Genomic DNA, 114,062 nt, shown 5'->3' with positions numbered 1-114,062 from the left:
CCTTCCTGCAACGCGGTTACGACCAGCTGGTGCATGATGTGGCGATCCAGAGCTTGCCCGTGCGCTTCCCCATCGACCGCGCCGGTTTCGTCGGCGCAGACGGACCGACCCATGCCGGCTCTTTCGACACCACATTCCTTGCCACCCTGCCCGGCATGGTGGTTATGGCGGCGTCCGACGAGGCCGAGCTGAAACATATGGTTCGCACAGCCGCAGCCTATGATGAAGGCCCGATTTCCTTCCGTTATCCGCGCGGCGAAGGCGTGGGTGTCGAGATGCCCGCGCGCGGTGAGATTTTGCAGATCGGCAAGGGCCGCATCATCAAGGAAGGCACGAAGGTTGCACTTCTTTCCTTCGGTACGCGCCTTGCGGAGTGCCTGGCGGCTGCCGAAGACCTCGATGCGGCCGGACTTTCGACCACGGTTGCCGATGCGCGCTTCGCCAAGCCGCTCGACCTCGACCTCATCCGCCAGCTTGCCGCTCATCATGAGGTTCTGGTGACAATCGAGGAAGGCTCTGTCGGCGGTTTCGGTGCACATGTGCTGCATTTCATGGCAAGCGCAGGCTTGCTCGACCACGGCCCGAAGGTTCGGACCCTGACGCTGCCCGACCATTGGGTGGAGCAGGCCAAGCCGGAGACCATGTATGCCAATGCCGGCCTCGACCGCGCCGGCATCGTTTCCACCGTGTTCAATGCGCTCGGCCAGCGTCAGGCCGGCGTCGGTTTCGCCGGCTGACAGAATTACCGGGACAGAAGGCGGGACGACCCGCCTCTGCCTCAGGATGCGGCGCCATCGAGAAAACCGACGACATTTTCAATCTGCCCCTCGGCATTTAGGCTGACGACATCGGTTCCGCCGGCAACATCTTCTCCGTCAGGCGAAATGAGACGCCATGAAAAACGGGTGAAGTTGCCGTGGCCATCCGGGGTGCCTGTGAGCACAAAGCGATATCCCGGAAATTTCTGCCGCGCCGCCTCGATCATCGCGGCAATCCCCTGCTGCCCCTCACCCTGCATCAAAGGATCTGTATAGCACGCCATTTCAGCCCAGCCTTGGCTGACGAGGCGCTGGCGGCGTTCATCGTTCTCCTCGTTCCAGACAGCGAGGTAGGTTTCGGCGATTGCGAGATGTTGCGTCATGATTGCGCTCCTTTTGGTTGACGGCCTGAGCATGCCGGGGGCTGTGACGCAGAACAATTACCTGCGAGGTAATCGCATTGCCGATATCTTCTGCTAGGCTGCGGGGCATGACACATCATCAAGAACATGTCGGCCAGGTGCTTAAGGAATGGCGGGCGCGCCGCAGATTGAGCCAGCTCGATCTGGCGTCCGATGCCGAGATATCGGCGCGCCATCTGAGTTTTGTGGAAAGCGGGCGATCTTCGCCCAGCCGTGAAATGCTGGCGAGGCTGGCAGAGCAGCTTTCCATGCCAGCCCGCGCCGCCAACCGGCTGATGCTGGCGGCAGGCTATGCGCCGATCCATTCCGAACGATCACTGGATGCGCCTGATATGACGGCCGTTCGTAAGGCCGTCGAAACCGTGGTGCAGGGCCACATGCCCTTCCCGGCACTTGCCGTCGACCGCCATTGGAATCTGGTTCTTGCAAATGATGCGATCAAATCGCTTCTCGCCGGCATATCCGAAGACCTGCTTCACCCGACCCTCAATGTATTGCGGCTGAGCCTGCATCCTGATGGCTTGAGTTCACGCATCGTCAATCTTGCCGAATGGCGGCATCACCTGCTGGATCGCCTACGCCGCCAAGTCGAAGAGACCGGAGACGAGACGCTTTCCCGGCTGCATGCGGAACTTTCCGCCTATCCCGCGCCCGCAGCTCCACGGCATTCCGCCGGGGCCGATCCGCTGGCGATACCGCTCGAACTACGCGATCCGTTGTCCGGGGGCGTGCTGCGCTTCATTTCGACCACCACGGTTTTCGGAACCGCCACGGATGTGACGTTGTCCGAGCTGGTGCTGGAATGTTTCTACCCGGCCGACGCCGAGACCCGCGCCGCCCTGATGAACGGTACAAAGGAGTAACTATCCATGCACACCACCTATCTCATCGGCTTCAAGGTCCGTGCCGATCAGCGCGAACGTTTTCTAGGATTGCTGAATGATCTGCTCGACGCCATGCGACACGAGAACACCTTTGTGAACGCAACCCTGCATCGGGACGGCGAAAACGAAAACCACTTCCTGCTGCATGAGACCTGGAGCGACCATCAGGATGTCCTCGACGTGCAGGTTCATCGTCCCTATCGGCAGGCTTGGCACGATGCCTTGCCCGAGCTTCTAGATGCCCCGCGCGACATTTCCGTCTGGCACCCCATGCGGGCTGATCATGCCGGCCCCGCGGCGAAACCTGGCGTGTCTTCGTCTACGTACCCTGTGGCCTGAACATCCGTGCAAAGAACACTTCGTCGGACAGGCGATGCAGCAAGGCTGCAATAGCGGCGGTTGCCACAATGGCGAAAACGAGCCGTCCGACCAGAACGCCGTAGACATCTGCACCCAGCGACATCACGACAATGGTGTCCTCAATGACGCTATGCGCAAACCCCATGAACACGCATGACAGAAAGACCTGACGCGGCGATATCGCTCCCGATTGCGCCTCGCGGATCAGAAGACCGGCGCCATAGGAGATACCGAGGAACAATCCGATGGCGGTGAGATGTTCGGCCTCGCCGCGAATGCCGGCAAGACGCAGCACGGGCGAAAGCGCTTTCATCATCAAGGCCAGGACGCCGGTCAGCCTGAGGATTTCAAGGCCAAAGGACAGGACCAGAAGGATGACGAGCATCGAAAGCATGGTTTCGCCAAGGCCCCAAAAATAGTCCGCCCAGTCGGCTGTGGCGCCCATGGCAGTCCAGACCGGGTTCACCGGGGCCGACAGCCACCCTGTCACCTCCAGAAAATGGTGCAGGAGAAAGGCATAGAGCAATCCGCCCCCGATACGCAGCAGCGTCGTTGCGATCACGCCGGGACCGGCCTTTTCAATGATCTTCTGCTCAATGGGCAGCCCATGCGCGAACAGGATGAGGGCCGAGAAAACCGTGACATCCGCCACGCTGAGCGAGGATACCGGAACCAGCGTGAAGACCAGCGGCACCGCGCCCCATATTCCCACCAGCATTCCCGTCAACCAGGCCAGCCCCAGCTCCGGCGGAAGCCCGATCAGGTTCATGACCGGCGCAAAGACCGGGGCCACGGCCTCGATCGCGCCCATTCTCGACAACAGTTCGGTGAGGATCGCAATCGGAACGGTGATCCGGACAAGCACCCAATAGATTTCAAGCGTTTCCCGCGTTTTACGCCAGACCGGCATCAGCAATGGCATCTGAAACTCCTTAAAGATTGTCTCAATCCACTAGCTCGAGCCGGTTCGCATTTGTGGTCAAAGATTGCAGCTTTGTGCAATTTTATTGCAAGTTGACCATTAGAGATTATGCTGCGGCAATGGACCGTATCGACCGCAAACTTTTAAACCTCATGCAGCGTGACGCATCGCGCACCAATGTGGACATGGCCGAGGAAGTGGGGCTGTCGCCATCCAGCTGCCTGCGCCGTCTGCAGCGGCTGCGCAAATCGGGCGTGATCGACCGCATTGTCGCGATCCTCAATCCCGCCAGAGCCGGACGGGCAATCAAGGCGCTGGTGACGGTGGAGCTGAAATTGCACGGCGAGCAGCATATGCGCCGTTTTCTCGACCTGGCGAGCGCCGAGGACGCGGTTTCGCACACCTATTCCGTTACCGGAGCCACCGATGTCGTTCTGATGCTGCGCTTGCGCGACATGGAGGAGTTCGACGCGCTATGCGACAGGCTGTTCCGCGACCAGAACAATGTCGCACGCTTCTTCACCATGGTCGTCATACGAACGGCGAAAGAGGAAACAGCCATTCGGCTCGATTGAATTCTTCCATTTCACTCGTCAAAACGCTCCTCCTTGGAGAAGTCGTCGTGGCAAATGGGTCTCTAGATGAGCGAATGCCCTGCATTTTTCAGCAGAACGAAAGCTTTTTCCAGATCGTTCGATTTCACAAGCAGGTGGTCGCCATCGAAAGTCGAAACCACGAATATACCGATCTCATTGGTCGAGAGCGGCTCGATAACGGACAAGACGATGCCCGTTTCATCGAAGGCAAATGGCCCCTGTAGCTTTAGACAGGACCAACCCGTATCAGATCTGACATGCCCAGGTATACGATCTTCCCGGCAGACGATGGAAAGCTCATCATCGGTCCGGGTGATACTGACGAAGCCACCGCCATCGGCCCAGGCCGGAATGGCTTCAGATGCCTCAAGTCGGGCCACCCCATATGCACCATCCAGAACTTTCAACTTGATCCTAGGTGCCATCTCGAAATCACCTTTGTTGGGAAACTGCGACAGAACGCGTGGTTGAGTGCTCGCGCCGTAAATCTAGCAACAAAAAGGGGGCTTCACAGCCCCCTGATTCACGCTTGATGATCGTGACCGTCAGGCTCAGAACTCCGTCCAGTCCTGATCCTTGGCAGCCGGCGCTTCTGCTTTGCCGCCAAAGGCGCGGGCAAGGCTTTGGCCAAGGGCGCGGGCGGGTGACGCGACCGGCCTTGCGGTTGTGGAGGCAGGCTTCACTGCGGCTTTTCTGACTGGTGCGGCGGGTGCGGACTGGTAGACAGGCTTCACCGAGGACTGGCGAGGAGCAGAATATCCGCCGGCGCCGGCAACGGCACCTCGAACGCCGCCCACCTTGAACTGGCCGAGCAGGCTATTGAGCGCTTCCGCTTCACGGGCGAGCGAATGGCTGGCAGCGGTCTGCTGCTCAACCATTGCGGCATTCTGCTGCGTGCCCTGATCCATGGTGTTCACGGCCGTGTTGATTTCTTGCAGACCAGTCGCCTGTTCGCGGGCAGCGACGACGATGGCGCTGACATGGGTGTTGATCTCCTCGACTTCCGCCACGATGAGTTCGAGCGCCTTGCCGGTCTCGTCGACGAGGTTGACGCCGTTTTCCACCTGCTGGCTGGAAGCGCCGATCAGCGTCTTGATTTCCTTTGCGGCATTGGCGGAACGCTGGGCGAGTTCACGCACTTCCTGCGCGACGACGGCAAACCCCTTGCCCGCATCACCCGCACGGGCGGCTTCGACGCCTGCGTTCAGCGCAAGCAGGTTGGTCTGGAAAGCGATATCGTCGATGACGCCGATGATATTGCCGATTTCGCCTGATGATTTTTCGATCTCGCGCATGGCGGCAACCGCCTTGCGGACCACGATGCCGGATTTTTCCGCTCCGCTGCGGGCGCGCTGAACCAGATTGCCAGCGTCCTCAGCACCCCTTGCGCTATCACGCACCGTGGTGGTGACTTCTTCCAGTGCTGCGGCGGTTTCCTCAATGGAAGCAGCCTGCTGTTCGGTGCGGCGCGACAGGTCGTCGGCAGCAGAGAGCATTTCCGAAGCCCCGGCATTGATTGCAGCGGCATTCTCGCCAACTGCGCGCATGGCCTGCTGCAGCTTTTCGACAGCGCTGTTGAAGTCGATACGGATGGGGTCGATGTAGGAGGCGAACGGCGTTTCGATACGGTAGGCGAGATCGCCTTCCGCCAGAGCCGCAAGGCCCTTGCCAAGCTCGTCACGCGCAAGGGCGTTGGCGGCTTCGTCCTGGGCCTTCTCTTCCTCGTTGCGGCGGCGCTCGGTCTCGGTTGCGGATCGCATGCGCTCGGTTTCGCTGGCAAGGCGGGATTTTTCCAGTCCGGCTTCCTTGAAGACGAGAACTGCTTTCGCCATTTTGCCGACTTCATCCTTGCGGTCGAGAGCCGGAACTTCCGTCGTCATATCGCCGTCGGCAAGCCTGCTCATAGCCGCCGTCATACCGACGATCGGCGTGACGATGGAGCGCGACAGGGCCCAGATGAGGGCCACGGCCAGAAGACCGGCAACCGCGCCGCCACCCAGAAGTGCGAGCTTGAGGTTGAGTGCGGCAGCGTCCTGCTGTGCGGCGTAGCTTGCCGACAAGCCGTTCAGCTGGTCCTTGATCTTGGCGGCGGAGGCGCGGAAACCGTCGAGCTGACCCTTGGCCTGATTGCGACCGATCTCGATGATTTCGGAAATCGGTGCTTCGGTCGTCTTGCGGGCGGCAAGCTGCGGTTCCGCCAGTTCCTTGAAGAACACGGTGGCGGATGCCTGCATGTCATCGATGGATTTCAGAATGTCCGGCTGGCCGGCGGCAAGCGCACGGGCTTCACCAAGCTTCTTCAGCATTATATCGCGCTGGGCGAAAACATCGTTGTAGGTGCTGTCGCTGCGAAACAGCAGAAAGCCGCGCTGGTTGACGGCCTGTTCCAGCATGGCGGCCGTTGCACCGTCAACCGCATGCAGGATGTTGTTGGCCTTGTTGTTCTGGACCGTGACGTGCTCGCTCCCCAGCGTCTGCCAGAAGACCACCGCCGAGGCGAGCAGGCAAACGCCCATCAAGACGCAGAAGGTGACAATGAGCTTAATGTTGATGGGGAAATTTTTTAGCGACATCGCAAACTCTCTCGGCGACCTGATGCCACGGAGCAAGCGTCTGCGCTGCAACGGTCGCAATTTTGGGAATGGGAGGAGATGCCGTCATGGCAGGTTCCGACTGGCCGCACGGGCCTTGCAGACAAAGTGCAATACAAGCCTTTATATTGGATTAATCGCATATGCTGTTTAACGACCACGAAACGACCCTGCGCTGCGGCAAATGGTGCCGTTGCGAAGCCTTGCGCGCGATAAATCGCTTGCATCTGCGGGGTTTGGCGGTCATTGACACGGGACCATGTCCAAAACACCTGAAAATGAACGGCTTGACCAGCTTCTTGTTTCGCTCGGCCACTTTGCCAGCCGCTCGCGTGCGCGCGATGCGATTGCGCGCGGCACCGTGAGCGTCAACGGGAAAACGGCCACAAAGCCCAGCCAAACCGTTGCCGGAAACGTCAAGATCGCCATTACCGATCCGGCGCAAGCCTATGTTTCCCGCGCCGCCCTCAAGCTCACCGCCGCGCTCGATCACTTCGGGCTCGATCCGAAGGGCCATGAATGCCTCGACGTCGGCGCCTCCACCGGCGGCTTCACCGAGGTATTGCTTCATCGCGGCGCAAAACACGTCACCTCCATCGATGTCGGCCACGGGCAGATGCATCCACGGATCGAGAACGATCCGCGCGTGACCAATCTGGAAGGGCTGAATGCGCGCTTCCTGACAACCGACGACATTGATGACCGGTCCGTGGACTTCATCGTCTCCGACGTGTCCTTCATCTCCATAAAGCTCGCCCTTGCCCCGGCACTCGCACTTGCCGCCTCCGGCGCGCACGCGGTTCTGCTGGTCAAGCCGCAATTCGAGGCAGGCCGTGATGCCATCAGCAAGGCCGGGCTGTTGAAAGAGCCGGAAACGGCGCCTGCCGTTGCTGCCGAACTGGAACGCTGGCTCGTTGAAGACATGGGCTGGAAGAGCCTCGGTCTCATCCCCTCGCCGATTTCCGGCGGCGATGGCAATATCGAATTTCTTCTCGGAGGCGAAAAGCCATGAGCACGCAGACCGTCAGTATCAAGAGCCTTGGCGCCCAGGGCGACGGCATTGCGCACTGTCCCGACGGCCCGGTCTATGTGCCCTTCGCCCTGCCCGGCGAAACGGTGGCGATCGCCAAGGTCAAGGATACCGGCACCATCATCTCGATTGCTGAAGCCTCCGCGGATCGCCGCGAACCCGTGTGCCGCCACTTCGGCCCCGAGGGCGTTAACGGCACCTGCGGCGGCTGTTCGCTGCAGCACTTTGCCGACCAGCCCTACCACGCCTTCAAGCGGGAGCTGGTGGTTTCGGCGCTGAGATCGAAAGGCCTGACGCCGCCAGTAGACGATCTCGTCATCTGTCGCCCCGGCGAGCGCCGCCGCGCGGTGTTTGCCGCCCGCAAGACGGAAAAGGGCCTGCTGCTCGGCTTCAACCAGGCAAACAGCCATCACATCGTCGCCATCGAGGAATGTCCCGTCACCTCGCCCGGTATCGTCGCGCGGCTGGACGCCGTGCGGGCAATCGGCCTTTCCCTTGCGTCGAATGCAGAACCGTTCCGCATGACCGTTCTTGAAACGCTTTCGGGCCTCGACATTTCCGTCGAAGGCATCAAATCCGTCGGCGACAAACAGCGGCGCACATTGACGGAAACGGTGCTGGCCATGCGTGGCATCGCCCGTGTCGCGCTATCAGGCGAAATCCTGATCGAACCGCAAAAGCCGATCATCGAATTCGGCGGCATTCCGGTTTCCCCACCGGCCGGCGGTTTCACGCAGGCAACCAAACAGGCCGAAGACGCCATGGCGGAACTGGTGCTTGCCCATGTTGGCAAATCCAAACGCATCGCCGATCTCTTCTGCGGTTCCGGCACGTTTGCGCTGCGGCTTGCGCGCGTCGGCCGCGTGCATGCGGTTGAGGCAGAGGACAAGCCGCTGAAAGCGCTCGATTTCGCCGCGCGCAACACGCAGGGCCTGAAACCCGTCAGCATCGAAAAGCGTGATCTTTTCCGCCGGCCGTTGATGACGAGCGAAATGAAGAATTACGATGCCGTTGTGTTCGATCCGCCGCGCGCCGGTGCGGAAGTTCAGTGCAAGGAACTTGCGCGCAGCGCGGTGAAGAAAATCGTAGCCGTCAGCTGCAATCCGCTGACACTTGCGCGCGACCTCGCCATTCTGGTGGAGGGCGGCTATCGCGTCACGCGCGTCACGCCGGTCGACCAGTTCTTGTGGTCGCCGCATGTGGAAGCGGTGGCGACGCTGGAGAAATAATCACCAGGCGGCGTCGACCGTGCCGTTGCCGACCACGCCCGAGCAACGGCAGGCGCCGCCAACGCGGCCCTGTTCGATGGGGCAGACATAGGGCCGACGACGATTGGCGCTGTCCGGTGGAGTGATGACGCAAACGAAACGCGCGCGGCGCTGGCGATCGCGGGAATTGCCGGAGTAATAATTCGGGCTGTCGTCTTGCGTGGACTGCGCCAAAATGACGTTATTGCTCGAACCCGGCAAAGGCACGGTCGCCGCTGCATCTGCGACAGTCGCAGCGGAGAGGAGGACGGTCAGGGCGAAAACAAAGTGACGCATGGCGGGTGGCCTTCGAAGGATGACGTTGCGTTATCTAACCCAAGCCATATTACCCGGTTCCTTAACTGCAAGGAATTCCTGCCGGAACGCTTAACGCCGCATGAATGCCTCGAAAGCGGCCCGCGCCTCGGCACTCTGCAATTGCGCGGTGAAATGGCGGGCTTCCTCATCGATGCGGGTCAGCACATCCGCCGGATTGCCGCGCACGAGATCGCGGGCAATCTTCAGCGCCTGCTGCGGCTTGGCGGCAAGCCGCGTGGCAAGCGCCAGCGTTTCGCTTTCGACATGTTCCGGCGCCACGACTTTCCAGATCATTCCGGCCTGCAAGGCCTGTTCGGCGGTAAAACCTTCGCCCATGGCCAGCAGAGCAAAGGCGCGCTGATGGCCGATGAGCTTTGGCGCAAGCAGGCTGGACGCAGCTTCCGGCACCAGCGCCAGATCCACAAACGGCGTCTTGAACAGGCTGCGGTTGGAGGCAACGGTCAGATCGCAATGCAGGTTCAGCGTCGTGCCGATGCCGATGGCCAACCCATCGACGCCCGAAACCAGCGGCTTTTCGAAGGTTGCCAGCGCCTTCAGAAGATCGAGCACCGCGAGCTTGCCCTTTGCGCCAGACATGGCGAAGGCAAGAAAATCGGCCATGTCATTGCCGGCGGAAAAGCAGCCTTCCGTACCCAGAAACGCGACGACACGGATATCCGGGTCTGCATTGGCGGCCTTCAGAGCCTCTGCCATGCGCAGATACATTGCATCGGTGATGGCGTTTTTCTTTTCCGGCCGGTTGAAGCGGATGGTCAGAACGTCAGGCGCATGACTGACCCGCTCGACTAAAATATGGTCGTCCGACATGGTTTTCTCCTTAACCCAGCACGGCGCGGGCGGCCGCAAGGCTTGCTGCACCGGCAATGACGCGATCCCTCAGCGCTGCCGTTTCCGCCAGCAGGTTTTCCGCCGCAAACCGGCAGAGCGATGCGCGATGCGCTCCCCTGCCGTCATCCACCTGGGCCAGGGCGCCCTTGGCAAGATAGGCTCCGGTGAGCGCCAGCCCGAAGAGGCGCTGATAGGGCGTGGCACCAGCGAGCGCGGTTTCGGTTTCGCGCGCTTTCAGGCGTTCCAGCAACCAGTCGGTCGCCGTTTCGAGATCGGTGAGACTCGTTTCGAGATAACGGGCAGTCTCGCCGAGATCACTGCGGTTCGAGGCAGCAGTTCGGGCGACGATTTCACGCAATTCTGCGATGAAACCGCGCACCTGTGCGCCATCGGAAAGCGGCAGCTTGCGCACCACCAGGTCGATCGCCTGAATGCCGTTGGTGCCTTCGTAGATCGGCGCGATGCGGGCATCGCGCAGGTAACGCGCCGCACCGGTTTCCTCGATGAAGCCCATGCCGCCATGCACCTGAATGCCCATGGAAGCGACATCGACACCGGCATCGGTGGAGAAGGACTTGGCGATTGGCGTTAAAAGAGCTGCGCGCTCCTGCCAGTGGGCGCGTTCAGCCACGTCCTCGGCGGCATGCGCCATATCGATGGCGTGGGCGCAGTTGAAGGAGATGGCGCGCGCACCTTGCGTCAGCGCTTTCATCGTCAACAGCGTGCGGGCGATATCGGGATGCTCGATGATAGGGCTCATGCCCGAACCCTGCCAGCCGGGCGCCTTGCCCTGCGTGCGTTCCCTGGCGTATTCGATTGCGTTCTGTGTCGCCGCCTCGCAGATCGCCACGCCCTGCATGCCAACGGCAAGGCGGGCGTTGTTCATCATGGTGAACATGCAGGCGAGACCCTTGTTCTCCTCGCCGATCAGCCAGCCCAAGGCACCCTTCTCTTCGCCAAACTTTCCGTCCCCGAAGATCATCGTGCAGGTGGGCGAACCGTGAATGCCGAGCTTGTGCTCCAGCGAATGGCAGAAGACGTCGTTGCGGCTGCCCGGCGTGCCGTCGTCTTCGGGCAGGAATTTCGGCACGAGGAACAGCGAAATTCCGCGCGTGCCGGCCGGCGCATCCGGCAGGCGGGCGAGAACGAGGTGGATGATATTGTCCGCGGCGTCATGTTCGCCCCAGGTGATGAAAATCTTCTGCCCGAAAATGCGGTAGGTGCCGTCACCATTACGCTCGGCACGGGTTTTCAGCACGCCAAGGTCCGATCCCGCATGCGGTTCGGTGAGGTTCATCGTGCCGGTCCATTCGCCGGAGACGAGTTTGGGAAGATAGATGCGCTTCAGGTCGTTGCTACCGTGGGCAACGAGAGCTTCCACCGCGCCCATGGTGAGCGTCGGCGCAAGCGCGAAAGCCATGGAACCGGAATTCCACATTTCGAGTGCGGCGACATTCAGCATATGCGGCAGGTTCTGGCCGCCGAATTCTTCCGGTGCGGTGAGGCTGTTCCAGCCGGCCTCAGCCCAGCGCCGGTAAAGATCGGCCCAGCCGTCCGGCGTTGAGACCTTGCCGTCGCTCAGCCGCGCGCCCTGTCGGTCGCCTATATCGGCAAGCGGCGCGACCTGCTCGGTGGCGAAACGGCCGGCCTCCTGTAATATGGCATCGACCACATCTTCACCGAGGTCTCCCAGAGCACCTCTGGACAACGCGTCTTGCAGACCCGCCACATGTTTGAGTGTAAAGGCGATATCATCCACCGGCGCGGTATACATGCTGCCTCCTCCCGAAGCTCTTGCCTATCGTGCTGTTGCTTTCGGGCTAAATGATTTTTACGTAAACGTCAATTTGAAAATTCCCGCCTTTTCAGCGGGATTGTTATAAAACTGTCATATGAATTTGCTCAGCATGCGCTGACAGGTGCCGTGCCACCGCTGCCGTTTCCGTTTTGGGGCGACGGACGCCTCCCCTCCCATTCCGCCGGTCAGGACTGCCATGATAGATCTCATAACGCCCGCTATCCCCGGCCTTGTCTGGGCTTATCAATTCCACCCCGGAACGGCGCCATGCAGGCGGCTTGCGCCCGATGCGGGCTTTGGCGAGATGGCGCAATGCGAGGGCTTCTTCTGGCTGCACCTCAATCTCGCGGATCAGCGGGTGGCGGGCTTTCTCGAAACGATCGATGGTCTCGATCCGGCAGCGCTGGCAAGCCTCACCACCCATGAAACCCATCCGTCCATCACGGTGGATGAAAAGTCACTTTATGGCACGCTGGTCGATTTCCAGCGTGAGTTCGATCAGGAAACGCGTGATTTCGGTTGGCTGCATTTCGCGGTCAGCGACCGTTTCATCATTACCACCCGTCTGCAACCGTTGCGCTCAGTGGACCGGCTGAAAGCGGCAGTCGACAAGAATTCCAACCGCTACCTCACGCCGGCCCATGTCTTCGAAGGCCTCGTCGCGGAATTCCAGCGTTCGCTGATCAGCCTTGTGATGGAAACGACCGAAGAGCTGAATGCCATCGAGGACCTGGTCTATGACAGCGAAAACCGCGACGAGCGGCGGCGGCTTGCGCCGCTCAGGCGCACGGTCGTTCGCCTCCACCGGCATCTGCGCACGGTGCTCACCCTGATGCGGCGGGCGTCTGCCGCCGATGAGGACGAAATGCCTGACGGTTTCGAGGATGTCGCCTCGCGGCTGATGGGCCGCCTCGAGGCCGTCGATCACGATGTCTACGCCCTTCAGGAACGCGCAAGGCTGCTGCACGAGGAAATCGATTCCAAGCTCTCGTCCGAAACCAACCGGCATCTTTATATCCTGTCGCTGATGACGGCATTCCTGCTGCCGCCATCGCTGGTCACCGGCTTCTTCGGCATGAACACGGATGAGTTGCCATTTACGGTCGGCACAGGCGGCACGATGGCGGCCAGCATCTTCATCGTGATTTCGGTTATGCTTGCCTGGTTCGTGCTGAAGCGGGCGCGCATTCTGTGAAAACAAAAAGCCGCCCGTATCCGGGCGGCTCGTAATAACTATCAGGCTGGTCAATCGCTACTCCGTCTTGCCGGATGAAGGCAGGAGTGACGGAGTAGTGCTATCAGCTGTAAGGCGAATAGCAGGGCTGGCGTGGGCCATTGTAGGGCTGGAACGTGTTGCTATAGGCATCGTAGGACCGATACCGGCCATAGCACCAGTTCACATGCGCCTGGCTCATGCCGGCACGACGAACCGGACGATATTCGCGGTAGACCGGACGCGGGCGATATTCCGGAACCGGACGGTAGACTTCGCGCGGCTGCGATAGTGCGCCGCCGATGATCGCGCCCGTCGCAAAGGCTGCGAGCGGGAACCAGTAACCGTCGTGGTGACGATAACCCGGGCGGTAGTCGCGATAACCGCGATGGCCGCCGTACCAGCCGCGGCGTTCGCCGCCCCAGCCGCCACGATTGTCACGATCGCGCCAGTATTGCACATTGACGACATTCTTGCCGGCATCGTTACCCAGGGTCTCGACACTCTTCGGCGCCATCAGCAATGGCATTGCCTCAGCGGGAACAATCGCTCCTGCAACCACGATTGCAGAAAGACCGACAGCCAGGATATTCTTCACATAGCTTCTCATCTGACTTCCTCCATTCACGACGGTCGACAGGCCGTTGCACGTGAATAATAACACCTTTTTCTTTTTATCCAGCCAGTTTGTCGGTGCTGGCTGGAACATCACAGGTTGCAGGCTAGGCGCTTTCGCCTGAACCCAGCATTAACGGCGTTGTCACGCTTCGGTTACCGAAACTCGCCACCCGAAAGCAAAAGCCCGGATCAGATCCGGGCTTTCGAAAGGCGTGCTTAACGGCTGTATGGAGATACGCATACACGACGCGGACCGCTGTTCGGCTGGTAGCTGTTATCGTAGGCGCGGTAAGAGCGCCAACGGTTCTGGCACCAGGCAACATGGCTGCCGCCATAGGCCGGTCTCGGCTGCGCCATGGCGCCGCCAATGATTGCGCCAGTGGCGAAGGCTGCCAGCGGGAACCACATTCCGTTGTGATAGCGGTAGCCCGGACGGCGGTCGCGATAGCCGCGATGGCCGTTATAATATCCGTCCCGCGACGGGCGCGGACGATACATGCGGTCGCCATATCTGCGGTCACCTCGGCGGTCCCATTCACGGTACTGCACCGGCACTACATTCTCGGTTGAGATTGCCGGCTTTGCCATCGGAACAGGCGCCTGAAACGCCTGCGACGGCGTGAAGCTTGCCAGGAACAGGACAACCGCCGTAGCGACGCTCGTCGTGCGGAAATTCATCATGATCTTTCCTCCGTTTGCTGTGGCGCGTTGAACCGCGCTTTCTAACTACTCGGTCTTGTCGGAGGTAGGGGCAGCCCCATTGAAACACCCGAAAAGAATTCGATGACGTGCAAACGAGTTTTAAGACCTTTGGTTCCGGTTCAAAAATAGATTCCCGCATAAGACGCAGGATTTCGTGCGCTCAGGCTTCTACCTTCACGTCGGTCAAGGGCCGCGAGCAGCAGGCGAGAATATAGCCTTCATCGATTTCGTCATCGAGAATGCCGCCATTGTGGTTCATCTCCACCTCGCCGGAGAGCTTCAGCACCCGGCAGGTGCCGCAAATTCCCGATTCGCAGGCGGCACCGATGCGCACACCTGCGGCGCGCGCCGTCATCAGAACGGTCTGGCCGGGCTGGCACGGCACTTCCTTGCCGGAAAGCGTAAACCCCACCATCGAGAGTGCTTCGCCATCCGCCACGGTGTGAATACTCTCGCCCACAGCAACCGGGGCGGCTGGCGAAAAGCTTTCCTGGTGGTAACGGCTCATGTCGAAGCCGGAAGCATCCAGCATGGAGCGGATGGCGGCCATGAAAGGCTCCGGTCCACAACAGAACACCGTGCGATCCATGAAATCAGGCGACAGAAGCGCAATCTTGGCCTTGTCGACCATGCCCTTCAAGCCGGACCAGAGATCAGTGCGGCCGCAATTTTCCACGATGAAACCGAGCGACAGTTTCGGCATGAAGCGGGCAAGATATTCCAGCTCGTGACGGAACACGATATCGGATGGCGAGCGCGAGCAATTGATGAAGGCGATGTCACTCTGCGGCGCGCGGTCGCTCATGTCGCGCACCATCGACATCATCGGCGTCACGCCGGAGCCGGCCGAGATGAACAGGTATTTGTCGCCGGGATGCCGTACATAAGAGAAATCGCCGAGCGGGCCGAGCGCCCGGATTTTCATGCCGGGCTTCAGATTGTCGAACATCCAGCGCGTGCCGATGCTGGTGGCCTGCGCCTTGACCGTGACCGACAGCGCATAGGGCCGCGACGGGCTGGAGGACAATGTGTAGGTGCGGTAGAGCGGCTCCTTGCCTACCGGCAACTCCAGTGTCACGAACTGGCCCGGCAGGTAACGGAACCAGTTCTGATCCTCCGACCGGAACAGGAATGTCATCACGTCAGGCGTCTCGGGCGTCACCGAAATGCATTCCAGCAGGTGGAGCTTGTCGCTCCACGGCTTCATCTCGTCTATGTGCTTGTAGGTCACAGCCATATTCATCTTCGCGTTACGCTACTGCCGAAAGGCGGGCCTTGTCGCCCGACAGCCGGTCAACCATGAAATCGGCATACCAGTTGACGAACTGCATCACGCCGCCCTCGTCTTCCATGGAATAGGGGCCGGGCTGGTAAGCGGGCGAACGGATGCCGAAGGCGTTTTCCTCGACGATGCGGCGGTCCTGATCGTTGGTTTCGTTCCAGACGTGCGTGAGATCCTCGAGATCGTAATCCACGCCTTCAACCGCATCCTTGTGCACCAGCCATTTGGTAGTGACCATGGTCTCATTGGCGTTGAGCGGCAGCACGCGGAAGGAAATGGTGTGGTCGCCGAGGAAGTGGTTCCAGGTCGTCGGATAATGGAACAGAAGCAGCGCGCCGATATGGCTGATGCTGACATCATCCGAAAGCGGCCGGCGCACGGCGCGTTTTCCCGACATGGTGTAGCTTTCCGCCTCGCCGATCAGCGGCATGCGGGCAACACGGAACTGGCCTTTCGGATCGATCTTGAAGCGGCTCGGCAGGCCGGCAGCCTCGCAGCGCGCCCAGTGGCCACCGATCTCGGGATCGCTTGCACCACCGTCCGTACCCGTAACGCTCGGGTTTTCAGGATAGGTGCGGCAGAGTTCCGGATGGTTGGCGGCGCAATGGTAGCACTCGCGGTTGTTTTCCCAGACGAGCTTCCAGTTACCCTTTTCGATGATCGTGCTTTCATGCGCGACCTTGGCTTCCCAGATGCGATGCGGCGCCATGTAGCTTTCGACCTCGGCGCGCATCGGCGCGAAATCGGCGGGCTGGTCTGCCAGGCAGATGAAGACGTAACCGGCAACGGTTTCGCAGTGGACCGGCTTCAGGCCGAATTCAGCCTTGTCGAAATCATCGCCCATATGGCGGGCAAACAGCAGCTTGCCGTCCAGATCGTAAGTCCACTGGTGATAGGGACAGACGAGGCGTGCGGACTGGCCCTTATGAGAAGAGCAGACGCGGGAACCGCGATGGCGACAGGAATTATGGAGGGCGCGAATCTGTCCATCGCGACCGCGAATGATGACGACGGAATAGGCGCCGACCTGAACGGTGATGTAGTTACCGGCCTTCGGCACTTCGCAATCATGGCCGACAAACAGCCAGTCGCGGTACCAGATGGTTTCCATGTCCAGATTGAAATAATCCGGGTCCGTGTAGAAAGACTGTTCCAGGCTGAAGCCTTCGCGGCGGTTCTTCAGCTGACGCAGTACGGTATCACGCAATTCCATGGCCAAATCCTCGATCAAACCGCCCTGCCCCACACCATTTATCGGACTGCGGAAGTGTGATCCCATCTAAACATCAGCGTTCATTTGCGGTAGCGCAGACAGCGACATCGGCTTCCGCATTGGCGACAAATTGCGACATGCGCCAATGGCCGTTGCACGCCATTCCGCTGCGAAATCCGGCAGCTATTCCCCGCCGGAAACAACGTCGCAATATGACGCATGATGTCGCGCAGCTCCCTCTCTACCCGTTAAAAAACGGGGGTTGTGGCGCAACGGAGTTTTAACATGCCCTAAACTATATTGCCTGATCGACAACAATGAGGGCGTTCCGGGTGGAGAAGGCGACACGCATACGTTATTTCGATGCCGGCAAACATTCGGCCACGCCGATACGTTCAAAGACCGCGCATTCGGATTTCCTGCGAACCGGGCGCATAAGCCGCTACGAAGAACGCTGGCTGCCGAGGGAACGCGTCTATTACAGCCATGAAGAAGTGGCGGCGATGACCGGACGCAAGCTCGAGGCTGCTGCCGACGCCACCCATAGCCGTCTCAATGGCTTTCACCAGTCCATCCGTTTTCCCAAGATGGTTTTCCACCATCTGCTGGATGAGCGGCCGCATCTCGGCTATTGCCATGTCACGGCAGCGAAAACCAGTTTCGACGCCGAGCGTCATGTGCTCTGGTCATTCTATTTCGCGAATTTCTTTGCCGAGTTGAGCGGGGCCGAGAACTTCTTCGAAAACATCGATGCGCGCTATTCGCGGATGTATTTCGCAGTCGCCATCAACGCGCTTCCAAACAAGAACGTCGCCATCGATACCTCCTTCCATCGCGGCGGCCTGCTATTCCAGACCCACGACCCGCGCATAGCGCTCAAAAACGTGCTTATGCTCGGCGCCCGCTCGGACGAGATGCGCAAGATCATCAAGGCAATATAAAAGCCACGATAGCGCTTTCCATAAGGCCCTGAAATACGCTATTGACGCCCTGAAAGGCAGCATCATGGCGCGTCATATCGATATCGAAAACGAGCGGGAAACCGCCTTGCAGGCGGCCGTCGAGGAGCTTTCCCGCGGCCAGCCAATCGCCCTGCCCACGGAAACCGTCTACGGCCTTGCTGCGGACGCCACCGATCCGGCGGCCATTACCCGCATTTACGAAACGAAAGGCAGGCCACAGTTCAATCCACTGATCTGCCATATGGCCGATATCGCCATGGCCGAACGTTATGCGGTTTTCGATCCCGTGTCGCGACGCCTCGCCGAAGCCTTCTGGCCCGGCCCGTTGACGCTGGTTCTGCCACTGAAACCGGCAAGCGGCATTCACTCACTCGCAACGGCCGGGCTCGATACCGTCGGCATTCGCGTTCCGCAGGGTTTCGCCGGTGATCTGATCCGCCGGTTCGACAAACCTCTTGCTGCGCCCAGCGCAAATAGTTCCGGCAAGATCAGCCCCACCAGTGCGGCCCATGTCGAGGCCGATCTCGGTAACAGGATCAACCTCATTCTTGATGGCGGTGCTGCCTCCGTCGGTGTCGAATCCACCATCGTCAAAGTGGAAGACGACGGGCGGGTGCGGCTGCTTCGTCCCGGCGGCATCGTCACCGAGGAGATCGAGCGCATCACCGGCACCCAGCTCGAACGGCCGGAAAAGGCATCAGCTGCCATCGAGGCACCCGGAATGCTCGCCTCGCATTATGCGCCCGGTGCAGCTGTTCGCCTCGACGCGACATCCGTTTCTTCCAACGAGGCACTGATCCGGTTCGGCGGCATCGCGGTTGAGGGACAAGAGGCAGCCCGTACCGTTCTCGACCTCAGCCCTTCCGGCGATCTTGCCGAGGCGGCCGCCAATCTGTTCGATTATCTCAAAGCAGCCGATGCGAGCGGTGCCGCGACAATCGCGGTCACAACCATTCCCGCCCACGGTCTTGGAGAGGCGATCAATGACCGCCTTTCCCGCGCCGCCGCGCCGCGAGGCTGACGGTACTTCACCATTTCGCCCACCGTTTCAATTGACAGCGAGACGCCAATGACAATCGCAGCCCCCTCCTCCGACATCCTCGACCGCTTCACTGCCATTGTCGGCGAAAAAAACGCGGTGCGCGACGCTGTGGAAATGGCGCCGCGTCTTGTGGAAAATCGCGGGCTTTACCATGGTGCGTCACCGCTGCTGCTCAAGCCCGGCACTGTCAAGGAGGTTGCAGCCATCCTGAAGCTCGCCAGCGAGACCGGCACGCCCATCGTGCCGCAGACCGGCAATACTGGCCTTGTGGGTGGCCAGACGCCGCGTGCTGACGGAACCGACATCATCCTCTCGCTCGAGCGCATGAACCGTATCCGCGACATCGATCCGGTCGCCAACACCATCGTTGCGGATGCCGGTTGCATTCTCGACGACATTCACAAGGCCGCATCGACCGTGGAGCGGATGTTCCCGCTGTCGCTCGGTTCGCAGGGCTCGTGCCGCATCGGTGGTAATCTGGCCACGAATGCCGGCGGCACGGCAGTTCTCGCTTATGGCAATATGCGCCAGCTTTGCCTGGGGCTTGAAGTGGTGCTGCCGACAGGTGAAATCTGGGACGGGCTTCGCCGGCTGAAAAAGGACAATACGGGTTACGATCTGCGCGATCTCTTCATCGGTTCGGAAGGCACGCTCGGCGTTATCACCGGTGCGGTGCTGAAGCTTTTCCCCGTGCCGCTCGGCCATCAGGTGGGTTTTGCCGGTCTTCGATCCACCGACGATGCGTTGAAGCTGTTCGAAATGGCCTCGAACCTCTGCGGCACAGCGCTGACCGGTTTTGAGCTGATGCCGCGCATCGGCGTGGAATTCACCGCCAAACATATTCCCGGCGTGCGCGATCCGCTACAAACGCCGCATGACTGGTACGCGCTCATCGATATCTCCACCTCCGATTCGGCTGAGACGGCTGAAACAATGATGCAATCGCTGTTGGAGCGCGGTTTTTCCGCTGGGCTGGTCGAGGATGCGGTGATCGCTTCATCGGAAGCGCAGCGTCAGGCGCTCTGGCATATGCGCGAAAGCATGTCGGATGCGCAAAAGCCGGAAGGCGGCTCTATCAAACACGACGTTTCCGTTCCGGTGTCGAAGATACCGGAATTCATGGCAACCGCGGAAAAGGCAGTTCTTGCCGCCATTCCCGGCGCCCGCGTCTGCGCCTTCGGCCATCTGGGCGATGGCAACATCCACTACAATATTTCCCAGCCGGTTGGTGCGGACAAAGCTGAATTCATCGGTCGCTGGCGGGATATGAACGAGATCGTGCACGGCATCGTGCTGTCGCTCGGCGGCTCGATTTCGGCCGAACATGGCATCGGCCAGTTGAAGCGCGACGAGCTGGCCGCGATCAGGCCTGGCATTGAAATGGACCTGATGCGACGCATCAAACACGCCTTTGACCCCGCCGGCATCATGAACCCCGGCAAGGTGATCACCGCCCGCTAGGGACAGCAGCTTCATCATCGTTGCAGGTTAGTTGGAAGTTCTCGCCGTCCAGGCGGGAACCAGTTCCGCATTCAGGCGGCGCGGCTTTTGCGCGTGCACGAGCTGTGTCAGGGCCATGCCGGATTTTGCGATCGCCACTGCATGTTTCTTCGGCATCAGGTAGCCGCATTCCAAGGGAGGACGGCGGCGCACTATCCGGCTGAAAAAGGGCCGCTTGTGATACCGGGACGGTGAGAAACGCGCGGGCTCGGCACAGACAGCCACATATTCGAGAATCTCTTCGATCCAGCCGCTCTGCGGACGCGCACCCGGTTCGACCAGCAGGATCCAATGCCCGCGCGCCGAGCGCATGACATCCTCAATATCCCATTGCGCATAAAAACGGCAACCAGCGGCATCGGCGACGCGCGACGATCCATCGCGCGAACCGTGATCGAGGATCACAACGTCGCTTACCAGCCCTTCCACGGCCCCGGTTACAAGCGCAGACAGCGTATGCGCCAGTTCCGGTTCCTGATCCCGGCATTCCATTATGACTGTCAACATATGCATAGCTCTAACGCATCGCACAATAAATTGCCACTGCACTGGACGTCAGAAAATCCGCGACCGTTCAGGCTTAACTCTAGCCCACCTTCAGGTGGGATTGATACAAACAAGACCCCGGCCGCGGGTCTGCCAGCTATCGATTTTGCATTTTTTGTTCTTGTAATGTTCTCGTTTCTGCGGTAGGAATTTAATCATTCGAAGAGGCAATGAAACGCCGGTTCGAGTGGAAACGGTTTAGGGCGTTGGCTTGCCTTGAGAGGCGTGCGGCACCCTGGGAGCATCCAGATGAGAGACCATACGCTTTCGGGGCAGGCTGCTTTCCAGCCGAGCCATACGCCTGACATTGCCAATGCGCTGGCCGATGCGTCGGGCCTGCGCATCGAGATCGACCGTCGTCGCGGGCGTGGTGCCGGACTTAACCCGGGCGGGCGCTTCGAGGCCCTGCAGCGGGAGGTTTTCGACGATGGCTGGCAGACCCTCGAGGAGCTGCCGGAGTTCCGCACCGAAGTGCAGGTGGAAAAGCCGCGCAGCATCATCAGCCGAAACGAATCGCCTGACATCCCTTTCGACCGTTCCATCAATCCCTATCGCGGCTGCGAACATGGCTGCATCTACTGTTTCGCCCGTCCGACGCACAGCTATATGGGGCTCTCTGCGGGGCTGGATTTCGAGGCGAAGCTTTTCGCCAAGCCGGATGCGGCAAAGCTGCTCGAAAGGGAGCTGGCGAAGCCCGGCTACAAGCCGCGCGTCATTGCCATCGGCACCAATACCGACCCCTATCAGCCGATCGAGCGCGAATGGCGCATCATGCGGCAGATACTGGAAGTGCTGGCAAAGGCCGACCATCCCGTCGCCATCGTCACCAAATCGGCCCTGATCAAGCGGGATATCGATATTCTCGCGCCCATGGCCAAGAAAGGTCTCGTCAAGGTTGGTATTTCCGTGACGACGCTGGACCGCAAGCTGGCACGCAGCATGGAACCGCGCGCCGCCACGCCCGAAAAGCGGCTGGAAGCGGTCAAGGCGCTGACGGATGCCGGCATTCCCGTGGCGGTGATGATGGCACCCGTCATTCCCGCACTCAACGATCATGAGATCGAACGCATTCTCGAAGCCGGCAAGGCCGCTGGCGCAACGGAGGCCTCCTACGTGCTGCTGCGCCTGCCGCTGGAGGTCAGCCCCCTCTTCCGCGACTGGCTGCTGCGCAACTATCCGGACCGCTACCGGCATGTCATGTCGCTGGTGCGCTCCATGCGCGACGGCAAGGATTACGATGCGGAATTCGGAAAACGCATGAAGGGTGCTGGTCCCTATGCATGGCAGATAGGCAGGCGTTTCGAAATGGCGACGAAACGGCTTGGCCTCATCCGCCGCGGCATTCACCTGCGCGACGATATCTTCGTGCCGCCGGGAGGTGCCGGCGTGCAATTGTCGCTGCTTTGAAAATATGAGGCCCGCTTGGCCGATCGAGGGCGCAGTACGATGCGTGCAACGATACCCAGCGGTGCAGACACATAAGGAGTGGTGGCCCTTTCCTGTTGACGGGGCCATGCTCTTGACGAAATGCCCGGCGGGTTTTCCCTGGCCCGTCGGACATCACCCCCGGAACCCGCCGCCTCGCGTGCGATCGTTTTTCCTCCGCCGCCCCGTTGGAGGATCAAAGGTCATGACGACCTAAGGGGCACGGTTGGCCACGCCCCTTGACCCGGCTGGCCGCGCCCGTCATCGCCCGCTTCCGGGGGCTTGCAGGAGATCGGGTGTGTGTGCAAGTTTCTGCCGCATGAAACGCCGCACCACACCCGATTCTCCTGCCCTCTTTGATCTCGCCGATACGGGCCCCGATTTCTCCTTCGAACTTGAAGCGAGGAAGAAGGGGCTTTGGCCCGTGGCCGGCACGGATGAGGCAGGCCGGGGGCCTCTCGCGGGACCAGTGGTTGCGGCAGCTGTCATTCTCGATCCCGACAATATTCCTGGTGGTCTTGACGATTCCAAGAAACTGACCAAGCTGAAACGGGAAAGCCTGTTTCTGCAAATCATGGAAACATCGATCGTTTCCGTCGCCTCCTCCGGCCCCGGCCTTATCGACACCATGAATATCCTGCGCGCCAGCCTCGACGCGATGCGTCGCGCCGTACTCGGCCTCGAAATTTCCCCAGCCCTCGTGCTGGCAGATGGCCGCGACAAGCCGCCGGGCATCACCTGCGAGTCGAAGGCCGTCATCAAGGGCGATTCCCGCTCCCTCTCAATCGCCGCCGCTTCGATCATCGCCAAGGTGACCCGTGACCGGATGATGGAACGGGCCGGTGTAGTGCACAGCTCCTATGGTTTCGAAGGCCATGCGGGTTACGGCACACCAGCCCACCTGCGCGCCATAGAAAGCCATGGGCCCTGCCCGCTGCACCGGATGAGTTTCAGGCCGCTGAAGCAGGATTGATCGAAAACCACGATCCTGAAGCGGAGAATGCGGTCTCGCCCCGGATTTCAGCGCCCTGCCATGAGGTGACGATCTACGTCTCCACTGGTAGAATTCTATCTCAATGCGTGGACTTGACGGGCTTTGGGAGAAGAGATTTGGATTTCATGAAACTGTTGAAGTCGCTCGAGGAACTTCTCTACGAGCTGGTTTCATGGCTCCTCTTCTATCCGCTGACAATGTGGCGATCGGTCGTCGCACCGCTCAGCATGATGCGCTACGCCGATAGCGAACTCGCGGATCGGCTCGAGGACCAGTATGACGACACACTGAGTCCACCCCTCTTCCTCCTGATCACTCTGCTATTTTCGCAGGGGCTCTCCGCCTCCCTTCCGACCATTTACGATCCCACATTGGCCGCCCGGGAGCTTGGTTCGGGTTCGAACCTGCTCATAGCGCGTGGCGTTATATTCGGGATTTATCCGCTGTGTATGGCCGTCACGCTTCTGCGGTGGAAACGGGTGAGGATCACCCGAAACTCCCTGCGTCCGCCGTTCTTCAGCCAATGTTACGTGGCTGCGCCGTTTACATTTGTCCTTGTTATGGGCTTCGATTTTGCATCCATGCCTCTGGAACATGGCCTTACGTTCGGGCTCGCCATTATTGCGCTCGCCACGATCTGGTATGCGCAGGCTCAGATACGATGGCTGATGCAGGATCTCGGCTTGGGCATCGCGAAAGCAGGCCTGGCTTTCAGTGGCGCATTTCTGGTTGCCACCGCGGCAGCTTTTGTACTGGCGGTGCTGATAGCGCTCGAGGCCAAGACAATCTATCCCGCGATCACTTAACAAGCCTCGACAAATTGGCAGCCACGAATTGCCGGCCAGCATCCAGTCTTCAAAGCCGATGCTTTTTCTCCAAAGGTCGACAGACATCGATAGACACGCTGCAAGCAGGCACCACAGTGTGCACCCACGAGCTTGCCAACACAGCCCCCGGCTGAGGCATAAAACAAAAAACCCCTCGCGGCGGGCGCCGGAGGGGTTTTGAATAGTACGAGATGAACTTAGTTCAGCTTCGACTTCACTTCGCCAATGGTGTTGGCGAAAAGTTTGGCCTTTGCGGCAGCGGTGGTCTTTTCGGCAATGAGCTTCTCGGAAGCTGCAATGGCGATGTCCACGGCGGCGGCACGAACGGCGCCTATGGCGTCTTCTTCGGCCTGCTTGATCTTCTGTTCCGACAGGGCCGTGCGGCGGACGACGAATTCTTCCGTCTTCTGCTTTGCTTCGGCGGTCAGGGCGGCCGCTTCGCGTTCGGCAGCAGCAACGATGCCAGCTGCTTCAGCTTCGGCTTCCTTGCGCTTGCGCTGATATTCGGCCAGCAGGTGCTGTGCCTCTTCGCGCAGACGCTTGGCTTCGGCCAGTTCGTCCTGAATGTTCTGTGCGCGCTCGTCCAGAGACTTGGAGAGCATGCCCGGAACCTTGAGATAGGCGATCAGGACGAAGAAAAGGACAAGACCGACAAGAGCGAAAAATGATGCATCAAACGCCATATCAGGCTCCCTTCACAGTCGAAGCGGCTGCAATGGCGGCCTTGACGTCGGCATCCTTGACCTTGGCGCCAACCAGCTGGTCAACGATTGCGGTCGCGGTTTCCTCGGCAATGGCGCCGACATCCGCGAATGCCTGATCCCTGATACCCGCAATGCGCTTTTCGGCGGCGGCAAGCTTCTCGGCAAGTCCGGCTTCGATCGCGACGCGGTCGGCATCGGCTTTCGCCTTGGCGGCGTCACGTGCCGCGGAGCCTATCGAGCTTGCCTTGGCGCGGGCTGCCGCGAGTTCTTTTTCATAGGTTTCGACGGCTGCGTCGGCTTCGCTTTTCAGCCGTGCCGCTTCATCGAGATCCTGTGCAATGCGCCCATGACGGTTTTCAAGAATGCCGCCGACGCGAGGAACGATGACCTTCTGCATGAGCAGGTAGAAAAGGCCGAACGTGATCGCCAGCCACAGGACCTGCGATGCATAAGTAGACTGGTCGAACGGCGGGAAAACGCCGGAAGCACCGTGTTCGGCGCCGTGCGCTACACCGGTTTCCGTGTGCGTGGCTTCCGGTTGCGGCTGGCCGACAGCCGGAGTTTCCGTATGCGTTTCACCTACGGTCGGTGCTGACTGGGCATAAGCCTCGGTCACGAACATGCTCACCTCCAGGGGGACTGCAAATGCGAAGGATCACGGCACGCAATTTGCGCGAGCCGTGATCCAGACCTGATGCCGTTATTAGACAGCGAACAGGAGAAGGAGAGCTACGAGCAGCGAGAAGATGCCCAGAGCTTCCGTAACGGCGAAGCCGAATACCAGACGGCCGAACTGGCTGTCGGCAGCAGAGGGGTTGCGCAGTGCGCCGGAGAGGTAATCACCGAAGATACGGCCGAGTGCGAGGGACGTACCAGCCATGCCGAGGCATGCGAGACCTGCGCCGATGTACTTTGCTGCTTCCGCTTCCATGTGAGACTCCTTGAGATATTGGTTGTTGCGGCTATCTTTTGGCGCCCGTTGCCGGGGCCAGCGACTTTACTTCTCAGTGACCACCATGCACGGCGTCGTTCAGGTACATGCAAGTCAGTACCGCGAACACATAAGCCTGCAGGAAGGCAACGAGAAATTCGAGAGCGGTCATTGCGACCGTCATGATGAGAGGCAGGACTGCACCGCCGATACCGAGCGCGCCGAGCGCACCCATGGAGGCGACGAAGCCTGCGAAAACCTTGAGCGTGATGTGGCCAGCCAGCATGTTCGCGAAGAGACGAACGGAAAGGCTGATCGGACGCGACAGGAACGAAATCATTTCAATTGACGCGACAAGCGGCAAAAGCGCCTTCGGAACGCCCGAAGGTGCGAAGATGCCGAAGAAATGCAGACCGTGCTTGTAGAAACCGTAAACGACGACCGTGCCGATGACGAGGCAGGCAAGCGCGAAGGTGACGATGATCTGGCTGGTGACCGTGAAGAAATACGGGAACATGCCGAGAAGGTTCGCAGTCAGCACGAACATGAACAGCGAGAATACGAATGGGAAGAACACCATGCCCTTTTTGCCGGCGCCTTCGCGCAGCATGGAGGCGATGAATTCATAGGACATTTCAGCAACGGACTGCATGCGGGTCGGGATCAGACCGCGGCTCGACGTTGCGAAATAAAGGAAACCGGAAGCGGCGGCCACGGTCGCGACCATGAAAAGCGACGCATTGGTGAAGGAAAAATCGACGCCGCCAATTTCGATCGGAATGATCGGCTGCACCAAGAACTGATGGGTCGGATCGTTTGCCACCGGCTGCCCTCTTTACCTGTCGCCGCTCATGGCGGCATCTCAACTGCAAGAAAAAACAGCTTAAACGCCGTCTTTTCCACCCTCGTCTCGCTTGTCGGCTCTCTCAAGCAGCGGCGGCTTTGCCACCGCGCCCGTGGAACGCAACACATTCAATACGCCTGCGCAGAAACCGAGAAGAAGAAGAACGATCATCCCCCACGGCGTCGTGCCGACAAAATAGTCCAGAAGATAACCCAGCATAGCGCCGACCACGATGGCCGAAATGAACTCCGATGAGAGCTTCACCGCCATCGCAAAGCCTTTCCGGCTTTCCGCGGCATTGGTCTCCGCCCTCACTTCCGCCTCATCCTCCGCCTTCACCTTTGCCAACTCTTCGGCAAGGCGCTTGCGACGCTCGTCCAGACTATCGTCACGGTTGCCAGTCATCTTAAAATCCCACCCATTTTCTCCGTTCCAGCCATGCCAGAACCCTTTGGAGTTGTAAACGGTGACGGATTAAGCCTGTTCCAGCCCGCTCTGAAGTCGCGCGCAACATAGTTTTAGGGGCTTCGCTAGTCAAGGCACTGGCGAAGCTTGTTTTTTCACAAATTAAATATTTAAAAACAAAGGCTTAACGCCAAATCGCCGTTTGTCGACGATGTTTCCCCCGGGAATCGGCATTTTTGACACGCAAATTGCGACAAATTGGCGGTGGTATCAGCTCCAGCCGCCACCATAGGTTCGATAAAAGACGTGCAAGCCAATCCTGCCGACCTTCTTCATGGATTTTCCCCAGGCGGGACGAACATAGACGGCATGATAGTGAGTCGCCGAGCCCACTTCCGTCAGCCAGATTTTGCCGGCGGTGGTTGCCATGGCCACTTCGCGGGCCATTTTCCAGTGACGTTCGGAATTCACCCGGTCCTTTATATTGTCGCAGGCGAAGGAGAACTGGCAGCGGTTGCGCCAGTCCTTGTTCTGATAAACCACACCGCAGATGGTTTTCGGATAAGCGGGGTTGCGCACGCGGTTAAGGATCACCTGTGCCACCGCCGCCTGTCCCTTGACCGATTCACCGCGCGCCTCGAAATAGATGCCGGATGCGAGGCATTGCTGTTCGGCTGCGGAAAACACGGCAGCGGGCAGCGGCGTTGCCGCCCATGCGTGATCGTCCGCGCCGATCAACGGCACGAAGCGGCCGGCCTCCGGCTTTTTCAGAATGGCGTCGAACGGCGATTCACGGGCGAAATCCGGTTCGGCCGGCGCGTAAGCCGTGGCGAGAATATCGGGAGTCCTGTTGGTGACGAGTTCCGCCAGCATCGGAGAGACGCTTTTGTCGGCCTTCTTTTCTTCACGGCGGAAATAGAAGGAGGCAAGTTTGACGTCGCTGCCGCGTTTCGGTTTCACAAAAGCCGTGCGGTCCTTGCGCTTCAGCGGCTCTATATCCAGCATGCTGGTGCGTTCCAGCACGGAACCGGCGGTGAAGGCCTTTGGCGGCTGCATGATTTCGGTTGCGACGATGCGACCCTTTTTGGCGGCACGGTTGACGCGCTCGCTGTCGGGTGTCGTCTCGTCACCCTTCTTGTTGGTGACGAAAGCCACCTTGCGGCCATCGGGCAGGGTCATGCCGCTGCCATGCAACGCCGCCTCCCCTTCCGCATCGTTAAAGGTGAGCGAGGCATTATGGACAGAGCCTGCCGGAGACGCGGTCAGCACCATGCGCCATTGCTCGCCGCCATTGTCCAGCCCTGCCAGCAGGGAGGCCAAATCCGCGCGTGCGGCAATGGAAGGAAAGACGAGCCAGGCAGCAAGGCCGAAGACAACGGGTGAGGTCCATGCCTGAAGGGACGCAAAGGACCGACGACGCATTACTCTTTTCGAACGCAAAACCAGCACTCCGAACACCAGGAACCATATTTGTTACAGGTGTTCGAGAATCTCTTATTAACCTTGATGCTTGGTTAACGCCGCGCGCGGGCGCGGCTTCACGTTAATGTGTAACCACCTTCTAATAATCAGACGACGACGTGAGAACCGAGTTCCACCACGCGGTTGGCCGGAAGGCGGAAGTAGTCCGAGGGATCGGCGGCCGTTTCGGCAAGCGCGATGAACAGGCGGTTCTGCCAGCCGGGCATGCCCGATTTCGGATCCGGCACCAGCTTGCGGCGACCGAGATAAAACGAGGTGGACATGATGTCGAACTTGTAACCCGTGCGCCTGAGGTAACCGAGCGCCTGGGTGACGTTCTGCGTTTCCATGAAGCCGAAATGCAGTTCGACCACGGCAAAACGATCGCTCAACTTCGTCAGTGTGTAACGATTTTCGGGCCGGACACGCGGCTGGTCTTCCGTGCGGATCGTCAAAATCACGTTCTTGTCGTGCAGGACGTGGTTGTGCTTGAGATTGTGCAGCAATGCAGCGGGTGCGGCATCCGGATCGCCAGTCAGGAAAATCGCTGTGCCGGGCACGCGCACCGGCGCATGGGCGCTTTCCTTTTCCACCGAAGCCACGAAAGCCTTCAGCGGCACATCGCTGCGGCGGGTTTTGGCGAAAAGGATTTTCGAGCCGCGCTGCCAGGTGGTCATGATGATGGTGAAAGCGATTGCCAGCAACACCGGCACGTAGCCGCCATCATGTATCTTGAGCAGGTTTGCACCGAGGAAAATCAGTTCCAGCAGCAGAAGCGGCGCCAGCACGCCAATCGCCAGCCAGATGGACCATTGCCAGCGCTTGCGAACGAATTCGAAGAACATCATGCTGGTGACGACCATCGCGCCGGTAACGGAAATGCCGTAGGCGGTGGCCAGTGCATCCGAACTTTTGAAGGTGAGCACCAGTGCGACGACGCCGAACAGCAGGATGGTGTTGACGGCGGGAAGATAGATCTGCCCGGTATTGGTTTCCGAAGTGAAGAGGATTTCCATGCGCGGCAGATAGCCGAGATGGATCGCCTGACGCACGAGCGAGAACGCGCCTGTTATAACCGCCTGGCTGGCGATGATGGTGGCGGCGGTCGCAAGAATGACGGCCGGCAGGATCGCCCATTGCGGGAACATCAGGTAAAACGGATTGGACATCGCCGCCGGGTCCTTGAGAACCAGCGCGCCCTGACCGAGATAATTCAGCGTCAGTGCCGGGAAAACCAGACAGAACCATGCCCACTGGATGGGACGGCGGCCGAAATGGCCAAGATCGGCATAAAGCGCTTCAGCACCGGTGATCGTCAGGAAAACCGCGCCCAGCACGACGATGCCATAAAAGCCTTCATTGGCGAGAAACTCGACCGCATGCCAGGGGTTGAAGGCATAGAGAATGCCGAAATCATCGGCGATGTGAATGAGGCCGGCCACACCCATGACCAGGAACCAGACAGCGGTGATCGGTCCGAAGAATTTCGCCACCGTTCCCGTACCGTGCGATTGGATCGCGAAGAGGCCGATGAGAATGCAGACGGAGATCGGAATAATAAAGTCGTCCATGGCCGGAGTGACGAGCTTCAGCCCCTCCACCGCCGAAAGCACTGATAGCGCCGGCGTGATCATGGCATCGCCCAGGAACAGGGCTGCGCCGATGAGGCCGAGCACGATGAGAACGCTGCGGTGAGTGCCCGCCGTCTTCATCAACAGCGCCAGAAGCGAGAGTGTGCCGCCCTCGCCGTCATTGTCGGCGCGCAGCAGGAGCGTGATGTATTTGAACGTCACGATGATCGTCAGAGACCAGATCATCAGGGATGTCAGGCCGATGACTTCTTCTCTCGTCACGCCATCATAGGCGATCGGCTTTAGCGCTTCGCGGAAGGCATAGAGCGGGCTGGTGCCGATATCGCCGTAGACGACGCCAATAGAACCAAGGATCGCGGCATAAAGCCCCTTGTTCTGATGCTTGTCATCCGAATCCGGCTTCTCGGTAAAGTCCTTGTCTGCGATTTGAGACATGATGATCCTGGCTCCTTAGAGCCAGCCCTTCCAACGGAAAAAGAGAAACGGGATGATTGCCGACATCAGCATGACGACGAGCGCGAGTGGATAGCCAAACGTCCAGTTCAACTCCGGCATGAGCTGAAAGTTCATTCCGTAAACCGACGCCACCAGAGTGGGCGGCAGGAACACGACCGACGCGATCGAGAAGATCTTGATGATGCCGTTCTGCTCGATGTTGATGATGCCGAGAGAAGCGTCCAGCAGGAATGTCAGATTGCCGGAAACGAAGGAGGCATGTTCGCTCAACGACTGGATATCCCGACCGATCGATTTGCTCTGTTCCCTCGCGTCCTTGTCCTGCTGGACCTGCGCACTTGTGGACAGGAAAGTCTGCAGGCGTGCAAGGGAAGCAAGGCTGTCGCGAACCTTGGAGATCAGCCGGTGATAGGCGGCAATGTTCGTCAGTCGGTCTTCCAGATAACGCGGTGCCTTGCGCTTGCTGCGCGCCTGGCTGCCGAGAAGATCGGCGGCGAGATTGTCGATGCCTGCCACCGAGTTTTCGAGAATTTCCGCCGTGCGATCGACGATGGTTTCCAGCAGTTTCAGCAACAGCGCGGTGCCGCTGCGCATCTCGTGCGGCACGCGGGTGATGGCGGCGGTGAAGAGGTGGAATGATTTCGGCTCGGCATAACGGATCGTCACAAGGCGCTTGCCGGCAAGAATAAAGGCGACATCTGTTAGGCGCGGACCGTCGGAATCTGCCTTCCAAACCAGAGAGGCGGTCATGAAGACGTTGCCATCTTCCATGTAAAGGCGGCTGGAAGGTTCGATATCCTTCAAATCCTCGCGGGTGGGCAGCTCTAGCCCCAGCAGTTTTTCAACATACTGCTCTTCCGTCCTCGTCGGATTGATAAGGTCGATCCAGACGATATCGTCGGGAATCTGTTCACGGCCGTCGTCTGGCGACAGGCTGATCGCCTCGCAGTTGGCGCGATAGGCTTTTATCAATCCGTTTCTCCGGTCCGCATCGCTGGCTTCAGCCGCAATGCTGCTTAACATATCCTGTTCAAGGTCGGCAAACCTTTGGACGACACTTCAGGGAACACCGGAACGAGCGGGATTTTCACATCCCGCCGGACTGACGGACCAAGAACCAAACGGCGCAGGGCTATGCTCCCAAAGCGAGACCCAATCAAGCAATATTTTCTCGCGACAGCATTGCAGGCGATGCATCTCTAGCGTTCAAATGCATCGGCCTTTCCCGAAGCCACCAGTTAACATATTGTTTCTAAAATATATCCAGGCAGGACAACCGTCCGGCCTTTTTTCTTCCTTAACCGGTACGTTATTCGAAAACGATTTTCGGGGCGGCTTTTCTTTCGCCCGCACCGATGCGGGCCCAGACTTTTTCCGCAATATCGCGGTAGATGGCGGCCTGCGGACCATCCGGCTCGGCGGCAACCACCGGCGTTCCGGCATCAGACATTTCACGGATGGAAATGGTGAGCGGCACTTCGCCGAGAAACGGCACGCCAATCCGCTCAGCCTCTGCCTTAGCACCGCCATGGCCGAAAATATCATAACGCGCGCCGGTATCCGGTGCGATGAAGTAGCTCATATTCTCGACGACGCCGAGCAGCGGCACTTCCACCTTGCGGAACATGGTGATGCCCTTGCGCGCGTCGATCAGCGCCAGATCCTGCGGCGTGGAGACGATGACGGCGCCGGCGAGCGGCACCTGCTGGGCGATGGTGAGTTGCGCGTCGCCGGTGCCAGGCGGCATGTCGAGCACCAGCACATCGAGTTCACCCCAGGCGACTTCACGCAACATCTGCATCAATGCGGACTGAACCATCGGCCCGCGCCAGATCATCGCCGCTTCCTCATCCACCAGAAATCCCATGGACATGACCTTCAGTCCGTAATTTTCCATGGGAATGATGATGCGGTCTTCCTGCTGCTGCGGGCGTCCTGAAATCTTCAGCAGTCGTGGCAGCGAGGGGCCGTAAATGTCGGCGTCGAGCATGCCAACCTTGAGGCCCAGCGCCTGTAGGCCCAGCGCCAGGTTGACGGCGGTCGTGGACTTACCGACCCCGCCCTTGCCCGAGGCAACGGCGATGATCGCGCCGACGCCGGGAACGCCGACCTTCGACGAGCCGGGCTGCGCGGCCGGCCGGCCGGTTGCAGCCGCAGGGCGCGCCGGTGCCGGCGCCGGGCGCGCCGGTGCGGGTTGTTGTGTGCCGGGTTTGCGATCCGCTGTCAGCGCGACGACGGCACCGGCGATACCCGGAACGCCCTTGGCGGCCTGTTCAGCCGAAAGCCTCAACGGCTCCATGTCGGCTGCCCTGTCGGCCGGGACGGTAATAGAGAAATAGGCTTTCGCGTCGGCGATGAAGATTTCCGAGACCATGCCAAGCGCCACAATGCTTTTGCCGCTGCCCGGATAGATGACTGCCTCCAAAGCCTTTTCGACCTGGTGCTTGCTGACCTCTGCCATATGTTCACTCCGCTACATCATCCCGCCGGATATGGGCTGCATTCCGCGCCATCCATAGACAAACGCGGCCCGTTCGCCAATGCCAAACCGCAAACAGCGGATCACCGCGACGGTTTATTCGCAGACTTCAGATTTCGTCGTCCATATCAAGCGTTTCCGGATCGAAAACCCGACCATCGAAAAAACAGTCGGGGCCGAGGACAAGACCCGAGCGTGACGCCCCGACATGGACCGGCTCCCGCAACGTGCCTTCCAGCTTCAGGTTCGCGCCCGGCACCGGCACGAAAAGCGGCTTCATCGCCTTGCGGAAGATATCCGGCCGGTAGGCATTGCGCGCGGCCTCCACCACGGCTGCATCGAACCGGCGATCGGGGGGAACCTCGCCCCAGCGCAACATCTGGCTGAAGAACCACAGCGCCTGGCTTTGCCAGGGGAAATTGGCGGCCTTGGCGCTTGTTACGAAAAACTCCTGAAAACGCTGCATGTCCCTTTGCGAAGTGGAAATATAGCCAGTCAGCGCCGGAAGCAGGAATTCGCCGTTCTCGTCAATATAATGGGGGGCGGCAAGAATGCCGGTAAGTTCCTCGATATTGGCGGAGTTGGCGCACCATTCGCCGGCGCGATAAAGCGAACGCAGCAAGCCTTCCAGCACAGTGGCGTTCTCCTCCACCCAGGGCCGCTTCACGGCCAGTATCTTTTCAGGCGCATTGTGCCAGATCAGCGCTCCCGTGGTGACGATCCGCCCGCCGCCACCCAGCACCACAGCGCTGCCCGCCGGTTCGGCGGTACAGAGCGCATCGACCTTGCCGCTTTCCAAAAGCGCCGGCATAGCCTTCGGCATGGCTTCGACGATTTCCATGTCGCGGCCGAGCAGCACCCCGCAGCTTCCGAGCAGATAACGCAGCGCATAAAACGGCGTTGACACGATATCCTCGATCGCAAAGACCGGCGGTTTTTCACCCGCCGCCCGGCGCGCGGAACAGACACGGGCCATCGCCCGCCCGAACGCGGCCGGGTCCGGCAGCTTCATGCCCTCCCGGTAAAGCTCGTCGAAAAATCCGTGCGAAACGGTCGTTGCCGATCCGCCAAGGGAAAGAGTGAAGACGCCGACAATATCGGCCGGCAGGTCATCGAGGCCAACCGCGGAACCGACGGGAACCGCGGCGGGCAAATGGGCGATCTGAACCTCGTCCTCGCCAAGTGCTGCAAGCACGGCGCGCGCGGATTGTTTTCGGATGAGTTCCAGTTCGACGCCTTCGTCGGCAGCAAAGCCTTTTTCGGCAGCGGCTATCAGTACGGCGCAATCGACAGTCGGAGAAAACCCCGCTTTTATCCTATGCCGTTCCGGCAAACGATTTCTCCTTCCCGGTGATTCGAAAGAAGGATCGCCCAGGAACCCATTTATCACAATGATAAATTTGCGGTTTCGCTATTTAATCAGACCGACCCGGAGCGCCTTTGCGACGGCTTGGGTGCGGTTGACAGTATCGAGTTTTTTCGTCGCACGGTTCAGGTAGTGATTGATGGTATGTTCCGAGAGCATCATGATTTCAGCGATCTCGGCGCTGGTCTTGCCGGCGGCCGTCCAGTTCAGACAATCTATCTCGCGCTCGTTCAATGTCTCGGGAACCCGCAGGTCAAGGCGGCGGATTTCAGATAGCCGGGCAAAGATGTGGCTGGAAATGTAAAAAAGTTCCGCTAGCTGGCTGGTGGGCAAACTCGTTTTGTTACCGGAAAAGGACACCGCTCCCCGCATCGTGGTGATGTCGTGAACGGGAAACCACACCGAATTGATCATATCGAACCGCTCAAAAAGTCCGATGACCGGTTTCTTCGGCGCGTTTTCGTCGCCGCTGACCAGAAAATCCAGGGAGACGGAAAAGGGTGTGGTCGATTTCTTCAACTGCGCCATCACCCGGCTTCTCTGCAGCATGCCCTCTTCGTCATAACGCTGCAAAAGCTCGGCCGGCCAGCTGGTGATGATGGTGCATTGCGACAATTCGCTCGCCATTTCGGCCGAGAGGTCAAGCACCATGAAGGCCTTGAATCCCCAGGCTTCCGTCAACCGTTTCAAAAACCGGAATATATCGAATTGCGTGTTGAGACCGGCGATCTCGCGAACGCAATCAACACCAATCGACTGAACGGCGGCCGTCTCTGTTTTCTGCATGAAGCGGTTCTTCAAAAAAGAGAAAATACCGCCGCAAAGGCCTGCCTTCGTGCGGAAATTGCGCGGATGTTACTCGCCAAAATGATTCATGCAAACAAAAGTTGAAACTTAATTCCGAATAATCGAAAATAAGATTTCACTTACACGCATCGGCGCGCGATCTGCCGTTTTTGAAGCGGAAACCAAAAGCTTCACGCATCCATTTTTCTCAACCATTCGCAACCGGAGATAATCTGCAGGCAAGTTCCGCCGAAATTTGATCGGCCGTTTCGCGCACCAGAGGACCCCATTTCCGCAGTTGCTCCACATCCACGCGATAGGCTGGGCCGGTGACGGAAATCGCCGCGAGAAAATTGCGCCCCGGCGCCCTTACCGGCGCGGCAACGCAGTGAATGCCGATTTCATGCTCCTGAAGGTCGAAACCGTAGCCATTGTTGCGAATGGCGGCCACATCCTGCCCCAGCATTTGCGGGGTTACGATCGTATTTTGCGTGAAGCGGTGGAAGTCCAGCTCTGCGGCAAGTGCAGCGAGATCGTCAGGGAAAAGCATTGACAGCGCGGCCTTGCCCACCCCTGTGCAATAGGCGGGGGATGTCTTGCCCACCTGCGAATGCATGCGCAAAGTATGCTTGCCCTCCATTTTGTCCAGATAGGTGACTTGCCCGCCGTTCAGAACGGCAAGATGCACGGATTCCTGCGTCGCCTCCTGCAATGCCGCCAGATGCGGCGCGGCAACGCTGCGCAGATCATTGCTGCTCCAGGCCTTGGCGGCCAATTGCAGCAGCCTCAGACCCACGACATAGGTCTGGTCGGCGACATGATCGACCAGACCTTCGGCCACGAGATGGGCGAGCTGGCGGTGCACCGTGCCGCGCGGCTGGCCGCAAGCCTCGACAACGTCGGTGAAGCGCATCGGTTTTTCGGCAAGGGCGATAAGCTCCAGAAGCGAGACGGCCTTACCAAGCGTGCCGGTTACGCTTTCCTTTTTTCGCTCCAAGGCAGGAACCACCTCATGCTCGCTGTCATTTGGGTTTTTGTGATCGGGCATGGCAACATCCACCGTCATCTGTCTTGACATAAGCCTGCGGCCAAGAGAATAATTCCACTTAGTAAAATCTAGTTCCAAATAATGGAACAATCAAGCCCCCACTGGACGAGACGATGCCGATGATGCAAGCCCATTTCCCTGACCTCAAGGACGCGGGCGTGCTCGTCACCGGCGGCGGCTCCGGCATCGGGGCATCGCTGGTGGAGGCCTTTGCGGCGCAGGGCGCAAGGGTCGCGTTCATCGACATCGCCGAAGAGCCGAGTGTGGCGCTCGTTGCGCGGCTTGCTCATGCCGCACGCCATCCGGTCCATTTCTTCAAGACCGACCTGCGCGACGTTGCGGCGACCCGGCAGACCGTGGAGGCGGCGGCAGCTGCGACCGGCGGCATCAAGGTGCTCGTCAACAATGCCGCATGGGACGACCGCCACGACATCGATACCGTCACAGAAGCCTATTGGGATGCCAATCAGGCCGTCAATCTCAAGCAGATGTTCTTCACTGTTCAGGCCGCCTTGCCACATCTGCGGCAGGCGCAGGACGCAGCCATCATCAATTTCTCCTCGATTTCGTTTTTGCTGAACATGGGCGAGCTTCCTTCTTATGCGGCAGCCAAGGCCGGCATCATCGGCCTGACGAAAAGCCTGGCCGGACGGTTGGGGCCGGAAAATATCCGCGTCAACACGTTGCTGCCGGGCATGATCGTGACGGAACGGCAGAAAGAATTGTGGCTGACGGACGACGACGTCACCTCGACCACGGCACGGCAATGTCTCAAGCGCACGCTTGTCGCCGCCGATCTGGTGGGTCCGTGCCTGTTTCTCGCATCATCGGCATCGAGCGCGATCACCGCGCAATCCATAATCGTAGACGGAGGCCTGTTATAATGTCTGAACCCGCTTTTATCGCCGTCGACTGGGGCACGACCAGTTTCCGGCTCTGGCTGCTCAGCCGGTCCGGCGCGGTGCTGGCTGAGCGCAGAAGTGCTGAAGGCATGACGACGGCCATGCGGACCGGCTTTACAGAGGTGCTGCAATCGCATCTCGATGCCATCGGCGCACCGGAAAAACTGCCGGTTCTTATCTGCGGCATGGCGGGTGCGCGGCAGGGCTGGGTGGAGGCCGGTTATATCGACGTGCCTGCATCGCTTTCAGCGGTTCTTGATGGTGCGGTGCGCGTGCCGGGTCAGGAGCGGGATGTCCGCATTCTGCCGGGGTTGGCGCAGCGGGACAAAAACGCACCTGATGTGATGCGTGGCGAAGAAACGCAATTGCTCGGTGCACTCAGCTCCGCCGGTGGCGGCAGGAAGCTGGTCTGCATGCCCGGCACCCATTCCAAATGGGTAACGGTGGATGGCAGCGACGTGACGGGCTTTGCCACCTTCATGACCGGTGAGCTGTTCGAGGTCATCTCGAAACAGACCATCCTTTCCCATGCGGTGGCAGAAGCCGAAGCCTTTACCGGCGAGCACGAGGTATTCAGGGCGGCGGTGCGCGATATCTACGCCAATCCGCAGCTCGCCACCAACCGTCTGTTCACCCTGCGCTCCGGACAATTGCTGCACGGCCTCACCGCGACAGACGCCAAGGCCAAGCTTTCCGGCATCATGATCGGACTGGAAATCGCCGGTGCGCCTTCCTCCGTACGGCGGGACACGCCGGTGGTGCTGATCGGCTCCGGCGCGCTCGGTGCGCTTTACGAGGGTGCATTCGAAGCCCTTGAGATTCAATATACTGTCATCGACGCAGACGAGGCCGTTCGGCGCGGGTTGTTAGCCGCCGCAAATGCCATCTGGTCATAGATTATTCAGTGGAGCGGAATTCCAGGCGAAAACCGCTACCGCTTTTCGCCATCCCGCTCAAGGACGAAAGACCCACCATGCGTATCCCCTTCCCCGCCATGAAATATCCGCTGATCGCCATCCTGCGCGGCCTTAAACCCGAGGAAACCGAAGGCGTCGTCGGCGCGCTGATCGAGACCGGCTTCCGCGCCATCGAAATCCCGCTCAATTCGCCCGATCCGTTCCGCTCGATCGAGATCGCCGCGAAGATGGCGCCCGCCGATTGCCTGATCGGCGCCGGCACCGTGCTCAGCACGGAAGACGTGGATGCGCTGGACGCCGCCGGTGGCAAGCTGATGGTCAGCCCCAACGCCGATGCCGACGTCATCACCGCCGCGCGCGTCAAGGGCATGGTGACGATGCCGGGCGTTCTGACTCCGACCGAGGCTTTGGTTGCCGCAAAAGCCGGGGCAACCGGGCTGAAGTTCTTTCCCGCCAGCATCATCGGCCCGGCTGGCATCAATGCGATCCGGACGATCCTGCCGAAGGATCTGGTCATTGCCGCCGTTGGTGGCGTCTCGGACAAGAATTTCGCCGACTATACCAACGCCGGCATCCTCGCTTTCGGGCTTGGCACAAGTCTCTACAAGCCCGGCATGACGGCCGCGGAGGTGCGCGAGCGCGCCATCGTCACGCTTTCGGCCTATGATGCAGCAATTGGAGGATAAAAGCATGGCGACCGTTTTTCCCTTTGCCGGACGTGTTCTTGACGAAACGCCGATGACGCTTGGCGAAGGCCCGACTTTCGACCCGGCGACCGGCACGGCCTGGTGGTTCAATATCATCGGGCGCGAACTGCATGAATTGCATCTCGCTTCCGGCCGCAAAACGGTGCACGCCCTGCCCTTCATGGGCAGCGCACTGGCGAAAATCAGCGACCACAAGCAATTGATCGCCTCCGATGACGGCCTTTTCCTTCGCGATACGGCAACCGGCGTGTTGACGCTGCATGCGGAGCTTGAAAATGACATGCCCGACAACCGCTCCAATGACGGGCGTATGCATCCCTCGGGCGCGCTGTGGATCGGCACCATGGGCCGCAAGGCGCAAATCGGCGCGGGCAGCATCTACCACGTTGCCAGGGGAACCGTGACCAAGCTGTTTGCCGATGTCAGCATTCCAAATTCGATCTGCTTTTCGCCCGATGGCGCGACCGGATATTACGTCGACACCAAGGTCAACGAGCTGATGAAGGTGCCGCTCGATGCCGAGACGGGACTTCCCACCGGTAAGGCAGAGGTGTTCATTGACACCGCCGGCATCGACGGTGGCGTCGACGGATCGGTCTGCGATGCGGAAGGGCATATCTGGAACGCCCGCTGGGGTATGGGTGCGGTCGATCGTTACGATGCCGACGGCAACCACATCGAACGCTATCTGGTGCCCGCGGGACAGACGACCTGCCCGGCCTTCATCGGCCCCGATGCGTCGCGCCTTCTCATCACATCCGCCCGCGAAAATCTTGACGACGACGCCATTGCCGCCAATCCACAGCACGGAAAGACATTCGAGCTCGGGATTGAGGTGAAGGGCAGGTTCGAGCCGCTCTACCGGTTGTGAAGCGCGGCGCGTGCCGCCTTCTCATTCCTGTGCTCGTCACATGGATGAGGTTGGGGAGGTCCCTACAGCCTTATGTGCGAGGCCACTCCATTTCTCAGGGAATATCCGACAGGATCTCGCGATAGTTTTCGTGAAGGTAACGCTGCGTGGCGGCGGCATCGGCGGGGCGGCCGTAAAAATAGCCCTGCCCCATAGCGCAGCCGAGCGCGCGCAGTTTTTCCTCTTCCGCCTGCTCCTCGATACCCTCCGCGACGACCTCGAGATCAAGCCCTTCGCACATGGCGACGATGGCCTTGATGATATGTTCCGAAGGACGGTCGCTGCTGATGCGGGAGACAAAGGCGCGGTCGATCTTGACCTTGTCGAAGGTAAAGTCGCGCAGGCGGCCAAGGCTCGACTGGCCGGTGCCGAAATCGTCAAGAGAGATACGAACACCCGCACCCTGCAATTCGCTGATGATGCGCTGCGCGGTATCGGCGGATGTCATGACAGCGGTTTCGGTTATTTCAAGCTCCAGCCGGTGCGGATCAAGGCCGACACGCGACAGGATGGACAGAATATTATCCGCTGTGCCGGGGTCCATCAATTGCGCGGACGACAGGTTGAAGGACAGGAAAAGCTCTCGCGGCCAGAACAGCGCCGCTTCCGCCGCCTTCCTCAGCAGCGCTTCCGACAGCGCGTCGATGAAACCGCGTTCTTCGGCCAGCGGCACGAAAACGGCGGGCGAAACGAAACCGAGATCGGGGTCATTCCAGCGGGCGAGTGCCTCGAAACCGATGACCTTCGCTTCTTCCAGCCTGACGATGGGCTGGAAATGCACGTCGATCGCATCGGTGATGATGGCGTTACGCAACGCCTGTTCCAGCTGGGTGGCGCGCTTCATTTCCTGCGCAATCTCGCGCGAATAGACCGTTATCTGGCCACGGCCACGGCGCTTGGAGCGGTAAAGCGCGGTCTCGGCGCTTTTCAGCAAATCCTCGAAATCATCGCCGGCGAAGGGATAGATGGCAAAACCGAAGGAGGAGGAAAGCCGGACGTTGCGGTCGCCGAGATCGTAAGGCGCAGAAAGCACGTCCTTGATCATGTTGCCGATGCGCTCTGCGCCGGTGCGTTCGAATACCAGCGGCAGCACGAAGGCGAACTCGTCGCCATCATGGCGCGTCACGGCGGCGCCATCTGGAATGCAAGCCTTCAGCCGATGCGCGACCTGGCACAAAATCTCGTCGCCCGCCTGCACGCCGAAAAGATCGTTGATGGGTTTGAAGCCGTCAATATTCGCAATGCCGACGGTGAAGGGCGCGGGATCGCTGGAACGCTCGCTGGCGAGCATGCGGATCTTGTCCCGCAAACGGTAACGATTGCCAAGCCCCGTCAGCGGATCGCTGTAAGCCATCGCCTGCAGCTCGTTCTGGCTGACGTGCAACGCCTGCGGCTCTGCCCGTTTCATTTCTGCATCTCGTGAATCCCGTGTCGACCGCGATCACAATGCAGGGCAAGTATTAAAAAAGCCATAGAACCGCGCACCGAAAATGCGGCGGCGTTTCCGCAAGGCCAGCGGCTCGAACACAAAAAGCCGAAATGGAGGAGCTTCAGGCTTGCAGCCGCAGGGCATCCTTGCCGAAAAGGCGCAGAAAAACGGCATCGACCATATCGGGACTGACGGGTTTCAGCAGCATGTCTTCCATGCCCGCCGCCAGGCATTTGTCGAGATCGCCCTCGAAAGCGTGGGTGATGACGCCGACGATGGGAATGCGCTCGTCGCCGGCCAGTGCACGCATACGGCGGGCGACCTCAAAACCGTCGATATCGCCAAGCGTGGTGTCGAGCAGGACGACGGACGGCGCCTGTTCCGCAAAAAGACGCAACGCCTCCTCACCCGACGTGGCAAGCCGCCAGGACAGCCCCAATCCCTCAAGGATTTGTGAGAAGACGATCTGGTTGACCCTGTTGTCCTCGACGAGAAGTATCTCGCAGACGCCGCCGGTCTTGAGGATTTTGGGCAGGTCCTCGGTCATGATCTCCCAGTCCTCGTCGGAGGATTTTTGCTTCGGAGACGATTTGAGGCCGACGGCGAGATAATGCAGCAGCGAAGCATCGATCTCCTCTTCCTCGATGGTGACGACCGGCAGGTCATGCGCGGCCGCGATATCGAGGCATGTGACGCTCATCTGGGCGTCGACAACGACGACATCGATGCCGACGCCTGCGGAAGCGGCGATATCGATGAAACTACGCTGTTCTTCCTCGCTCCTCACCACGGCATGATCCATGCCGCTCGCGGCCAGCCGGTGGCAGGCGGCTTCGGCAAAGCGCCCGTTTCCGGAAACCACCAGCACCGCTTTGCTTTTCAGCAGACCGCCGGCGGAATCGCGATCTTCATCCTTGCCATAGGTGGAGGCGACGAAATCGACATGTTCGAGCGAGGGGATGACGGGCATGCCGTTCGCGTCGATGGTGGCGAGCGCGGTCACGTCCTCCATCGTCGTGACCAGAAAATGCCGGCCAGGCCGACCCACCCGCTGCTTGCGGGTAATCGTCAGCACCTCTTCACCATTCGCGCGCCTCACCCTTTCGGGAAGGATGCTCGGCGTGCCGCTGTCCAGCACCATGCGATCGGCAGCGTCGATCCGGCCTGCGACCTGGCGCGAATGCAGATCGAAAACCGTGCGGCCGAGAATGCTCTCTGCACTGGTCTCGACCATGGTGCAGGCGGCTTTATTTACGGCGACATAGGCGAGGTTCCGGTCCTTGACGAGGACCGGAAACGGCAGATTGTCGAGAATGTCTTCGATCAGCTGCACGCGTTCGAGGTCGATGCGCCACTGTTCTTCTCTTTTCTTCTGTTCGGAAATATCGGCAACGACGCTGATGCCCAGCCCGGAAGGCAGGCGGTTCATGACGAAGCGCAGGAAGCGCTCCCCCTTCAGCCGCTCGGTTTTTTCAGACCTTTCCTTCCAGTGCAGCGCCAGCCGCTCGCCGATCCATTCCTCGCGTCCCAGCTGCCGGGCATTGGCGGACAGGCTTTCCGCTTCCAGAAGATAACAATCGTAAAGCGCGCTCAGATAGTCGCGCAGCCGCGCGCCCGGCCCGATAACGGCCTCTTGCAGTGGAAAAAAACTCAAAAGCTTCCGGCTTGCGAAAACGATGTGATCGTTCCGGTCGTAAACGACGATCGCCGCGCCAAGCGCGTCGCAAAGGGCATCAAGCATCACTGTATGAACGCCCGCGCCGGAGGACGCCAAATCACTCAACTGCAAACTCCCACCTGTTTTCAGGGTCAGGCTTATGTTTCTATTGGAATCGTCCGAGGCAAATGCCGGGATGAAACGGTAAATTCCGCAAAAGAGACATCAGGGTTCGCTACTTGAAGCAGTCTTGAGGGGAAGATGACGTTCACCCATATACGACGTCACACCACCCGGCGAAGGGGGGCCTCGTTCCTGCAGTCATTTCAAGCCGCCTCACCATATGCAAGGCCGATTAAAGGCGGATTAACGCTTAACCTGACGTTGAACGGAAATGATCAAACGCCGGGCAGGCCGCAAAACATGTGCAAACTTTCACGACTTGAGTTTTTTGCTTTCGAAGCCGTGACGAATCCGCGAAAATGATGATCATGGCCATCAAGCAGCTTTCAGAAACCCTCATCAACCAGATCGCCGCCGGCGAGGTCATCGAAAGACCCTCCAGCGCCACGAAGGAGCTGGTGGAAAACGCCATCGACGCGGGCGCAACGCGCATCGAAATCGCCACGGCGGGCGGTGGCAAGGGACTGGTGCGCATCACCGATAACGGCTCCGGCATGTCGCCTGCCGATCTGGAGCTTGCGGTCCGACGCCATTGCACCTCGAAAATATCCACCACGCTTGACGATATCCGCACGCTTGGCTTTCGCGGTGAGGCCCTGCCCTCCATCGGCTCGGTTGCCAAGCTTTCCATCACCAGCCGGCAACACGGCGCAGAGCAGGGTTCGGTGATCTCCGTCACCGGCGGCAAAGTCTCCGAGGTCCGGCCCGCCGCTGCCAATGCCGGCACCATCGTTGAGGTGCGCGACCTGTTTTTCGCGACGCCCGCACGGCTGAAATTCCTGAAGACGGAGCGAGCGGAGGCAGCCGCCATTACCGAAGTCGTCAAGCGGATGGCAATTGCCTTTCCGCATATCCGCTTCGTGCTGTCAGGCACCGACCGCTCCACGCTTGAAATCCCCTCCACCGGCGACGATCACCTTGCCCGCATGGCGCAGATTCTCGGTGCCGAGTTCAAGGACAACGCCATCGAAATCGATGCCGGGCGCGAGGATGTAACGCTCTCCGGTTTTGCCGGCGTGCCGACCTTCAACCGCGGCAACTCGGCGCATCAATATGTCTTCGTCAACGGTCGCCCGGTGCAGGACAAATTGCTGTTGTCCGCCATTCGCGGTGCCTATGCCGAAACCGTACCGCACGGGCGATATCCGGTCGCGGTGCTGTCCCTGACGCTCGATCCCGCCTTTGTCGACGTGAACGTGCATCCGGCGAAATCAGATGTGCGCTTCCGCGATCCCGGTCTCGTTCGCGGGCTGATCGTCGGTGCGATCCGCCAGGCGCTGACTCGTGACGGTGACAGGGCGGCGACGACTGGTGCCAGCCAGATGATGAACGCCTTTCGCCCCGGCTACAGCCCGTCCAATCTCCGACCGTCTGCCGCTGCGACATGGTCCGCCGCGGCCTCGCCTTCCCGACCGCTTGCCATTTCCGGGAACATGCAATTTGCCGAGGCCGTGCAATCGCGCTTTTCCGACATCACCATGCCGACCGCGCGGGCAGAACCCAGCGAGGTTTACGAGGCCTCGGCAAGCCCGTCGCTGGAACCGTCACAATATCCGCTCGGCGCCGCGCGGGCGCAGTTGCACCAAAATTACATCGTCGCGCAGACGGAAGACGGCCTCGTCATCGTCGACCAGCATGCGGCGCATGAACGGCTCGTGTTTGAGGAAATGCGCAATGCGCTGCATTCCAGACGCCCGCCTTCACAGGTGCTGCTCATTCCTGAGATCATCGACCTTCCCGAAGAGGATTGCGACCGGCTGATGGACCATGCGGCTGGTTTCGATGCGCTGGGACTGGTCATCGAGCGTTTCGGGCCGGGGGCGGTCGCGGTTCGCGAAACGCCGGCGATGCTTGGCGAGGTCAACGTGCAGGGGTTGGTGCGGCAGCTTGCCGACGAGATCGCTGAATGGGACGCTGCCTCCACGCTTGCCAACAAGCTGGAATATGTCGCCGCCACCATGGCTTGCCACGGCTCGGTGCGTTCAGGGCGGCGCATGCGGCCGGAGGAGATGAACGCGCTTTTAAGGCAGATGGAAAACACGCCGGGTTCAGGACAGTGCAATCACGGTCGTCCGACCTATATTGAGCTAAAACTTTCCGATATAGAACGTCTCTTCGGCCGAAGCTGAGCCTTAACCCCGGGGGCAAGCAGGCAGGGCTGGCCTTGGGCGTAGCTCAGCGATATAAATTCAAGGGACTGGAGCATCCGGATTGTTCAGGAGAACGCTACGCCGTTTCGGGCTGGATGCACTGACAGGACATAGCAGGAGACGAAAACGGATGAACAGATTTGAGGGAGGCGGAAACCGCATCGCCGTCATCGAATATCTCGACGGTGACTTCCGGATCGTGCAGACTGGCTCGCATGTCATATGCGCCATCACCGGCAAGACCATTCCGGTCGACGAGCTGCGCTACTGGAGCGTCGCCCGGCAGGAAGCCTATGTGGATGCCAGCGCCTCACTGGAGGCAGAGCGCAAGGCTGGTAATTTGCCCGCCTGATCAGGCGCGGAAGCACGCCCGAAATGGCCGCGTGTGCGAATTCTTCTTTTCGCGCTGAGGGCTGCTCAATTCCTGTGACAAGCACAGGAATGAGGGGGTGAGTGCCCGGCGGCTTGCGTTCCGAGATGCTCTAAATTGACGTCCGCGCATTTTCCCGCAGCAAACGGGCGCGGCAATTCCGCACCGCCGTCTCGATAATCGTTGTGGCCGCATTGGGATCGTCGAACACCATGTCGACCTCGATCACCAGGCTGTTCCACAGCAATTCTTCCGCACGGCCATGGTGCCCGTTAAGACGCACGGCGTCCTTGGCCGTTGTCACCAGCTGCAAGTTTTCCTTATCCGCGTCCTGCAGAAGATCGGCGATCTCGTCATCGCTGAAATGGTGATGGTCAGGAAAGGAGCGCTGCAGCACGATTTCGCCACCAAGCCCCTCGACAGTTCGGAAAAACTTGGCGGGATCGGCGATACCAGCATAGGCCAGCACGCGCCTTCCCCTGAAATCCTGCGGTTCCTGCGGCTTTATCGCCGCGACGAAAACCGGTTTGGCGGCCTTTGCCGCGGTTCTGACCAGCGGATCGGCCGCATGGCCGTTACCGACCTTCAAGAGTCCGGTCATATGCCGCATCTGTTCGGCAAGCGGCGCCCGGACCGGGCCGCCCGGCACAAGATGGCCGTTGCCGATGCCACGCACCGTATCGATAACGACCAACGCATAATCCAGCGTCAGGCGTGCGCTCTGGAAGCCATCATCCATGATGATGAGATCCACGCCCTCCTTCACCAGCCGATGTGCACCTTCCACCCGCTTGCGGGAGATGACCGTCACCGCCTCGCGGGCAAGCAGCAGGGGTTCATCGCCGACATCAGCGGAGCGGTGCTGCGCGGGATCGACGAGGGTGGTGACATCAAGTGTGCCGCCATAACCACGGCTCAGGAAGCCGGGTTTCAGGCCCTTTGCGGTGGCGGCTCGGGCGATTGCCATTGCGGTCGGCGTCTTTCCGGCACCACCAACGGTGAAGTTGCCAATGCAGATGACCGGAACGGAAACGCTCGCCCGTTTTGCCGTGCGCATCCGCCGGCCGGCAATATTGCCGTAGAGAAGGGAAAACGGTGATAACAGCCAGGCTTGCCAGCCTGCTTTCTGCCACCAGAAAGGCGGCGCTTCAGAAACCATATATGCCTGCTCCCGGCCGCATCACCCACGGCATTGCGCTTAAATTCGATAAGTCACATGGGTATTTGCCAGAAAAAACCCTGAATTGCAAAACCCGGCTATACATGCGCAGCTTGTCTCTTCCCATCTTGTGCGACAAGTGGCGCGCACTGCGGGGACATGACCTAAACAACGCGTTCCGGAAGCAGAGTTTCCAGCGCGGTAATATCATCGAAACAATAATGGGCGTCGGCGCCAAGGCTTTCGCGCGAGCCGGTTCCGGTGAGAACGGCAATGCGCAATCCTGCGCCGGCATTTCTCGCCATGTGCAGATCATGATTATTGTCGCCGACCACTGCCACGCGTGCAGGCGCAAGACCAATCGCGTCGCAGAAACCGATAACCATGCCGGGTTGCGGCTTGGTGCCGTAACCGCTGTCATAACCGGCGACGAAATCGACATCGCTTTCGAAACCGAAACGGATCGCCGTCTGGCGGATGGATTTTTCGTTGTCGCTGGAGGCGATGCCAAGCTTGTAGCCGCGTGCCTTGAGCCTTGCGAAAAATGCCTTGAGATCGGTCACCGGCACGGATTTATCCGCTGCCTCGGTGAATAGCCGGTCGAGCCGCGCAGTCAACTCCACGACATCGCAAGGCGAACCGGCGGCGACGAGACCGGCAGCTATCTCCGCCGTATTGCCGGCAGCCAAAAGACTGTCGGGCACCACATGCCCGGTAACCGGATCCATGCCGCAGGCGGCGAGAAGCTGGTCCGCAAGAACGGGATCGCCCTTGGCGGCAATCGCCGCAAGTTCGCGGTTCACCGGCCCCCAGCTTGCGTCATAACCCAACAGCGTACCGTCCTTGTCGAAAAGGACTGCGGCAATCGATCGGGTCGCATCAATTTCCATATCCGCTACCATGAGCCGATGGCACTCCGCGGTTGCAGCTTGGCGGTGACTGTGAGCGGGTTGATGTAGGGCTCCAGCGCCTTGACGGTGGCGGAAAGCGCGCCGCGCATGTCCTGAATGACCCGGTTGCCGGCATCGATCATCTTGTAGCGTTCATTGTCGTTGACCAGGAGGTAATGCACCGCCTTGGCCAGCATCTCGACATCGCGGACGATGCGCCCGCCGCCGGCGCGGATCAGCTTCTGATAGGCCTCGCGGAAATTCTGTACATGCGCGCCTGACAGTACGGCGCAGCCCAGCATTGCCGGCTCCAGCGGGTTCTGCCCACCCTCGGCCGTCAGCGAACGGCCGACGAAGGCAAGTTCGGTGAGCCTCAGGTAAAGCCCCATTTCGCCAATGGAATCCCCGAGGAAGATATCGGTTTCCGGTGTGATCACGTCGTTGCGGCTTCTGCGCGCCACGGTCAACCCCATGCCCTTCAGCATGGCTTCCACGTCGTCGCCGCGCTCGGGGTGGCGCGGCACGATGATGGTCAATTGACCGTTGCGCGACTTGATCGCCGCATGCACGGTGGCTGCTGCCTTCTCTTCACCGTCGAAGGTGGAGATCGCCGCCCATGTCTTGCGGGTGCCGATCTGCCTGCGATAGTGCTCGAGCAGAGCTTCGTCGCAAGGCGGCGGATCCGTATCGCCCTTGAGGTTGCCGGATATAACCACCGGCCAGGAGCCGAGATCACGGAAGCGTTCGGCATCGACATCGGATTGCGCAACCACCAGCGCCAGCTTGGAGAACAGCGATTCCGCAATGTCGTGCCGGTTGTTCCAGCGGTCGAAGGAACGGTCTGAGAGCCGCGCATTGACCCGGATCTGCGGAATGTGCCGGCGCTCCAGCTCCATCATCGTTACCGGCCAGATTTCCGATTCAGCGGTGATGGCGGCATCCGGTGCCCAGTAGGCGAGGAAACGGTTGACCGCGATCTTGATGTCGAGCGGCACATATTGGTGGATCACATCATCGCCAAGCCGGGTACGGGTCAGCTCGGCCGAGGTGACGGTGCCTGTGGTCAAAAGCACGAAGATATCGCGCTTGCGTATTTCGCGGATCAGCGGAATAAGGGCGAGCGTTTCGCCGACACTTGCGGCATGGAACCAGACGAGCGGGCCACGGGGGCGCTCCGCGCTGGCGTAACCGAAACGTTCTAGACGGCGGCGCTTGTCTTCCTTGCCCTTTGCGGCCCGATAGGAAAGATAAGGCCGTGCAAACGGATAAGCGGCGATACCGGCAATCCTGTAACCGGAAAGAGCGAAACGTGCGATACGGCTGCTCATGACATTCTGCCCTTGATCATTCCGCGCAATGCCCTGCCCCTGTTCTTTGTTGTTATCGCCGCCTACTTCTTCTCAAATTGCGTCATTTTTTATCATCGGAAACAAAAGCGCGATCACGTTTTCTCGCAACCGAATTTCCTGCCTGCCATTCCGGGCAGGAATCACGGGAAAACTCGCCTTCACCCAATAGTATTACAACGCAAGGGCAAAAGGACTCAATTTTTATCGTCGGGATTGAGAAGACGGTGCATATGCACGATAAAATAACGCATATGGGCGTTATCAACAGTCATCTGCGCCTTGGATCTCCACGCGGTCAGCGCGGAAGCGTAGTCAGGATAGATGCCGACGATATCGAGCGCATTCAAATCCCGGAACTGTACATCATGAAGATTTTCCAGTTCGCCGCCGAACACAAGGTGCAGCAGCTGTTTCTGTTTGCCAGATTCCGTCATGTCTTGTCTCTTTCTTAAGCTCTGAGAGCCCCTCATCTGCGGGATTTCCGGGCAAACGTCAACCATCGGACAGATGTGAAAACGCTTTCAAAAGCGCGGGAAGCGCATATTCTGCTGCAGCGCACAATGCGGGGTGGTTTACCTCGCGGCGATTATACATCAGGGGTTTTCCATCAAGTCCGACCAGACTGCCGCCTGCCCTTTCGAGGATAAGGTCTGCGGCGGCCAGATCCCACTCGTGCGAGTTCGCCTTGACCAGCGTTCCATCGATGCGGCCATCCGCCACCATCGCCAGCCGGTAGGCGAGCGAGGGCACATGCGGAATGCGCTTGACGGTGCTGCGCACCTCTTCCGGCAGGTGCGTAATCACGTCTTCCGGTGCGGCCAGATGGAAGACGCCGGTGTTTTCGCGGGCGGCTGAAATCGGCTTGCCGTTCTTCAGCGCTTCGCCGCCTTCAAGTGCGGTGAATTCCTCTGCGAGTGCAGGCGCGACAAGCGCGGCAACGACGGGTCGGCCCTCATGCACCACCGCGACGCTGACGCACCAGGTATCCCGCCCACCGATGAAGGCGCGCGTTCCGTCGATGGGATCGATGACGAAGACGGTGGAGCGGGCCAGCCTTGTCGTATCGTCATCCGTCTCTTCCGAAAGCCAGCCATATTCCGGCCGGGCGGTACGCAGGATGGTTTCGAGAATTTCGTTTGCCGCGTAATCGGCCGCGCTGACCGGTGAAAGCCCGCCATTCTTCCACCAGACCTCGGGGTCCTTGCGGAAGAAACCGAGGGCCGTCTCGCCCGCCTTGCGTGCGGCTTCGAGGACCAGCCTCAGATCGGAAGCCCAGCGGGCCTCAGCCATATCGTTCATTTTGCCGTCTTTTCCGCGCGCCTCATACGGCGCGCCTGTTTTTCCCTTCGCACTTGCACACAAAGTGCTGGCGAAAACAACCCGCAGGTCGCCTCACTTACCCGCTATCGTCATGCCTTCGATAGCAAGTGTCGGTGCTGCGACACCGTATTTACGGTCGATATCGTTAGCCGGCGTGACACGCATGAACATGTCCTTCAGGTTCGAAGCGATGGTGACCTCGGAAACCGCGAAGGATTTTTCACCATTCTCGATCCAGAAGCCGCTCGCACCGCAGCTATATTCACCTGTGAGCATGTTGGCGCCGTGGCCAATCAGTTCGGTGACGTAAAAGCCGGTTCCGACGTCCCTCAGCAGATCTTCCGGCGAAATATCGCCTGGCTCCAGCGCAAGATTGGTTGAGGACGGCGATACCGAAGTGCCACCGCGCACGCCGCGACCGTTGGTTTCAAGGCCGAGTTCACGGGCTGCCGAGGTAGAGAGGAACCAATGCTTCAGCACCCCGTCCTCGATCATCGTCATCTTCTCGCCCCGGACACCCTCGCCATCGAAAGGACGCGACGAGGGGCCACGAACGATCTGCGGATCGTCCGTCAGATAAAGGCCCTTTTTCAGAACCTGCTGCCCCATCCTGTCGCGCAGGAAGCTGGTCTTGCGGGCAACGGAAGCGCCATTGATCGCGCCGGCAATGGCGCCGACGAAACCGCGCGCGATGCGGGGATCAAAAACCACGGTAATATTGCTGCCGGTATCGACCTGACGCGGGCCGACCCGCCGCACGACTTTTTCGCCGGCGCGGCGGCCGATCTCTTCGGCTGCATCCAGATCAGCGTAATAGAGGCGGCTGTCGAAATCGTAGTCGCGCTCCATCTTCGTGCCCTCGCCGGCGATGACACTGACGGAACGGCTGAAACGGCTGCCCATGTAGCTGCCGGAAAAACCGTGCGAGGTGGCAAGGACGAGGCCGCCCATGCCGCTCGATGCGCCAGCACCGGAGGAATTGCTGACGCCATTGACGGCAAGCGCCGCCTCTTCCGAGGCGAGCGCTGCCTCACGCAATTGATCTGTAGAGACCTCGGTCGCATCGAAAAGCTCGAGATCGTCGTAGGAGGTTGCGAGCCGTTCCCTGTCTGCCAGGCAGGCGAAGGGGTCTTCCGGCGAAACCTTCGCCATGGCCACCGCCCGTTCCGCCAGGGTCTTCAGGTCGAAGCCGGGATTGGCCGAAACGCTCGCCACCCGCCGCCCGACGAAAACGCGAAGCGAAAAATCATCGCTTTCGGAGGATTCGGTACTTTCCACCTTGCCAAGCCGCACGCCGACCGATTGCGAGCGGGAGCGGACGACGACGGCATCCGCCTCATCCGCGCCTGCAGCACGGGCAAGATCGACAAGCTCGCTGGCGCGATCGAGAAGTTTGGAAGAATCTATTTCTGAGGACATGAGTTGGCCTTTCATTCCTGTTCCATTTATTGTGCCATCAACCCCACATCAAGGGCGAAACGCCGCTTTCTCCATCGACAAGGCTTTGTCGCCACCATATTCGAAAGTCAGCCAGCATGACCGAGCACGACGCTCTCTTTTCCGAACCCTTGCTGCTTCTGGCCGGCGCTGTCATCGCGGCGTCGATTTTCCGCAAACTCGGCCTTGGCACCGTGCTCGGTTATCTGGTGGCGGGCATCGTCATCGGGCCGTTCCTGCATCTGGTGACAGACGCGAAAGATATCTTCAACGTCTCGGAACTGGGCGTGGTTTTCCTGCTCTTCATCATCGGCCTCGAACTCAAGCCATCGCGCATATGGCAGATGCGGCGCGATATTTTAGGGCTGGGGCTGGCGCAGGTGCTGGTGACGGGCAGCGTGCTGGCATTGATTGCCTGGTGGGCCGGACTGATCGACGCGCGTGGAAGCCTCGTTGCGGGTTTCGGCCTTGCACTCTCCTCCACCGCCTTTGCGTTGCAGATTCTTGAAGACGATGGCGACATGAATACGCGGCATGGCAACCGCTCCTTCTCGATCCTGCTGTTTCAGGACCTCGCCATTGTACCGCTTCTTGCCCTTGTCACCATTCTTTCCAACCGTCCGGACGTGCCGACGGATTCGATGGCCTACGATCTCGTCGCCTCCGTTGTCGCGGTGGCGGGCATGGTGTTGGCCGGGCGTTATCTGCTGACGCCGATGTTCCAGATCATCGCCCGCACGGGTGCGCGGGAGGTGATGATCGCCGCCGCCCTCTTCGTCGTCATCGGTGCGGCCGCCATCATGGAGGCGGTTGGGCTTTCGATGGGCATGGGTGCGCTGCTGGCCGGGCTGATGCTGTCGGAATCTTCTTATCGGCACGAGCTGGAAGCCGATATCGAGCCGTTTCGCGGGCTGTTTCTGGCGCTGTTCTTCATGGCTGTCGGCATGTCGCTGCACATCAACATCGTCTACGAGCACATTCTTCTCATCCTGATCGCCGTGCCGGCGATGATGGCTGTGAAGGCGGCCGTAATCTATGGGCTGTGCCGCATCGCCGGTTCGTCCCGTTATGCATCGAGCCGTATCGCGCTGCTGCTGGCGCAGGGCGGCGAATTCGGTTTCGTGCTATTTTCCACTGCTGCCGCCTCCCGCCTGTTTCCGCAGGCGACGGCTTCCATCCTTGTCGCCATCGTGACGCTTTCCATGGCGCTGACGCCGCTGCTGGCAGTGGTTTCTCGCCGGCTGACGGCGGAGGATGCCGATGAGGACACTCTGGACGAGGATTTTGACGGGGCTGGCGCCGATGTGCTGATGATCGGCTTTTCGCGCTTCGGCCAGATCGCCTCGCAAATCCTGCTTGCCGGTGGGCGCGACGTGACAGTCATCGACAGTTCGGCCGATCGTGTACGTCAGGCTTCCCGCTTCGGTTTCCGCATCTTTTTTGGCGATGGTACACGCAAGGACGTGCTGATCGCGGCTGGCATAGAGCGCGCCGATCTCGTGGCGGTCTGCACCCATAAAAAGGAAGTCACCGACCGCATCATCGACATGATCCAGTCGGAATTTCCAAGCGTGCGCATCTATGCCCGCTCCTATGACCGCATTCATTCCCTCGATCTCAGGAAAAAGGGCGTGGAATACGAAATCCGCGAGACGCTGGAATCCGGCCTGCTATTTGGCCGCCGCATTCTGGAAGGGCTGGACATGGACGGCGAAAGGGCGCTTGCCATTTCCGACGACATACGCGAGCGCGACGAGGAGAGATTGCAGCTACAGGCCGTGGAAGGGCTCGCCGCCGGCAGGCAGATGCTGCACAACAAACCGGTGCGCGAAGTGAAGCCCGAGCCACTGATGAAGCCGAAGAACAAGGTGGAAAAGCGCGAGGAAGAAGAGGACGAAGACGAGGGTGAAATAGCAGTCACCCACTAAGCGGCACGCGCTCGCCCATAGCGAATACTCAAGGAGTACCGCTCAAGCCTCCACGCCCTGCCCGCGATGGAACAGTTCCACCTGCATTTCGATCTGCCGTTTCAGATCATCCTTGATTCCGGCGGAAGCGTTCAGAACTTCTTCCGATTTGAGGAAATCCAGCACGCCGAAACGGTGCACCGGTGGGCGCAGGAAAATATGCGGCGGGCGCAATCTGAGTTTCAGGGCAATGGCCGCCTGCATCATCAGCTGACTGGCGCCGAACAGGCTGTCCAGCCGGTTCGGCATGGTGGTGCCGTCACCTTCAGGGCCGCCAACCACATCGATGCCGACGATGATATCGGCCTGATCCATCAGATGCTCATAGGGCACAGGATTGAAGATGCCGCCATCGATCATGATGCGGCCGTTGACGCGCACCGGCATGAATAGAGCCGGAATAGCCGCAGAAGCCGCCAGCGCCTGAATGATCTCGCCGGTTTCCACCACCACTTCGGTCTGCGCATAATAATCCGTGGTTACCACTTTCAGGGGAATGGCAAGTTCGGAAAAATCCTTCGGCAGGGCCTGCGGCATCAAGGCGTGCAGAATGAGTTCGAGATTGAACTGGCCAAGACGAAAACCATCGACCGCATGGCGCATGGATGCGGGGCCAAGGCTCCAGAGACGGTTGGCGACCGAACCCTTCCGCCCCATGAGTTCGAGCGTATATTCGCGGATTTCCTTGCCGCTCATGCCGGCCGCCATGCCTGCTGCGATGATGGAGCCGATGGAGGAGCCGGAAAGCGCGACCGGGCGAATGCCTAGTTCGTCGAATGCCTCGATGACGTTGATGTGGCAGATGCCGCGTGCGCCACCGCCGCCGAGCGCCAGGCCGAATGTCGGCTCATGACCGCTCTCGCGGCTGGCATCGATTGCCTCTTGCCCGGCGTGAACCATTGTGACGCTGTCGTTTACACCCTGCTCCATGCCAAATACCCAAGACCCTTTCCATGGCAAAGCCTCTGCCTATTCGGCAAACAAGACAAGACCGTGACGTGACGGGAAAGTGCTGCCGTCAGAGCGTTTTCGCTTTTCTTCAAATCGCGAAAACACTCTAACTCTTTGTTTTGCGGCATTTCCGCACGGAAACCGGGGCCGTTTTCGCTGGAAATGCTCTAGGGCTCGTAGCGGTAGAAGTGCATTTTCGAGTCACCGAAGATGCGGCTTTCGAGCGGTTTGAACACCGGCTCGACATTGACCACGACATCGCCGCGCTCTTCCAGAATGGCGAGCGCACCGGGGGCCAGCCAGCCGCCAGCATGGGCAGCAGCAAATGCCTTCTCCCCGTGGCCCTGGCCATAGGGCGGATCGGCGAAAAGGAGATCGAAGGGCTCGATATTGTTGACGCCGCCAAGCTTGGTCGCGTCACGCCGCAGGATGCGGGCACGCCCATGCAGCCCCAGCGCATCGATATTTTCCCACAACAGCCCCCTGCCCTCAACGCCGTTTTCGACGAAGAGCGCCACACGACAGCCACGCGAAAGCGCCTCCAGCCCGACCGCGCCCGTTCCGGCAAAAACGTCCAGAACGCGCGTACCGTCAAGACTTTCCGGATAGGCGTGGCTTAGAATATTGAAGAGGCTTTCCCGTGTCCTGTCGATTGTCGGACGAATGGAATTTGTTTTCGGCGCGGCCAGATTTCGGCCGCGGAACTCACCGCCTACGATCCGCATTACGTGTCATTCCCCTGCCACCAGAAGGTTTGCCACCCGGGCCTTTGCCGCCCGGTTTGCCGCCGCCGGGGCCGCTACCGCCACCGGGGCCTTTGCCCTTGCCTGAAAAACCCGAACGTTCGCCACGTTCACCCGGTTTTCCAAAAGAAGGCTTGCCCGATGCGGGCCTGCCGCCGGGTTTTCCACCCGGTTTTGCGCCTCTTGGCTTGTCACCGAAAGGCCGGTCGCCGCGTGGGCGATCACCGTCTTCGCGGGGCTTGTCGCGGAACGGACGCTCACCGAAAGGTTTCTCACCACGTGCTGTGCGATCTCCGAAGCTCTTCTCGCCGCGGGGGCGGTCGCTGCGCGGGCGATCACCCTCCTCACGTGGCTTGTCACGGAACGGACGGTCGCCAAACGGTTTTCCACCGCGTGCGGTGCGATCTCCGAAGCTCTTCTCGCCGCGAGGACCGTCGCCACGCGGGCGATCTCCCGATTCACGTGGTTTGTCACGGAACGGGCGGTCACCGAAGGATTTCCCGCCGCGATCTCCAAAGCTCTTTCCACCGCGCGGGCCGTCGCCACGTCCACGACCGCCTTCCTCTTCGCGCGGGGAATCCGAACGGATCCACTCGCCCTCGGAATCGGCATGCCTGACGACGTTGCGGCGCGCTTCCGCCTGGGCGGATGGCTTCTTGAACAGGCTTTCCGCTTCCGCGCGGGCAGAAAACTTCCGCTCCTTGCCATCACGGGTGGGCTTTGCGCCGGGGGCCATCCAGACATTGGCCGTGCGGCTGGTACCCGCGGGCGGGCGGGCGGGGCGGCGTTCTTCGCCATCCTCTTCGCCACGGGTTTTCGCGCCGAATTTCCCGGCAGGTTTGCCACCGAACTTGCCGGCTGGCTTGTCACCGCGCTTGGTGTCGAGACGGCCGAGCGCCTTTTCGCGGCGATCTTCCGGTTTGCCGGCAGCCCTGTCGAAACGCGGCTTGCCTTCCGGCGCGTCGCTCTTTGCCCATTCGGACCGGGGCGCGCGCTTGGGCGTGTTTTCTTCTTCATCGTCGGCGACAGGCGCATCGTAGATCGGCGCGTCGAAATTGGCGCCGGATTGTTCGATGAGGCGCGGACCAAGCTGGTCACGCAGCATGCGGCCACGCACTTCAAGCACCTTGCCTTCAGGCAGATCGCCAAGCTGGAACGGGCCGTAGGAGATACGGATCAGGCGGTTGACCTCAAGGCCGAGCGCGCCGAGCACGTTCTTGATCTCGCGGTTCTTGCCTTCGCGCAGACCCATGGTGATCCAGACGTTGTGACCCTGGGTGCGGTCGAGCGTCGCGTCGATAGCGCCATAAAGCACGCCGTCGACGGCAATGCCTTCCTTCAGCTTGTCGAGCGCTGCCTGATCGACCTCGCCATGGGCGCGCACGCGGTAGCGGCGCAGCCAGCCGGTCGTCGGCAGTTCCAGCACGCGCGAGAGACCGCCATCATTGGTCAACAGCAGCAGGCCTTCGGTATTGATGTCGAGGCGGCCGATAGAGAGCACACGCGGCAATTCACCCGGCAGATTGTCGAAAACGGTCGGGCGGCCTTCCGGGTCGGAATTGGTCGTCACCAGGCCAGCGGGCTTGTGGTAAAGCCACAGGCGCGTGCGCTCAGCCCCGCGGATGGGCATGCCATCCACTTCGATCTTGTCGGAAAGAGTCGCGTTCATCACCGGAGTGTCCAGCTTGACGCCGTTCAGCGACACGCGGCCTTCCATGATCATGCGCTCGATATCGCGGCGCGACGCAACGCCGGCGCGCGCCATGATCTTGGAAATGCGCTCTGGCTTGGTGCCCATAACGGCTTCCTGCACCGGAGCCGCCTTGGCTTCTACCGGTTTCTTTTCACGCTCTGCGGCGGGCTTGCCGGGGCCTTTCGGCTTCTTGTCGCGGCTAAAAGTCTTGCCACCGTCACGCTTCGGCTTGTCTTTAAAAGTCATTTGCTGTTTGCCTGTTGTTTGGGCTGTCCTATCAGGTCCAAGCACAAGGGTTAAGAGGAAATTGAAACGCAATGGCCGAAAGGACGCATTTCATGGAACTGGCGCTGGCGGAAGCCCGTGCCGCCGGTGAGCGGCAGGAGGTTCCGATCGGCGCAGTCCTGGTTCTGGACGGTCGCGTCATCGCCCGTTCCGGCAATCGCACCCGTGAATTGAACGATGTGACGGCGCATGCCGAAATCGCCGTGATCCGCATGGCCTGCGAGGCGCTGGAACAGGAACGCCTGCCCGGTGCCGATCTCTATGTAACGCTGGAACCCTGCACCATGTGCGCGGCGGCGATCTCGTTTGCCCGCATCCGTCGTCTCTATTACGGTGCGGAAGACCCGAAGGGCGGCGCGGTGCATAGTGGCGTGCGCTTCTTCAGCCAGCCGACATGCCACCACGCGCCTGATGTGTATTCGGGGCTGGCGGAAAGCGAAAGTGCTGAAATTCTGCGGAAATTCTTTCGCGAGAAACGTCTCGACGAATAAGCAGCCGGCGGGAGATGCAATCTTTCCCGCAGGCCATAAGCCCTTCATTTTATCAGAAGGGGTTCCACCAGGGTTTGCCGGTGTTTGCCATCGCCGCTTCTTTCTTGCGGCGCTTTTCCTTCTTCTGCTCCGGCTCACCGAGGTCAGTCAGCTGATCCTGCGGAACGCTACGATATTCCTGCGGCGGATCAGTCAGGAACTTGCGCTGGGCGTTGACGACAGAGCCACCCTGGGCATCTGCCTTGGCCTTGCGGAAGGCTTCCCATTTCTGGCTTTCGGTCATCTGGCCGGCCGTGCCGTTGCCGGCAAGCAGCGGTGAGCGATAATGCGGATTGTTCTTATTGGCATCCGCCTCGTCGCGCAGGCGTTCACGGGTCTCTTCCGGCGATTCGACCCATTGCGGGTTGTTTTCGCGGCTGGCCATGTTCTGCTGCGGCGTCGTCAATTGCTCGGCGCGGGACTGGGCGGGGACAACGAGACCGGGACGCGGGCTGTACTTCAGGTTGCGTTTTTCCTGATCGTTGCCGGTGATCGAAGTCGCGTTGCCGAGGTCGTCTACAAGCTGTTCTGCCGCAGTCTTGCCCGTACCATAGGTCGGGCTCGTGCAGGCGCTGAGCAGCACGCCTATCGCCGTGATACCTGCAACCGTGCGGAACATGCTCAAACCCTGCGCGTTATCCTGCCCAAAAGCCTTCATCGTCTTCATAAAAACCCTTCCAGCCGTCCGTCCCATTGCGCCAGACATCGTCTTTCGGCAGGCGGTAGCCCGCATTGCCGTGCAAATCCGGCCATTTTCAGGCAGGTGTACCGGATGAAGAGCTAAAGCGCAATTCATCCGGCCATTTTCCTCGCGCATCGGCCCGAAACTCGAAATCGATTTTTCGACAGGAACGATGCGCAGCAGCTTTGAATCATCCCAGCGCGGCAAGCTCGCGCAGTGCCGCCGCATCACGGGCCGAAACCTCCGGATAGTCCGGATCGGAACCGACATCGGTGGTGATGCGCCAGGAGCGTGCGCATTTTACGCCTTCCGCCAGCTTCTGCTCGACCACGACCTTTGCGACCTCCGGCAAGCGGAAGCCATCGGCAGGGCCTTCATCGCCGACCACCGAAATGGCCGAGGTGATGCAGATTTCGGCAAAATCCTGCCCGGAGAGAGCCGCCAGAAGATCGGCGTCGGCAATGTGCACGACGGGCGCTGCCTCAAGCGAGGATCCGATACGCTTTTCACGGCGTTCCACTTCGAGCGCACCGGTGACGACCGTGCGGACCTTGCGGATTTTCTCCCACTTCGCTTCCAGCGCGTCGTTGTTCCACTCCGCCGGAATTTCTGGGAACTGGGCGAGATGCACCGATTCCGCATCCGGATAGCGCGAAAGCCATGCTTCTTCAGTGGTGAAGGGCAGCATGGGCGCAAGCCATGTGACGAGGCAATCGAACAGCTTGGCGATGACCGACAGCGATGCACGGCGCTTCAGCGACGACGGCGCGTCACAATAAAGCGTGTCCTTGCGGATGTCGAAGTAGAAAGCCGACAGCTCCACATTTGCGAAATCGATCAGGGCGCGGGCGATCTTCTTGAAGTCGAAGGCGTCGTACCCGTCGCGCACGACCTTATCCAGCTCGGACAGGCGGTGCAGTACCAGCTTTTCCAGTTCCGGCAGATCGGCATAGGCGATCTCCTCGCCCTTGTCGTGGGCAAGCGTGCCGAGCATCCAACGCACGGTGTTGCGCAGCTTGCGATACGCGTCGATATTGGTCTGGATGATGGCCTTGCCCAGACGCTGGTCTTCCCAGTAATCGGTCGTCATGACCCACAGGCGCAGGATATCCGCGCCGGACTCTTTCATCACGTCCTGTGGTGCAACAACGTTGCCGAGAGACTTGGACTGCTTGCGGCCCTGCTCGTCCATGGTGAAGCCATGGGTGACGACGGCGTTATAGGGCGCGCGGCCACGCGTCGCGCAGCTTTCCAGCAGCGACGAATGGAACCAGCCGCGATGCTGGTCCGAGCCTTCGAGATAGACATCCGCCGGCCACTTCATGTCCGGGCGGTCTTCCAGCGTGAAGGTATGGGTGCAGCCGCTATCGAACCACACATCGAGGATGTCCATGACCTGCTGCCATTTGGCGTGGTCATGGTCATTGCCGAGGAAACGTTCCTTGGCGCCTTCGGCGAACCAGGCATCCGCACCTTCAGCCTCGAAGGCCTCGAGGATGCGGGCGTTGACAGCCTCGTCGACCAGAACCTCACCCTGCTCGTCGGCGAAGACCGCGATCGGCACGCCCCAGCTGCGCTGGCGCGACAGAACCCAGTCGGGCCGACCTTCGATCATGGCGCGCAGGCGGTTCTGGCCGGATGCCGGAACGAAACGGGTCTGGTCGATGGCATCAAGCGAACGCGAGCGCAGCGTCGTGCCGTCGCCCAGTTCCTTGTCCATATAGACAAACCACTGCGGCGTGTTGCGGAAGATCACCGGCTTCTTGGAGCGCCAGCTATGCGGATAGCTGTGCTTCAGACGGCCGCGCGCGAACAGGTTGTTGGCCGCGATCAGCGCCTTGATGACGCGCTCGTTGGCATCGCCCTTCTTGCCGTTATCATCCATGACGCGGGCCGCACCGCCTTCGGCAGACGGGCCGAAACCGGGTGCGTCCTCGGTGTAGAAACCGTCATCGCCAACGGGGAACGGGATGGCCGGCGAAACGCCGCGCGCTTCCAGCTCACGCTGATGCGCGGTCCAGACGTCAAAGTCCTCGCGGCCATGGCTCGGGGCGGTGTGCACGAAGCCCGTGCCTGCATCGTCGGTAACATGGTCGCCATCGAGAAGCGGAACCGGGAAATCGTAGCCAAGCGACGCCAAAGGATGGGCGCAGGTGATAGCGGCCAGTTCTTCAGCTTTCACATCGCGCACGAACTTGAAGGTCACCTTCGCCTTGGCAGCAGCCTCATCGGCAAGCTTTCTGGCGAAGATCAGCTTTTCACCCGGCTGCGGACCGAAATCGTTCTGCGCGCTTTCGACTTCGAACAGGCCATATTCGACCCGCGAGGAGAAGGCGATGGCGCGGTTGCCGGGGATGGTCCACGGCGTGGTTGTCCAGATGACGACAGAGACGCCGGAAAGAGCTGGCGCAGCGTCCTTCACCGGGAACTTTACCCAGATCATGTCGCTTTCAACGTCGTGATACTCGACCTCGGCTTCCGCCAGCGCCGTGCGCTCGACGACCGACCACATGATCGGCTTGGAACCGCGATAGAGCTGGCCGCTCTTGGCGATCTTCAGCAGTTCGCCGGCGATGCGGGCTTCCGCGTGGAAGTTCATGGTTGTGTAGGGGTTTTCGAAGTCACCCTCGATGCCGAGGCGCTTGAACTCTTCCGACTGAACCTTGATCCAGCCAGCAGCGAACTCGCGGCACTCCTTGCGGAATTCGTTGACCGGAACCTCGTCCTTGTTCTTGCCCTTGGCGCGGTAGGCTTCCTCGATCTTCCATTCGATCGGCAGGCCGTGGCAATCCCAGCCGGGCACGTAATTGGCGTCGAAACCGCGCATCTGGAACGAGCGGGTGATGACGTCTTTCAGGATCTTGTTCAGCGCATGGCCGATGTGGATGTTGCCGTTGGCATAGGGCGGGCCATCATGCAGCACGAATTTCTCGCGACCGGCGGCGGAGGCGCGGAGCTTTTTATACAGGCCCATTTCCTGCCAGCGCTTCACCGTTTCCGGTTCTTTCTGCGGCAGGCCGGCACGCATCGGGAAATCCGTCTGCGGCAAATAGAGGGTCGAGGAATAGTCGAATTTTTCTGCGGTGTCGCTCATAATTGTACCGTTGTTGCGCGCCGTGTCGGTCGCGCCGTCTCAATTTCAAAGAGGGCAAATACGGAAAGCGCCATGTCAAATGCCATGACGAGCGCCAAAATCCCGGACCTTCCGGCTCTTCAGAGCGGGCGGAAGGCCGGGCCAATAATTCGGCCTATCTGAACTTTAAACAGCAACCGGTATTGGGACATGGCCGGTTGTTTATGCGGTTTTCCGGCAAAAAGGAAGTGAAAAGCGACGACAATCCGGGACGGGATTATCTGCCCGCTCAAAATGCTATCTTCGCATCCAATTCACTGAGCGGCCGCACGCCTGACAGCATCGCCCGCGCCTCTTCCTCATCCCGCCTGATCTGCGCGACCAGCGGGTCCAAGCCGTCAAATTTCAGCTCGTCACGCAGGTGCCCGAAGAAGGATACCGAACAGACCTCACCATAGAGATCACCGGAAAAATCGAAGACGTAGGTTTCCAGAAGGGCCGCACCGTTATCGGTGACCGTCGGGCGGTAACCGAAGCTTGCAACGCTATCGTAAATCGCCCCGTCGGGGCGGCGGAACCGCACGGCATAGATGCCGGCTTTCAGCTCCGTTTCGGGTGAAAGCGCCATGTTGGCCGTTGGGTAACCCAGCGTTCGCCCCAGCTTCTGGCCGCCGATGACTTCACTTTCCACCGTGAAACGATACCCGAGTTGTCCGGCGGCACCTGCCACATCTCCTTCGCACAGAAGCGAGCGGATACGGCTCGAGGAGACGACATCCGCGCCCTCGTCGCGAAAGGCATCCACGAGCGTCACGTCGAAGCCGTTGCGCTTGCCGGCCGCCATCAGAAATGCCGGGCCACCTTCGCGGCCCTTGCCGAAATGGAAATCAAAGCCGGTGACGACGGCGCTGGCGCCCAGCCAGTCGACCAGAATGGAATTGACGAACTCTTCCGCCGAGCGCTGCGAAAACTCGCGGTCGAAGGGGTATTCGATGACCGAGCGGAAACCGATGGCCTCGAGAATACGTGCCTTCAACGGCGCAGGCGTCAGGCGGAAGACCGGCGTTTCGGGGCGGAAGACGGAACGGGGATGCGGTTCGAAGGTCAGCACCAGTGCCGGTACGCCACGCGCCTCGGCCAGTTCCAGCGCACGGTCCAGAACGGCACGGTGGCCGCGATGCACACCATCGAAATTGCCGATCGCGATGACGCCGCCGCGCAAGCCTTCAGGCAGCGGCTCCTTTTTTTCATTGCGATGAAAGACGGTCATTGCAGTCGATCCATTGTTTACGCCGGCTTACGCCAGACGTTTCCTAGGCAAGGCGGGGCATCCACCAGCCGGGAGCCGCGCCCTGCCCCTTCAGATAGGCGTTCAGAAGCGCCTCGTCCGTCTGGCCATTCAGCGTATATTCGGCGGCGTGAATGCCGCCGCTGATATAAAGAAGGTTGAGGCCGCTCGCAATTGCGCCCTTCACATCCGTCGGCATGCCATCGCCGATGGCGAGCACGCGATCCTTCGGGAAATCGCCGCGCACTTCTTTCGCCGCCGCAAGGCAGGCTTCATAGATCGGCGCGTGCGGTTTGCCGGCAATACGGACTTCGCCGCCAAGCTGTTCGTAATATGCGGCCATGGCGCCGGCGCAGGGAATGATGCGCTCGCCGCGCTCTACCACCAGATCGGGGTTGGCACAGATCATCGGCGCCTTGCGGGCGATGAAGCCTTTCAGCATTTCCGTATAATCTTCCGGCGTTTCCGTCTCGTCATCGAAGAAACCGGTGCAGACGACGGATTCCGCTTCCGCCTCGCCGACCCGTTCGACATCGAGACCTTCCAGCAGCGGCATGTCCCGCTCGGGGCCGAGCAGAAAGACTTTTCTCGGGCCTTCCGCGATCAGGCCGCGGGTGACGTCGCCCGATGTGATGATGCGGTCATAGGCCTCATCCGGCACGCCGAGAACGCGAAGCTGGGCGATGACACCGGGGGCCGGACGCGGCGAATTGGTGATGAGCACCACGGTCTTGCCGGCCTTGCGCGCGTCGTGCAGCGCAACCGCCGCATCCGGGAAAGCGCTAACGCCATTATGCAGCACGCCCCAGACATCCGAAAGAACAACGTCGAACCCATCAGTGATTTCGCCGAGGGTGAGAATGCGATGGGCCATGATATGCTTTCCGGGTGCGAAAAAAGGGTGTGCGTCACATGGCAAAGCACGACGCCGATGGCAAGGAAAAAAGCGGCGCCAGGCCTGCCTCCGGACCACCGGCCACCATCCGAACATAAAACCCCTCTACGCCGAAAACGAAGGTTGCCTGAAAAAGAGCGATTTGTCCTCGTCCGTCATAGCGTGGAAATTTTCTGTCATGGAACGCTGGTAACCATAGGCCGTGAAATTTTTCCGGCAGTGCGTTCTTGACTCCGGGGGGACGCCTCCTTATCTCGGCTTTGCTGGCACTCCAACAAGAGGAGTGCTAACACCCATCACGTGAACCTGCAAAAGGTTCCTGAAGTCATTTGATCGAGGGATTAGGCAATGACAAGCACCAATTTCCGCCCGCTTCATGATCGCGTCGTCGTTCGTCGCGTTGAGTCCGAAGCAAAGACCAAGGGCGGCATCATCATTCCCGATACCGCCAAGGAAAAGCCGCAGGAAGGCGAAATCGTCGCCGTCGGTTCCGGCGCTCGCGATGAGGCCGGCAAGGTCGTCGCTCTCGACGTCAAGGTTGGCGATCGCGTCCTGTTCGGCAAGTGGTCGGGCACCGAAGTCAAGCTCGACGGCGAAGACCTTCTGATCATGAAGGAAGCCGACATCATGGGTATCATCGGCTGATTTCGCCGCACCCATTGTTTCCTTAAATTTCAAGCCGGACCCCGTCCGGCCATTCGAAACCAGGAGTTTTGAAAATGGCAGCCAAAGAAGTCAAATTCGGCCGCACAGCGCGCGAAAAGATGCTCAAGGGCGTCGACATTCTCGCTGATGCAGTGAAGGTCACCCTCGGCCCGAAGGGTCGTAACGTCGTTATCGACAAGTCCTTCGGCGCACCGCGCATCACCAAGGACGGCGTTTCGGTCGCCAAGGAAATCGAACTCGAAGACAAGTTCGAGAACATGGGCGCACAGCTCGTTCGCGAAGTTGCCTCCAAGACCAACGACATCGCCGGTGACGGCACCACCACCGCAACGGTTCTGGCCCAGGCCATCGTTCGCGAAGGTGCAAAGGCAGTTGCTGCCGGCATGAACCCGATGGACCTCAAGCGCGGTATCGATCTGGCCGTTGCTGAAGTCGTCAAGGACCTTCAGGCCAAGGCCAAGAAGATCAACACTTCGGAAGAAGTTGCACAGGTCGGCACGATCTCTGCAAACGGCGAGCGTCAGATCGGTCTCGACATTGCTGAAGCAATGCAGCGCGTCGGCAACGAAGGCGTCATCACCGTTGAAGAAGCCAAGACCGCTGAAACCGAACTCGAAGTCGTCGAAGGCATGCAGTTCGACCGCGGCTACCTGTCGCCTTACTTCGTGACCAACCCGGAAAAGATGGTTGCGGACCTCGAAGACGCATACATCCTTCTGCACGAAAAGAAGCTTTCGAACCTCCAGGCCATGCTGCCTGTTCTCGAAGCTGTCGTTCAGACCGGCAAGCCGCTCGTCATCATCGCTGAAGACGTAGAAGGCGAAGCCCTTGCAACGCTCGTCGTCAACAAGCTGCGTGGCGGCCTCAAGATCGCTGCCGTCAAGGCTCCTGGCTTCGGCGACCGCCGCAAGGCCATGCTGGAAGACATCGCCATCCTGACCGGTGGTACCGTCATTTCCGAAGATCTCGGCATCAAGCTCGAAAGCGTTACCCTCGACATGCTCGGCAAGTCGAAGAAGGTTTCGATCTCCAAGGAAAACACCACGATCGTTGACGGTGCTGGCCAGAAGTCCGACATCGAAGGCCGTGTTGCCCAGATCAAGGCGCAGATCGAAGAAACCACTTCCGACTACGACCGCGAAAAGCTGCAGGAACGTCTTGCCAAGCTCGCTGGCGGCGTTGCCGTGATCCGCGTTGGCGGTTCGACGGAAGTTGAAGTGAAGGAAAAGAAGGACCGCATCGACGACGCTCTCAACGCGACGCGCGCTGCTGTTCAGGAAGGCATCGTACCGGGCGGCGGCGTTGCCCTGCTGCGTTCTTCCACGAAGATCACCGTCAAGGGTGAGAACGACGACCAGGAAGCCGGCATCAACATCGTCCGCAAGGCTCTGCAGTCTCTGGTTCGCCAGATTGCAGAAAACGCAGGTGACGAAGCTTCCATCGTTGTTGGCAAGATCCTCGACCGGAACGAAGACAACTACGGCTACAACGCCCAGACCGGCGAATATGGCGACCTGATCCAGCTCGGCATCGTCGACCCGGTCAAGGTTGTTCGCACGGCTCTGCAGAACGCAGCTTCGGTTGCTTCGCTGCTGATCACCACCGAAGCCATGATCGCCGAACTTCCTAAGAAGGAATCGGCAATGCCCCAGATGCCTGGCGGCGGCATGGGCGGCATGGACTTCTAATCAGTCCTGTCACTGGAATACGAAAGGGCGGTCTTCGGATCGCCCTTTTTTCGTTGCCGCCCATGCCTTTTGGTGATCTGGCGTCGCAAGCGCGCCAGACGGGCGGCATGGACTTCCAATCAGTCCTGTCACTGGAATACGAAAGGGCGGTCTTCGGATCGCCCTTTTTTCGTTGCCGCCCATGCCTTTTGGTGATCTGGCGTCGCAAGCGCGCCAGACGGGCGGCATGGACTTCCAATCAGTCCTGTCACTGGAATACGAAAGGGCGGTCTTCGGATCGCCCTTTTTCGTTGCCGCCCATGCCCCTTGGGACAGCTGGCGCGATATCTTCACTTGCCGGGATCGGGCTTAAAAAATATTGTCTCTTTTTGAAACAGCGATAACTTTAGTCGGCTTGTTTTTGGCAGCGCGTGCAATAATCGGGTGCCGATAGAGGCGAATCACAATTGCCGATGGGGCGGATTTTCGCCCTCTCCAGTTTATAAGCACGACATTTAGTTGTCTTTTTTTCATATATTTCGCGATTACGATGAAGGAATACATATTATTTTTGATTTTCTCTCTGACAGGTTGTTGTGGGTAGAAGAAAATAAACTATAAGTCAGCGCCCGTGAGGGTGCCGCGGCGGGATGCAAGCATTGAAGGGGTTCGATGCTTGGCAGGCACGCTCGAATGCGGATGGCGATGAAAAATCAACTTGGCAGCGACGCTTGAGATTGCAGCGCTGGTACGATGTTCATGCGGGGGCGCGATTTGTTCGAAATATCAAGACGCAACGATGCTCTGCCTGCGGCCGCGACAACCATGCCGGATACTCAGACCCTCTCGCATTTCTTTATTTCGGAGGAATGGAGCGGCGATCTTTCGAGCGGCGTCATCAAGCTTGGCGAACATGCATCTTTCATGCATGGGCTGCCGCAGGGTGAGTGCGGCCTGCTCAGCCTGATCCGCTGTTATGATCGGGGTCACCACGACCGCGTGCTCGAAATTTTCGAACAGGCTTCCGCCGCACCCTCACGCTTCTGCTTTTCCACCGGCATGTTCACCCTGCCGGCAATGCGGCAGCCGCTTATTTGCATGGGCGAATCCTCGGGTTTCGAGATCGGCCAGCAAGGGCGCATTTCGGGGCTCTTCCTGTTTCCGCGTTTCGAGGATATGCGCTTCGCCGCCTAGCGCGTTTCCAGTGAAACTGCGCAGCGGCTTTATGTCAGGAAATTTTTTTAAAACAAATAGATAGATCGAGTCGAATGGTCCCGTTCAAACGGGGATGCGCGCTCAATGTCATTGAACGACATTGTTGGTCGTTCACAAAATGAAGACAATTTGTCTTCTATTGTTCATCTTTATAGATGCATGATTTTCGGTCATTGATATCTCCAGACATCACCTTGCAGTTTAACCGGCGACACGCCGATCACTTACCGGAGATACTCCATGTCCAGCAGCCAGAACGCTCTCGTTCTCATCGCCCGCATTCTGCTTTCCTTCATCTTCATCTATTCCGGCTTCGGCAAACTCACTGATCCGGCTGGCACTGCCGGCATGATCTCGGGCGCCGGCATGCCTGCCGCAACCGCGCTTGCCTATCTTGCCGGCCTGTTCGAACTCGTTGCCGGTCTTGCCATTCTCGCCGGTTTCCAGACGAAGATCGCCGCATGGGCGCTTGCAGCATTCTGCGTGTTCACCGGCCTCGTATTCCACAGCGGCACCGTTGCCGTTCCCGGCTGGCCTGAGCCTGCTCTCGGCTGGATCAACACGCTGAACGGCATCATGCTGATGAAGAACATCACCCTTGCCGGCGCCTATATCCTGCTCGCAACCTTCGGTGCAGGCGCCTACTCCGTCGACGCAAAGCGCGGCTTCGTTACCGCCCGCGCCTGAACCCATAGGCTGACCAAGAAAAAAGCCGTCGGAGCGATCCGGCGGCTTTTTTCTTTTTTGCTTTCAGACAGCCGCTTTTATTCGCGCCGCGATCTCCTGAACCGCCGGATCGCCTTCGTGCTCCGGCTTGCGGGCGCGCACGAAACAGGCTTCCGAGCGGACGATGATGCCGTCGGAGAGGATTTTCAGGTGGTTAGCTTTCAGCGTCGAGCCGGTGGAGGTGATATCGACGATGATATCCGCCTGCCCTGCCGCCGGCGCACCTTCGGTGGCGCCAAGGCTTTCGACAATGCGGTAAAGCTGAATGCCATGCTGGCGCGAAAAGAACTGCTGCGTCAGCCGCCAGTATTTGGTTGCGATTGCCAAACGGCGACCATGACGGGCACGGAATTCCGAGGCCACATCGCCGAGATCGGCCATGCTGTCCACATCAAGCCAGATTTCCGGCACGGCGACAACGACATCGGCATGGCCGAAACCGAGGCGGGCGCAGAATTCCACCTGCGCATCGGCGTTGGTCAGACCCTCTCGCACCAGGTCTTCACCCGTCACGCCGAAATCCACGCTGCCAGCACCAATTTCGCGGGCGATCTCGGAGGCTGAGAGATAGGCAATCTCGATATCGTCGCGCCCTTCGATGCGGCCGCGATAGGACCGGTCGTTACCGACAGCTGCGACCTTCAGCCCGGCGCGTTCCAGAACGGCGGAGGCGTCTTCCTTCATCCGGCCCTTTGAGGGCAAGGCAATGGTGATCATGGCTTATCGCTCCCGCGCACCGTTTCGATGCGATCCAGCCAGAGGGAAAAGCCCACGGCTGGTATTTTTTCCTGCGCGCCAAGCAGCGTCAGCAGCCGGTCATAACGGCCACCACCGGCCAGAACGCTATCGCTACCTTCTTCCATCACCTCGAAAACGAGGCCAGTATAATAATCGAGCGGACGGCCGAAGGCCGCGCCGTAGCTGACTGTTTTGAGATCGACCCCGGCATTCGCAAGGGCCGCGACACGCTTATCGAAAGCGGAAAGCGCACCGTCCAGTTTCAGCTTAGCCTTTGCGGCAAAATCGGCCAGAACTTGCGAGGCCTGCGGCAAGGGCGCCTGCAGGGCCAGGAACTGCTTGAGCAGTTCGAAACTCTCATCCGGCAGACGCGTGGCGGCAAGCGCCAGCTTTTCCCGCAGACGGCGGGCGATTTCCTGCGGCGAGCGGCTGGCATTGGTGGAATAGCCGGTTTCCTGCATTACCGTGTCGAGATAGTCGACCAGCACCGCCTCTTCGCCCGTTGCCAGAAGTCCAGCGACCCGCGCGTCAAGGCCGGTCATGGGCTTGGGGTGCACGAGGCTTTCCAGCAGCGCGTCGAGCTGCACCATATCGCCGAAAGCCTGCACCAGCCGTTTCTGCCAACCGAGCGGCAGGCCGAGCGCTGCAACGACCGCCTCGAACACCTGCTGGTCGCCCAGCGTGACGGCGAGCGAACGGCCAGGCAGCAGGCGTTTCAGGATGGCGGTTGCATCAATCACGGCGCGGGCATCGGCGGCGGCGATATCGGTATCGCCAAGATCCTCGATGCCTGCCTGATAAAACTCGTTCGCACCCTCCCGGCGCTGGCGGAAGACCTCGCCCAGATAGGAGTAGCGCTTCGGCGTACCCGTCGCTGTCTCGATATGGCGCAGGCAGACGGGAATAGTGAATTCCGGGCGCAGACAAAGGCTTTCACCTGTCTCGCTCTCCGTCATGAAAATACGCCGGCGCAAATCCTCGCCCGCCATATCCAGAAACGGTTCGGCAGGCTGGATGACAGGCGTATTCACACGACTTGTGCGGCGCGCGGCGAATTCTTCCAGTAGCTCTCCGGAAAATTCCGGCATGTCGATCAGGGGCATGGAACAGTACTTTTCGTCACGGTTCGAGCGGCTGCATCATTTCGATGCGGTTTCCGAAGGGATCAAGGACATAAAACCGGTGATATCCTTCGAGCGGCTCATCCTCAACCACATGGTAGCCTGCAGTTTCAAGTGTTTTTCGCAAGATACTGAGATCGTCTACCAGAAAGGCAGGATGGGCTTTCCTGGCAGGTCTGAAATCCTGATCGATGCCGAGGTGGAGTTTTATCGGTCCAGATGAGAACCAACATCCGCCGCGCGCCGCCAGATTGGCGGGTTTTGCCTGCTCCGCAAAGCCGAGCAGGTCGCCATAAAAGGCGCGCGCCTCGTCTTCCCGGCCGACGGGCATCGCCAGTTGAAGGTGATCGAGCGCAAGGATCGCCATCGCCTCAGCGTCCTTCAGCGGCGCGGCGAACGTCCTCTGCATGATGTTCCAGAATCTCGCGAACCTTCGCCACCAGTTCCGTCTCCGGCGCGGTGATCTGTGCCACCCGCGCTTCGCGCCAGCTGGCATTGTCCTCGATCTCGCCGGAGAGGCGCTTGCCTTCAATCAGATCCTTGATCTGCACGACGCCTTCGGCGCGCTCGTCACCGCCCTGGATGATGGCGATGGGGGAGCCGAGACGGTCGGCATATTTCAGCTGATTGCCGAATTTCTTCCAGTTGCCCTGGTACATTTCGGCGCGGATGCCCTCGGCACGCAGCGCCTGCGTGAAGCGCTGGTAACGGCCCATGCTGTCCACATCGCCATCCATGACGGTGATGAGAACCGGGGCGAGCGGCTTGACCTGACCGAGTTTGCCGAGGTTCTTCAAGGCCGTCATCAGACGGGAAACGCCGATGGAGAAGCCTGTTGCCGGAACCGGCTGACCCATGAAGCGAGAGACGAGACCATCATAACGGCCGCCACCGCCGACCGAGCCGAATACGACCTTTTCGCCCTTTTCGTTGGTGACGTCGAAGGTCAGTTCGGCCTCATAGACAGGGCCGGTGTAATATTCGAGACCGCGCACGACGGAGGGATCGATCTTGATACGCGTCGCATCGTAACCGGCACCGGAAACCAGAGAGCCGATGATGTTCAGTTCATCGACGCCTTCCGCGCCTTTGGATGTGCCCGCAACCAATTTTGCGAGATCATCGGCGCTTTCCGCATAATCCTTGATGCCGACGAAAAACAGAACCTTTTCGATCTGCTCTTCACCGAGACCCGCACCCTTGGTGAAATCGCCGGACTCATCCTTACGGCCAGGACCGAGCAGCAGCTTCACGCCATCAGGGCCGAACTTGTCGAGCTTGTCGATGGCGCGCAGCACGTTCAGGCGACGACCGGCATTTTCCTCGCCACCAAGGCCGATGGCCTCCATGACGCCGTCCAGCACCTTGCGGTTGTTGACGCGGATGACATAATCACCGCGCGCAATACCAAGCGCTTCCAGCGTATCGGCCATCATCATGCACATTTCGGCATCGGCCTGCACACCGGCAGCACCGACCGTATCGGCATCGAACTGCATGAACTGGCGGAAGCGGCCGGGGCCGGGCTTTTCATTGCGAAACACATAACCGGCGCGATAGGTACGGTAGGGCAGCTGGATTTCGTTGAAATTTTCCGCGACATGGCGGGCAAGCGGTGCAGTGAGATCGTAACGCAGGCTCATCCACTGGTCGTCGTCATCCTGCAGCGAAAATACGCCCTCGTTCGGACGGTCGCTATCAGGCAGGAATTTGCCGAGCGCATCGGTATATTCAAACAGCGGTGTTTCCACCGGATCGAAGCCGTAAAGCTCGTAGACCTTGCGGATCTTGTCGATCATTTCATTGGTGGCATGGATATCGGCAGCAGAACGGTCCACGAAGCCACGCGGCAGGCGGGCTTTCAGTTTCTGAGGCTTTTTTGCTTTTTCGCTCATGATGCCGATCCGATATTTTCCTGAAATTATGCCGGTGTATTAGATGATGAAGCCCGGTGCGGCAAGCCGCAAAGCCTCTGGTTCTACTGGCCGCACGGGGCAAACAATGCTATATGGGATGCATGTATCCCATTTTAGTCGAAAAGGGCGCAAGCAATGAGCAAACAGACTGCCATCCGCCTGCCGGACGAGACCTATGAACGGCTGAAAGCGCTTTCCGAGCGCACGGGCCGTACGTCCGCATACTATATCCGCGAGGCGATTGAGAAACATATTGAGGATATGGAAGATCTCTATCTAGCCGAAGAGGCGACGCGACAGCGCATTGCCAATAAAGAGCGCACCTATAATCTGGAAGAAGTGATGCGCGATCTTGACCTGGAAAATTGAATTTCAACACCGAGCCGTCAAACAGCTTGGAAAGTTGGCAAAGCAGGACGCGAACCGCATCGTTTCTTTTCTGGCGGACCGGGTCGTCCAGGACGACAATCCCCACCAGACAGGTGCCGCCCTGCAAGGCTCAGAACTCGGCAGCTTCTGGCGTTACCGGGTAGGCGATTACCGTATCATCTGCGATATACAGGACCACAAGCTTGTCGTGCTGGTGGTGGAAATTGGCCATCGCCGCGAAATTTACCGTTAGGCATCAATGATCCTCGAAGCCCTGCAATATGCCGCCACGCGTGCGGCCACGCCGAAGCCATTCCGGCCGCATATCCGCTATTCCGTCAATCTATGGGCGCGCGCCAATCGCTGCGCAACAGCATGGGCGGAGCATGAAAACAACAGCCAGCAATTTGTGCTGCAATCGGTGAGAAAACTCAAACAGAGACGGACGGCGGTGGTGCTCGGGTCGGGTCTGCTGCGCGACGTGCCATACGATGCGCTGGTGGCGATGTTCGATACCGTGGTTCTGGTCGATCTGGTGCATCTTGCCAGCGTGCAGGCGAAGCTACGCTTCAATTCCAAAAAGAATGTGCGCATCGTCAACCGCGATCTTTCCGGTTTTGACGATATCGTTGCCGGTAAAGAACCGGAACCGCTCGAGTTCCTGCGGCGGGTGCCCTATCTGGATTTCGTCGTCTCGGCCAACCTCCTGTCACAGATCGGCACCGGCGCGCGGCATCGGCTGGAGCGGGAGAAGATTGCCGGCGCGCCTGATGACCTTTTGCCGAGGCTCATTCAGACGCATCTGGATGCGCTGGCCGCCCTTCCCTGTAAGGCGTGCCTGGTAACGGACACATCCTTTGACGTTATCGGCAAAGACGGCAGCCTGCACCAGCACGAGGACTTGCTGCATGGCGTTGATCTGTCCGCGCCGGCCGCCGCATGGGAATGGCCACTCGCTCCGTTGGGAGAGGAAAGCAGGGACTATCGAATCGTTCATCACGTCGTTGCGCATGAGCTGACGTGATAGGCTCTGCCCGCGCACCGCGATCCCGATAATGCCGCGCGGCCTTTCGACCTACAAACCGGCAAGACCGGCCTTGTAGTCCTCCGAGGCGGCACGGCTGAGGCGTTCCAGTTCCATGGCGGCACGGCTGGTGTGACGTTCCTTGTGGCGCAACAGAGCAAAATTGCGGGCGGGCAGATCAATGCCGGCGCGGACCAACAATCCCTGGCGTAAGAAGAGGGAAGCGACGGAGGCGGAAACCGCCGTCGCCGCGCCGCCGGAGCGTGCCGCCATCACCACGGCCTCGTTGGAGGGCAGTTCCAGCATCACGGAAAGATCTGCCGGGTCGACACCCATCTGCCGCACCGCCGCCTCGAAGGCGGAGCGGGTGCCGGAACCCTGTTCGCGCAACACCCAGGACGTTCCGTATAGAATATCGAGGGCGGTGAGATAACGGCCGTCGGCGAAGGGGTGGGCGGAGCCGGTGACGACCAGAAGCTTGTCGGATACCACGGGCTGCACCATCAGCGCCGGCTCGTCGATCTTGCCTTCGATGAAGCCGACCTCAGCCAGCCCATCGAGCACGGCCTGCGTTACCGTTTTCGTATTGCCGATATCGAGTTTCAGCGTCACACCCGGATAAAGCTTCTTGAATTGCATGAGGATCGGCGGCAGCCAGTAGCTGGCAATGGTCTGGCTGGCGCAGACGGTGATTTCGCCGCGCGTCAGACCGCCCATTTCGGAGAGAATCAGTTCGGCGCTGCGCACACGCGCCAGCGTCGCCCTGGCCTCACCCAGAAAGACCCGGCCGCTTTCGGTCAATTCGATATTGCGGCCGACGCGATGGAACAGCTCGACATTGTAAAATGCCTCGAGGTTTTTGATAGCAGAACTGACGGCCGAGGCGGTCAAACCGATCGCCTGCGCGGCCCTTGTCAGGTGCTCGCGTTCGGCGACGGCGATGAAAATGCGGAGTTGTTCAAAGGTCATGGCTTTTTCATTCGATTTTATCGAATGATATATGCCATATTATTTGATAGAATAAAACATGCCATTCCGGCATTGTCTGGGCATGGCACAGCATCGCACCCTCACTCATCCCTTCCAGTCTTCTTTTCGCTCGCTGAACCCGCTTCTGCCGGGCATTCTGCTTTGCGCGGCGGTCAGTTGCGCTGCCATTCTGGCGGAACGCTTTCAGGTGCGGCTTGCCGGACATGCATGGCTCGGCGATCTGGTGCTGGCTATTCTGATCGGTACGCTTTTGCGTTCGCTCGTGTCGCTGCCAGCGGTTGCTTCGGCCGGCATCAAGTTCAGTGCCAAGACCCTGCTCGAGATTGCGGTGGCGCTTCTTGGCGCATCCTTGAGCCTTGCCATTCTAAAAGGCGCCGGCGGTTTGCTGATCGGCGGCATCGCTGTCATCGTCGCCCTGTCGCTGATCTTCAGCTATGCCGCCGGGCGGATGCTGGGGCTGCCACCCAAACTCGCAACCCTTATCGCCTGCGGCAATTCCATCTGCGGCAATTCGGCCATTGCGGCGGCAGCGCCCGCCATTGGCGCCAAGCCAGAAGATGTCGCCGCATCGATTGCTTTTACAGCCGTTCTCGGTGTCGCCGCCGTTCTGCTGATGCCGTTTCTGCCGCAGCTTCTCGGTCTTGATGCCACCCAGTATGGCATCTTCGCGGGCCTGACGGTCTATGCCGTACCGCAGGTGCTAGCCGCCACCGCCCCGCTCGGCGCCGTTGCGGTGCAGACCGGGACAATCGTCAAGCTCATACGCGTCCTGATGCTGGGGCCGGTCATTGCTGCCCTCTCCGTCATCCACGGCCAGTCCGGCAAGGGCCGGCTGAAGTTGCAGCAGATGGTTCCGTGGTTCATCATCTGCTTCGTGCTGATGATCATGGCCCGTTCCTTCGGCCTCATTCCCGAGGTTCTGCTCGGCCCCCTCGCCTCGCTCTCCAACATCCTCACCATCATGTCGATGGCGGCACTTGGTCTGTCGGTCGACATTCGCAGCCTTCGCCATGCCGGGGGCAAGGTCATCGTCGCCGCCAGCCTCTCGCTCGTGGTGCTTGGAATCTTGAGCTTCGGCCTGATCGCGCTGACGCAAACGGCCTGAAGGTGCGGCGGGCCGTTATTTCTGAGTGCTGACCGTCAGGATATAATGCGCGCCGAGCCCGCGACGCGGTGATCCCAGGATAAGCGTCGGGCGGATCAGCCATTCGGTATCCGCCTTCGGCGTCAACGTGGCGATTTTACCTTCGGAGTCGCTGAAAAAGATCGCGTCCTGATCCGGCGTCGAAAAATCAAAGATCGCCATCAGGACGAATTCGCTGGAAGAGGTAAGCTCGACCTTCATCGTCTGCCCGGCCTTGACCTTCAGGCGGTAGACATCGCCACGGCCGCGCCGTGTCCAGCCATCGAGTTTCAGCGGCCCGGTGGGCGGCAGGGCAACTTCCTTGAGCCTTTCGCCGTCGTCCAGCCAGATGCCGTCGACGTTGCGGCTTTCCGCAGAGGACGGATGCGGCACGGCCGCCACGGCCATGGCAAAAGCCAGAAGAAGGGACTTTGCTTTCATGGACGTACAAACTCCCGCCGCATGGCCTCGATCGGCTCACGGCAATGACAGCCTTCGATATGATCGTTGACCATACCCATGGCCTGCATGAATGCATAGACGGTCGTCGGGCCGACGAAGGTCCAGCCGCGCTTTTTCAAATCCCTGGAAAGACGAATGGACGCGTCGCTGGTGGGGTTGGCCCTTAACGTCGCATAGTCCAGCCTTTGCGGCCTTTCTGCGGCGGAAGGCTCGAACCCCCAGAAATAATGGGCAAGCGAACCGAATTCGTCCCGGAGCGCTATGGCGCGACGGGCATTGTTGATGGTCGACACGATCTTGCCTCGATGGCGGATGATGCCCTTGTCCGCAACACAGCGCTCAATGTCGGCTTCACCGAACTGCGCCACTTTTTCGAATTCGAAATTGGCAAAGGCAAGACGGAAAGCCTCGCGCTTGCGCAACACCGTCAGCCAAGAGAGGCCGGACTGGAAGCCCTCGAGACATATCTTCTCGAACAGGCGGCGATCGTCGGTGACGGGATAACCCCATTCTCCGTCATGGTAGCGGCTGTAATCCTCAAGTCCCTGCTGCCAGAAACACCGCACGCGGCCATCCGCGCCCGTTTCAAGTCCCGCCTCGTTCATACCGCAACCACCCTTTTTCGCTCCCGCCCGTGACCGGCGTGATGCGCGCACTTACCACTCATTCACCACGTTTCAAAACGGGTCGCTAACCTTAAATCCAGCTTTTTCTAATCAAGCGCTTTTTAATGAACAGCCATTTACGATTCGCTGGCGTCAAGGTGCGAACGTAGCCGGCAAGGCGGGCGAATGATCCCGCAATTGCTATTGTTGCGACATACCGCAGAGAGAGTCCACCCGATGACGATGAAGTCCGTTTTTCTGGCGCTGAGCCTCGTTTCCACCTTCGCCGCCCCGGCCGCCGCAGCCGGTGAGCGTTACCGGGAGCGCCCGCCTGTCGTCGTCAGTCCAGACCTTTCCGCCCCTTGGGTAACGCAGCTTGGTGGCGGCAATGTGCGGCCCGTGGTTTACCCGCGCGCGCCAGCAGCCCGCCAGCCTTTCTTCCAGCAGCGCCAGGCCGCCATGCCACAGCGCCCAAGCTCCGGCGTCACCTCGCAGCGCCCGGCCCGGGTACAGAACGCCGCCGTTCGCCCGAATGCGCCGGTGCGCACGCAGATCGCCCCGCAATTCCTGCCCCAGATCGTAAGCTACCAGACCACCCAGAAGCCCGGCACCATCGTCATCGATACGCCGAACCGCTTCCTCTATCTCGTCATGGCGGATGGCAAGGCCCGCCGTTATGGCGTCGGCGTCGGCAAGCCCGGTTTCGAATGGGCCGGAACACACAAGGTGACCCGCAAGGCGGAATGGCCGAGCTGGACGCCCCCGAAAGAAATGATCAGCCGCGAAGCGACGAAGGGACACTACCTTCCGGCCTTCATGGAAGGCGGCCCTGCCAATCCGATGGGCGCGCGCGCCATGTATCTCGGCTCCACGCTTTACCGCATCCACGGGACCAACCAGCCCTGGACGATCGGCAGCAACAATTCCTCAGGCTGTATCCGCATGCGCAACGAGGATGTCACCGATCTTTACGAGCGTGTGAACGTCGGAACAACCGTCATTGTGATATGACGGCAACGGTGCCGCTAATACGCGGACTTGCAGACCCACACCACGGCAGATCGCGCTTGAATTGATGTCCCGCAGCGGTACAATCGCTACTAGATTGATTGAAGGAGACTTGGCGGGGGACGCCAGGCGCCGGACCTCTCTCAGGGGGATGATGGAACGGCCTTGAAACGGGTGGTCAAATGACCGCCCGTTTTTCGTTTCTGTCATTTAAATGTTACTAAAAAGCAGTTTGGTGTGTCCTCAACACCAAACTGGATTCTCCCCATGCTGCGCCACGTTTCCATTCTTTGCGCCCTGCTGCTCAGCGGCGTTTCCTTCTCTTCCGCAATCGCGGGGGAATTTGAATTTTCCGGTTACGGCGGCTGGCAAAGCGCCCCGCACAGCGATGTCACGGTTTCGGACGGAACGGGCTTTCGGGCGGGGTGGGAAGGCAAGTCATTTTCGAGCCCGGCCTATTGGGGGGTGCGCGGCACCTACTGGTTCGAGGAAGGCCAGCTCAACAATCTCGGCATCTCGCTCGATTACACCCATGACAAAGTCTATGCCAACGACCAGACGCTGGCGCGTTCCGGCTGGTCGCATTTCGAGTTCACCGACGGCCTGAACCTTTTGACGCTGAACGCGCTCTATCGTTTCCCGCTGGAGACCTGGCGCCTGACGCCTTACGTGGGCGCGGGCGTTGGCATCAACGTGCCGCATGTGGAGGTTACCCGGGCTTCCGGCAAAACCTTCGAATACCAGTTCGGTGGCGCAACCCTGCAGGCGCAGGCCGGCCTTAGCTACCGCATAACCGACAACTGGTCGACCTTCGTGGAATATAAAGGCACCTACTCCTTTATCGACGTGGATATCGACAATGGCGGCAAGCTGAAAACCGATATCATGACCAATGCGGTGAACTTCGGCGTGGCCTACAAGTTCTAAAGCTGGGATGGCAATAGAGGGCGCTTTCCGACAGGTGCCAAGCTACCCTCAAACCTCACTCCTGTGCTTGTCACAGAGATCCATCCGACGCGCGTCTGCGCTTCGAGAAGAGGCCTTCAAGCCCAAAACTTGGGCTGACTGGATCCTTGTGACAAACACAGGATGAGCAGAGCGAACGACGCACCGGCCCGAACCTTGTGTCGGGTCCCATGGCCCTTACAAGCGAACGGCGCTCTAAGCCAAAAGCCTCGCGGGTTTCGGTCCGCCATAAGCCCAGTCCAGCAGCTCGACCGTGTGCAGGATCGGCATTTCCGTGCCAGTCGCGATCTGCGTGATGCAGCCGATATTGCCGGTGGCAATGACATCCGCGCGTGTGGCTTCGATGTTCCTCACCTTGCGCGCCTTCAGCTTTCCTGAGATCTCCGGCTGCATGATGTTATAGGTTCCGGCCGACCCGCAGCAGAGGTGCCCTTCCGCCGGATCGCGGACGGTAAAACCAGCCGCTTTCAGCAATTGCTTCGGTGCCATGATGATCTTCTGGCCATGCTGCATGGAGCAGGCCGAATGATAGGCAACCGTCAGGCCCTGGCTTTCCTTTTGCGGCAGGTCGAGCGTGGCAAGATATTCGGTGATGTCCTTCGCGAGTGCCGATACCCGTGCGGCTTTGTCCGCATAGGCCGGATCAAGCCGTAGCATATGGCCGTAGTCCTTGATGGTCGTGCCGCAGCCGGATGCGGTGATGATGACGGCATCGAGGCCGCCATTTTCCATTTCACGCATCCATACATCGACATTGCGGCGGGCGGCGGCGAGCGCCTCGGCCTCGCGCCCCATATGGTGCACCAACGATCCGCAGCAGCCTTCCCCCTTCGGCACGACAACCTCCACGCCAAGCCGCGCCAGAAGACGCAGCGTCGCCTCGTTGATACCAGGGTCAAGCACCGGCTGGGCGCAGCCGGTAAGAATGGCGACACGTCCACGCTTTTCACCTTCGGCTGACCGTTCACCCGGACGGGCAGAGGCTGAAACGGCGGGCACGGAAGCCGGGGCGAGAGCGAGCATGGATTGCAGCGGTTTCAGCGCGGGAAACTTCGCGAGCACACCGGCGAAGGGTCGCGTGATCCGTGCCAGATGCAAGGCCAGCCGGAAGCGACCGGGATAAGGCAGAACTGCAGCCAGAAGATTGCGGGTCAGGCGGTCCATGAAGGGACGTTTATAGGTTTTTTCGATATGGGCGCGGGCGTGATCGACCAGATGCATGTAATCGACGCCGGACGGACAGGTGGTGGTGCAGGCAAGGCAGGACAGGCAGCGGTCGATATGGGTGACGACTTCGCGGTCCGCCGGGCGGCTATTTTCCAGCATGTCCTTGATGAGGTAAATGCGGCCGCGCGGACTGTCCAGCTCATTGCCAAGCGTGACATAGGTGGGACAGGTGGCGGTGCAGAAGCCGCAATGCACACATTTGCGCAGGATTTTTTCGGATTCCGCCACTTGCGGATCAGCCAGTTGCTCGGGCGTGAAGGATGTTTGCATGGTTCAGACGGCCCTTCCCATCTTGCCAGGATTGAAGATGCCCGCCGGATCGAGCTTTTCCCTGATGCGCGCAGACAATATGGCCTCCGCCGCCGGGCGCGGTTCGAATGCCGGCACGGTGGCGCGCACCGCGTCGCTCGCCCGCATCAAGGTGGCGTGCCCGCCGCCGAGCGCGCGGATGGCACCGCGCAGCAATTCCGCTTCGGGGTCCGCCTCCATCTGCATCCAGATGAGACCACCCTGCCAGTCATAAAAGGCATCGATGCCCGCTTCCATGCGCAAGGCAGCAACCAGCCTGTGGCCTTCGCTCGGCGCGACCGAGACTTTCCAGAGCGGTTTGGCATCTTGCCCGGCATAGGGCGCGACATTCCGCACCTGCCGCCATAAAACAGCACTCTCCTCGCCTTCCAGCAGCGCCCATGGGCCAACCCGATCCATGACGGAAAGGAGTTTCGCCGCGCGCGCCTCGACGGAAGCCCCGAGCCCTTCCAACCGCAGGATTGTCGCCGGACCTTCCGGCAGCGCGCCTGCGATGAAATGGGAGCGAACGCTTTCCGGCAGATGGGCCGCACCGGAAACCTCGACGCTCATCGCCATCGCCGCCGCCATGATCCGCGTCGCGGCCTCGTCGTCCAGACCGCAGACAACCACGGTTTTTTCCGCTGGCGGTTTCGGCAACACGCGGAAGGTTACTTCCGTGAGAAAACCGAGCGTGCCGTGTGAACCCGCCAGAAGCTTCGAGAGATCTAGCCCGGTGACATTCTTCATCACCCGGCCACCCGCCTTGATGACTTCCGCCTTTCCATTGACGAAACGGATGCCGAGCAGGCTGTCACGCGCCGCACCAGCCACATAACGGCGCGGGCCGGAAACATTGGCAGCAAAGACGCCGCCGATGGTCGGCTCGCCTGTGGTTCCCATGATCGGGCGGTGGTCCATCGGCTCGAAAGCCATCATCTGCCGGTTTTCGGCAAGGGCGGCCTCGACGGTGGCGAGCGGCGTGCCTGCTTTGACCGTCATGACCATTTCGGCAGGGTTGTAGGCGATGATGCCAGACATTGCGCGGGAGGAAAGCGTTTCATCTGCCTCGACAGCATTGCCGAAACCAGAGCGGGTGTTGCCGCCGATGATTTTCAGCGGGGTTTTTCGGGTCGTGTGGTCGCGGATGATGTCGGCGACCTGGGTTTCTGCATAAGGGGTCAGCATGGGGTGCGCTCCGAGCAAGAGATACCCTCCTCTGGCCTGCCGGGCACGGAGGGGTGAGCCGCACCCACCAAGGCTACAAAGCTAAAGTACATCATCCCCTCCCCTCCAGCGGGAACACCTTGGAAGGGTTCATCAACCAACCCTCGTCAAAAGCAGCGCGAACCGCCATCTGCTGGGCAAGATCAGCCTCGGCATATTGGTGCCGCATCAGGTCGCGTTTTTCGATGCCGACACCGTGTTCGCCGGTGAGGCAACCGCCCGCATCGACGCAGAGCTTCAGGATTTCATTGCCCGCCTCTTCGGCCCGGGCGGCGTCTTGCGGATCGTTGGCGTTGAACAGGATCAGCGGATGCATGTTGCCATCGCCCGCATGAAAGACATTGGCGACGCGAAGGCCGAGGCGGTCGGTGATTTCGCTTGTTTTTTTCAGCACATAGGAAAGCTGGGAAAGCGGCACCGTGCCATCCATGCAGATATAGTCCGCGATGCGGCCCGTTGCGCCGAAAGCGGATTTCCGGCCCTTCCAGATCGCCGCGGCCTCCATGGCCGACTGGCATTCCCTGACCGTCTTCACGCCGTGTTTTTTCGCAATGGCGACAATATCGGCCAGCATGGCGTCCATTTCCGCCTCCGAGCCTTCGACCTCGACGATCAGCAGCGCGCCGACATCCAGCGGATATCCGGCCCTGGCGAAGGCCTCGCAAATCTCGATTGCCGGCTTGTCCATGAATTCGATGGCGACAGGAATGATGCCCGCGCCGATGATGTCGGCCACGCAGGAGCCAGCTTCTTCGGAGGTTTCGAAACCAAACAGCACCGGGCGCGCGCCCTCCGGCTTGGCAATCAGCCGCACCGTCGCCTCGGTGACGATGCCGAGCTGGCCTTCCGAACCACAAACGAGGGCGAGAAGATCGTAACCGGCGGCGTCAAGATGCTTGCCGCCCAGCTCCAGCACCGTGCCATCGACAAGCACCATTTTTACGCCGAGCAGATTATTGGTGGTGACACCGTATTTCAGACAGTGCGCACCGCCGGAATTCATGCCGACATTGCCGCCGATGGTGCAGGCAAGCTGCGAGCTTGGGTCCGGCGCATAAAAGAAGCCTTCCGCACCGGCCGCATCGGAAATGGAGAGATTGGTGACGCCCGCCTGTACCCTTGCCGTGCGATTGTAAAAATCGAGTTCGAGGATCGCGGACATCTTCGAAAGGCCGATCACCACCGCATCTTCCTGCGGAATGGCGCCGCCGGAAAGCGAGGTGCCCGCGCCGCGCGGCACGACAGGAATGCCGTAACGGTGACAATATTTCAGCACCGCTGCGACCTCTTCGGTGGTCTTCGGCAAGGCGACGGCCAGCGGCAGGCGGCGGTAGGAGACGAAAGCGTCGGTCTCGAAAGGCACGAGCTCACGCGGCTCGTGCACGAGACAGTCCTCGGCCAGGATATCCTTCAGATCGGATATGATGCGGTCACGGCTCGATAAAACCGCCGCACGCGGCTCCAGAAACTTGATCGGCTGCGTCACCGCCCCCTCCTCCATGCACGTCTTGACAAGTGGTATTGTTTCTTTACCACTTTGAAGGAGCGCAATCAAATGCTAAGGATTTTTTCCGTTCTGGAAATAATCGGGAGGCAACTGTGACAAATCTGGGCGATCTGGAGGTCTTCGCAACCGTTGCCGCCTCCGGCAGCATGTCGCTTGCCGCCAAGGAGCTTGGTTATTCGCCCGCTGTTATTTCCAAGCGCATCAAGCGGCTGGAAGAAAAGCTCGGCGCACGGCTGTTCCAGCGCACGACAAGGCAGATCTCACTGACCGAAGCGGGCCAGGGCTTTTACGAACGGGTACTTGCCGTGCTGGAAGGGCTGGAGGATGCCGAGGATTTCGTGTCTGGGCGCGCCAACACCGTCAACGGCACGCTGAAAATCTCAGCTCCCACCTCCTTCGGTCGCATGCATATTGCGCCGCATCTGAAGACGTTCATGGAGCGCCACCCGGACCTGTCGGTCAATCTGGTGCTCAGCGACGAATTCATCGATATCATCGAAGGCGGTTACGATCTGGCGATCCGCATCGCTGATCTCAATTCCTCCAGCCTCGTCGCCCGCCGGCTGGCGCCGGTGCGCCGCGTGCTATGCGCCTCGGCGGAATATGTCACTGCCCACGGCATGCCGGCGACGATCGAGGACCTTAAGAAGCACCGCTGCCTGCCGGCCCACAACAACGATATCTGGCGACTGGAAGGACCGGGCGGGGCGCTCAGCATCCGCCCGGAAGGCATGCTGGTCACCAATTCCAGCGAAGTGATCCGCGAGGCGGTGATATCGGGACTGGGAATTGCGTTGCGCTCCACCTGGGATATCGGCCACGAATTGCGCGCCGGCCGGCTGGTGCAGGTTCTACCCAGCTATGAGGGATCGCGAAACGTCACGCTGTCGGCGGTCTATCCAAGCCGCCAGTTCCTGCCCGCGAAGGTGCGGCTGTTCATCGACTATCTCGCCGGACTTTACGGCCCCTCACCCTATTGGGAGCATGATTGACGCTGGTATTCAGTGCCCGCCCTCGACATGGGAGCGGCGAATGCGGCGCACCACCCACCAGACGCCGAGCACGGCAAAGGGAACGGAAAGACCGGTGACCACGGCGGGATCAACCGGCAGCACGTCGTGGCTGATCGCCTTGGTGAGATAACCGATCAATCCGACGACGTAATAGGAGATGGCGGCGACCGACAGGCCTTCCACCGTCTGCTGCAGGCGAAGCTGCATGGCGGCGCGCTTGTTCATGGTGTTCAGGAGCACCGTGTTCTGCCGTTCCAGTTCCACGTCGATCCAGCTTCTGACGAGTGCCGTAGCGCGATAGAGCTTGCGCGACAGGTTGGCCTGCCGCTCCTCGACCGACTGGCAGGTGCGCATGGCGGGCGCCAGACGCCTTTCCAGAAAGCTGCCCATGGTCTCGTGCCCCTGAACCGGCGTTTCCGCAAGCGCGCGAATACGTTCACGCACGATGCCGTCATAGGCGCGGCTGGCGCCAAAACGATAGAGGCTGAGCGCGGCATTGGCTTCCAGTTCCGCCGCGAGCCGGGTCATCTCCGCCAGCAGCGCATCGGCCTCGTCGCGTGCGCCGTTTTTCATGCGCTGGGTGATTCCCGTCAGGCCATCTTCGATGCGACGGATTTCCGGCGACAGCGTCTGCGCCATCGGCAGTCCGAGCATGGCGAGCGTGCGATAGGTCTCGATATCCAGCAGCCGCTGCACCAGCGCACCGCGGCTGTAATCGCTCAAGCCACGGTCGATCACCAATATCTGCGTCAACCCGTCGCGATCCTGACGAAAATCGGTGAGGATCGCCGCCTGCCCGTCGCGCACGTCGCTGTAACAGAGGCTCGTCGGCTCGAACATGGTCTCCGCATTGGGGGCCGTTGCGCCTTCTGGACGGATTTCCAGCCGTATGCCTGATATCAGGGAGCCGGGTGGTGAAAAACCGTCGCCGAACGGATCGCCGACAATATCGCCGCCGAATTTTTCCGGCGCGGGGCCATCCCAGAACCATGTCGAGAATTCGGTATGCCGCTCCCAGCGCAGCGTACCCTGCCCCCAGGGCATGGCATGGTGGCGGGCATCGCGTTCCGGCGGCGCGACACCCCGGCTGCGCGACATTTCCGCAATGACCGAGTGATGCACGGCAGAACCGCCATCCATCATGAAGGCAAGCTGGACGATGATGCGCGACGGCGCAAGAAGCACGGTCGGCCGCGCATGAACCTCGCCGAGAGCCAGCGATCTTTCCGGCGCGCTTGCGAAAGCAAATCTACCCTTGGCCATTGCGATATCGTCCCCGCCTGTTTCGCCGGTTTTCTAGAACATCCATCGCGATGACGACACCGCAATCGAAGCATATGTAATTGTTTTGATGCACCTGACGGAGAAAACCCGCCATTACCACCCTGTGCGGGTGCTTTAACAAAAGCCAGTTTAAAAAGGCAGGTGCCGTGTTGCCGCAGGCATGGCGCAGAGCTTACGGCAGAACTGGACAGAATATTTGACCAGTGCGATGCTTCGCTGATAATTTGCCTCATCGAATACGGGGCGAGATTTCGCCGGAGAATGTTGCGATGGACGAAACACTGTTCGCCCGAATAGAGCACAGCCGCACATCGCAGGAGGTGATCTTACGTTTCGAGGAGCTCATCCTCGACGGCATATTGCGGGATGGCGACCGGCTGCCCGGCGAGCGTGAACTGGCGCAGAAGCTCGATGTATCGCGGCCAATCCTGCGGGAAGCGCTTAAGGAACTCGAAACGCGCGGCCTTCTCACCAGCCGGCACGGCGGTGGGACTTACGTGGCGGATATTGTCGGTCCGGTCTTTTCCGATCCCTTGAGCGCGCTGATCACACGCCACAGCCGCGCAACGCGGGATTTTCTGGAGTATCGTCGATATATCGAAGGCATGACCGCCGAACTTGCGGCACAGCGGGCGACTGAACCGGACAGGCGCAACCTTGCGGCTATCGTCGAAAAAATGCGGGAGGCGCATGAGGCTGGTCGCTTCGAAGAAGAACTTGCAAGCGATGTGGAATTTCACAACGCCATCGGCGAGGCGGCACATAATATCGTGCTGATGCACACATTGCGGTCCTGCTACCGGCTCCTGAGCGACGACATCTTCTATAACCGCCATCTCATATTCAGTGTCGCAGGTGCGCATGACGAGGTGTTGAGACAGCATATCGCCATCCACGAGGCCATTGCGGGCGGTAATGCGGCAGGGGCAAGGGCTGCGGCGGAAACCCATATCGATTTCATCGTGGACACCACATCCAAGGCGCATCAGGCAAGGGAATGGGACCGGATTTCACGCCTGCGGCAACAGCAGCGCAACGCCTGAAAACAGCTTCAGACGAAATGCGGCATCGCTTTTCTTCAGATTTTATGGAACCTTTTGTCCTCTTTGGTCTTTTTCTGGGGTTAATTGGAAAAATTTACCAAGATGGGACCCATGACGACCACGAGCGAAACTGAACGCTATCCAAGGATAGCTCTCATATCGACGCATGGCTATGTCGCCGCGCACCCGCCACTCGGCGCAGCGGACACCGGGGGACAAGTGGTTTATGTGCTTGAGCTTGCACGCAAACTCGGCCAGCTCGGTTATACCGTTGATCTCTATACCCGCCGCTTCGAAGACCAGCCGGAATTCGACGAGGTTGACGAGCGCGTCCGTGTGGTGCGCATTCCCTGCGGCGGGCGCGATTTCATTCCCAAGGAATATCTGCACCGCCACCTGATGGAATGGTGCGAAAACGCGTTGCGCTTCATCAAGAAAAACAACCTCAACTACTCTTTCATCAACAGCCACTACTGGGATGCGGGCGTTGCCGGTCAGCGGCTTTCCGAGGCGCTGAAAGTCCCGCATTTGCACACGCCCCATTCGCTCGGCCTCTGGAAAAAACGCCAGATGGAAACCGATTACCCGGAAAAGGCCGATACCTTCGAACTTGAGTTCAATTTCAAGGAACGTATCCAGCACGAACTCATCATCTATCGCAGTTGCGACATGGTGATTGCGACGACGCCGGTGCAACTCGACGTGCTGATCGAAGATTACGGTCTGAAGCGCAAGCACATCCACATGATCCCGCCGGGTTATGACGACAACCGATTCTTCCCCGTCTCGGATGCGACGCGGCAAATGATCCGCCAACGTTTCGGTTTCGAGGGCAAGGTGGTGCTGGCGCTTGGACGCCTTGCCACCAACAAGGGTTACGACCTTTTGATCGACGGCTTCTCGGTTCTTGCGGCGCGCGAACCGGAAGCCCGCCTTCATTTGGCCGTCGGCGGCGAGAATATGGACGAGCAGGAAACCACCATTCTCAATCAGCTGAAAGAGCGGGTCAAATCGCTCGGGCTGGAGGACAAGGTGGCGTTTTCCGGCTATGTCGAGGACGAGGATTTGCCTGATATCTACCGGGCAGCCGATCTCTTCGTTCTGTCGAGCCGTTACGAGCCATTCGGCATGACCGCAATCGAGGCGATGGCGAGCGGAACTCCGACCGTGGTAACCATCCACGGCGGGCTGTTCCGCGCCGTCAGCTACGGCCGCCACGCGCTGTTTGCCGATCCTTTCGATAAGGAAGACCTCGGCATCACCATGATGAAGCCGTTCAAGCACGAGCGGCTGTATGGGCGGCTTTCCCGCATGGGGGCCCACAAGGCGCGTAGCCTTTTCACCTGGACGGGAATCGCGCAGCAATTGCTGGCGCTGGTGGAAGGCAGGCCGCTGATGCCGGTTCTGGAAGAATCCGATTGGGCAGAGCCATGGAACGACGGCGATTGAAACCGCTTCGTCTGTTTTCCACCGATCTCGACGGAACCGTCGTCGGCGATAACGCCGCTACGCGCCGGTTCCGCGATTTCTGGCATTCGCTGCCGGACGATCTTCGCCCGGTTCTGGTCTTCAACAGCGGCAGGCTGGTCGATGACCAGCTCGCCCTTTTGGAAGACGTCCCTTTGCCGAGGCCCGACTACATTATCGGCGGGGTCGGCACCATGCTGCACGCAAGAGAGCGGGGCGAGCTTGAAAGCGCCTATACGCATTCGCTCGGTACCGGTTTCGACCGGCAAAAGATCGCCGATGTCATGGCCGGCCTGCCGGGTGTGACCATGCAGGCGGAACGCTATCAGCATGGACTCAAATCCAGCTGGTTCCTGCATGGTGCGGATGAGAAGACGCTCAGTGATATCGAAGACACGCTCGTTGCGGCGGATATCGATGCGCGGATCGTCTATTCCAGCAACCGCGACCTCGACATATTGCCCAAGGCCGCAGACAAGGGTGCGGCATTGGCGTGGTTATGTGGACAACTGCACATTGGTCTCGACGAATCAGTGGTTGCGGGCGATACTGGCAATGATCGGGCGATGTTCGAGTTGAATGGTATTCGCGGTGTGATCGTTGGCAATGCCTTGCCGGAGCTTCTTTCGCTGGCGAACAATGACAGCCGTTTTTTCCTCTCGCGCGCGACCGAAGCTGACGGTGTGATCGAAGGTCTCCAGAATTGGGGATTGCGCGCTGACCAACGCAGTTCCGGCAATAATTCATAGCGGTTTTGCGTTCTGAATAGCGTAAAACAGAAAAAATGCAGTATTTCCGCGATCGGTCGCTGACGGTTACGTACCGGGCAAAGCCTTCGTTCGCACCCCCTGCCACATCCCCTGCTGCCTACGATCTTCAACGGCATGAAGACAATCGTGGGTTATGCGTGAGAGGGGATTGGCGGGACATAAAGGATATCTATATTAGCAGTTACGACTAACAGGCGAAGAAGGATCCACACGGATTGAAGATTTTGAATCGATTGGCGACAGATGTAGGCTTGATGTTGCGCAGACCGCCGCGACAGCAATATGCAGCGCTGTGCTATCGATCGTCCAAAAAACATCGTGAGCCGGAAGTCCTGTTGCTGACAAGCAGGGATACGGGGCGCTGGGTCATTCCCAAAGGCTGGCCCATGGCCAACAAGAAGGCGCATGCCGTTGCCGAACAGGAAGCCTACGAGGAAGCCGGTGTCAAAGGCAGGGTGGATAAGGCCCCGTTCGGCTTTTATGAGTATGAGAAAAAGCTGAACAGCGGCATCAATGTGCTGTGCAAGGTTCAGGTACATCTGCTCGAAGTGGCGGAGCTGCAGGACAGCTTTCCCGAGAAGGATTCCAGACGGCTTGAATGGGTTACTCCAGAAGAGGCCGCCAAACGGGTCAATGAGCCGGAACTGAAAGCGCTCATGCTCACTTTCGACAAGCGGATGGCGCTTTCGAAATAGCGTCCACGCCCGAATAGTGGCAATCTGCAGTTTGTTTTTCCAACATGGCTTTTACTGTCTTTCATTTTGGAAAGATGTGCGAGATGTAACAGTCTTTCTGTAAATTGCCTTCAGCCCGCGACATTGCCGGACGAATGGGAATGCTGGCGAACGAGGTCTGAATGGCAATAAAGCCGCCACCGAACATGAAGCCGACGCTCGACAAGGATCTCGAGAAGATCACCCGTGTCGAAGAGGCGACGCTGCACGTCACGCAGCAGCTTGCCGGCCTTGGTGCGGGGGTGATGTTCGTTGTTCTGGCGGCGATATTTGCGGGCGCCTTCGTCACGGGCACGGCGGGCGCCGTCATCATCATCGCAGCCGTTGCCATCGGCGCCTATATGGCAATCAACATCGGCGCGAACGATGTGACGAACAATGTCGGCCCGGCGGTCGGCGCCAAGGCGATGCCGCTTGCAGCGGCACTCATCATCGCCGCCATCTGCGAAATCGCGGGTGCCTTGATCACCGGCGGCAACGTCGTCGAGACCATTTCCAGCGGCATCATCAACATCCAGACCATTCCCGACCGCACCGTGTTTTCCTGGGCTATGTTGTCGGCCCTTCTCGCCGCCGGTCTTCTCGTCAATATCTCGACCTGGACGAAAGCGCCGATTTCCACCACCCACACGGTGGTTGGCGGCGTTGCGGGGGCTGGAATGGCGGCCTATGGCATCCGGGCAGTCGACTGGCTGTCGCTTGGCAGCATCGCCTTTGCCTGGGTTCTAGCGCCCTTTATAAGCGCGGCCATCGCCATCGCCCTCCTTGCCTTCATCAAGGAATTCATCATCTACCGCGACGACAAGATCGACGCCGCGAAGCGTTGGGTTCCTGTTCTGATCGGCATCATGACCGGGGTCTTCACCGCTTATCTCATCTGGGTTGGGCTGAGGCAGATCGTGCATGTCTCGCTTGGCCATGCAAGCGGCATCGGGCTTTTGACCGGCCTCGTCTCCTGGCGGCTGTGCGTGCCGATCATCCGCAAACAATCGGTGGGATTGGAAAACCGCAACCAGTCGCTTCGAACGCTGTTTCAGTGGCCGCTCGTTCTTGCGGCTGGCCTCATGTCCTTCGCGCATGGGGCAAATGACGTTTCGAACGCCATCGGCCCGGTGGTGGCAATCGTGCGGGCACTGCACGACGAGGCGGTGGAGACGTCCGCCCGCGCGCCGCTCTGGGTGATGCTGGTCGGCGCATTCGGGCTTTCCTGCGGTATTCTTCTCTATGGCCCGCGCCTCATCCGCCTTGTCGGTGAACAGATCACCAAGCTCAACCCGATGCGCGCTTTCTGCGTTTCCGTGGCTACGGCTCTGACGGTTCTCGTCGCCTCACGCTTCGGCCTGCCGGTCAGCACCACCCATACGGCGATCGGAGCCGTGTTCGGCGTCGGCTTCTTCCGCGAATGGTACACGCAGGCGTCTCGACGGCGGCAGGAACTCGTCCAGGCCGGCACCAGTCAAATCCGCCGGGCCGATCGATATCTGGACAATCCTTCGGAGATACGCCGCCGTTATCTCGTCCGGCGATCCCACTTCATGACCATCATCGCCGCCTGGCTGGTGACCGTTCCCGCAAGTGCTACGCTTGCAGCACTGTTATATTGGCTTATGTCCTTCCTCTTTCTCTGACGCTGAAACAGAAAAGTCCCATGCGCGCAAATTTCCGGATGCAACGCCTGTTCGTCGAAACCCCGCTTGTCGCGGGCGCGGCGCAGGAAGCAACGACCGAACAGTTCAATTATCTCGCCAATGTGCTGCGAATGACCGATGGCGCGGAAATCCTGCTGTTCAACGGCCGCGACGGGGAATGGAAGGCGAGACTCTCCTTTCCGAGCCGCAAGAAGATTACCCTCATCCCTCTGGAACAGACACGGCCCCAGCCGCCGGCATCGGATCTGCACTACCTGTTTGCGCCGCTGAAAGTCGGACGCATGGATTATCTGGTGCAGAAGGCGGTCGAGATGGGGGCCGGTCTTTTGCAGCCGGTGATGACCCAGCATGTGCAGGGCAAGATCCACAATACCGAAAAGCTGCGCGCCAATGCCATCGAGGCCGCCGAGCAATGCGGCATCCTGTCGTTGCCTGACGTGGCCGAGCCAGTGAAACTGAAAGACATGCTCGAGACCTGGCCCCGGGATCGACGGATCATCTATTGCGACGAGGGCGATGCGGGCCAAAATCCGCTGCCTGTCCTGCAATCCATCAAGGAACGCAAAATCGCTCTTTTGGTCGGCCCGGAAGGCGGGTTTTCCGAAGAGGAAAGAGAGTTGCTGCGCAGCCTTGCCTTCGTCACCCCCATCCCGCTCGGGCCGCGTATCCTCAGGGCCGATACGGCTGCGGTCGCAGCCCTTGCGGTCATTCAGGCATCGATCGGCGACTGGAATTGACCTATCTGGCACATGTCTTTATCGCAAAACCGCTGCACAGTTTTACGCGACATGCGCTGAACCATTGCGCTTCATGCATCTTTAAAAGAAATTCATTTGCCTCCGGATACGATCCGGCTCTATCTGCCACACATATGCCTCGCCGCAACAGAGACGTCATAACAAGGTAAGCCATGGCACGCGATACGACCGACCAGACACCCCTCTCCTCCGTCACGGAGCTTACAGATTATCTGGCCGGCGGTTGCAGAGCTGAAGCCGACTTCCGCATTGGCACCGAGCACGAGAAATTCGCCTTTTTTCGCGAGGGCAACCGGCCGGTTCCCTATTTCGGCGAGGCCAGCATTTCCGCTCTGCTAAAGGGCATGCAGGAAAAGCTCGGCTGGGAGCCGATCATGGATGGTGAAAACATCATCGGACTTGGCGAACAGCACGGCATGGGCGCCATATCGATCGAGCCGGGCGGCCAGTTCGAACTATCAGGTGCCCCGCTCGAGAACCTCCATCAGACCTGCAAGGAATCCAACCAGCATCTGGCGACCCTGCGCGAAGTGGCGGAGCCGATGGGTATCCGTTTTCTCGGCATAGGCGGCAGCCCGCTGTGGAGCTATGACGAAACACCGCGCATGCCGAAATCGCGCTACGCGATCATGACGCGCTACATGCCGAAGGTCGGGACCAAGGGTCTCGACATGATGTACCGTACCTGCACCATTCAGGTTAACCTCGACTTCTCTTCCGAAGCGGATATGCGCCAGAAGATGCGCGTTTCCATGAAGCTCCAGTCGCTGGCAACCGCATTGTTTGCTTCCTCGCCCTTTACCGAAGGCAAGCCGAACGGCCTGCTTTCCTGGCGCGGCGATATCTGGCGCGATACCGACAATCGCCGCTCCGGCGTACTGCCCTTCACCTTCAATGACGATTTCGGCTTCAAGGATTATGTCGAATGGGCGCTGGATGTGCCTATGTATTTCATCGTGCGCGACGGCAAGTATCACGATTGCACCCATGTCACCTTCCGCCAGTTCATGAACGGGGCTCTGAAGGGTGAAATCGCCGAATGGGAACCGACCATGGGTGACTGGACGAACCATCTCTCCACGCTGTTCCCCGATGTGCGCCTGAAGCGCTTTCTGGAAATGCGTGGTGCCGATGGCGGCCCATGGAGACGCATCTGTGCCCTGCCCGCTTTCTGGGTCGGCCTTCTCTATAATCAGGAAGCGCTTGACGCAGCCGATGCGCTGACAGCCGACTGGAGTTTCGATGAGGTCATCGCCCTTCGCAATACCGTGCCGGCCAAGGGGCTGGCCGCGGAGATCACCGGCAAGCCGCTTCTCGGTTTCGCCCGCGAGGTGCTCGACATTTCCCGCACCGGCCTCAAGAACCGCAACCGGCTGAACGGCGAAGGCCAGGACGAAACCGTGTTCCTGTCATCGCTGGACGAGGTTCTTGCCAAGAAGACCACGCTCGCCGAAGACCTGCTTGCGCTCTATAACGGCCGCTGGGGTGGATCGGTGCTGCCAGTATTCGATGAATATCAGTATTAAAACATTTCGCTGAAACTGCGCAGCGGCTTTACGTCCGGACAATGCGCAAAACAGGCAAGGCGTTGCCATAAAAAAACCCGGTGCGGCCGAGGGGCCTGACACCGGGCAAAGGCAGGGTTATTGGCAAATCACCCTGCGGGGAAAACCTTATCGGTTCGCAAGCAATCCCGGCGTCTGGAGGTACGCCGGAATTGCACGAACACAAGCCTAGAGCGTCTTGAACCGCGTGACTGAGCGCGTGCGTGCGGCGCGGGTCAGATGGGCGGTCGGATCTTCGAGCAAGCCGGTATTGAGCGCGTTGGTCACATCCGAGCGCGCCAGCCCGATATCGGCGAGCAGGCGATCGTCAAGCTCCGTGAGACCATTTGCGACGATACGATTGTAGATGCGCTGCACAAACGTTTTCACGGTGGAAGCAACACCGAAAGCGATGCGACGCAGGGTGTCGCTCTGCTGGCCGGTTGCGAATTCCAGTTCCATTTTCCGTTCTGCCGTGCGCATAACAATGATCCTTCCGTAACGGCACGATGCGGCACCGCTCCCGACGCACCGTGCGCGGGAAGCTGCCTTGGGTTGGGGGCCTGACGATGTGCCCGCCCCGGGGTTGAGATTGATTTGCTGGGTGTCAAAATGTCGCAAGACTATTGATCAGTCCAACGAATGTTTCTAATGTGAGGCATCAATCATTCTGATGGATGAGTATCAATGTCCGCACCTCTCGACATAGACCAACTGCACACCTTCATCGCCATTGTCGATACCGGCAGCTTTACCAAGGCCGCTGAGCGCGTTTTCAAGACGCAATCCGCCGTATCCATGCAGATGCGGCGGCTTGAGGAGCGGATCGGCAAACAGCTCTTTGCAAAGGACGGGCGCGGCAACCGCCTGACGGCCGAGGGCGAGAAACTGATGAATTATGCCCGCCGCATCATTCGCCTTAACAACGAGGCGATTGCGGCCTTCGATGACAACAGGCTCGAGGGCACGTTGCGCATCGGCACCCCGGACGACTATGCCGACCGCTACATGCCAGAGATCATCGGGCGTTTCGCCAAGACGCATCCGAATGTAGAGCTTTACATCGTTTGCGAACCTTCGGTGAGCCTTGCCGAAAAAATGGCGCGCGGCGAGCTGGATATAGCACTCGTCACCCACAATCCCCGCGCCCGCTCCTCCGATGTCGTGCGCACCGAGCCGCTCTGCTGGGTCACCTCCGCGAACCATCCGCTGAAGGATGATGCGCCAGTGCCGCTGGCTGTCGGCCGGCGCGACTGTCACTGGCGCCAACTTGCCTGCTCGGCGCTCGATGCCGACGGGCGGGATTATCAGGTGCTGTTCACCAGCTGGTCTTCCACCGTGGTTGCCGCCGCCGTGCTGGCAGGTATGGCGGTTTCCGTGCTGCCGGAATCGGCGCTGCGTACCGGCATGAAGGTTTTGACCGCCTCGGACGGTTTCCCACCGCTGCCGCCGGTCCAGATCGGCCTGATGAAACGGCCCGGCCTGTCGCCCTCGCTGGTGAACGCCATTACAGACCACATCACCGCCTGCCTCGACAACATCTCTCCGATGAACGTCGCCGATGAGCTGGATAACGATGTGAAGACCTACCCGAAGATGCCGCGCCTGCGCGCCGGGCACATGCTGCCGGGCTGGTGAATGGGTCCGCAAATGCGGTCGTGTGAGACGCCTTAACCGGGTAAGCTCGGCCTTTCCATCGTCCGTCTTCGCTTTCCAGCCTACCGCGCACGCAGCGATGCGACAGCCAGCAGCGTGTCGCCGCTGATGCCCACCGAGCCGCTGCCGTTGAACAGCATCATGATCGGGTTGGTGGTGTTCTGCTTGTCGTCGTACATGATGGTAAAACGGGCGATCAGCTTCTTGACCTTATCGGGGTCCTGAAAGTCCTCGATGTCGAAATATTTCTTCATCATCGCCACCTGCGTATCGACCCCGGCATTGCCGAGTTCATCGGGAATGCCAAAGGTGGTCGTGATGAAGTTCTGGATCGCGGTGTCGGCAAGAATGGAGTAATAGGACGTTGTTCCCGCCGCCATTCGCTTGAAATAGAGCGCCAGACGCACGCCCGCATTTTCTTCACCTGCCTGCGTCTCCAGCGTCTGCGTCAGATAATTGTCCAGCGTCTCGTAGAGGCCGCGACGCGTCTGGATAGAGCTTCGATCCTCGCGCAGGATATTACCGTCCGTATCGAAATTGAACGCGGTGACGAGACGGCGAAAAGCCGGGTCCATCTCCTTGTTGAGATAGCTGTCCTTGTCATCCAGATTGGACGTGAACATTTTTTGCAGCTGGTCCTTGGTGACCTTCGTCGGGTCGATGCCAAGCGATTCCATCGCGAATTTCGTCAGGCGATCATTCCCCAGAAAATCGCTGAGCGTCTTGACCTTCTGTAGCTCCGAACGGAAAAATTCCGCCTCCTTCTTGGCGGCTTCCTTTTCCTGGTCTGTTCCGAAGGCTGATTTCTTCTTGATGTAGTCGACCGACATGCTCTGAATTTCAAGTTCGGACTGCGCAAGAACCGGAGAGCCTGGCGATCCGTCAGACTTGAAGTTGAAGAGTTCCGCGAGTTTGACGTAACGGTCGTCTTTCAGCGCATAAACGTAGCTCTTCTTGTCCAGCAGGTCGCTGGTCAAGGCTCTACGAACGTCCGCAATATTCACCTTCGTCGGATCGAGGCCGACCGCCTTGAGCGCATAGGTGTAAACCGCGCTGCTTTCCAGGAAGTCCGCAACGGATTTGACGTTGGCAATATCGCTCTTGAACAGCTTCAAAGCGTTTTCGTCAGCGGCTTCGTCCTTGTCGTTATAATGGTTCATGTACCCGTTGGTCGTGGTAACGGTCTGGGTCGTCGTCTGTGATGCCGTACCGTCCGGCAGCGTTCCATCCCCCTTGAAATTGAACGCTTCGCGCAATGCGATGTAACGTTTGTCGCCATTGCCGAACTTGGCGATATAGTTGTTCGGATCGCTGAGATCGCTGGTCAAAATGTTCTCGATCGTCGCATTGACTATGGTCAAGTCATTCAGGTCGAATGCGACCTTGATGTAATTCACCAGACGCGGGTCTGCCATTAACTCATCGACGGTCTTGATCGAACCGATCTTCGATTCGAAATAATCCCTGTTCAGGGTGGCAACGGTCGGGGTCACACGCGGGGCACTGCCGACATAGGCCTGGGTCAGGATCTTGACGTTGTCGGCCGTCTGCGCCTGGCCGGCCGCAACGGTACCGTCATTGGCAAATTCGAAAGCCTGGGCCATCTGCGCCATCGTATTATATTGCGAGACGGTATTGGAGAGCTGGGTCTGCTCCGCCGTGATGGAGGCAAGGGTCGCCGCCCACTGGTCCTTCGGCGGCAGCACGGCTTCAAGCTGGGTGAGCTGATCCTGCCGGGTGGTTTTCTCTGTTTCAAGGGCGGTTCGCTGTTCGGCGGTCAGCGTGGTATCAGCCAGCGCGGTATCGATGGCCTTTATCCGATCCGTCACATCCCCATGCAACTCGATATTGCCCTTGGTCGTAAGCTTTTCCACGGCAGCGGAATAGGCCGCGCCGAACTTCTGGTTCAGATAGCTGTTCGGGTCATCGATATCGCTCGTCATCAATCCCTTGATGTGGGAATAGCTGTAGGTCTTCTCATCAACGCTGAAGACCTCGAAGATGTAGGCGCGGGTTCTATCGTTCTGAAGCAGCTGGTCCACGTTCGTGACCGTTCCGATGATCGCCTTATAATAACGGGTTTCTTCGGACAGGCTATCATCGAGGTTGGTGATCGAGGTGTCGTAAAGCCCGATCATCTTGTCGAGCTGCGCCTCCGTCTGCACCGTGGTGGTGGACTGCGTGAAGTTGAAGGATGCGGCAAATTCGCGATAACGTTCATCGGTCAGCTTGTTGGCAAAGCTGTTCTGGTCGTTCAGGTCGCTTTCCAGCACCTTCTTCATGAAGGCCTTGGCGTAGGTCATCTCGCCGAGACCGAAGGCATCCATGGCATAGGAATAGAGCTGGTAGTTATTGAGGAACTCGTCGACGCTTTTTACATTGCCGATGTTTTCCTTGTAATATTTCGTCTGCCGCTCGACGATCCCCTGCTGCGACACGCGTGAAATGCTTGCCTTCATATCGCGGTTGATGAGGTCGTAGCTCAGAAAAGTCGATACCATGCGAATGCCCCCTGGAGCACCGCGCATCACGCTGGATACGGCCGGCTCCGGTTTTGAATTCGCCCACCACACCTCCATCCGGACGCACGGCAGGCCTTGGCGCGACTGTGCATGACGCGCCTTGCCCGGAGCTTGAAAGAGCACAGTTTCGGGACTGAGAAAAATCGCATTGTCTCAATCGGCTTTACCTCAGCGAAACCATGCCACGGTGGGTTTTGCTAACCATTTGGGAATGCAAAGTTTTCTTAACCGCGATTTTTAAGCAGTCTCGAACATGCGGCGGATATTCTCCTGACATCAGAGGACGAAAAGTCCCGATGAGAAGACCGGAAACCGGCTCTCAGGTAAAACAAGGGTAGAATAAACATGACCAAGACCGTTCTGAAGCCCGACTGGGCCGTCGCCACACTCAGACTCGACCCGGCACGTTTTCCGCAACAGGTCACCTATGGCAGGGGCAATGGCGCAACCGATGTTGCCGTGACGCTCGATGAACGGGGCGCCGTTCTGCGAAAGATCCTGTCCTCTTCCGGCCTGCCTTTGTCCTTCGCCCTGCCGGCCCGCGCTTTCAAGGGCGTTGCCGCCCGCGCCATCGACCATGGTGATGGACAGGTGACGGTGACGCTGGAGCTTCACCACGACGATCCGGAACTTTGCGTTCCGCTTCTCGTCGCCCATGATCTTTGCGACATCGCCGCCGACTGGCGCAGCTGGTCCGAGGCCTACCGCATTCCGATGCTGATGGTGGAGGCCGATGGCGTCGCCCGTCCGCTGGAAGAACATCTCGGCAAGGTGCGCACCAAGAACAGCCGCCCCCGTCGCCGGCACTCCTATTTCGCGGATCGTCGCCCGCGCTTCCTCGTGCGCCGCTCCACCGGTTCTCTCGGCATGAGCATGAAGATCGAGGGCAAGGAAATCATCGCTCGCAGCTGATAATCTTCAGACAAAACAATAAAAAGCCCGGCGCGGATATCGCGGCCGGGCTTTTTTGCATCTACCTTTCAACAACCTCACGCCAACAGAAGCGGCAGAATGAGACCGGCGAAAATCAGCACGCCGACGCGGTTGTTGGATTTAAACAGCACAAGGCATTGCGCCACGTCGTCGATATCGAGCACCCAGACCTGCCGGAAAAGCATGATGGCGGCGGCGGCAAGGCCGCTATAGGCGATCAGGTTAACGCCCGCTCCCCAGAAGGACAGGGCGATCATGACAAGGGCTGTGCCATAAAGAAAAACCAGCCAGCGATGTGTGTTGTCTCCAAACAGCAGCGCAGTTGAACCGATGCCCACTGCCGTGTCGTCTTCCTTGTCCTGATGGGCGTAGATTGTATCATAACCGATCGTCCAGGCGATGGAGCCGACATAAAGCAGGACAGCAGGCCAGGCGATGGACCCGAACTGCCCGGCCCAGCCCATCAGCGCACCCCAGGAAAAGGCAAGGCCGAGAAAAAATTGCGGCCAGTTGGTGAAGCGCTTGGCGAAGGGATAGATTGCCACGAAGACCAGCGAGAATATGCCGGTGGCAATCGCAAATCCGTTGAACTGCAACAGCACCACGAGTCCGGCGAGCGCCTGCAACACGATGAAGACCTTCGCCTGCGCCCTGCTCACGCGACCAGATGGCAGCGGCCGCGAGCGAGTGCGCGCAACGGCCATGTCGATCTTGTGGTCCGCAAGATCGTTATAGGTGCAGCCCGCGCCGCGCATCGCCACCGATCCGATGAAAAACAGCGCCAGATGCCAGATCAGCGTGCCCCAGGAAAAACCGCCGCTTGCTACCGCGGCATTGGCCGCGAGTGCTGCGGACCAGAAACACGGCCACATCAGCAATTGCCAGCCGATGGGGCGGTCCCATCTTGCTAGCTGCGCATAGGGCCAGAGGGGTCTCGGCAAAATCCGATAGACCCAGTTGTTGGATGGTGCGTCGGAGACGCGGTCTGACAAATCGCTGTGGTGAACCATGGGGATGGTTCTACAGCATCGGCAGGCGAATCGGAATCGATTTCAGCACTTGGCCGTAGCCACAAAAAAGCCCCGCAACGCTTTCGCGGCGGGGCTTGGGGTGGGCATATTCGCCTCGCCTCAGGGCAGCGTGAAGCCGAATTTGTAGCTTGCCTGGACGCCGACGACGAACTGGTTCTTGGAGCCGCGCTCACGCACCAGCGAGCTGTCGGCGGCATCGCCCGTCAGGCGGCGATATTCGGCGAAGGAACCAACTTCAGCGGCTTCCGTGACCTTCCACGTAATGGCGGCGCCGACGCCGGCGGAATGCAGGCCGCCGCCGGGGCTGTAGGGCGATGGCGCGCCGGCCGCTGTCTGCGCGGCGCTTACGCCGTAATAGCGTTCATTGTATTTGCTGCTGACCCATGTGGCGCGCGGGCCGGCGGAAATCTGGATACCGGGGGCGATATCGGTGAAGACGTCGGCCGAGAGGTCGGCGACCACGCCGCTATGGCTGCGGATGCCCTGACGGGCTTCGCCGCGAATACGCAGCCAGTCGGTGGGATAAGCCTCGGCGAAACCGCCAAGCTCGCCGCCGCGCTTGATGCGGGTCATGCCTTTCAGATCGGCCGAATCCTTCTGGTCACGCGGAGACACCAGCTTTCCCGCAAGACCCATACTGATCGGGCCATTGTCCAGCAGCGAGATCGAGGCGCTGTCGTTGCGCGACGTGAAACGCGCGCCCTGACCCTGACGGCCGAGAGAAATGATGGGCGAAAAGCCGAATTCGTTCTTGTTGTCGCCCTGATATTTCGGCGCAGAAAAACCCGAACCGCCGAGCTTCAAATACCAGTCGCCGGAAAACCAGCCATCGGCATGGGCGTTACCGACGGCAAAAAGCGATAAAACACAAGCGGCGACGGCCGCTGATGGCTTGAACATGAAAATAACCCCAGGAAACGCAATACAAACAGGTAAGCGTAGAATTAGAGGGATTCCGTTTCCATTCCATTAACCAGCGCGAGAAGGCGGCGATTAGCTCTTCCGTCATTCCGGCCCTGAGCCGGAATTCAGACGTCGCGCGTCTGCGCGGCAGGAAGCCTTCTTTCAGCCCAAGGACTTGGGCCGACTGGATGCCAGATCAGGTCCGGCTTGACGATGGCGAGTGGACAAGCCTTAGAACATAACCTTCGCAAGCGGCGGCCGCGTCTTTTCGAACTCCAGCAGTTTTTCCTCGTTGCGGGCAATGTAGTCGCGATTATGCGGAACGGCGTCGCGATCCTTGGCGAGCTGGATCTGGAAAATATGGAAATTTTCGTGGGTAAAGGCCATTTCGGACCCCGCCAGATAAAATTCCCACATGCGGAAGAAACGTTCGTCATAAAGTGCTACCGCCTCTGCCTTGCGCGCCACGAAACGTTCGCGCCAGTGCCGCAGCGTATGCGCATAATGCATGGGCAGGATTTCGATATCCTTCACCAGCAGCCCAGACTTCTGGATGGCCGGCAGCACCTCGGCAAGCGAGGGGATGTAACCACCGGGGAAAATATATTTTTCGATGAAGGGATTGGTTGCAAGTGCCGGACTGGGCTGGCCGATGGAATGCAGCACCATTACGCCCTTGTCGTCCAGAACCTCCGCCACCTTGTCGAAATAATCGCGGTAATGGGTCGGCCCGACATGTTCGAACATGCCGACTGAGACGATACGGTCGAATTTCTTCGAGGCAGGCAGGTAACGGTAGTCCTGCAATTCGAAACGAACATTGCCGGCAAGCCCACGTTTTGCTGCACGGTCGCGGGAAACGCGCAGTTGCTCCTCGCTGAGCGTGATGCCGGTCACATCGGCACCTGCACTTTCGGCAATATACATCGCCATGCCGCCCCAGCCGGATCCGATCTCCAGTACGCTCTGGCCCGGCTCCGTCATCAGCTTGGCGGCGATGTGCCGCTTCTTGGCGACCTGCGCCTCATAAAGGCTGATGCCCGGCGGATTGAAATAGGCGCAGGAATATTGCCAGTCCTCATCAAGGAAGATGTCGAACAGCTTGGCGCTCAGATCATAGTGATGGGCGACGTTGCTCTTGTTGTGGTTTACCGGCAGATGCATCCTGATGCGGGCGGCGATGATGCGGGCCATACCACGCCACACCATGCCGAAGGACAGCGCCTCGCTTAGCGTGTTGCTTTTAACCAGCGCCAGAAAGTCGTAGATGTCGCCCTCGACGACCTGCATACGGCCTTCCATATAAATTTCGGCGAGTTTCAGCGCAGGATCGGCAGCGATCTCCTGCATGGCAGCTTCGTCGGTGAAATTCAGAACCACCCTTGTTCCGGTACCGTTACCAAATGTACGGCTACCACCCGGGCTATTGACGACAAGATTACCGTTCTTGATTATCTTTTCGAGAAGAACATGCAGAGACGACGCCATGGCACCCCCAATTGCTAAGTCTCACTTATCAATTTTTCTGACCGTATTCCTTTCGGCACAAGTTTCAAGATAGTCTTATTTCAAAAAAATTGAACGATTTCATCAAGCAAAAAGCCCCACCGGGGTTTCCGGCAGGGCTTTTCCATAGAAATTATTTCAACCGGAGGTCAGCGTCGCTTCATCGCTTCGGCCATAGCCGCAGCAAGAGCACCACCCGATTGCGACCCTTCGTTGTGTCCCTGCGGTTTGGAATTCGCGTGGCGCATGGCGCCCGCATTGCCCTTTTCGCGCATTGGCTGGGGTGCCGCCTCGCCACCGTCCTTGCGCATGGTGAGGGCAATACGCTTGCGCTTCACATCCACTTCCACGACACGGACCTTGACGACATCACCCGCTTTCACGACCTCATGCGGGTCTTTCACGAAACGGTCGGCCAGCTGCGAGACATGCACGAGCCCGTCCTGATGCACACCGATATCCACGAAAGCGCCGAAGGCGGCGACATTGGTGACGGTACCTTCCAGCAACATGCCCGGTTTCAGATCGGTGATCTCGTCCACGCCGTCAGCAAAGGTCGCCGTCTTGAAGCTTGGGCGCGGGTCTCGGCCGGGCTTTTCCAGTTCGGCGATGATGTCCTTGACGGTGGGCAGGCCGAATTGTTCGTCGATGAAGCGCTTCGGATCAAGCCCCTTCAGCGTGGCGCTGTCACCCATCAGCGTGCGCAGGTCGCGACCGCAGGCGGCAACGATCTTTTTCGCAACGCCATAGGCTTCGGGGTGCACGGAGGACGAATCCAGCGGTTCCTTGCCGTTGGGAATACGCAGGAAGCCGGCGCATTGCTCGAAGGTGCGCTGGCCAAGGCGCGGCACCTTCAACAGCTCCTTGCGGCTGGCAAAGGGGCCGGTCTGGTCGCGGTGTGCGACGATGGCATCGGCAATCGAAGCACCGAGGCCGGAAACCCGCGCCAGAAGCGGCGAGGAGGCGGTATTGAGATCGACACCGACGGCATTCACCGCATCTTCCACGACCGCGTCGAGTGAACGGCTGAGACGGCCCTGATCGACATCGTGCTGATACTGCCCGACGCCGATGGATTTCGGCTCGATCTTCACCAGTTCGGCCAGCGGGTCCTGAAGGCGGCGGGCGATGGACACCGCGCCACGCAGGGACACATCGAGATTGGGGAATTCCGCCGCCGCCCGTTCCGACGCGGAATAGACTGACGCGCCCGCCTCCGAAACGATGACCTTGGTGGGCTTTGCGCCGGAAGCCAAAGCCGGCATCTGTGTCAGCAGATCGGCGACCAGCTTTTCCGTCTCACGGCTGCCCGTGCCGTTGCCGATGGCGATCAGCTCGACATTGTGCTTGCGGATGAGCATGGCGAGTTCCGCCTGCGCGCCGCGCACGTCGTTCCTCGGCTGAAAGGGATAGACCGTCGTGGTGTCGAGCAGCTTGCCGGTGCCATCCACCACGGCCACCTTGACGCCGGTGCGGATGCCCGGATCGAGCCCCATGGTGGCGCGTGAGCCCGCCGGTGCGGCCAGCAGCAAATCCTTGAGATTGCGGGCGAAAACGTTGATCGCCTCTTCCTCCGCACGTTCGCGCAATTCGCGCATGAGATCGAGCGAAAGCGACATGGAGAGCTTCACCCGCCAAGTCCAGCCTGCCACTTCCATCAACCATTGATCGGCGGGGCCGGCATTGCGGATATCGAAGGCGGCCGCGACGGTACGCTGCGCGGGTTTGACCGGAGAGGGATCATCCGCATCGACATCGATGGTCAGCGTCAGAATTTCCTCGTTCCAGCCGCGCAGCATGGCCAGCGCGCGGTGTCCCGGCACTGTCGCCCAGCGCTCGAAATGATCGAAATAATCGGAGAATTTTTCGCCTGCCGCCTGCTTGCCGTCGACCACCTTGGCGCGGAAAATGGCGTTCTGGCGCATATAGTCGCGCAGGCGTCCAAGAAGATCGGCGTTTTCCGTCATGGTTTCCGCCACGATGTCACGCGCGCCTTCAAGCGCTGCCTTCACATCCGCCACCTCGCCCTGCACATAGGCCTCGCCAAGCTTTGCCGGATCGGCTGCGCGGTTTGCCCAGATCGCTTCGGCCAGCGGACCGAGACCGCGCTCGCGGGCGATTTCGGCGCGGGTGCGGCGCTTCGGCTTGTAGGGCAGATAAAGGTCTTCCAGCTCCGCCTTGGTGCCCGCCTGCATGATCTTGACCATCAGGGCGTCCGTCATCTTGCCTTGACCGTTGATGGTATCAACAATGGAGGCGCGGCGCGCATTGAGTTCACGCAGATAGACGAGGCGTTCGGCAAGCGTTCGAAGCTGGGTATCATCCAGCCCTCCCGTCGCTTCCTTGCGGTAACGGGCGATGAAGGGCACGGTCGCTCCCTCGTCCAGCAACGCCACTGCCGCCTTCACCTGATCGGCGCGGGCGTTGATTTCGGAGGCGATGAGCGTGGCGAGGCGGGCATTATCTGCGGTCATGGGGTTCTCTGATGTCACATCTGGAGCGGCGAACATAATGTCTGATTGTGGCGTGACAACAAGAGGCGGCAACGATTCCACAGGAAAGGCTGAGTTCGAGGGAAAGACGGGCATTTGAGGCGCTTTCTCCTTGACCTTTCGCCCCCCTGCCCTTAACGCCCCTCAAACAAGGTTACAGGCGAATTTGCAGGGGTGTTGACCATGAAAGTTCTGTTGATCGGTTCCGGCGGACGCGAACATGCGCTGGCGTGGAAAATCGCCCAGTCTCCCCTGCTCGATGAACTTTATGCCGCTCCCGGCAATCCCGGCATCGCCGACCATGCGACACTCGTTTCGCTTGACGTGGAAGACCACGCCGCCGTTATCGCCTTTGCCAGGGAAAAGGCGATCGACTTCGTCGTCGTCGGACCGGAAGCGCCGCTGGTTGCCGGTCTGGCAGATGATCTGCGTGCGGCTGATATTGCCACCTTCGGGCCTTCGAAAGCAGCCGCTCAGCTTGAGGGTTCCAAGGGGTTCACGAAGGATCTATGCGCCCGTTACGATATTCCAACCGGGGCTTATCAGCGTTTCAAGACCGCCGAACCCGCAAAGCAATATGTCCGTGAACAGGGCGCACCCATCGTCATCAAGGCCGACGGGCTTGCCGCCGGCAAGGGCGTAACGGTTGCCATGAGCGAGGCGGAAGCGCTTGCCGCCATCGACGACTGTTTCGACGGCGCTTTTGGCGCTGCCGGCGCCGAGGTTGTGGTGGAAGCTTTCCTCGACGGTGAGGAAGCCAGTTTCTTCTGCCTTTCCGATGGCAAAACCGCGCTGGCGTTGGCAACAGCCCAGGACCACAAGCGCGTGGGTGATGGCGACACCGGCCCCAACACCGGCGGCATGGGCGCCTATTCCCCCGCCCCGGTGATGACACCAGCCATGGTGGAGCGCACCATGAAAGAAATCATCGAACCGACGATTTCTGGCATGGCGAAAGACGGCAATCCCTTCTCCGGCGTATTTTTCGCCGGTCTGATGATCACCGCCAAAGGCCCCGAGCTGATCGAATACAATGTGCGTTTCGGCGATCCGGAATGTCAGGTGCTGATGATGCGCCTCAAGAGCGACCTGCTGCCGATTCTCTACGCCACTGCTACCGGCACGCTGGACAAGGTAGAAGCGGAATGGCGCGACGATGCGGCGCTGACGGTTGTTCTAGCTTCCAAGGGTTACCCCGGTGCCTACGACAAGAACACGCCCATCGCCCATATTCCCGATGCCAGCGAAGAGGCAAAGGTGTTCCATGCCGGGACGGCGCTGAAGGACGGCAGACTGGTGGCGACGGGCGGACGCGTGCTGAACGTCACCGCCTTTGGCAAGAACGTGACGGAAGCGCAGGCGCGCGCCTATGCGCTGGCGGACAAGGTGGAATGGGAAAACGGCTTCTGCCGTCGCGATATCGGCTGGCAGGCCGTGGCGCGCGAAAAAGTCTGACCATTCAAGGCATACAGCGGCCGGGGCGCAGATTTCGCTCAATTTTTACCAAGTTTGCTGACCTGATGGAAACGAAAGACCGATAATATCTGCCGAACATTGAAGGGCGCATTCTGTCTCGATCGTGAGGCTGCGCCGTCATTTCGGGGGTTTTTCGATGCGTCATCTTCTTTTGACAGCGGTTGTCGCGCTGACCGGCGGGTCTGCGATGGCGTCTTCCATCGAATATGTAAACGGCACCCACACCAGCAATGGCAGCTTCGTTCGTCTCGACTGCGCCCGCTGCCAGCCCGTGAAGGACAACCCTGCCCCCGAGGGCTTTGCCGTCCCCTCCATCGAGCCGGGCACGCAGCACACGGAAATGCGTGAAATCGAGGGTAAGCGCACGCTGGTGCGCACCGAGGCCTGGCTTGGCGGCGCGCCCGTCACCTTCGTCAGCACCAATCCCGCTTGGATGCCGCAGGAAACCCCCGGCACCGCAATTGCCACCTATGATAAGGGTGAAGCTGGCACTCCCCCCGAGGAAACGGCAGCCACGCCAGCAGGCATAGACATGACCGCGACCACGGCAGCGACGAAGACAATTTCGGCGGCCAATGCCACGGCACCGTCAAGCGCATCAGCAATGGCGGCACCCGATTTCCAGGATCTCAAATTGCGCGGCAATTGACCGACAGTGTCGGCGGCGTCTTTGATGACAAAAGTCAAATAATCGCGTCATCGCTGCATTTTTCGAAGTGCACGGCAACCATCCGGTGAATAATAAATTATGCATCCGTTATTCTGCCAAGCACGCTCATAAAGCTTTTGCTAATTAAATATTTATTCAAATTTTTTGCCGCTAAGTGACCTCATAGTGCGATGCAGCACGACATGAGGGCTTGGAGCGGACTTTCGCTTTCAGGCTGATCACAGCGCATCAGGCGCCTTCCCATTTTCGAAACTTCGGCAGCGCGCGGCTTTTTCCGGCTCGCGACGCAAAAGCTTGTGAGCGCCCATGAAGAATCTTTCCATTTCCCGTCAGCTGATCGTGCTCGTGGTGGCCCTTATGGCCGCCTTCGCAGCAGCAACATTTTACCAGCTGAAATCCGCCACCGACGCGATCTATGAAGAACGCTACGGCATGCTGCGAACACAGGTGCAATCCGCCATTTCCATCCTGCAATCCTTCCACGACAAGGAAAAGGCCGGGACACTTTCACGCGAAGACGCCATGAAGCAGGCCTTCGCCACCGTCAGCGCCATGCGGTTCACCCCGGATGGCTATCTGTTCGGTTACGACTACGACGTGACGATGAAATTCCATCCCGACGCGAAGCGTGTCGGCGAGAACTACAAGGGCAAGCCGGACAGCAAGGGCTTCCAGTATCGTGACGAGCTCGTACGGCTTGGCCGCAACGGCGGCGGCCAGACGGATTTCTACGGTCCGAAGCCCGGCATGGAAGGCAATGACTACGCCAAAAGCTCCTACGCCCTTGCTTTCGAGCCATGGCAGGTGGTGGTCGTGACCGGCGTTTACATCGATGATCTGAATGCCCAGGTTCGTGGCGAGGTGATGAGGGCGCTGTCCATCGGTGCCGCCATCTTCGTGCTGGCACTTGCCGCCGCCTTCTACGTTATCCGGGGGATCTCGAAGCCGCTCGGCGACATTCACAGGGCGCTGGGTGAAGTCGCCAATGAGAACGTCTCGCTCACCATACCCCATACCGGGCTGACCAACGAAGTGGGCATGATGGCGAAGGCCACGGCCTCGCTTCAGGACAAGGTGCGGGAGCGCCACGCCATGCAGCGCCGGGAGGAAGAGCAGCAGCAGCAGCTCAACGCCGAGCGCCAGAACAACCTCGACATGCAGCGCGACGAGGCCGCATTGCAGGCGCGTGTCGTCACCACCATTGGCGAGGCGCTGGAAAAACTCGCCGGCGGTGATCTGACCGTGCGTTGCGCCGATCTCGGCAACCGTTACGCCGCGCTGCGCGACAACTTCAACGAGGCATTGACCCATCTCGACGCCGCCATGGCCAAGGTGAATTCCAAGAGCATCGATATCGGCGGCTCGAAGGAAGAAATCCGCAAGGCCTCCAACGAGCTTTCGCAGCGCACCGAACGCCAGGCGGCAAATCTAGAGGAAACCTCTGCCGCGCTTGACGAATTGACGGTTGCGGTGCGCCAGACGGCTGAAGGTGCAGCCGACGCCGCCAAGCGCGTCACGACAGTCAGTTCCGAAGCAATGCGCAGCGACCGGGTGGTGGAAGAAGCGATTGCGGCGATGAGCGGCATCGAACAATCTTCCGATCAGATTTCGAACATCATCGGCGTGATCGACGACATCGCTTTCCAGACCAATCTTTTGGCACTGAATGCGGGCGTGGAAGCGGCGCGTGCCGGGGAAGCGGGCAAGGGCTTTGCCGTGGTGGCACAGGAAGTGCGCGAACTGGCGCAGAAATCCGCCGCCGCCGCCAAGGAGATCAAGGACCAGATCGCCCGCTCTTCCAACCAGGTGGAAAACGGCGTGCGTCTTGTCGGCGAAGCCGGTGACGCGCTGAAACGCATCTCGGACCAGATCAAATCCGCCAACGAGATCGTCGGCAAGATCGCCCATTCGGCGGCCGAACAGGACACGACGCTGCGCTCTATCTCCACGTCGCTCAACCAACTCGACGTCGCCACCCAGCACAATGCGGCGATGGCGGAAGAGACCACGGCTTCGGCGGAAGCGCTGGCCGTCGATACCGAAGAGCTACTGAACCTCATCCGCGGCTTCCGCGTCTCCTCCGGCAACCAACTCCACGGCATGGCAGAGCAGATGCGCATGGCGGGGTGATATACGCCGAGGTGATGGATAAACGAAAACGCCGGAGGAAACTCCGGCGTTTTTTTGTTTCAACGTGTCGAAGTATCCAGCCGGTCGATATCGGCAGGCGAAAAGACCGCAATTCCCGCTCTTTCAAGCAGTGCCGCCGTCACACCATTGCCCGCATGTTTGATGCCGGAGAACGAGCCGTCATAGATCGCGACCGATCCGCAGGACGGGCTGCCGTCGATCAACAGCGCGTGCGTACAGCCATTGGCTTTAGCGAGGGCCAACGCCTTTTCCGCACCGGCAATAAATTCCGCTGTGACATCGCCGCCGGTTACTTCCAGCACCCGGGCGCGGCCTTCCAGCACATCGAGACCGGAAGCGCTATTCTCAATTTCCGCCGGCGGGCGCGGCACGGGCATCCCGCCCGCCATTTCCGGACAGATCGCCACCAGCCTGCCTTCATCCCGCCAGCGGTCTATCGCCGGGTGTACGAGAGGTTTGCCCTTGCCGTCATAGCGGACCGCCTGGCCGAGGAGACAGGCGCTGATTAGGATTTTGGTGATCATCAGGCCGCTGCGACAGCGAGATGTATACCCGAGTTCTTCTGAAGCGCTTGAATGACACTAAACAGATTATCGGCCCGGGGATTTCCCTTCGGGCCGAACATGCGCATCAGGCTTTTCGCAGGCACATCCACGTGTTTGGATAAAGTCTCGAAACCGATCGTGGCGTTGATGAAATCTCGCAATACCGACTTGCCGGTTTCGACATCTCCCTCCAGCAACAGTTCCACAGCATCCGACAAGAGAGCCGCCCGGAAGGCTGGGTCTTTTTCCGCCCTCGCCTTGACTGTCTGTTTGAATTCCCGCGTTAGCGCCATGTCAATCACCCATCCCGGCACCCTTGTGGGCGCCCTTTCTGGATTTATAATCCTGCCAAAAGGCCTTGGCCGCTTCGATATCGTTCTGCTGCCGTGCCTTGGTTCCACCAATCAGCAATATCACCAGCTCATCACCGTCACGCCCGAAATAGACACGATATCCGGGGCCATAATCGATCCGGTATTCTAGAACACCGGAGCCAACGGATTTTACGTTGGAGAGATTGCCCTGCCCCATCCGGGTCACGGCCATCGTTACCTTCGACGCTGCACGCGCGTCGATCTTCACGAACCATCGCTCAAATGGGCTCGATCCGTTAGGGTCCAGATATTCAACGACCTTCATGGAGCAATAGTAACATAAACATTACCATTGGCAACCCTGCCTCACCCCGTAATCTTCGAGAAATCCGCAACCGTTCCGGTGGCTTCACGAATGGCCTTCAACAGCGCCAAACGGTTTGCGCGGATGGCCGCGTCCTCGTCGTTGACGAGCACATCCTCGAAAAACTTGTCGACGGGCGCGCGAAGCGTCGAAAGCGCCTGCATGGCGGAGCGGAAATCTTCCGTCTCGACGGCCTTTGCGGCATCGGCGGAAGCGGTCTTGATCCCCGCGTAAAGCGCCTTTTCGGCGTCGAGCTTCAGCAGTTCTTCTGAAACGCTGTTCGCAACCACGGTGCCCTTCTTTTCCTCTGCGGCCAGAAGCTGGGTGGCGCGCTTTGCACCGGCCAGCAGGTTCCGGCCATCTTCGCCGGTGATGAAGGCGGTCAGCGCCTCGACACGGCGGGCGATCATCAGCAGGTCGTCGGATTCCGGTGTCAGGACTGCATCGATCAGATCGTAGCGGGCGCCAAGATCGCGCAGATAGACCTTCAGGCGGTCGTGGAAGAAGGAGAGAAGGTCAGTATCCTTCGCGACGCTCAAGAGCGGCAGGCGCACGTTCTTTTCAAGCAGAATACGAACCACGCCCAGCGCCGCACGGCGCAGTGCGAAGGGATCCTTCGAACCGGTAGGCTTTTCATCGATGGCCCAGAAGCCGACGAGCGTGTCGAGTTTGTCGGCGAGAGCAACCGTAATCGCCACCTTGTCGGCTGGCAGGCGGTCGGAGGGACCCTGCGGCTTGTAGTGATCCTCGATCGCCGCGGCGACACTTTCGTTTTCGCCCTGCAAGGTTGCGTATTTTCGGCCCATCAGGCCCTGAAGCTCGGGGAATTCGCCGACGGCTTCGGTGCGCAGGTCGGCTTTCGCCAGCACCACGGCGCGGTCCACCAGAGCAGCATCGGCACCGACGACGGGGGCCAGAGCCTTGGCCAGTTCGCGAATGCGGGCCACACGCTGCCCTTGAGTGCCGAGCTTGGCATGGAAGGTAACGTTCAGCGCATCGAGCTTGGCCATGCGCTGGTCGAGCGGCTTCTTGAGATCGAGGCCAAATTTCGCAGCCGAATCCTTGAGCGTCTCCAGATCGGGCAGATCGCCCTGGTCACGGTTCCAGAAATGGCGGGCATCCGACAGGCGGGCGCGGACGACCTTGCCGTTGCCATGGATGATTTCCTTGCCGCCGTCGCTTGCCTCGATGTTCGAGATCAGGATGAAGCGGTTGGAAAGACCCTCTTCCGCACCCTGATTGCGGGTGACAAAACACTTCTGGTTGGTCTTGATGGTCAGCCGGATGATTTCCGCCGGGATTTGCAGGTAATCCTCCTCGAAAGTGCCCATCAGCACCTGCGGCCATTCAACGAGGCCGGAGACTTCTTCCAGCAGGCCTTCGTCTTCCACCAGCTCAAGGCCGTTGGCAAATGCCAGATCCTTGGCATCGTGCAGGATGATATCCTTGCGGCGGTCGGCATCGAGAATGACCTTCGCCTTTTCAAGGCTGGAGACATAATCCTCGAAACGGCGCACGGTGATCGGACCCGGCGCATGGAAACGGTGGCCATAGGTGACGTTGCCAGCGACGATGCCGTCGATGACAAAGGGAATGACCTGGGTTTCGTCATGTTCGGGGCCGAACAGGCAGACGATGGATTGCAGCGGGCGCACCCAGCGAAGGCTTTCCGAGCCCTTGCCTTCGATGCCGGCATAGCTGGAACCCTTCGGCATGGAGGCCGGGCCGGAGCGCATGGATTTCGGCCAGGGGAAGGAGCGGATGATGCCGGGCATCACCTCGGCGATGATCTCTTCCGCCGGGCGGCCGGGCTTGTTGATGATGGCGATGTAGAAATCGCCTTTCTTCGGATCGGAAACGACCTGAGCCTCGGAGACATCATTAAGGCCAGCGCCGCGCAGAAAGCCCTCAATCGCCTTTTCGTTGGCATCGGTGCGCGGACCCTTCTTTTCCTCACGCACATCGGCGGAGCGGGCGTTGAGGCCCCGAATATCCAGCGTCAGGCGGCGCGGCGTCCAATATTCGCGCGCACCCTCATAGGTCAGCCCTCTCTCCACCAAGGCGTCAGTGACGAGTTTCTTCAGATCGCCCGCCGCCTTGCGCTGCATGCGTGCGGGGATTTCCTCGGAGCGAAGTTCAAGCAGAAGATCGGGCATGGGATAAGGACTTTAATCTGTTGCAAAAGAGTGTCGCGGACTTAGCAAGACCAGCGGCAAAAGTCATCAGCTATCGGTTAAATTACCGCCGGTGGACGTTACCAGCCGCCACCGCCACCGCCGCCGCCGCCCGAACCGGAAGAACCACCACCACCGCCACCTGAAAAGCTGGAGGAAGATGAGCTGACAGGTTGGGGAATGGTGGAAGCGATTGTATTCGCCATGGAAGTGGAGAACCCACCAATCCGGTCTCCGAAGCTGCCGTAATTGCTGCCCAAATACCAGCCGGGCGCATAACTTGCCGCGGCAGCACCGGCAGCAGCCGTGGCAAGCCAGGTCTCGAAGGTGCGGCTCCAGGGTTTTTCCACGCCGAGCGCGACCGCATAGGGCAGCAATGTCTCAAAATGCTGCGGCGACATGGCGGGGGCATCCGCCATATTCATCCGGTCCTTTTCCGCCAGCGTCAGATAGGTTCTGAGGCCCTCGATGCCGTCCATCAGCTTGCGGCCGAGCGGCGTCGGCGCACCCATCAGGAACAGGAACAGCGCGTTAGTAAGCACGATGCCGCCGATGGCAGCCAGCGCCAGCGACTTGGTGTCATGCGTCACATCCAGCAGGATCTGCGTGGCAATGCCGCCAATGACCGAGAAAGCCACAAAACCGGCAAAGGCCAGCATGATGATGCCGCCGATGCGCTTGCTCAACGACGCACCACGCGAGAACTGTCGGCCGATGCCGATCGACAGGATGCTGAAGAAGAAGGCGAAAAAGCCGAAGACCAGCACGGCGGCAATGGCGCTTTCATCGAGATCACCGAACACCAGCGTCGCGACGATGATGGCGACGCTGAAGAAGATGCCGAAAACGATGTAACCGGCGTTGCTGCGGTAATATTTGCCGCGGTGCTCTTTCTCTATCGCCGCGCGAAACTGCTTGCCGACTTTTTCGACTTCCGTTCCATGCGCCTTGTCGATGGTGAGCGTCTCGCCCGGACCACCGATGGAGGACAACAGCGTCTTCTGCCCGCTCGGCAACTCCGCCCCAGCCTGCTTTTGCGTGCGGCGGATGACGATGGAGTTCTTCAGATCCTCCAGAACGACATAACCCTTGACCGCCAGATCAAGTGCCGAGGCGGACAGCGCTGTCCAGCCTGCGCCGGAAAAACCCCTGTTATCAACGTAATTGACCAGAGCCGGCGAAAGCCCCTCCGGTGCATCCCAGCGCGGCACGACTACACCCTTGGCCGGATCACGGCCGACCGCGAACCATGCTCGCAGATAATAGAGCAGCACTGCGAAAAGCCCGCCGCCCGAAAGCAGGATGGCAAGATTGTCACGTAGCCACCAACCGGCCTCCTGGGAGGAGTCGGGGGCGGCAATGGCGCCCTTCGGTAACTTCACGGCAACTGTCATGCCCTCGCCCACTGAAAACGGGCGGGTAGAGGCAAAAAACACCTCGTTGCCTTCGCTCAAAATGCGCGCATCCTTGCCCTTGGCACCGAGTGGACCGGTGAAAACGGCAGTACCGGTAGCCTTCACGCCCTGTGGCAAAGTGATGGTGGCTGAAATCTCACCCATCGGAAACTGCCAGCCATTGCCGGTGACATTCCAGGTGAGTTCGTCATAGTCGCTGAAATAACGGATCTGCCGGGCGGTGGTGTAGGTGATCTGGAAGATATGCTCGCCGGTCGGAAGAAAACGGTCGGCGCTGCCGGTATAAATGCGGATGCCGCCATCGATATTCTCGGTGCGCCAGTTCTCCGGCGCGCCATCGCGCTCCACGGAAACGACGTTAAAATCCACCTTGGTGCGTCGGTTATTCGCATCCAGCGCATAAAGCGGGAAATCGCGAAAGATGCCGCGCTTGATGTTCTGGCCTTCGGCACGGGCGGTGATGGTTTCCGTCACCGTCAGTTCGCCACTCTTCGCAACCTCGACGACGGAATGATAGGAGCGGATGAATTCTTCCGCAAAGGCCGGGCAGGCCGCGCCCAGGAAGACAAGCAGCGCGAGAAGTCTTGCGGCGATGGTCTTCACGGGGCGGTCTCCTCCAGCCGGTTTCAGTGCTGCGGCTCGGCAGCACTTTCCTTTTCGGTATAGTCGACGCCGAGCGAGGCGAGCGCCTTCCAGTAGCCCGGATAGGTCTTGCCAACGCAGGCAGGGTTCTGGATGGCGATGCCGCCGATCTTCAGCGCCGCCAGCGCAAAGCTCATGGCGATGCGGTGATCGGCAAAAGTATCGATGGAGGCATCGACCGTCTGACCAGCGAGCGCCGGATCGGCATGCACGATCAGGTCGTCGCCTTCCTCATGCGCCAGACCGTTGCGGATTTCGTTGAGGCCGAGCGAGACGGCACGGATACGGTCACATTCCTTCACACGCAGATTGGCAATGCCGACGAAACGTACCGGCGTTTCGTTGAACGCGGCGAGAACGGCGATGGTCGGAATGGCGTCCTGCATCTGCGAACCGTCGATTTCAGCGGGCAGGTGCGGAAACTGCGCCATGACCTCATAGGCCTTGGCATCCGGCTGGGTGAACTTGTCGGCGGGCGTGCCGATGTCGATCGCACCGCCGGT

General features: G+C 59.7%; 106 protein-coding genes (2 of these 106 cut by a window edge). 44 read left to right on the top strand and 62 right to left on the bottom strand.

The features are described 5' to 3' along the window. Window positions 1-737: the final stretch of a 1-deoxy-D-xylulose-5-phosphate synthase gene (gene dxs / locus ACZ5A6_RS02225; protein ID WP_003511745.1), read on the top strand. 1,183 nt of this gene lie to the left of the window's left edge; the window shows 737 of its 1,920 coding nt (coding positions 1,184-1,920); its start codon lies off the left edge, out of view; it ends in the stop codon at window positions 735-737. A gap of 41 nt (window positions 738-778) precedes the next feature. Here dxs and ACZ5A6_RS02220 read toward each other — a convergent pair whose 3' ends face one another. Next, a complete protein-coding gene (locus ACZ5A6_RS02220) occupies window positions 779-1,141 on the bottom strand; it encodes a nuclear transport factor 2 family protein (protein ID WP_003511743.1) in 363 nt (120 codons plus the stop codon). 107 nt (window positions 1,142-1,248) lie between these two features. On the opposite strand from ACZ5A6_RS02220, the gene ACZ5A6_RS02215 reads away from it, so the two are divergent. Beyond that, complete coding sequence (locus tag ACZ5A6_RS02215) at window positions 1,249-2,043, top strand: helix-turn-helix domain-containing protein (protein ID WP_174061573.1); 795 nt, start codon at window positions 1,249-1,251, stop codon at window positions 2,041-2,043. 6 nt (window positions 2,044-2,049) lie between these two features. Next, entirely contained in the window at window positions 2,050-2,403 is a 354-nt protein-coding gene (locus tag ACZ5A6_RS02210; protein ID WP_003511740.1) for a putative quinol monooxygenase, read from the top strand. Here the strand turns inward: ACZ5A6_RS02210 and ACZ5A6_RS02205 are convergent. Further along, window positions 2,384-3,346, bottom strand: coding sequence for a nucleoside recognition domain-containing protein (locus ACZ5A6_RS02205; protein ID WP_174061574.1), 963 nt, complete (start codon window positions 3,344-3,346; stop codon window positions 2,384-2,386). The two genes, ACZ5A6_RS02210 and ACZ5A6_RS02205, sit on opposite strands and share 20 nt — an antisense overlap. Window positions 3,347-3,465: 119 nt before the next feature. Here ACZ5A6_RS02205 and ACZ5A6_RS02200 point away from each other — a divergent pair, with 119 nt between their 5' ends. Further along, window positions 3,466-3,921 (top strand): Lrp/AsnC family transcriptional regulator, encoded by a 456-nt coding sequence (locus ACZ5A6_RS02200; RefSeq protein ID WP_003511738.1) that lies wholly within the window; start codon window positions 3,466-3,468, stop codon window positions 3,919-3,921. Window positions 3,922-3,983: 62 nt separating this feature from the next. Here ACZ5A6_RS02200 and ACZ5A6_RS02195 read toward each other — a convergent pair whose 3' ends face one another. Then, on the bottom strand, window positions 3,984-4,367 hold the full coding sequence (locus ACZ5A6_RS02195; RefSeq protein WP_003511736.1) for an ACT domain-containing protein: 384 nt from the start codon (window positions 4,365-4,367) through the stop codon (window positions 3,984-3,986). A 126-nt stretch (window positions 4,368-4,493) separates the two neighbouring features. Further along, the gene (locus ACZ5A6_RS02190; protein WP_174061575.1) at window positions 4,494-6,515 is read right to left on the bottom strand and encodes a methyl-accepting chemotaxis protein; all 2,022 of its coding nucleotides are present in this window, start codon (window positions 6,513-6,515) and stop codon (window positions 4,494-4,496) included. 277 nt (window positions 6,516-6,792) lie between these two features. Between ACZ5A6_RS02190 and ACZ5A6_RS02185 the strand changes: the two genes are divergently transcribed. Both ACZ5A6_RS02185 and ACZ5A6_RS02180 read left to right on the top strand, forming a co-directional pair. Further along, window positions 6,793-7,545 carry a TlyA family RNA methyltransferase gene (locus tag ACZ5A6_RS02185; RefSeq protein WP_038490049.1) on the top strand — a complete coding sequence of 251 codons (753 nt, stop codon included), beginning with the start codon at window positions 6,793-6,795 and terminating at the stop codon, window positions 7,543-7,545. Next, on the top strand, window positions 7,542-8,792 hold the full coding sequence (locus ACZ5A6_RS02180; RefSeq protein ID WP_065702768.1) for a class I SAM-dependent RNA methyltransferase: 1,251 nt from the start codon (window positions 7,542-7,544) through the stop codon (window positions 8,790-8,792). Before ACZ5A6_RS02185 ends, ACZ5A6_RS02180 begins: the two co-directional genes overlap by 4 nt. Here ACZ5A6_RS02180 and ACZ5A6_RS02175 read toward each other — a convergent pair whose 3' ends face one another. The 3 genes from ACZ5A6_RS02175 to ACZ5A6_RS02165 all read right to left on the bottom strand — a co-directional run bounded on the left by ACZ5A6_RS02175 (window position 8,793) and on the right by ACZ5A6_RS02165 (window position 11,751). After that, complete coding sequence (locus ACZ5A6_RS02175) at window positions 8,793-9,107, bottom strand: hypothetical protein (RefSeq protein ID WP_174061576.1); 315 nt, start codon at window positions 9,105-9,107, stop codon at window positions 8,793-8,795. Window positions 9,108-9,197: 90 nt separating this feature from the next. Continuing rightward, window positions 9,198-9,956, bottom strand: a complete 759-nt coding sequence (locus tag ACZ5A6_RS02170) for a crotonase/enoyl-CoA hydratase family protein (RefSeq protein WP_174061577.1) — start codon at window positions 9,954-9,956, stop codon at window positions 9,198-9,200. 10 nt (window positions 9,957-9,966) lie between these two features. Continuing rightward, on the bottom strand, window positions 9,967-11,751 hold the full coding sequence (locus ACZ5A6_RS02165; protein WP_464111037.1) for an acyl-CoA dehydrogenase: 1,785 nt from the start codon (window positions 11,749-11,751) through the stop codon (window positions 9,967-9,969). Window positions 11,752-11,974: 223 nt separating this feature from the next. Here ACZ5A6_RS02165 and ACZ5A6_RS02160 point away from each other — a divergent pair, with 223 nt between their 5' ends. Beyond that, window positions 11,975-12,970, top strand: a complete 996-nt coding sequence (locus tag ACZ5A6_RS02160; RefSeq protein WP_003511722.1) for a transporter — start codon at window positions 11,975-11,977, stop codon at window positions 12,968-12,970. Window positions 12,971-13,073: 103 nt separating this feature from the next. Here ACZ5A6_RS02160 and ACZ5A6_RS02155 read toward each other — a convergent pair whose 3' ends face one another. The 4 genes from ACZ5A6_RS02155 to ACZ5A6_RS02140 form a co-directional block, all read right to left on the bottom strand. Continuing rightward, window positions 13,074-13,598, bottom strand: a complete 525-nt coding sequence (locus tag ACZ5A6_RS02155; RefSeq protein ID WP_003511720.1) for a BA14K family protein — start codon at window positions 13,596-13,598, stop codon at window positions 13,074-13,076. 224 nt (window positions 13,599-13,822) lie between these two features. After that, complete coding sequence (locus ACZ5A6_RS02150; protein ID WP_174061579.1) at window positions 13,823-14,287, bottom strand: BA14K family protein; 465 nt, start codon at window positions 14,285-14,287, stop codon at window positions 13,823-13,825. A gap of 181 nt (window positions 14,288-14,468) precedes the next feature. Further along, the gene (locus ACZ5A6_RS02145; protein WP_013635587.1) at window positions 14,469-15,551 is read right to left on the bottom strand and encodes an FAD-binding oxidoreductase; all 1,083 of its coding nucleotides are present in this window, start codon (window positions 15,549-15,551) and stop codon (window positions 14,469-14,471) included. 7 nt (window positions 15,552-15,558) lie between these two features. After that, a complete protein-coding gene (locus ACZ5A6_RS02140) occupies window positions 15,559-16,803 on the bottom strand; it encodes an aromatic ring-hydroxylating oxygenase subunit alpha (protein ID WP_013635586.1) in 1,245 nt (414 codons plus the stop codon). 332 nt (window positions 16,804-17,135) lie between these two features. Here ACZ5A6_RS02140 and ACZ5A6_RS02135 point away from each other — a divergent pair, with 332 nt between their 5' ends. The 3 genes from ACZ5A6_RS02135 (at window position 17,136) to ACZ5A6_RS02125 (ending at window position 20,268) form a co-directional block, all read left to right on the top strand. Then, window positions 17,136-17,744, top strand: coding sequence for a DUF6656 family protein (locus ACZ5A6_RS02135; RefSeq protein ID WP_174061581.1), 609 nt, complete (start codon window positions 17,136-17,138; stop codon window positions 17,742-17,744). Between the two features lie 64 nt (window positions 17,745-17,808). Continuing rightward, on the top strand, window positions 17,809-18,786 hold the full coding sequence (locus ACZ5A6_RS02130) for an L-threonylcarbamoyladenylate synthase (RefSeq protein WP_111798834.1): 978 nt from the start codon (window positions 17,809-17,811) through the stop codon (window positions 18,784-18,786). A gap of 48 nt (window positions 18,787-18,834) precedes the next feature. Further along, a complete protein-coding gene (locus tag ACZ5A6_RS02125; protein ID WP_111789431.1) occupies window positions 18,835-20,268 on the top strand; it encodes an FAD-binding oxidoreductase in 1,434 nt (477 codons plus the stop codon). 27 nt (window positions 20,269-20,295) lie between these two features. Here ACZ5A6_RS02125 and ACZ5A6_RS02120 read toward each other — a convergent pair whose 3' ends face one another. After that, window positions 20,296-20,814 (bottom strand): glycosyl transferase, encoded by a 519-nt coding sequence (locus ACZ5A6_RS02120; protein WP_111783346.1) that lies wholly within the window; start codon window positions 20,812-20,814, stop codon window positions 20,296-20,298. A gap of 288 nt (window positions 20,815-21,102) precedes the next feature. On the opposite strand from ACZ5A6_RS02120, the gene ACZ5A6_RS02115 reads away from it, so the two are divergent. From ACZ5A6_RS02115 to ACZ5A6_RS02105, 3 genes are all read left to right on the top strand, one after another. Beyond that, the gene (locus tag ACZ5A6_RS02115; RefSeq protein WP_003511704.1) at window positions 21,103-22,260 is read left to right on the top strand and encodes a PA0069 family radical SAM protein; all 1,158 of its coding nucleotides are present in this window, start codon (window positions 21,103-21,105) and stop codon (window positions 22,258-22,260) included. A 337-nt stretch (window positions 22,261-22,597) separates the two neighbouring features. Next, window positions 22,598-23,251: a ribonuclease HII gene (locus ACZ5A6_RS02110; RefSeq protein ID WP_019564214.1), complete on the top strand. Its 654-nt coding sequence runs from the start codon at window positions 22,598-22,600 to the stop codon at window positions 23,249-23,251. A gap of 137 nt (window positions 23,252-23,388) precedes the next feature. Continuing rightward, complete coding sequence (locus ACZ5A6_RS02105; RefSeq protein ID WP_065688046.1) at window positions 23,389-24,078, top strand: permease; 690 nt, start codon at window positions 23,389-23,391, stop codon at window positions 24,076-24,078. Between the two features lie 218 nt (window positions 24,079-24,296). On the opposite strand, the gene ACZ5A6_RS02100 is transcribed toward ACZ5A6_RS02105, so the two are convergent. The 12 genes from ACZ5A6_RS02100 to ACZ5A6_RS02045 form a co-directional block, all read right to left on the bottom strand. Continuing rightward, window positions 24,297-24,782 carry a F0F1 ATP synthase subunit B gene (locus ACZ5A6_RS02100; RefSeq protein ID WP_003511699.1) on the bottom strand — a complete coding sequence of 162 codons (486 nt, stop codon included), beginning with the start codon at window positions 24,780-24,782 and terminating at the stop codon, window positions 24,297-24,299. 1 nt (window position 24,783) lies between these two features. Continuing rightward, complete coding sequence (locus tag ACZ5A6_RS02095; RefSeq protein WP_003511698.1) at window positions 24,784-25,425, bottom strand: F0F1 ATP synthase subunit B; 642 nt, start codon at window positions 25,423-25,425, stop codon at window positions 24,784-24,786. Window positions 25,426-25,506: 81 nt separating this feature from the next. Next, on the bottom strand, window positions 25,507-25,734 hold the full coding sequence (locus ACZ5A6_RS02090; RefSeq protein ID WP_003494147.1) for a F0F1 ATP synthase subunit C: 228 nt from the start codon (window positions 25,732-25,734) through the stop codon (window positions 25,507-25,509). Window positions 25,735-25,807: 73 nt separating this feature from the next. Next, a complete protein-coding gene (locus ACZ5A6_RS02085) occupies window positions 25,808-26,557 on the bottom strand; it encodes a F0F1 ATP synthase subunit A (protein ID WP_003511697.1) in 750 nt (249 codons plus the stop codon). 60 nt (window positions 26,558-26,617) lie between these two features. Beyond that, window positions 26,618-26,983, bottom strand: a complete 366-nt coding sequence (locus ACZ5A6_RS02080) for an AtpZ/AtpI family protein (protein WP_003511695.1) — start codon at window positions 26,981-26,983, stop codon at window positions 26,618-26,620. A gap of 270 nt (window positions 26,984-27,253) precedes the next feature. Continuing rightward, on the bottom strand, window positions 27,254-28,405 hold the full coding sequence (locus ACZ5A6_RS02075; protein WP_019564219.1) for a cell wall hydrolase: 1,152 nt from the start codon (window positions 28,403-28,405) through the stop codon (window positions 27,254-27,256). A gap of 146 nt (window positions 28,406-28,551) precedes the next feature. Beyond that, window positions 28,552-30,471, bottom strand: coding sequence for a potassium transporter Kup (locus tag ACZ5A6_RS02070; RefSeq protein WP_013635578.1), 1,920 nt, complete (start codon window positions 30,469-30,471; stop codon window positions 28,552-28,554). A gap of 15 nt (window positions 30,472-30,486) precedes the next feature. Continuing rightward, entirely contained in the window at window positions 30,487-31,464 is a 978-nt protein-coding gene (corA, locus tag ACZ5A6_RS02065; RefSeq protein WP_013635577.1) for a magnesium/cobalt transporter CorA, read from the bottom strand. A 337-nt stretch (window positions 31,465-31,801) separates the two neighbouring features. Beyond that, window positions 31,802-32,953, bottom strand: coding sequence for an Mrp/NBP35 family ATP-binding protein (locus ACZ5A6_RS02060; protein ID WP_013635576.1), 1,152 nt, complete (start codon window positions 32,951-32,953; stop codon window positions 31,802-31,804). A 127-nt stretch (window positions 32,954-33,080) separates the two neighbouring features. After that, window positions 33,081-34,304 carry a CmpA/NrtA family ABC transporter substrate-binding protein gene (locus tag ACZ5A6_RS02055; protein WP_464111036.1) on the bottom strand — a complete coding sequence of 408 codons (1,224 nt, stop codon included), beginning with the start codon at window positions 34,302-34,304 and terminating at the stop codon, window positions 33,081-33,083. A gap of 78 nt (window positions 34,305-34,382) precedes the next feature. Further along, window positions 34,383-35,123: a helix-turn-helix transcriptional regulator gene (locus tag ACZ5A6_RS02050; protein WP_019564223.1), complete on the bottom strand. Its 741-nt coding sequence runs from the start codon at window positions 35,121-35,123 to the stop codon at window positions 34,383-34,385. A gap of 208 nt (window positions 35,124-35,331) precedes the next feature. Next, the gene (locus ACZ5A6_RS02045) at window positions 35,332-36,201 is read right to left on the bottom strand and encodes an IclR family transcriptional regulator (protein ID WP_174061583.1); all 870 of its coding nucleotides are present in this window, start codon (window positions 36,199-36,201) and stop codon (window positions 35,332-35,334) included. Between the two features lie 83 nt (window positions 36,202-36,284). Between ACZ5A6_RS02045 and ACZ5A6_RS02040 the strand changes: the two genes are divergently transcribed. From ACZ5A6_RS02040 to ACZ5A6_RS02025, 4 genes are all read left to right on the top strand, one after another. Next, window positions 36,285-37,055 carry an SDR family NAD(P)-dependent oxidoreductase gene (locus tag ACZ5A6_RS02040; RefSeq protein WP_174061584.1) on the top strand — a complete coding sequence of 257 codons (771 nt, stop codon included), beginning with the start codon at window positions 36,285-36,287 and terminating at the stop codon, window positions 37,053-37,055. Beyond that, the gene (locus ACZ5A6_RS02035; protein ID WP_174061585.1) at window positions 37,055-37,969 is read left to right on the top strand and encodes a 2-dehydro-3-deoxygalactonokinase; all 915 of its coding nucleotides are present in this window, start codon (window positions 37,055-37,057) and stop codon (window positions 37,967-37,969) included. Before ACZ5A6_RS02040 ends, ACZ5A6_RS02035 begins: the two co-directional genes overlap by 1 nt. A 77-nt stretch (window positions 37,970-38,046) precedes the next feature. Continuing rightward, entirely contained in the window at window positions 38,047-38,676 is a 630-nt protein-coding gene (locus ACZ5A6_RS02030) for a 2-dehydro-3-deoxy-6-phosphogalactonate aldolase (protein WP_026330617.1), read from the top strand. A 4-nt stretch (window positions 38,677-38,680) separates the two neighbouring features. Then, window positions 38,681-39,568, top strand: coding sequence for an SMP-30/gluconolactonase/LRE family protein (locus ACZ5A6_RS02025; RefSeq protein WP_174061586.1), 888 nt, complete (start codon window positions 38,681-38,683; stop codon window positions 39,566-39,568). A 94-nt stretch (window positions 39,569-39,662) separates the two neighbouring features. Here the strand turns inward: ACZ5A6_RS02025 and ACZ5A6_RS02020 are convergent, their stop codons facing one another. Further along, entirely contained in the window at window positions 39,663-41,015 is a 1,353-nt protein-coding gene (locus tag ACZ5A6_RS02020) for a putative bifunctional diguanylate cyclase/phosphodiesterase (RefSeq protein ID WP_003519050.1), read from the bottom strand. 142 nt (window positions 41,016-41,157) lie between these two features. Continuing rightward, window positions 41,158-42,777 carry a response regulator gene (locus tag ACZ5A6_RS02015; RefSeq protein ID WP_174061631.1) on the bottom strand — a complete coding sequence of 540 codons (1,620 nt, stop codon included), beginning with the start codon at window positions 42,775-42,777 and terminating at the stop codon, window positions 41,158-41,160. A 407-nt stretch (window positions 42,778-43,184) separates the two neighbouring features. Between ACZ5A6_RS02015 and mutL the strand changes: the two genes are divergently transcribed. Both mutL and ACZ5A6_RS02005 read left to right on the top strand, forming a co-directional pair. Continuing rightward, window positions 43,185-45,005, top strand: coding sequence for a DNA mismatch repair endonuclease MutL (gene mutL / locus ACZ5A6_RS02010; RefSeq protein ID WP_003519052.1), 1,821 nt, complete (start codon window positions 43,185-43,187; stop codon window positions 45,003-45,005). Window positions 45,006-45,156: 151 nt separating this feature from the next. After that, window positions 45,157-45,378, top strand: a complete 222-nt coding sequence (locus ACZ5A6_RS02005) for a DUF2093 domain-containing protein (RefSeq protein WP_003519053.1) — start codon at window positions 45,157-45,159, stop codon at window positions 45,376-45,378. Window positions 45,379-45,508: 130 nt separating this feature from the next. Here the strand turns inward: ACZ5A6_RS02005 and lpxK are convergent, their stop codons facing one another. The 6 genes from lpxK to ACZ5A6_RS01975 form a co-directional block, all read right to left on the bottom strand. Continuing rightward, the gene (lpxK, locus tag ACZ5A6_RS02000) at window positions 45,509-46,555 is read right to left on the bottom strand and encodes a tetraacyldisaccharide 4'-kinase (protein ID WP_111783301.1); all 1,047 of its coding nucleotides are present in this window, start codon (window positions 46,553-46,555) and stop codon (window positions 45,509-45,511) included. A gap of 164 nt (window positions 46,556-46,719) precedes the next feature. Further along, window positions 46,720-47,457: an HAD family hydrolase gene (locus ACZ5A6_RS01995; RefSeq protein WP_174061587.1), complete on the bottom strand. Its 738-nt coding sequence runs from the start codon at window positions 47,455-47,457 to the stop codon at window positions 46,720-46,722. Next, window positions 47,451-48,773: a lipid IV(A) 3-deoxy-D-manno-octulosonic acid transferase gene (gene waaA, locus ACZ5A6_RS01990; RefSeq protein WP_004432170.1), complete on the bottom strand. Its 1,323-nt coding sequence runs from the start codon at window positions 48,771-48,773 to the stop codon at window positions 47,451-47,453. Before waaA ends, ACZ5A6_RS01995 begins: the two co-directional genes overlap by 7 nt. Before the next feature lie 215 nt (window positions 48,774-48,988). Continuing rightward, a complete protein-coding gene (locus ACZ5A6_RS01985; protein ID WP_174061588.1) occupies window positions 48,989-49,228 on the bottom strand; it encodes a DUF4170 domain-containing protein in 240 nt (79 codons plus the stop codon). Window positions 49,229-49,286: 58 nt separating this feature from the next. Next, a complete protein-coding gene (locus ACZ5A6_RS01980; RefSeq protein ID WP_004432172.1) occupies window positions 49,287-50,093 on the bottom strand; it encodes a 3'(2'),5'-bisphosphate nucleotidase CysQ in 807 nt (268 codons plus the stop codon). A 93-nt stretch (window positions 50,094-50,186) separates the two neighbouring features. After that, the gene (locus tag ACZ5A6_RS01975; RefSeq protein WP_174061589.1) at window positions 50,187-51,533 is read right to left on the bottom strand and encodes a TldD/PmbA family protein; all 1,347 of its coding nucleotides are present in this window, start codon (window positions 51,531-51,533) and stop codon (window positions 50,187-50,189) included. 116 nt (window positions 51,534-51,649) lie between these two features. Here ACZ5A6_RS01975 and ACZ5A6_RS01970 point away from each other — a divergent pair, with 116 nt between their 5' ends. After that, window positions 51,650-53,479 carry a monovalent cation:proton antiporter-2 (CPA2) family protein gene (locus ACZ5A6_RS01970; protein ID WP_004432178.1) on the top strand — a complete coding sequence of 610 codons (1,830 nt, stop codon included), beginning with the start codon at window positions 51,650-51,652 and terminating at the stop codon, window positions 53,477-53,479. 42 nt (window positions 53,480-53,521) lie between these two features. Here ACZ5A6_RS01970 and ACZ5A6_RS01965 read toward each other — a convergent pair whose 3' ends face one another. From ACZ5A6_RS01965 to ACZ5A6_RS01955, 3 genes are all read right to left on the bottom strand, one after another. Next, on the bottom strand, window positions 53,522-54,448 hold the full coding sequence (locus ACZ5A6_RS01965; RefSeq protein WP_013635561.1) for a patatin-like phospholipase family protein: 927 nt from the start codon (window positions 54,446-54,448) through the stop codon (window positions 53,522-53,524). Between the two features lie 188 nt (window positions 54,449-54,636). Continuing rightward, window positions 54,637-55,194, bottom strand: coding sequence for a 16S rRNA (guanine(966)-N(2))-methyltransferase RsmD (gene rsmD, locus ACZ5A6_RS01960; RefSeq protein ID WP_004432183.1), 558 nt, complete (start codon window positions 55,192-55,194; stop codon window positions 54,637-54,639). Beyond that, window positions 55,175-57,151, bottom strand: coding sequence for a pseudouridine synthase (locus ACZ5A6_RS01955; RefSeq protein ID WP_080799300.1), 1,977 nt, complete (start codon window positions 57,149-57,151; stop codon window positions 55,175-55,177). Before ACZ5A6_RS01955 ends, rsmD begins: the two co-directional genes overlap by 20 nt. Window positions 57,152-57,222: 71 nt before the next feature. On the opposite strand from ACZ5A6_RS01955, the gene ACZ5A6_RS01950 reads away from it, so the two are divergent. Next, window positions 57,223-57,681 carry a nucleoside deaminase gene (locus ACZ5A6_RS01950; protein WP_097101644.1) on the top strand — a complete coding sequence of 153 codons (459 nt, stop codon included), beginning with the start codon at window positions 57,223-57,225 and terminating at the stop codon, window positions 57,679-57,681. Between the two features lie 52 nt (window positions 57,682-57,733). On the opposite strand, the gene ACZ5A6_RS01945 is transcribed toward ACZ5A6_RS01950, so the two are convergent. From ACZ5A6_RS01945 to ACZ5A6_RS01930, 4 genes are all read right to left on the bottom strand, one after another. After that, complete coding sequence (locus ACZ5A6_RS01945) at window positions 57,734-58,387, bottom strand: hypothetical protein (protein ID WP_019564237.1); 654 nt, start codon at window positions 58,385-58,387, stop codon at window positions 57,734-57,736. A 205-nt stretch (window positions 58,388-58,592) separates the two neighbouring features. Continuing rightward, window positions 58,593-61,496 carry an isoleucine--tRNA ligase gene (gene ileS, locus ACZ5A6_RS01940; protein ID WP_174061590.1) on the bottom strand — a complete coding sequence of 968 codons (2,904 nt, stop codon included), beginning with the start codon at window positions 61,494-61,496 and terminating at the stop codon, window positions 58,593-58,595. 268 nt (window positions 61,497-61,764) lie between these two features. Beyond that, a complete protein-coding gene (locus ACZ5A6_RS01935) occupies window positions 61,765-62,745 on the bottom strand; it encodes a bifunctional riboflavin kinase/FAD synthetase (RefSeq protein WP_174061591.1) in 981 nt (326 codons plus the stop codon). Window positions 62,746-62,788: 43 nt separating this feature from the next. Next, window positions 62,789-63,637 carry a TIGR01459 family HAD-type hydrolase gene (locus ACZ5A6_RS01930; protein ID WP_004432196.1) on the bottom strand — a complete coding sequence of 283 codons (849 nt, stop codon included), beginning with the start codon at window positions 63,635-63,637 and terminating at the stop codon, window positions 62,789-62,791. A 369-nt stretch (window positions 63,638-64,006) separates the two neighbouring features. On the opposite strand from ACZ5A6_RS01930, the gene groES reads away from it, so the two are divergent. The 4 genes from groES (at window position 64,007) to ACZ5A6_RS01910 (ending at window position 67,893) form a co-directional block, all read left to right on the top strand. Further along, window positions 64,007-64,303: a co-chaperone GroES gene (gene groES / locus ACZ5A6_RS01925; protein WP_003494080.1), complete on the top strand. Its 297-nt coding sequence runs from the start codon at window positions 64,007-64,009 to the stop codon at window positions 64,301-64,303. A 74-nt stretch (window positions 64,304-64,377) separates the two neighbouring features. Beyond that, a complete protein-coding gene (gene groL, locus ACZ5A6_RS01920; protein ID WP_004432205.1) occupies window positions 64,378-66,012 on the top strand; it encodes a chaperonin GroEL in 1,635 nt (544 codons plus the stop codon). Window positions 66,013-66,750: 738 nt separating this feature from the next. Next, entirely contained in the window at window positions 66,751-67,185 is a 435-nt protein-coding gene (locus tag ACZ5A6_RS01915; RefSeq protein ID WP_174061592.1) for a hypothetical protein, read from the top strand. 261 nt (window positions 67,186-67,446) lie between these two features. Beyond that, a complete protein-coding gene (locus tag ACZ5A6_RS01910; RefSeq protein ID WP_013635551.1) occupies window positions 67,447-67,893 on the top strand; it encodes a DoxX family protein in 447 nt (148 codons plus the stop codon). A gap of 63 nt (window positions 67,894-67,956) precedes the next feature. On the opposite strand, the gene hisG is transcribed toward ACZ5A6_RS01910, so the two are convergent. From hisG to hisS, 4 genes are read right to left on the bottom strand one after another with little or no spacing between them, the layout of a single operon-like run. After that, entirely contained in the window at window positions 67,957-68,649 is a 693-nt protein-coding gene (hisG, locus tag ACZ5A6_RS01905; RefSeq protein ID WP_004432208.1) for an ATP phosphoribosyltransferase, read from the bottom strand. Then, window positions 68,646-69,773 carry an ATP phosphoribosyltransferase regulatory subunit gene (locus tag ACZ5A6_RS01900; protein ID WP_174061593.1) on the bottom strand — a complete coding sequence of 376 codons (1,128 nt, stop codon included), beginning with the start codon at window positions 69,771-69,773 and terminating at the stop codon, window positions 68,646-68,648. The genes hisG and ACZ5A6_RS01900 overlap by 4 nt, the downstream gene beginning before the upstream one ends. Window positions 69,774-69,789: 16 nt before the next feature. Beyond that, entirely contained in the window at window positions 69,790-70,158 is a 369-nt protein-coding gene (locus tag ACZ5A6_RS01895) for a VOC family protein (RefSeq protein WP_026330619.1), read from the bottom strand. 4 nt (window positions 70,159-70,162) lie between these two features. Next, window positions 70,163-71,686: a histidine--tRNA ligase gene (hisS, locus tag ACZ5A6_RS01890; RefSeq protein ID WP_111796762.1), complete on the bottom strand. Its 1,524-nt coding sequence runs from the start codon at window positions 71,684-71,686 to the stop codon at window positions 70,163-70,165. A 156-nt stretch (window positions 71,687-71,842) separates the two neighbouring features. Here hisS and relB point away from each other — a divergent pair, with 156 nt between their 5' ends. The 3 genes from relB to ACZ5A6_RS01875 are packed head-to-tail and all read left to right on the top strand — an operon-like array spanning window position 71,843 to window position 73,100. Next, the gene (gene relB, locus ACZ5A6_RS01885; RefSeq protein ID WP_004432214.1) at window positions 71,843-72,076 is read left to right on the top strand and encodes a type II toxin-antitoxin system RelB family antitoxin; all 234 of its coding nucleotides are present in this window, start codon (window positions 71,843-71,845) and stop codon (window positions 72,074-72,076) included. Further along, window positions 72,060-72,329, top strand: coding sequence for a type II toxin-antitoxin system RelE family toxin (locus tag ACZ5A6_RS01880; RefSeq protein ID WP_174061594.1), 270 nt, complete (start codon window positions 72,060-72,062; stop codon window positions 72,327-72,329). Before relB ends, ACZ5A6_RS01880 begins: the two co-directional genes overlap by 17 nt. Before the next feature lie 6 nt (window positions 72,330-72,335). Then, on the top strand, window positions 72,336-73,100 hold the full coding sequence (locus ACZ5A6_RS01875) for a hypothetical protein (protein ID WP_141193563.1): 765 nt from the start codon (window positions 72,336-72,338) through the stop codon (window positions 73,098-73,100). Window positions 73,101-73,151: 51 nt separating this feature from the next. On the opposite strand, the gene ACZ5A6_RS01870 is transcribed toward ACZ5A6_RS01875, so the two are convergent. Then, window positions 73,152-74,069, bottom strand: coding sequence for a LysR substrate-binding domain-containing protein (locus ACZ5A6_RS01870; protein WP_004432220.1), 918 nt, complete (start codon window positions 74,067-74,069; stop codon window positions 73,152-73,154). Window positions 74,070-74,151: 82 nt separating this feature from the next. Here ACZ5A6_RS01870 and ACZ5A6_RS01865 point away from each other — a divergent pair, with 82 nt between their 5' ends. Next, a complete protein-coding gene (locus ACZ5A6_RS01865; protein WP_141193562.1) occupies window positions 74,152-75,195 on the top strand; it encodes a YeiH family protein in 1,044 nt (347 codons plus the stop codon). A gap of 15 nt (window positions 75,196-75,210) precedes the next feature. Here ACZ5A6_RS01865 and ACZ5A6_RS01860 read toward each other — a convergent pair whose 3' ends face one another. Next, on the bottom strand, window positions 75,211-75,654 hold the full coding sequence (locus ACZ5A6_RS01860) for a hypothetical protein (RefSeq protein ID WP_004432223.1): 444 nt from the start codon (window positions 75,652-75,654) through the stop codon (window positions 75,211-75,213). Then, complete coding sequence (locus ACZ5A6_RS01855; protein ID WP_004432231.1) at window positions 75,651-76,280, bottom strand: DNA-3-methyladenine glycosylase I; 630 nt, start codon at window positions 76,278-76,280, stop codon at window positions 75,651-75,653. The genes ACZ5A6_RS01860 and ACZ5A6_RS01855 overlap by 4 nt, the downstream gene beginning before the upstream one ends. 237 nt (window positions 76,281-76,517) lie before the next feature. On the opposite strand from ACZ5A6_RS01855, the gene ACZ5A6_RS01850 reads away from it, so the two are divergent. Together ACZ5A6_RS01850 and ACZ5A6_RS01845 are read left to right on the top strand one after the other, a co-directional pair. Beyond that, on the top strand, window positions 76,518-77,291 hold the full coding sequence (locus tag ACZ5A6_RS01850; RefSeq protein WP_004432233.1) for a L,D-transpeptidase: 774 nt from the start codon (window positions 76,518-76,520) through the stop codon (window positions 77,289-77,291). 264 nt (window positions 77,292-77,555) lie between these two features. Continuing rightward, window positions 77,556-78,215, top strand: coding sequence for an outer membrane beta-barrel protein (locus tag ACZ5A6_RS01845; protein WP_174061596.1), 660 nt, complete (start codon window positions 77,556-77,558; stop codon window positions 78,213-78,215). 234 nt (window positions 78,216-78,449) lie between these two features. Here the strand turns inward: ACZ5A6_RS01845 and glcF are convergent, their stop codons facing one another. The 3 genes from glcF to ACZ5A6_RS01830 all read right to left on the bottom strand — a co-directional run bounded on the left by glcF (window position 78,450) and on the right by ACZ5A6_RS01830 (window position 82,497). After that, window positions 78,450-79,751 (bottom strand): glycolate oxidase subunit GlcF, encoded by a 1,302-nt coding sequence (gene glcF / locus ACZ5A6_RS01840; RefSeq protein ID WP_464111035.1) that lies wholly within the window; start codon window positions 79,749-79,751, stop codon window positions 78,450-78,452. A 3-nt stretch (window positions 79,752-79,754) separates the two neighbouring features. After that, entirely contained in the window at window positions 79,755-80,957 is a 1,203-nt protein-coding gene (gene glcE, locus ACZ5A6_RS01835; protein ID WP_141193561.1) for a glycolate oxidase subunit GlcE, read from the bottom strand. Between the two features lie 91 nt (window positions 80,958-81,048). Further along, window positions 81,049-82,497: an FAD-linked oxidase C-terminal domain-containing protein gene (locus ACZ5A6_RS01830; protein WP_236762564.1), complete on the bottom strand. Its 1,449-nt coding sequence runs from the start codon at window positions 82,495-82,497 to the stop codon at window positions 81,049-81,051. 98 nt (window positions 82,498-82,595) lie between these two features. Between ACZ5A6_RS01830 and ACZ5A6_RS01825 the strand changes: the two genes are divergently transcribed. Continuing rightward, window positions 82,596-83,495 (top strand): LysR family transcriptional regulator, encoded by a 900-nt coding sequence (locus tag ACZ5A6_RS01825; RefSeq protein ID WP_004432244.1) that lies wholly within the window; start codon window positions 82,596-82,598, stop codon window positions 83,493-83,495. Between the two features lie 9 nt (window positions 83,496-83,504). Here the strand turns inward: ACZ5A6_RS01825 and ACZ5A6_RS01820 are convergent, their stop codons facing one another. Next, window positions 83,505-84,779 (bottom strand): DUF3422 family protein, encoded by a 1,275-nt coding sequence (locus tag ACZ5A6_RS01820; protein ID WP_112497011.1) that lies wholly within the window; start codon window positions 84,777-84,779, stop codon window positions 83,505-83,507. 290 nt (window positions 84,780-85,069) lie between these two features. Here ACZ5A6_RS01820 and ACZ5A6_RS01815 point away from each other — a divergent pair, with 290 nt between their 5' ends. The 7 genes from ACZ5A6_RS01815 to ACZ5A6_RS01785 all read left to right on the top strand — a co-directional run bounded on the left by ACZ5A6_RS01815 (window position 85,070) and on the right by ACZ5A6_RS01785 (window position 92,747). Then, window positions 85,070-85,843, top strand: coding sequence for a FadR/GntR family transcriptional regulator (locus ACZ5A6_RS01815; RefSeq protein ID WP_004432249.1), 774 nt, complete (start codon window positions 85,070-85,072; stop codon window positions 85,841-85,843). A gap of 102 nt (window positions 85,844-85,945) precedes the next feature. Then, window positions 85,946-87,292, top strand: a complete 1,347-nt coding sequence (locus ACZ5A6_RS01810; RefSeq protein ID WP_004432251.1) for a glycosyltransferase family 4 protein — start codon at window positions 85,946-85,948, stop codon at window positions 87,290-87,292. Continuing rightward, complete coding sequence (locus tag ACZ5A6_RS01805; protein ID WP_174061597.1) at window positions 87,289-88,059, top strand: HAD-IIB family hydrolase; 771 nt, start codon at window positions 87,289-87,291, stop codon at window positions 88,057-88,059. The genes ACZ5A6_RS01810 and ACZ5A6_RS01805 overlap by 4 nt, the downstream gene beginning before the upstream one ends. A gap of 275 nt (window positions 88,060-88,334) precedes the next feature. Further along, complete coding sequence (locus ACZ5A6_RS01800; RefSeq protein WP_065658320.1) at window positions 88,335-88,775, top strand: NUDIX hydrolase; 441 nt, start codon at window positions 88,335-88,337, stop codon at window positions 88,773-88,775. 161 nt (window positions 88,776-88,936) lie between these two features. Beyond that, a complete protein-coding gene (locus ACZ5A6_RS01795; RefSeq protein ID WP_174061598.1) occupies window positions 88,937-90,442 on the top strand; it encodes an inorganic phosphate transporter in 1,506 nt (501 codons plus the stop codon). 20 nt (window positions 90,443-90,462) lie between these two features. Next, entirely contained in the window at window positions 90,463-91,200 is a 738-nt protein-coding gene (locus ACZ5A6_RS01790; protein WP_162692049.1) for a 16S rRNA (uracil(1498)-N(3))-methyltransferase, read from the top strand. A gap of 173 nt (window positions 91,201-91,373) precedes the next feature. Then, on the top strand, window positions 91,374-92,747 hold the full coding sequence (locus ACZ5A6_RS01785; protein WP_174061599.1) for a glutamate--cysteine ligase: 1,374 nt from the start codon (window positions 91,374-91,376) through the stop codon (window positions 92,745-92,747). Window positions 92,748-92,954: 207 nt separating this feature from the next. Here the strand turns inward: ACZ5A6_RS01785 and ACZ5A6_RS01780 are convergent, their stop codons facing one another. Continuing rightward, window positions 92,955-93,248 (bottom strand): YjiS-like domain-containing protein, encoded by a 294-nt coding sequence (locus ACZ5A6_RS01780; RefSeq protein ID WP_003515205.1) that lies wholly within the window; start codon window positions 93,246-93,248, stop codon window positions 92,955-92,957. Window positions 93,249-93,452: 204 nt separating this feature from the next. Between ACZ5A6_RS01780 and ACZ5A6_RS01775 the strand changes: the two genes are divergently transcribed. Continuing rightward, window positions 93,453-94,403, top strand: coding sequence for a LysR substrate-binding domain-containing protein (locus ACZ5A6_RS01775; protein WP_003515204.1), 951 nt, complete (start codon window positions 93,453-93,455; stop codon window positions 94,401-94,403). An 80-nt stretch (window positions 94,404-94,483) separates the two neighbouring features. Here the strand turns inward: ACZ5A6_RS01775 and ACZ5A6_RS01770 are convergent, their stop codons facing one another. After that, on the bottom strand, window positions 94,484-96,922 hold the full coding sequence (locus ACZ5A6_RS01770; protein ID WP_174061600.1) for a DUF1217 domain-containing protein: 2,439 nt from the start codon (window positions 96,920-96,922) through the stop codon (window positions 94,484-94,486). Between the two features lie 366 nt (window positions 96,923-97,288). On the opposite strand from ACZ5A6_RS01770, the gene ACZ5A6_RS01765 reads away from it, so the two are divergent. Further along, on the top strand, window positions 97,289-97,855 hold the full coding sequence (locus ACZ5A6_RS01765; protein WP_464111034.1) for a DUF6101 family protein: 567 nt from the start codon (window positions 97,289-97,291) through the stop codon (window positions 97,853-97,855). A gap of 77 nt (window positions 97,856-97,932) precedes the next feature. Here ACZ5A6_RS01765 and ubiA read toward each other — a convergent pair whose 3' ends face one another. From ubiA to ACZ5A6_RS01745, 4 genes are all read right to left on the bottom strand, one after another. After that, window positions 97,933-98,886, bottom strand: a complete 954-nt coding sequence (ubiA, locus tag ACZ5A6_RS01760; RefSeq protein ID WP_003515201.1) for a 4-hydroxybenzoate octaprenyltransferase — start codon at window positions 98,884-98,886, stop codon at window positions 97,933-97,935. 120 nt (window positions 98,887-99,006) lie between these two features. Continuing rightward, window positions 99,007-99,807 (bottom strand): MipA/OmpV family protein, encoded by an 801-nt coding sequence (locus tag ACZ5A6_RS01755; RefSeq protein ID WP_003515199.1) that lies wholly within the window; start codon window positions 99,805-99,807, stop codon window positions 99,007-99,009. Between the two features lie 234 nt (window positions 99,808-100,041). Further along, complete coding sequence (locus tag ACZ5A6_RS01750) at window positions 100,042-101,298, bottom strand: SAM-dependent methyltransferase (RefSeq protein WP_019564261.1); 1,257 nt, start codon at window positions 101,296-101,298, stop codon at window positions 100,042-100,044. Window positions 101,299-101,465: 167 nt separating this feature from the next. Continuing rightward, entirely contained in the window at window positions 101,466-103,790 is a 2,325-nt protein-coding gene (locus tag ACZ5A6_RS01745) for a Tex family protein (protein WP_174061601.1), read from the bottom strand. Between the two features lie 201 nt (window positions 103,791-103,991). Between ACZ5A6_RS01745 and purD the strand changes: the two genes are divergently transcribed. The 3 genes from purD to ACZ5A6_RS01730 all read left to right on the top strand — a co-directional run bounded on the left by purD (window position 103,992) and on the right by ACZ5A6_RS01730 (window position 108,084). Beyond that, window positions 103,992-105,263: a phosphoribosylamine--glycine ligase gene (gene purD, locus ACZ5A6_RS01740; RefSeq protein WP_113291971.1), complete on the top strand. Its 1,272-nt coding sequence runs from the start codon at window positions 103,992-103,994 to the stop codon at window positions 105,261-105,263. A 157-nt stretch (window positions 105,264-105,420) separates the two neighbouring features. Continuing rightward, a complete protein-coding gene (locus tag ACZ5A6_RS01735) occupies window positions 105,421-105,933 on the top strand; it encodes a plant virulence effector HPE1-like domain-containing protein (RefSeq protein ID WP_464111033.1) in 513 nt (170 codons plus the stop codon). 327 nt (window positions 105,934-106,260) lie between these two features. Then, a complete protein-coding gene (locus ACZ5A6_RS01730) occupies window positions 106,261-108,084 on the top strand; it encodes a methyl-accepting chemotaxis protein (protein WP_025592543.1) in 1,824 nt (607 codons plus the stop codon). 59 nt (window positions 108,085-108,143) lie between these two features. Here ACZ5A6_RS01730 and ACZ5A6_RS01725 read toward each other — a convergent pair whose 3' ends face one another. From ACZ5A6_RS01725 to ACZ5A6_RS01700, 6 genes are all read right to left on the bottom strand, one after another. Further along, entirely contained in the window at window positions 108,144-108,629 is a 486-nt protein-coding gene (locus tag ACZ5A6_RS01725; protein WP_174061602.1) for a 2-thiouracil desulfurase family protein, read from the bottom strand. Further along, window positions 108,629-108,943, bottom strand: coding sequence for a helix-turn-helix domain-containing transcriptional regulator (locus ACZ5A6_RS01720; protein WP_003515190.1), 315 nt, complete (start codon window positions 108,941-108,943; stop codon window positions 108,629-108,631). The genes ACZ5A6_RS01725 and ACZ5A6_RS01720 overlap by 1 nt, the downstream gene beginning before the upstream one ends. A gap of 1 nt (window position 108,944) precedes the next feature. Next, window positions 108,945-109,289 carry a type II toxin-antitoxin system RelE/ParE family toxin gene (locus tag ACZ5A6_RS01715; RefSeq protein WP_003515189.1) on the bottom strand — a complete coding sequence of 115 codons (345 nt, stop codon included), beginning with the start codon at window positions 109,287-109,289 and terminating at the stop codon, window positions 108,945-108,947. Window positions 109,290-109,330: 41 nt separating this feature from the next. Beyond that, window positions 109,331-111,484 carry a glycine--tRNA ligase subunit beta gene (glyS, locus tag ACZ5A6_RS01710; protein ID WP_174061603.1) on the bottom strand — a complete coding sequence of 718 codons (2,154 nt, stop codon included), beginning with the start codon at window positions 111,482-111,484 and terminating at the stop codon, window positions 109,331-109,333. Window positions 111,485-111,582: 98 nt separating this feature from the next. Further along, window positions 111,583-113,520 (bottom strand): DUF2207 family protein, encoded by a 1,938-nt coding sequence (locus ACZ5A6_RS01705; protein ID WP_174061604.1) that lies wholly within the window; start codon window positions 113,518-113,520, stop codon window positions 111,583-111,585. Between the two features lie 23 nt (window positions 113,521-113,543). Further along, window positions 113,544-114,062 carry the 3' end of a 3-phosphoshikimate 1-carboxyvinyltransferase gene (locus ACZ5A6_RS01700; RefSeq protein WP_111804409.1) on the bottom strand. 759 nt of this gene lie beyond the right edge of the window, so the window shows 519 of its 1,278 coding nt (coding positions 760-1,278); its start codon lies beyond the right edge, outside the window — the gene reads right to left on this strand; the stop codon is at window positions 113,544-113,546.

The organism is Agrobacterium sp. 6Ca8 (assembly GCF_055382765.1).
This window is presented reverse-complemented; position numbering and strand designations above follow the sequence as displayed.

Coding starts and splice junctions, on each gene's coding strand:
- ACZ5A6_RS01945 (WP_019564237.1), bottom strand. CDS start 58,387: ATGAAGACGATGAAGGCTTTTGGGCAGGATAACGCGCAGGGTTTGAGC.
- waaA (WP_004432170.1), bottom strand. CDS start 48,773: ATGAGCAGCCGTATCGCACGTTTCGCTCTTTCCGGTTACAGGATTGCC.
- ACZ5A6_RS01950 (WP_097101644.1), top strand. CDS start 57,223: ATGGCCGAAAGGACGCATTTCATGGAACTGGCGCTGGCGGAAGCCCGT.
- ACZ5A6_RS02025 (WP_174061586.1), top strand. CDS start 38,681: ATGGCGACCGTTTTTCCCTTTGCCGGACGTGTTCTTGACGAAACGCCG.
- ACZ5A6_RS02075 (WP_019564219.1), bottom strand. CDS start 28,405: ATGCGTCGTCGGTCCTTTGCGTCCCTTCAGGCATGGACCTCACCCGTT.
- ACZ5A6_RS01765 (WP_464111034.1), top strand. CDS start 97,289: ATGACCAAGACCGTTCTGAAGCCCGACTGGGCCGTCGCCACACTCAGA.
- glcF (WP_464111035.1), bottom strand. CDS start 79,751: ATGCAAACATCCTTCACGCCCGAGCAACTGGCTGATCCGCAAGTGGCG.
- ACZ5A6_RS02220 (WP_003511743.1), bottom strand. CDS start 1,141: ATGACGCAACATCTCGCAATCGCCGAAACCTACCTCGCTGTCTGGAAC.
- ileS (WP_174061590.1), bottom strand. CDS start 61,496: ATGAGCGACACCGCAGAAAAATTCGACTATTCCTCGACCCTCTATTTG.
- ACZ5A6_RS01855 (WP_004432231.1), bottom strand. CDS start 76,280: ATGAACGAGGCGGGACTTGAAACGGGCGCGGATGGCCGCGTGCGGTGT.
- ACZ5A6_RS02210 (WP_003511740.1), top strand. CDS start 2,050: ATGCACACCACCTATCTCATCGGCTTCAAGGTCCGTGCCGATCAGCGC.
- ACZ5A6_RS01915 (WP_174061592.1), top strand. CDS start 66,751: ATGCGGGGGCGCGATTTGTTCGAAATATCAAGACGCAACGATGCTCTG.
- ACZ5A6_RS01730 (WP_025592543.1), top strand. CDS start 106,261: ATGAAGAATCTTTCCATTTCCCGTCAGCTGATCGTGCTCGTGGTGGCC.
- ACZ5A6_RS01800 (WP_065658320.1), top strand. CDS start 88,335: ATGTTGCGCAGACCGCCGCGACAGCAATATGCAGCGCTGTGCTATCGA.
- ACZ5A6_RS02175 (WP_174061576.1), bottom strand. CDS start 9,107: ATGCGTCACTTTGTTTTCGCCCTGACCGTCCTCCTCTCCGCTGCGACT.
- ACZ5A6_RS02015 (WP_174061631.1), bottom strand. CDS start 42,777: ATGCTTGATGCCCTTTGCGACGCGCTTGGCGCGGCGATCGTCGTTTAC.
- ACZ5A6_RS01845 (WP_174061596.1), top strand. CDS start 77,556: ATGCTGCGCCACGTTTCCATTCTTTGCGCCCTGCTGCTCAGCGGCGTT.
- ACZ5A6_RS02035 (WP_174061585.1), top strand. CDS start 37,055: ATGTCTGAACCCGCTTTTATCGCCGTCGACTGGGGCACGACCAGTTTC.
- relB (WP_004432214.1), top strand. CDS start 71,843: ATGAGCAAACAGACTGCCATCCGCCTGCCGGACGAGACCTATGAACGG.
- ACZ5A6_RS01980 (WP_004432172.1), bottom strand. CDS start 50,093: ATGAACGATATGGCTGAGGCCCGCTGGGCTTCCGATCTGAGGCTGGTC.
- ACZ5A6_RS01860 (WP_004432223.1), bottom strand. CDS start 75,654: ATGAAAGCAAAGTCCCTTCTTCTGGCTTTTGCCATGGCCGTGGCGGCC.
- ubiA (WP_003515201.1), bottom strand. CDS start 98,886: ATGGTTCACCACAGCGATTTGTCAGACCGCGTCTCCGACGCACCATCC.
- ACZ5A6_RS01780 (WP_003515205.1), bottom strand. CDS start 93,248: ATGCGCACGGCAGAACGGAAAATGGAACTGGAATTCGCAACCGGCCAG.
- ACZ5A6_RS02205 (WP_174061574.1), bottom strand. CDS start 3,346: ATGCCATTGCTGATGCCGGTCTGGCGTAAAACGCGGGAAACGCTTGAA.
- ACZ5A6_RS01910 (WP_013635551.1), top strand. CDS start 67,447: ATGTCCAGCAGCCAGAACGCTCTCGTTCTCATCGCCCGCATTCTGCTT.
- ACZ5A6_RS01810 (WP_004432251.1), top strand. CDS start 85,946: ATGGGACCCATGACGACCACGAGCGAAACTGAACGCTATCCAAGGATA.
- ACZ5A6_RS02020 (WP_003519050.1), bottom strand. CDS start 41,015: ATGAAACGGGCAGAGCCGCAGGCGTTGCACGTCAGCCAGAACGAGCTG.
- ACZ5A6_RS01955 (WP_080799300.1), bottom strand. CDS start 57,151: ATGACTTTTAAAGACAAGCCGAAGCGTGACGGTGGCAAGACTTTTAGC.
- ACZ5A6_RS01720 (WP_003515190.1), bottom strand. CDS start 108,943: ATGGCGCTAACGCGGGAATTCAAACAGACAGTCAAGGCGAGGGCGGAA.
- ACZ5A6_RS02040 (WP_174061584.1), top strand. CDS start 36,285: ATGCCGATGATGCAAGCCCATTTCCCTGACCTCAAGGACGCGGGCGTG.
- ACZ5A6_RS02080 (WP_003511695.1), bottom strand. CDS start 26,983: ATGACTGGCAACCGTGACGATAGTCTGGACGAGCGTCGCAAGCGCCTT.
- ACZ5A6_RS01870 (WP_004432220.1), bottom strand. CDS start 74,069: ATGACCTTTGAACAACTCCGCATTTTCATCGCCGTCGCCGAACGCGAG.
- glyS (WP_174061603.1), bottom strand. CDS start 111,484: ATGCCCGATCTTCTGCTTGAACTTCGCTCCGAGGAAATCCCCGCACGC.
- ACZ5A6_RS01935 (WP_174061591.1), bottom strand. CDS start 62,745: ATGACCGTCTTTCATCGCAATGAAAAAAAGGAGCCGCTGCCTGAAGGC.
- ACZ5A6_RS01970 (WP_004432178.1), top strand. CDS start 51,650: ATGACCGAGCACGACGCTCTCTTTTCCGAACCCTTGCTGCTTCTGGCC.
- ACZ5A6_RS01830 (WP_236762564.1), bottom strand. CDS start 82,497: ATGGAGGAGGGGGCGGTGACGCAGCCGATCAAGTTTCTGGAGCCGCGT.
- ACZ5A6_RS01775 (WP_003515204.1), top strand. CDS start 93,453: ATGTCCGCACCTCTCGACATAGACCAACTGCACACCTTCATCGCCATT.
- ACZ5A6_RS02190 (WP_174061575.1), bottom strand. CDS start 6,515: ATGTCGCTAAAAAATTTCCCCATCAACATTAAGCTCATTGTCACCTTC.
- ACZ5A6_RS01735 (WP_464111033.1), top strand. CDS start 105,421: ATGCGTCATCTTCTTTTGACAGCGGTTGTCGCGCTGACCGGCGGGTCT.
- ACZ5A6_RS01850 (WP_004432233.1), top strand. CDS start 76,518: ATGACGATGAAGTCCGTTTTTCTGGCGCTGAGCCTCGTTTCCACCTTC.
- ACZ5A6_RS02115 (WP_003511704.1), top strand. CDS start 21,103: ATGAGAGACCATACGCTTTCGGGGCAGGCTGCTTTCCAGCCGAGCCAT.
- ACZ5A6_RS01930 (WP_004432196.1), bottom strand. CDS start 63,637: ATGGCCCATCGCATTCTCACCCTCGGCGAAATCACTGATGGGTTCGAC.
- ACZ5A6_RS01965 (WP_013635561.1), bottom strand. CDS start 54,448: ATGGAGCAGGGTGTAAACGACAGCGTCACAATGGTTCACGCCGGGCAA.
- ACZ5A6_RS01785 (WP_174061599.1), top strand. CDS start 91,374: ATGGCACGCGATACGACCGACCAGACACCCCTCTCCTCCGTCACGGAG.
- ACZ5A6_RS01770 (WP_174061600.1), bottom strand. CDS start 96,922: ATGGTATCGACTTTTCTGAGCTACGACCTCATCAACCGCGATATGAAG.
- ACZ5A6_RS02070 (WP_013635578.1), bottom strand. CDS start 30,471: ATGTCTCAAATCGCAGACAAGGACTTTACCGAGAAGCCGGATTCGGAT.
- hisS (WP_111796762.1), bottom strand. CDS start 71,686: ATGAGCGAAAAAGCAAAAAAGCCTCAGAAACTGAAAGCCCGCCTGCCG.
- ACZ5A6_RS02150 (WP_174061579.1), bottom strand. CDS start 14,287: ATGATGAATTTCCGCACGACGAGCGTCGCTACGGCGGTTGTCCTGTTC.
- glcE (WP_141193561.1), bottom strand. CDS start 80,957: ATGCTGACCCCTTATGCAGAAACCCAGGTCGCCGACATCATCCGCGAC.
- hisG (WP_004432208.1), bottom strand. CDS start 68,649: ATGATCACCATTGCCTTGCCCTCAAAGGGCCGGATGAAGGAAGACGCC.
- ACZ5A6_RS02100 (WP_003511699.1), bottom strand. CDS start 24,782: ATGGCGTTTGATGCATCATTTTTCGCTCTTGTCGGTCTTGTCCTTTTC.
- ACZ5A6_RS01715 (WP_003515189.1), bottom strand. CDS start 109,289: ATGAAGGTCGTTGAATATCTGGACCCTAACGGATCGAGCCCATTTGAG.
- ACZ5A6_RS02180 (WP_065702768.1), top strand. CDS start 7,542: ATGAGCACGCAGACCGTCAGTATCAAGAGCCTTGGCGCCCAGGGCGAC.
- ACZ5A6_RS02030 (WP_026330617.1), top strand. CDS start 38,047: ATGCGTATCCCCTTCCCCGCCATGAAATATCCGCTGATCGCCATCCTG.
- lpxK (WP_111783301.1), bottom strand. CDS start 46,555: ATGGTTTCTGAAGCGCCGCCTTTCTGGTGGCAGAAAGCAGGCTGGCAA.
- ACZ5A6_RS01790 (WP_162692049.1), top strand. CDS start 90,463: ATGCGCGCAAATTTCCGGATGCAACGCCTGTTCGTCGAAACCCCGCTT.
- purD (WP_113291971.1), top strand. CDS start 103,992: ATGAAAGTTCTGTTGATCGGTTCCGGCGGACGCGAACATGCGCTGGCG.
- ACZ5A6_RS01985 (WP_174061588.1), bottom strand. CDS start 49,228: ATGACGGAATCTGGCAAACAGAAACAGCTGCTGCACCTTGTGTTCGGC.
- mutL (WP_003519052.1), top strand. CDS start 43,185: ATGGCCATCAAGCAGCTTTCAGAAACCCTCATCAACCAGATCGCCGCC.
- ACZ5A6_RS01975 (WP_174061589.1), bottom strand. CDS start 51,533: ATGTCCTCAGAAATAGATTCTTCCAAACTTCTCGATCGCGCCAGCGAG.
- ACZ5A6_RS02045 (WP_174061583.1), bottom strand. CDS start 36,201: ATGTCAAGACAGATGACGGTGGATGTTGCCATGCCCGATCACAAAAAC.
- ACZ5A6_RS02130 (WP_111798834.1), top strand. CDS start 17,809: ATGGCGCGTCATATCGATATCGAAAACGAGCGGGAAACCGCCTTGCAG.
- ACZ5A6_RS02145 (WP_013635587.1), bottom strand. CDS start 15,551: ATGAATATGGCTGTGACCTACAAGCACATAGACGAGATGAAGCCGTGG.
- ACZ5A6_RS02090 (WP_003494147.1), bottom strand. CDS start 25,734: ATGGAAGCGGAAGCAGCAAAGTACATCGGCGCAGGTCTCGCATGCCTC.
- ACZ5A6_RS01815 (WP_004432249.1), top strand. CDS start 85,070: ATGGACGAAACACTGTTCGCCCGAATAGAGCACAGCCGCACATCGCAG.
- ACZ5A6_RS02195 (WP_003511736.1), bottom strand. CDS start 4,367: ATGGCACCTAGGATCAAGTTGAAAGTTCTGGATGGTGCATATGGGGTG.
- ACZ5A6_RS01725 (WP_174061602.1), bottom strand. CDS start 108,629: ATGATCACCAAAATCCTAATCAGCGCCTGTCTCCTCGGCCAGGCGGTC.
- ACZ5A6_RS02170 (WP_174061577.1), bottom strand. CDS start 9,956: ATGTCGGACGACCATATTTTAGTCGAGCGGGTCAGTCATGCGCCTGAC.
- groL (WP_004432205.1), top strand. CDS start 64,378: ATGGCAGCCAAAGAAGTCAAATTCGGCCGCACAGCGCGCGAAAAGATG.
- ACZ5A6_RS02140 (WP_013635586.1), bottom strand. CDS start 16,803: ATGGAATTGCGTGATACCGTACTGCGTCAGCTGAAGAACCGCCGCGAA.
- ACZ5A6_RS01900 (WP_174061593.1), bottom strand. CDS start 69,773: ATGCCCCTGATCGACATGCCGGAATTTTCCGGAGAGCTACTGGAAGAA.
- ACZ5A6_RS02060 (WP_013635576.1), bottom strand. CDS start 32,953: ATGGCAGAGGTCAGCAAGCACCAGGTCGAAAAGGCTTTGGAGGCAGTC.
- ACZ5A6_RS01750 (WP_019564261.1), bottom strand. CDS start 101,298: ATGGCGTCGTCTCTGCATGTTCTTCTCGAAAAGATAATCAAGAACGGT.
- ACZ5A6_RS01795 (WP_174061598.1), top strand. CDS start 88,937: ATGGCAATAAAGCCGCCACCGAACATGAAGCCGACGCTCGACAAGGAT.
- ACZ5A6_RS01875 (WP_141193563.1), top strand. CDS start 72,336: ATGATCCTCGAAGCCCTGCAATATGCCGCCACGCGTGCGGCCACGCCG.
- ACZ5A6_RS02125 (WP_111789431.1), top strand. CDS start 18,835: ATGACAATCGCAGCCCCCTCCTCCGACATCCTCGACCGCTTCACTGCC.
- ACZ5A6_RS02050 (WP_019564223.1), bottom strand. CDS start 35,123: ATGCAGAAAACAGAGACGGCCGCCGTTCAGTCGATTGGTGTTGATTGC.
- ACZ5A6_RS01820 (WP_112497011.1), bottom strand. CDS start 84,779: ATGGCCAAGGGTAGATTTGCTTTCGCAAGCGCGCCGGAAAGATCGCTG.
- ACZ5A6_RS02110 (WP_019564214.1), top strand. CDS start 22,598: ATGAAACGCCGCACCACACCCGATTCTCCTGCCCTCTTTGATCTCGCC.
- ACZ5A6_RS02120 (WP_111783346.1), bottom strand. CDS start 20,814: ATGTTGACAGTCATAATGGAATGCCGGGATCAGGAACCGGAACTGGCG.
- ACZ5A6_RS02165 (WP_464111037.1), bottom strand. CDS start 11,751: ATGTATACCGCGCCGGTGGATGATATCGCCTTTACACTCAAACATGTG.
- ACZ5A6_RS02155 (WP_003511720.1), bottom strand. CDS start 13,598: ATGAGAAGCTATGTGAAGAATATCCTGGCTGTCGGTCTTTCTGCAATC.
- ACZ5A6_RS02095 (WP_003511698.1), bottom strand. CDS start 25,425: ATGTTCGTGACCGAGGCTTATGCCCAGTCAGCACCGACCGTAGGTGAA.
- ACZ5A6_RS01745 (WP_174061601.1), bottom strand. CDS start 103,790: ATGACCGCAGATAATGCCCGCCTCGCCACGCTCATCGCCTCCGAAATC.
- ACZ5A6_RS01895 (WP_026330619.1), bottom strand. CDS start 70,158: ATGGCGATCCTTGCGCTCGATCACCTTCAACTGGCGATGCCCGTCGGC.
- ACZ5A6_RS01995 (WP_174061587.1), bottom strand. CDS start 47,457: ATGGTAGCGGATATGGAAATTGATGCGACCCGATCGATTGCCGCAGTC.
- ACZ5A6_RS02215 (WP_174061573.1), top strand. CDS start 1,249: ATGACACATCATCAAGAACATGTCGGCCAGGTGCTTAAGGAATGGCGG.
- rsmD (WP_004432183.1), bottom strand. CDS start 55,194: ATGCGGATCGTAGGCGGTGAGTTCCGCGGCCGAAATCTGGCCGCGCCG.
- ACZ5A6_RS02005 (WP_003519053.1), top strand. CDS start 45,157: ATGAACAGATTTGAGGGAGGCGGAAACCGCATCGCCGTCATCGAATAT.
- ACZ5A6_RS01865 (WP_141193562.1), top strand. CDS start 74,152: ATGGCACAGCATCGCACCCTCACTCATCCCTTCCAGTCTTCTTTTCGC.
- ACZ5A6_RS02200 (WP_003511738.1), top strand. CDS start 3,466: ATGGACCGTATCGACCGCAAACTTTTAAACCTCATGCAGCGTGACGCA.
- groES (WP_003494080.1), top strand. CDS start 64,007: ATGACAAGCACCAATTTCCGCCCGCTTCATGATCGCGTCGTCGTTCGT.
- ACZ5A6_RS01755 (WP_003515199.1), bottom strand. CDS start 99,807: ATGTTCAAGCCATCAGCGGCCGTCGCCGCTTGTGTTTTATCGCTTTTT.
- ACZ5A6_RS02185 (WP_038490049.1), top strand. CDS start 6,793: ATGTCCAAAACACCTGAAAATGAACGGCTTGACCAGCTTCTTGTTTCG.